Raw genomic sequence first — 113,631 nt, forward strand, 5'->3', positions numbered from 1 at the left:
CTGGCGTTGCACTCTGTCCCTTTACCCGGTCATTGGCCCGGCCTTGCAACACGGCCTTTTTTAGCCCGCCCGTGACCGCCTGCGACGACCGCGAGTCGATCAGCCGCCCTGATTCCTGAGGGGCCTGGCGACCCTCTTCGATGGCTTCGATGGCGTCAACCGTCTGCACGGCGCTGGATTGCAGAACCTGCAACTCTTCGATCTTTCGCTTGATCTGGCGCTCGACTTCGTCGCTTTGTGCATTGGGGTGCGACGCGGCGGTGGAGGCGCTGGTCTGCTCGCTGCGGGCCCAGGAAACCGACACCTGGTACTGCCCTATGGCAATCTGGTGGTCTGCATTGAGGGGGCCCAGCGTATCGATTTTGACGCCGTCGACAGTGGTGCCGAACATGCTTCCGAGATCGCGAATGAATATCTGTTCGTTAGAGATGAAAAGCTCGGCATGCTGCTTTTGAATCTTCCAGCCAGCCAGCACCACGGCAGACAGAGCGCTCGAGCCGATGACACAGCGATTGCCGGTCACTTCGTGCGAATTGACGCCGTCTTTGGAGCGGACTTCTATGGAGAATTTCATGGATTTTCCTAGTTGTCCACGCGCTTCTCTATCTTGGTCTGAACACGGCCAATGGCCTCGTCGGCTTCCAGAACCTGCCGACTGGCCGTTGCCGAGCCCGGTATGTGAACCCGAGGCGTCACCACCACCAGCATCTCGGTTCTGTCGTTGCCAAAAGCGCGGTTGGAAAACAGCCGTCCCAACACCGGAACGTCTTTCAGACCGGTGACCCCTGACTCGCTTCCATCTCCCTTGTTTTGCAGCAGTCCGGAAATGACCAGCGTCTCACCCTCCTTCATGCTCACCTCGGTCGATGTGCGGTTGGTGATAAAACTGGTGAATGCCCCGTTTCCGGTGGATCCGTCGGGCCGGCTCACTTCAGCGACGATTTTTGAGCGAATGTTTCCTTCGTCATCGACGACCGGCTCTATCTCCAGGATCACGCCATATTTTTTGTAGACAACAGAAATGGCCCCCAGGGCAGAGGTGACGGGGATGGGAACTTCACCGCCCACTTGCACAGTCGAAGACCCCCCGCTCACAGTGGACACCCGAGGTTCAGCCAATACCCAACTGTCGCCATTGGTTTCCAGGAAGTTGAGCATCGACGTGATCGTGTTGCCCATGCCGATGAAAGAAAGGAACGGCCTGGCAGGCGAGACTGGCCCCAGGCCGTTTTGGCTCAGGTCTGGCCGGGACCGAGAGTTGCTGTAAAACAGCCAGTTGTTGGAGATGGTTGGTCCGGCGACGTCGGACAGATTCCAGTCGATGCCCAGTCGATCAACCGCTGACTTGCGCACCTCGATCACCTTGACCTCCATGAACACCATTTTTTCTTTTGGAACTTCAAAGCCCAAAGGACGTTCATTCACAAGATTCAATGTCTGGGGGTAAAGCGCTGCGATGCGCTTGACCTTCTCTGCGGATTCGGCGCTGGAGTAGTCGCCGGTCAGAATGACTTTTTCATTGACCATCGACACCTTGATTTTTGGTTCAATGGTCAAGATGTTGCGCAACTCCTGTGCTGCCTTTTCTGCCAGGTTCGCGCCGGCGACAGTGACCTCGAAGCGCCGCTGGGTGCCGTTCTTCAACCACAGGTGCATCGTGGTCTGCCCCACCGACTCACCCAGCAAAACCACTTGTTTTTCATCCACAATGGTGGCGGTCAGGAGTTTGCCGTTGCCAATCGCGATGCGTTCCACCTTGGGAATTGCCAGCACCTTGACTTCTCCGGGGTACAGATCCAGAGTAGGCGTGCTGGACACAGTTGGCCCCGGTGCCTGTCCGGCAATGCTGGATGCTTGGCCCGATCGCTCAACGTTGGTGGTGCTTTGAGCAACAACCATATCAGCCTGCGCTGACATCTTTACAGCGTTTTCATTCGGCATGGCGCGGGCCAGCAAGTCGCTGTAGCCAAAGGGTAGTGCAAAGGCCTGGCTCGACAGCATGGCCAGGCAGGTGATCGAAACGATGTTTCTTTTCATCAAGGTTTTCCGGAATGGGTAAGTTTGTTGGCTTGATCAGCAAAGGCATTCAAACTGGATTTGCCTTCAGCTATGCAATGGCTATTTGATGGCCGAAAGGGTGGGGAAAGGCGCCGCCGATAACGATTGAGGCGTTGCCCCAGGCAGCTCAACAGCCGACGTTACGGGTACGCTGGTGACGATGGAGGCCCCGCCATTGGCCCCACGCCCTCCCACGATGTATTCGGTGGTGTTGAGTCTTTTCAGTCGCGCTGCTGCTGCCACGACATCGGAAACCGACGTTGCCTGGCTCGTGTTGGGAAAATCGTCCTTCTGACTTCGCAGCACCGCCGTTACTTTCGCTTCGGCTTTTGCAGCAATGATGTCGTTGGCTTGTTGCGGCGTCACATTGAGGGTGACGGTGCTGTAGCTTTCGATGTTGCCACCGCTTCCCCGCTGGGCCTTGCCGGTGGCCAATACCTCAACCGAGGAAAAGAGCGGGAACGTGAAGCTTTCCTGTGGTGCACCACCCATCGCGCCACCTTGATCCCTGGGCTTGGCTGACATGATCAGGTCGATGCGATCCCCTGGACGAACCAGGCCTGCAATGGAGCTGAGCTCATCAACTTCGATGGTCAGTGCGCGCCGACCTTCCTTGATCGAGCCAGAGAAAAAAGCGCCCCCTCGGGTCACCGTATACACGGGAAGAATGGGCTCCCCGGCTCGAACACCCACCAGCAAGGCTTCGCCTTCTATTTTTGAGAAATCCTCAGGCGCCAGGGCTGAATCGTGCAGAAACTCTCGGGGGAACTCACGAACGGACGCGGTCTCGTTGCTCAAGATATCGCCCGGGCTCAAGGCCCTGGACGCGACCACAACCCTGACCGTTTCTCGAGATGCTTTCAATTCTGCTTCGATCTGTTGCATTCGATTGGAAATCACCTTGTTGCTGAGATAAAACGCAACAATACCCAAGCCAATCGCCAATGCGAGAAACAACCAATTTTTACTGAATTTATTCATAGTAATAGACTCAAGGCAAAGAAATAATATAGGTCAAGGCACTGAAGTAGCCAGTTACAGCCTTTGCCAGTCGGATGGCAACCGAATCGCCTCCGTCGAAGCTTCCAAACAAAGCCACGGTCATCACCAGTGCCAGCACCATGTATTCCACAGCCGCCGCACCTCGCTGAATCCACATTCCCTGTTTCCGCATGTTTTGGCTCCTCTCATTCGAATTATTTTCAGGCACCTGAGCGAAACTCATCGAGCGCTGTTGATAGACGTGATCTGATTCGCACGAAATGCGGTCGCTCTTTTCCCCTCGACGGCAGCTATTACCACCTCAAGCGCTTCATCAGCCTTCTTGAGCATCAGCACATAGGCGATTTGCCCATTGAGCCGCTCTTTCGACGCGTGTCGATCCACCATTTTCCACCCGTTATTGGGGAGGTTTTTGGCGTAATAGAACTCCACCTGAGCCACGGACTCATCTGTAACAAACATGGCGGTCTTGCTGATTTTTCCGAGGTCAGCCGACTCCACCAGGCTCACCACCTTGGCACTTGACGGGTGTGGAACATCCGAGGCGTCCATGTTGGGCTGGTTTCCGCCCATCAATGAAACGGTCAGCGTCCCGCTGCTTGTTGACAGCTTGTCGCGTTTGGCCTTGACCGTCATGAAAAACGGGCCGTGGAATTTTGAAATAACCACTGAATTGCTATCGGGACGATTGACCAATATGGACGATTTCTTTCCTTCAATATTGGCGACCACACTCCCGTCCACAGCGTCCCAGTGTGCCCGGTAATACGCTATCAGCTCCTCCAGTGCCACCGTGCTTTCAAACTTGAGCACCTTCATTGGGAGTCCATTGACCCGCATATCCGCCGAAACCCATTCCACCTTGCTTTTAGGCGGGTCGGGTATCAATGGCCAAGGCGTTGTACTCATGGTGAACTCTTGGGCATGAGCGGCAACCCCGACCGCCATTCCAGCAAGAATGATGGTCAATGCGATGCGTGCCCGCCGTGCAGCGACTGCTGCGGTTGCGGCTCGTGGCATGGGTGGGGTCAAGGGCATTTGATGGCGTTGTTTTTCTGGCTGGCCACAGGCACGTTGGTCCAGGCTTGCAGATCGCCATTGGCGCGCAAACTGCCCTCGGGCACGATGTCGGGTTTCACAATGCCCAGCTCAATGTCATTTCTTTCGAAGATGCCCACGACTGTAGAGATCACCGTTCGCACAAGATCGCCAGCGCCAGCCAGATCCCACGAGGTGGGTACCAGACGCTTCACGGTGTCACAAGTGTTTTGATCACCCGACGTCGCGCCACTGGAGGACCAGCTACCGGCACCAATGGCCGTGGCAGCAGGCAGTGTCAGGTTCAAACTGCTCAATGCATCAAAGTGGGCTACGTTGGCCACGGGCACATTCACCTGGGCTTTGAAGATTTTGTGGTCGGGCAAGGACAGCAGGCTTCCGCCAAACGATGTGGGCAAATTGGCCACCCCTGCCGTCAAAGACTGGCTGTTGTCCCATCGAAGTTGCACGTCGGTGAACTGGGCCAGCAAGTTGGCCTGTGTCAGGTCGGTCCACAGCGGTACCCGATCCTGATCGGTCAATTGACCGGGGCGATCCTGGTAAGCGATATGGTGCTTCGTGGAGAAAAACCGCGCCTGCACTTCTTCTGCCAATACGGCATCTGATTTAATGGTCTTCTTGGGGTCCCAACTGCGCTCAAATGCGGCGTAGCGACTGGCCTGAATGGCCGACTGCTTCATATCGAAATATTTGAAAACGTAGACCGACATGAAGAACAGGGGGATCAGCACAAACAAAGCCACAATCAACTCGGTGGTGGCTTGGCCTCGCTGCCAAAACAATCTGTTTCGATGGTGTGTCATTCGATCACCTTCATTACAGGCTTAACATCTCGAGCGTATTCGGGTATTTCGAAAATTCCTGCAGGCATGGCAACATTCATCTCGAAACTTTGAATCGTGTGCACCATATCGCCCAGACATTTTCCCGAAAGAGAGAGCAACGGGACATTTTGAAGCGATTCTTCAACAGATTTTTCGCAACCCGGAGCAGGCTTGTGCGGAGGTGTCTTCAAAACCAAAAGGTTTTTGAATGGGACAACCAGCGGGTTGGGCAGCAGAGTGCAAAAGGCAGTGGGAATGCCTTGCTGATAACCACACTCGTGACCAAAAATTTTTTCAGTCTTGCTGTACGCCGCGTCTTTCCAGAACTTCACCCGGCCAGGGTAAGATTTTTTTGCGCGATCAAATGCAAAATCGGCCATCTCGTTTTTCGAGAAATCTGTGATTTCGGCCGTGATGCCATTGGCATTTTTGTTCACGATAATATGCATCCTGGGCTTGTCGATTGATACGCTTTCAACACGACTGCCCAAAGAGTTGCAAGGATCATCGACCCCTCGAACCTTGAATTCTTTCTTGATGACCGTTTTGTTTCTTCCGGAGATATAGGTCTCGATGGTTCGGGAATACATTTTCTCCACGGCGGCCTGAGTCACATGCGGCAGCGCTGGACACAGCTCGTCCACGGTCTTGTTGAACCCTGCAGTGACGATGTCTGGTCGAGCCAGTACAAAGGTTTCTTTGATGATGATGTTGTCAGGTTCTTGCAGCCCCTGCGATTTGACTGATCCGCTGGCCGCATTGCTGTCGCAGCCCGCGATCAACACGGCGCCCGCCATCAGCGCCAGGCATTTAGGGCCGATTCGAGATTCGAAGGTGGTCAGGCTTGGTGGCATGGTGGTCTGGCAGTTGCAATAACGGAAAAAATTCAAGGCAATACGTCGGAGTTCTGGGAAAAGACGGAGATTGGGAGGTTGCCCTGGTAGGTCGCGAGGACGGCTTCCCATGAAGGTGTCGCCAATCGGGCTTGCCAGTAGGGGTTGTACAGGCTTCCCACTTCTTTGTGCTGATCGGCTCGAAACAGCGGCGTGCCGGTGAAGTCGCGGTTGTCCCGCCAGGGCCTCGCGAAGAACACGCGGGCGCCACTTGTCGCGGCAATTTGGTCGCCCAGTGTTTTGGGATCCATCTTGGTATTGCCCAGATTCATGGCTGCACTGTCGGCCTGATAGATCCCCATTTGATCGGCTGTTTTAACGCTGGCCTTTGGCTTGGCGGCGGCAAAATAGAAATTGAACTCTTCTTTTTTTGGGCGCCCGTTGGTCTGGTCGCGATCCAAATCAAACAAGGCTTTTACCCCCGACCAGCCTTGATTGGTTGCCGGGTTGTCGCTATAGGCCAGTGATCCTGCATTTCTGTGCGGACTGGTTCGGCTTTCGCCTTGCGTCTCCTGATCTGCAATCGTCGAACGGCCCCATCCGAATGGAACCCCTTTTTTCCTGCATTTCACACCTTTGGCCACGTAATATTCTGAAGTGTCTTGCGCTTCCCATCGTTCATAGTCTTTCAATTGCGTGACGCCATCTCTTGACGATCCAAACTCCACTGCAGGGCAAAATCCAATACTTGCCGACCCCCATAAAAGCCGCAACAAATAGGTTGATGGACCTACGCGATTCTCTGAAAAGGCATCGCGCGAAGCCAGCAAAATATCTGCGGCAGTCTTGCGACCGTCGCTGCTGTTGTGAATTAGTTTAGATTGGGTGTATTCGGCGAAGGCCTGATTCCAGGAGATGATATTCAGTGCACCCAATTCAACACCATAGATAGAGACGGGTGCAGTATCAGAAGCCCCGTTCTGATTTGCCACATTGGCCCTCAGCACGTTGTCGCCTGCTTGCTTGGCAGCGAGTGCCATAGCCGGACCGTTCAGTATCAGTCGGGATGCAGCACTGAGCCCTGTGGCATAGCCCTCAACAAGTGCGGCAGCAGCAGGGGGGAAGGCTTCATAGGCCTGATTGGCGGAACTCATCACTTGCTCGACCGTGTTCAATACCGAGTAGACGGCAGCACCCACTCCAGTCCAGGAAAACGCTGCCGCGACGTACTTGGCGCTTTCAATCGTGGTTTCCATATACCGCATCCACGACTGCAGGCTGATCACCTGGGCCAAAAACACCTCATTGGCGATTTCAGCCCGATTGCCGTAAGCAACCATGTTCAACGCACGGGCCTGCACCAGGGCGCCCGAATAGGCGGCGGCGTCGGCGGCATTGACGATTTTTTGCTTTTCTGAAGTGACCTGGCCCACGCTGTACACGCCCACGCTGACCACGGCCATGGTCGCGATCAGGCCCAGGAACCACAAGACTGTTTGCCCTCGAAGCCGCTTGATTGCAGTGGCTGGAACGCACGGCAGCGCAAACGCCTTATTTACCGCGACCGATGGCCCATTTTGTTTGGCCCACGTGACCCGGCGCGCCGGCGCGCCGAGACTGCGGGAGCCGCGGGTTGCGTCGGGACACGGACGGATATCAGCTTGGTCGGGTGAAGTCACAGCGCCCCTTTCTTTCCATACGGGTTATGGCAGCTTTACCAACTCAACCCGCCGGTTTTTCCCCCGGCCTTCTTCGGTTCGGTTGTCGGCGATTGGCGCCTCTGCGCCGAAACCTTGCGGCTTGAGGCGGGAGGCCTCGATTCCGGAGCGTTTCAGGTATTCCACAATCGCGTTGGCGCGGCCTTGCGACAGTTGCTTGTTTGCAGCGGTGCCACCCACGTTGTCGGTATGTCCATCTACGGACAGCCTCAGCGACGGCGAACTCACGAGCAGATCCCGCACTTGATCAAGTGCGGGTTTATCTTCATCTCGAACCAGGGTCTTGTTGGTGTCGAAATTGATGTTGAGCGTGGCGAATCCTGCTGTGTCGAGCTGACTCTTGAGCTCGCCTGCCGTCAGCACGTTCGGCACATCGGCGCTGGTAATGACGGTCAGGTTCATCTCACCGTCTGACAGGCCCCAGGTTTCAAACAGAACCCACTTCTTCTGCGCACCGGGGATCAGGAAGAGAAAGCGAAGCTTTCCGGAGCGTTCGTTGTGACCGAACATTCTCGCAACCAGCTGGCCACCCATTTCGCTGATGACCCGCTCGTAGTTGCGGAACAGCAGGATTCCAGAACTGCCGGCTTTCTCTGCCTTGTAGCTGACTTGCTCGATCCGCCCCTCCAACTTGGGCACCCCTGCATCGCTGTAAGGACCGAGCTTGGGGGTACAGGTGACCCAGGCATTTTTTTCCAGGCACTGAAACACGACACGTGCCAAAGAAACGCCATAGTCGGTTGTCTCGCTTCTGACGATGTTGTAGCCGCCGGGCGTGTTGAAACCGTCTGGGTTTTGTCCGCCGGCATGCACAGCCGTCGCAAGAATGGCAACTACCAAGACTCCAGCGCCCCTCACGCGTCGCAACCATGCGTTACCCATTGACTTTCCCCCTGACCAAATTGCATTTTTATGAGTTGCGCTTCCCGCCATTGGCGGGCAGTTTCGGAAAGCCCCCCATTGGGGGACCGACCTCGACCGAGAGCACACAAGCTCAAGGCAACCAAGGGCCAAAACCCTTGGTTGCCGGGTTGGATCGCTCAAGCACAGCAACCGCCTTCATCGGGCCGCTGCGCAGGACGCACGATGAAGCAGTTATTGCTTGCCGGTGAAGTCCGACAGGTTGCCGGCCACAGCACCGCTCTCGGCGCGGGTTTTACCGGCGCCTGCCGCCGTTTTGCCAACGGATCCGTTCTGACCCGACAACTCGGATGCCATCGCTGCGGTCTGGCCCCGCACCACGTCACCGAAAGCGGCGAACACGACGATGCCGGCAATGGCGATCAGCGCGACGATGATGATGTACTCGGTCATACCCTGGCCACGTTGCTGGCGTTTGGCGATGGATTGCTTCATGGTTGCAATGGACATGTTGGACTCCGCTTAGAAATGGATGAACAAAAAAGGCAAACAAATGCGCCGCATGACCGGTGGACTTGCGACTGCTCCCAGGAGTTGGCCTCCGCGCATGCTTGGACTTCGCCTGAAGGCGCACCTGAGTGCGAACTTCAGGGAACTACTCACATGCACGAACGACCTACCCCATGCACTCAGGCACAAAAGTTTTTACCATAGTCAGGTGTCTTTCTCATTACATTTCTCTCGTCTTGTCCGAAGAAACGTTTGGTTTCAATTTTCCAAGGCATATCGAAATTGATACCAGCCCAACACCGTGCGTTTCATGATGCTGTAACACCGCATGGACAAGAACTGAGAGGGTTCGAGCGGTTTCGAGCCGCTTTTGGTAGTCCAACGGATTGGGGAAGACCGGTCACTTCCCGAGCTCGATACACCCTGCGATCCGTTTGACGCCAGCCGTGCTCTGCCGAGCATCGACCAAAAGTGTTCTTATTTGCCCACATCGCCTGCCAACCTCAGTAGGGAGGCTGCTGAATTTCGATCGCCTCAAGGGTGCGAACGGCGTTGTCGGCCAATCGCACTTCGGTTTTGACGACGCCATAGCCGGGCGCGTACCAGCTCTGGGTGGGGCGCTTCCTGGAGGAGCTGGTTTCTTCGATATGGCAGGTCAACGGAAAGCGGCCTGCCTGGGTGTCCAGCGCGCCGATCGACACCAATTTGATGCGCTGCTCTTGAGCCGTTACCCTTGCTTGAGGTTGGCCGGCGTCCTGGACCGATTCGGTCACGGAGAAGCTGCGGCTCTCTCCAACCCTGAGATCCAGCGGCATGCCGCCGCTTCTGCCGGTGCGTTGCAATCCACCGCCCGCCTCCGAGCCCCCGCTGAAGTTGAGCCATTCCACTTGCGCCACGGGCGTGATCAGTGGGAGGTGAATGATGGCCTCCAGCAATAGTTTTCCATTCACATAGGTTTTGTGTTGCTGACGTTCAATTCCGACTGGATCCATTGCTACGTCGACGAGCCGTTGCCAAACCCCGTTCAGTTGGTAGCCGAGCGTAAATGCCGAGCCTCTTGTGGCAACTTGAAAGCAATCGCGCATCACGGGCTCCACCGGAGGCGCTTGCGTGTCACCTTCGCTGAAGCAACGGATGCTTTGCCCTTCGGAGCGGTCCTTTGCATCTTCGATCAGGCAGGTTTGACCCACAGGCTGCCGCACGACCATGAGCTGGTGGCCATCACTGCCCTGCAAATAGGCCTCTCCGGCTCGAAACCGGAATCCGAGCGCGCCAGGCCTTGGACGCAACACATGGCCCATTGCATCGGTCAACACCAGCCCACCGTTGGTCAAGCCGACGATTTGGCCAACCAGAGGTTCAAGACGCTGGCCAGGGACGGAAGGGTTGCCTGCAGCAACGCTCCCATGGCTTGCTTCCGTCTTGCGTTCTACGGAACCTGCAGCCTTTTCTAGATCTTTCTTGATCGCCGGAACCGCCGCACCCGCAATGATTGGCGGTGGGCTGGCTATTGGCGCGATGTTCATACCGGAGCTACCTGGAAAGGTCTTGCTCAAACGGGTGCCAGACGTGTTTGCTTCAGGCTCTAACAGCTTGCTGCCTATCGATGCTTCAACAGGCGCTCGTTCTAAGCTGTCACCCTCGGCATTCAGCACCATTGGCCGCTCGGTTCGGCCCAAGCTTGCACCATTGGCGGCAAGCGGTAGGGATTCAGTGGCACTTGGCGGGGTCGGAACTTTCAATAGGCTGCCGCTGCCGTCCTTCGGTTTGTCTGCATCGGCGGCAGAAAACTCATCGCTGGTTGATAGACGCTCCTGAGGCATATCGACATTCAAATGGGCACACCCTGTCCCCAGCGGAATCAGCAGTGAAGCGCAGAGATGGAAAACATTACGCATGCGGTGTGTTCTGTCCTTCAAATTCAATGCGACGGGTCAAGGCTTGGCCCATGGGTACTTACGGGCCAGCGCACGGGCGGCGGCCGTATTGCCTTCGATCGCATAGATTCGGGAAAGGCCTTGGTAGGCTGCGCCAATGGGGGTTTTCAGCGAAGCCCGATCGCGTTCTGGCACGGATTCCAGAACCCGTTGGTATTGAGTCTGGGCATCGGCCAGCTTGTTCAATGCCACCTGGACATCACCCAGCTTTGAAAGCACCGAAATTTGCAGCCGCGAGGGAGGCGCATCGCTGTCGAAGTTGTCTGCAATCTGCTTGAGCCACATCTCGGCCGCTGTGTTGTCCCCCAGTGCCATGTTGTTGATTGCCAAGTTGAGCTTGGTCAACCACGTCTGCGGGTGTCCGTCACCGTACAGTTTTCTATTGATGGCAACCGCCCGTGTGAAGCTTTCAAGCGACTGCCGGTACTCTTGACCCGCGAACAGCACCGCACCCAGATTGTTCAAACTCATGGCCGTGTCGGCATGGTCCATCCCCAGCGACTGCTCGCGAATGCGCAGTGCAATGCGGTGGTTGTTGAGTGCGGCAGCGGGTTGCCCCACCAGCGCCAAATACTCCCCCATATTGCTCACCACCACAGCGGTCCAGGGATGCTTATCCCCATAGGCATCCCGGCGCAATTGCAAGGCGCTGTTGAGCGCATCCTTTACCTCGCTCAATTGCCCGGACAGCATACCCAGTTCGGCAATGTTGTTGTAGTAAGTTGCGAGGCGCGGGTGGGTTTCTCCAAGGGAGGCCCGCCAGATGCCAGCCGCGGCGTCGTACTCGACCCGGGCTTCATCAAAATGGCCCATCGTTCTTTGCAGTGCCCCCAGGTTGTTGTGCAATGAGCCCATCCACTCATGCTCGGGAGGCAGGGTTTTCGCCCAGATTTCTGCGGCTTTGTTCAAGGCGGCAGAGGCGTCCTCCTGGCGCCCCATCTGGGTGTAAAGAATGCCCAAGCCGTTTTGCAAGCGGGCTTCTTTGAAGTAGCCGGGATGGTGATGCTTGTCCAGACAAATCCGGACTTGTTCGAAGGCGCTTTCCGCTCGCACAAACTCGGCCTCTTCGATGGCAATCTCTGCCGCGACCAAATGGGCATCCATCGACGGGAAGCAGTTGTTCTCAAGCGTGGAAATAGCCGTGTAGGGTTCAAGCACCTTGCGGGCTTGTTGAAACTCGCCCACGCGCAACAGCGCCCCGGCAAAGCGGGCCATCGTCAGCGCTCGGGCCCCTTCCAAATTGCGCTCTTGCCCAGGCTTGCCTGCCAGAACCGCTTTGCTCAACGGCAGCAGCCGCTCGCGGGCCAGCGAAAAATCACCCGCCCTGATTTCCAACTCAGCCAGGTATGTCTGGGCATCCAGAAGCGCCTCTGTCAACGCCTGGTCTTGCATCGAGGTCACCCATTTCACCAGCCGCTTGGTGCTTTCGTCGTGAGACGGGTCGCTCACGGTGGCTGCGGCGCGGCCGTTGGCAACCCTGAGCATCATTTCGGTCTGGGGGTTTAGCGTCCCTGAGGCGAGCAGGCCCGATTGTGATACTTCGATGGCAATGGACTCAGCCTCTTTCAATTGACCCGCATCAATGGCCTGCTCAATGGCTTCACCCAAATTTTCCGCAAGCATTTCAAGCGCCGCTGGATCGTATTGGGACCACTTCAGGCCCAACCGGCCGGGGGGGAACGCGGCAAGCTTCAGATCGGTTTGGAATGTTTTGGTGGCGATCAACCGCTCCATCAAAAGTTGGGACACGGGATCGGCGGGTGCCGCCGCCGACAAGGCAGTGGTGTCCACAGGGCCACTCCCTTGGCGCGCGGTTGTCCATATTTGCCGGTATTGGTGAAGCCACGAATCGCCATGGACTGCAGCGGTGGCTTCAGCGCCGAGTGTTTCACCGTGGGGCATGGATTTGTACCGAAACACCAGCCCACCCGTGATCAAAAGAGCGGCCATCGAAGCGATGAGCAGCACTTTCTTGCTCTTCCGCGGGGTTGCCGGTTCAACGGAGCGCTGGACTGGGGCATCAGGCCTTCCACCCAATGCTGATTTTTTGCTCGATGGCGGCTGGAGCCGGTGAAGCACCACTCTGGAAAAATGGCCCACACCCTGAGTCAGAATTTCTAAGGACTTTCTGAAAAATCGGCTCATGGCAAAAGGTCAACTTTCGTCGGTGGGGAAATGGCCGTCGGTGGCCAAGGTTTGTGGCGGCTTGCCGAGCGAGGCTCGACGGGCGGGTTGCCCAGTCGCGCTGGCATCGGTGACGCTGTTCCTTCGGGGTAACCGTGTCAGGAGGGTCACCCTCTCCATCACGGGATCTGGCGGGCTTTACCGCTTTTGGGCGCGGCTCAATTCCGCTTGCAGCGCCGCCATATCGCCTTCGAGACGGTGAATATGCGCCTTCATTTGAAGGGAGTCGCGATCTTCATGTCGCCGTGCTTTCTCCAGTTCGGCTCGGGTATTGGCGAGCTCTCGTGACAATATCAAGGCAACACCTTCTTTGTCCATGGCATCAAGCCGCATCTCGCCTGCGTCCGGGGCATTTTCTGATGCTCTCGTCTTGCGAATCACCCGAGGTTTGGTGGGGTGGGCACACACGAGCGACCACGAGAGCGCAGTTTCATCGCGCTGACCACCATAGAAGACCCGGTCGCCCTGATCAGGCAGTGTGCAAGTGGCGTGTGCCGACAAGCACGCCACCAGGCCCAGCAGTGCAATGATTCGAATCGGACCAGCCATGCCTGCGACTACTGCGCATAGGTCCGGTTGATCACAAAGTCGACGCTATTGGCATCGGCGTCGGTCACGGTCAGCGGTATGTTGTCCAGGCAACCACCCAGCGCGTCAAAGTGGAAAGACTGGCCAGCCCGATCTACGCGAGAGGTTGTCAGCGCGATGGCTTGGGGAATGGGGTTGTGAATGGTGTAGGGGCTGTTGCCTCCAGTCACCATCACGTCGACTCCCCTCACAAATCCGGGGCACCCACTTGTCGCGTCGGAAATCGTGATTTCGCCTGGCTTCACCTCCAGCGGCACCGTTCCATCGCCCGGGCTTCCCCCTCCCCCACATGCGGTCAACAAAGACACCACGGGCACGAGCAACACGAGTTTCCAATGAGAGATCGGCATTGAGACGGTTCCTGAAATATGTAGGTTGCAAGCATGATGTTGCCCCATCGGGGGATGGCAACACCGGCAAGAAGTATCACTTTAAGACTATTTGACCAGGCCAATAATAGCGTCTACCGCCGACAGTTTTGTGAAACGGGCAACACGCCAGGCCACCGGGAACCTCGTCTGAAAGGTGCGTGAACCGAAAATGCAACGGCTGCCCCCGGGCCATCGGCGCAATTTTAGGTATCCAGCTGGAAGGCTGAACACGGCGGCAGAAGCTCCAACGGGTGTTTTTGCTGGCACGTTTACGACAGACTGCAACGGGCTGTTGAGAGGTAGGCCAACATGGTTGAGCGCGGTCGCGTTCAGACCGGACTGCCAGTGTCATGGGCAAACAGTCGACCTTGGACCTTCGTGGCCTGATTTCTCACTTGGCCAATTTTTTGAAACGGTATGCACATGAGCGCTCTTCCCAAACAACTCTGGCTGAACAAGCAACCCACGAAGGTTCAGGTTCGCATGGCATTGAAAGCCTTCGAGAGGGTTCGAGGCCTGCTCTTTCGCCCGCCTTTGAAGGTCGATGAAGCGATCCTGATTCGGCCTTGCAATTCCGTGCACATGTTCGGCATGAGGTACGCCATCGATGTCGTATTTCTGGACGCATCAAATGAAGTGGTGAAACTTGTGCCAAACCTGAAACCTTGGCAGATGGCTGCCTGCCTGAAGTCCAAGTCGGTGCTGGAACTACCGACCAAAAGCATTGTCCGGCTAGGCATGCTTGTGGGCAACCAGGTCGAGTTCAAATAGCACCTGTTCAGATTGAGCAAATCAAGTTTGGCCCCGAATATCAGCTGAAGAAGCCCAGTTACCCCAACCGGCCGCCGCATAGCTGGCGGCGAAGCCTCAGCAGCGGGATGTCTTAACCGAAGGGAGACCCATGTCTGCCCCAGACAATGGACCACATCAGTGCCCCATTCCGGGTCTGCCCGATCAACAGATTGCCTACGCTGCGGGCAAGAGAACGTGTGCCCATTTCAACCTCGCGCAGAAGGTGTGCCACACCCCCAGCATTCGACGCCCTGCTGGCAACTTTCGAGTCCAGTCTTCATCGCCAATCTGGGTTTCCGGGGATGTCCGTGTTGGCAGGCCGGTACCGCATCGGTGTGACCAACGACAACGAGGGGGCCAAGGATCAGCGCGAAGGGCTGGGAGCACGCCTGCAGAGAGATACGGGCCCTAGCTTTTGCTGGCGGCCGCTCCAACCCCAAGAGTCATGTTGACCTTTGGCGCGAATCCAAGCGCTACAACTGCGTCAGAAGGACTGTTCGACAGTGGCGTGGGACACGAAAAACCCACGCGAGTCATTGATATGGTGCGGCTGGCGGGGATCGAACCCACGACCCTTGGCTTCGGAGGCCAATACTCTATCCACTGAGCTACAGCCGCAACGCCTGCGATTCTATCAGGCGGCCCGGGTTGTCAGGCCAGGATGTAGCCCGGCTGGCTATAATCGAATGCTGTCTGGCTTTGGGCCGGCAACCCCACGTTTTTCTTTCCAGGCCTAGTTCCGCACCCCTTGAGGACCCCATGAGCGATCACGACTCCCATACCGGCCCGATCAAAACCCCCGCCCAGCTGCTCTGGACGTCGTTCTTCTTCTTTGTTGCCCCGATCTTCATCATCATTGGCCTGGTGTACTACGTGACCTCCGACAACAAGCCCGCAGCCGGCGCCGTTGATCCGGAGCTGGCCACCGCCATCCGCATTCAGCGGGTGGGCTCGGTCGAATTGCGCGATGCCAACCGTCCGCTGGCAAGCGGTGACGCTGTATACGCGGCTCAGTGCTCAGCTTGCCATGCGGCCGGTGTTGTTGGCGCTCCCAAGTTCGGCGATGCTGCCGCATGGGCACCCCGCATCGGCCAAGGCTATGAAACCCTGTTGACCCATGCCCTGAAAGGCCTAAACGCCATGGCTGCCCAGGGTGGCGGCGCATTCAGTGATCTGGAAATCGGCCGTGCTGTGGTGCACATGGTGAATGCCGCCGGTGGCAAGCTGGCAGAACCAGCAGCGCCCGCCGCTGCTCCCGCTGAAGGTGAAGCCCCCGCCGCTCCTGAAGCAGCCGCAGCCCCTGCGACCGAGGCCATGGCCCCGGCCGTCGCAGCCGCCCCTGCGGCTGAACCCGCCGCCGCTCCAGTGGCTGCGGTAACCGTGGCAGAAGGCGCAGGCGAAGCCCTGTACAAGCAAGCCTGCTCGGTGTGCCATGTTGCCGGTGTAGCGGGTGCCCCCAAGTTTGGCGACAAAGCCGCCTGGGCTCCGCGCGTGGCCACGGGTCTGGACGCCCTCACCTCCAGCGTTATCAAAGGCAAGGGGGCAATGCCACCCAAAGGCGGCTCAGCTGCCTCCGACGCCGACATCAAGGCGGCTGTGGAATTCATGCTCGCAGCCGTGAAGTAATCTTCAATCAGGCTCTGCGCCTGAACAGAAAAGGCCGCTCAACGAGCGGCCTTTTTCTTGGATATCTCTTGCGTTTCCTGCTGACTTCCCACCGGGGCTCATCGCCCTGGCCAGTCAGGCTTTTTGGCCAGTCGTTTGTGTCCCGTCATGTTGGCGCTGCGGACTGCGCACGAACTGCCACTGGCCGGGCAAGTCGCCCGCCTTCACATCCACGGGCGACCAGTCTCCCCGCTCCACGGCGTCGGCCGCCTGCAGCATGTCGCTGGTATGCACCAGGCCCAGGCCCAGATCGGTGACCAGGTAGAGATGGCCCGTCTCGTCGAGCAGGCTCTGGCGCACGGCTCCCGCCGGCACCCCGGTGTGGGCGAGGATGGCGCCGTCGGTCTGCAAACGCCACACGTAAGGCACCGCTTCCAGCTCGACATAAACGCGCTGAGGGCCGTTCTGAAAGAACCATTGCCCACCGTCGTCCGCCAGGTAATTTCGGCCGATGAAATCGATCAGCTTGCCGTGCAACAAACGGGAGCCTTTACTGGCCGATCCAGCTTGACCGGCCTGCACCGCGAAGGGCCCGGCCGCCTGCGTTCCATCGTCACGCATGTACCAATCCCCTCGCGCGTCCAGCCCGAGCCAGCCATAACAGGCAGGTACATTCGGCCACTTGGCCAGCGCAGCTTTGACGATGTCATCCATCAGGCGATTACAACCCAGTTTTGGGGCGCGGTCGACCCATTGAAGCCGAGTGAGGGTCGGGCACACGTCCGCCGGTCTCATTGACCGCTACCAACGGCAACGTACCCAATTGAGCGAGCAGCCAGGACCCCACCGCATCGGGCATGACGCGAACGTGCCCCGGCATCCCCAGCACTGCGCCCGACGAGACGGGGAAGCCTACGTGTCCGCCGTGCTCCGGCTGCCACAGCGTGACCCAGTCGCCCGCCTTCTGTGGGTCGGGCAATGAAGCGCTGGGCACAAAGGGGTCGTTGCGCGCATTGACCGCCAGCGCAGGCACACGGATGTCCGCCAACACCGGCTTGGCAGAGGCGCGTTGCCAGTAATCGTCTGTATCGCGGAAGCCGTGCAAGGGCGCGGTGAACAGGTTGTCAAACTCATAGAGATCGCGCGCGGCTCGCAGCGCGTCCCCATCGAACAAACCGGGGTGTTGCTCCAGCTTTCTCAGGGCCTTGGGCACCATGGTGGACAGGAACATGCGGGTGTAGACCAGCCGGTTGAAGCCGCGCCCAATCGCATGTCCGCCCGCGGTCAGGTCCAGCGGAGAACACACCGCCGCCAGCGCGCTGGCCACGCCCGCTGCCTGCTCGCCCTGCTCGCCGGCCCACCGCAGCAAGGCGTTGCCTCCCAGGGAAACACCGGCCGCCACCAAAGGCCTGCTGGGGTGCTCCGCCTTGAGTTGCCTCAGGATCCAGTCGATTTCCTCATGATCGCCGGAGTGGTACGCCCGTGGCCCCCGGTTCAGCTCACCCGAGCAGCCACGAAAATGGGGCACGACCATGGCAAGACCGTGCTCGCGCGCGAAGTCTGCGAAGGCCACCGCGTATTGACTGGCCGAGGAGCCCTCCAGCCCATGAAACAGCACCAGCAATGGCGCCGAAGCACCGCTTTCATGCACCGCTTGATCAAGGTCGATGAAGTCGCCATCTGGCGTGTCCCACCGTGTGCGCGCCCAAGCGGGTGCGGGACCATGGTGACGCCGTGCGGCCAGCGCTGCCCACAATGTCTGCGCGTTGCCACCCGGCAACCACCACGGCGCTCTGTAGGTGGTCAGGTCCAAGGAATGGTTGCCTCGCAACACTCAGTGCAGCACCGTGGGCTCGGTGTACACGTCAACAGGTTCGGTCGCTGAGCCCTGGCTGGCATGGTGAGCGATCAGACGCCAGCCATGCACGGTCTTGACGTACACATTGGTTGCAAGCACCCAGGCCACTTGCGGCCCGTCGTTGCCCATGACCTCCACCCGCTCGATCACGCTGTGCACGCTGCTGGAGCCGGCATCAAGACGCCGGACCTTTTCAGCTTGCGCCTTGACACTGCCATTGGCAAACAGCGCCTCAAAGGCTGCACGCACGGCGGCGTGGCCCAGCAGACGTGGCCCGCCAGGGTGCACGCAGACAACATCTTCTTCGTCGGCCCAACAGGCCATCAGGCGCTCAATGTCGCCTTGTTGCAGGGCTTCGTAGAAAGCATGCTCTGTGTCTTCGGGGGAACTGAGGGGCGGTTTGGATTTGCGCATCGTGCCATTTTGCAGCTTTCCAGGCACCACACACACCCGCCTGCCGACCTGTGCATGCAGATCCAGCAGGTATAGTCCCAGAGATAGCAAGCGCCCGGCCTACCAAGCCCCCCGAGTTCAGGAGGATTCATGCACCATTCAATGCCAGTCTTTTATCGTTGGGCTGCAGCCCTGTTGCTGGTCTTTGGCCTGACCGGCTGCGGCTACAACGACTTTCAACGGCTGGATGAGCAGAGCCGGTCCGCCTGGTCCGAGGTGCTCAATCAGTACCAACGGCGTGCCGATCTCATCCCCAACATCGTCGCCACCGTCAAAGGCGAAGCGAATTTTGAGCAGGAAACCTTGACCAAGGTGATTGAGGCGCGCTCCAAGGCCACTTCAATCCAGATGACGCCCGAGATGGTCAATGACCCAGCCGCCATGGCGAAGTTTCAGGCTGCTCAGGGCGAGGTCAGCAGCGCCCTCAGCCGCTTGATGGTGGTGGTTGAGCAATACCCCAACCTGAAGGCCAACCAAGGGTTCAGTGACCTGCGCGTGCAGTTGGAGGGCACAGAGAACCGGGTCACAGTGGCGCGCAATCGCTATATCGAGGCGATTCAGGAATACAACGTGCTGGCGCGGAGCTTTCCGAGCAACCTCACCGCCATGGTGTTCAGCTATGCGCCCAAGGCCAATTTCCAGGTTGAAAATGAGGCCGCCATCACGCAGCCGCCCAAGGTCGACTTCAACAAGCCATGAACCTTACGGGATGGCTGCGTCGCGCTCGGACCTGCCTGTTGCTGGCGGTGTGCCTGGGTGCGTCCATGCTGTTCCCTGTTTGGGCTCAGGGGGTGCTACCGGTGCCAGCGCTGCAGGCGCGCGTCATGGACCAGACGGGTACCTTGAGCCCGCAGAGCGTGGCGGCGCTGGAAAGCAAACTGGCCGCTTTCGAGCAAGCCAAAGGCACCCAGATCGTGGTGTTGCTGGTTCCCACCACTGCACCAGAAGACATTGCCGACTACACCCAACGGCTGGGAGACGCCTGGAAGATCGGTCGACGAGAGGTCGGCGATGGCCTGTTGTTTGTGATTGCGAAAGACGACCGGCGCCTGCGCATCGCCCCTGCCAAGGCGCTGGAGGGTGCCATCCCCGACCTGATGGCCAAGCGCATCATCGATCAGGCTGTGACGCCTGCGTTGCGCCGCGGTGATTTTGCGGGCGGTATCGACGCGGGCGTCGATCAGATTCTGGCGCTGGTGAGTGGCGAGGCGCTGCCCCTTCCAGAGACAGGTGAGCCGGGCGCGGCTGACAGCCTGTCTGGATCGGACTTGCTGATCTTCATGGTCTTTGCCGTGCCCATCATTTCCACGGTGTTGAGGGGCATGTTTGGCAACAAGCTGGGCACTGCGATCGGTGGCGTCGCCGCCGGTGCTCTCGCCTGGATGCTGACCTATGTGCTCTGGATCGCCGTCGGAGCGGGTGTGTTGGCCATGGTCGTGGCTCTGTTCATGCAGCTCTCGCCCAGCCTGCCGCGTTCGGGACGGGGCTCGGGCGGCGGGGGATGGGGCGGCGGCGGCGGCGGTGGCAGCGGCGGCGGGGGATTTGGCTCCGGCGGCGGTGGCAACTTTGGGGGCGGTGGCGCCTCCGGTGGGTGGTAAGGCATGCTGAGTCGCTGGATCCTGATTTTCAAACACCGCTGGTTCGATCGAGGTGACACACTGCGGGCCATTCCCGATGCCATGGCCGAGCGCCTGGCACGGCGTGTCGCGGCCAGCGAAGCCCGCCACACCGGCGAGATTCGCATTTGCGTTGAAGCGGCATTGCCGCTGTCCTACGTCTGGCGCAGCGGTCCAGCCGTGCCCCTATCGCACCGGGTGCGGGAACGTGCATTGAGCTGGTTTGGCCGGTTGGGCATTTGGGACACCGAGCACAACAATGGCGTGCTGATTTACCTGTTGCTCGCCGAACACGCCATTGAAGTGGTCGCCGACCGGGCGCTTACCCGGCGGGTTGATCAAGCGAACTGGCAAGCCATGGTGGACCGACTGGGCCATCGGCTGCATGAAGGTGCATTTGAAGATGGCCTGACTGCGGCGCTTGAAGAAGTGTCAGCGCTGCTCGTTGCCCACTTCCCGCTGGATTCCGGTTTGTCTCGACCCAATGAACTCACCAATGCGGTGGTGCGTGCCTGACATCGTTCCAGCACGGGGCATGGAGCATGCCCATTGGAAACGCACTGCCAAGGCTCAGGGGGCTTTGTTTCGCTCGCGTGAAGCCCGGGCTTCGCTCAGTGTCCGGTTGTTCATGACAATCTGAAGCTCTTCCTGCAGGGCTTTGTTCATTTGAGCGAACGAGCGCAACTTGCGCGTGGTTTCACGCAACCGGTCAGCCATGCGCTTGGAAATGGCCAGAAGGAGGCGCGATCCGGTCCGTGGATGATCCCGCAGCAAGCGCATCAGCGCCGTACGCGACAACACCGCGGCGGCCACATCGGTATCGGCCGTACACCGGGCCGAACGAGGTGAGCCGTCCAGCAGGCCCATCTCCCCTATCAAATGACCCGGGCCGATCACATTGACCACCAGAGCTTCGGAATCCCCTCCGAGAAGTTCGCTCTCCACCGAGATATCCCCCTCCAGGATCAGCAACATGTAGTCGTTGTGTTTGACTTCGCCCTCCTTGATCACGACCGTTCCAGCCGGTATGCGTTTGGGCCGCATGTAGGTCACAACGGTCATCGCATCGGCCAGGGTCAGGTCGTCCAGGGCCGATGGTGTGACCAACAGGCGAGCCGCGACCTCCTCGGGAGCGAGGTCTGGGCTTTCGAACATCGAGGACACCGGGTACTGGGACACGTACTTCAAATGGGGTAGGGGAATCGGTGCGCTATTGTGCTGCGTCTGCGGCATTTCAAGGCGAAAAAAAGACCGGTTTATGGCCGGTCTCTTCAGCAAACACAGGCGCAGGTCGCCCGCTTCAGCTTATTTTTTCTGGCGGTACTTTCGCAAGGCTGCAATCTGAGCGGCCATGACAGCAAGCTCGGAGGTGGCTTTGGCCAGATCGATGTCGCTCTTGGCGTTCTTCACAGCCTCTTCCGCTTCCTTGCGGGCATCTGCGGCTTTGGCTTCGTCCAGATCTTTGCCGCGAATGGCGGTGTCGGACAACACGGTGATGTGGTTGGGCTGCACTTCCAGAATGCCGCCAGCCACAAACACGAACTCTTCGCCGCCGTCGGCCTTTTCGATGCGAACGGCACCGGGCCTGATGCGGGTGATCAACGGAATGTGGCCGGGCAAAATGCCCAACTCACCGGATTCGCCCGGCAACGCCACGAATTTGGCATCGCCTGAAAAGATCGACTCTTCGGCGCTGACTACATCGACGCGAATGGTGCTCATATGTACTCCTGTAAAAAGTCGAAGGAAAGCAAGTATTCGGGTGTCCGGCTAGGCGGTGCGCGGAAATGTGCTCTCGCACATTGAGCACACCAACGACACCGGGCGCCCGAGTACGCCGCTTTACGCGACTTTTTTAGCCTTTTCGAAGGCTTCGTCGATCGTGCCGACCATGTAGAAAGCCTGCTCTGGCAAGTGATCGCACTCGCCATTGGTGATCATCTTGAAACCACGGATGGTTTCTGCCAACGGCACGTACTTGCCAGGCGAGCCCGTGAACACTTCGGCCACGTGGAACGGCTGCGACAGGAAACGCTGGATCTTGCGAGCGCGGGCCACAGCCAGCTTGTCGTCAGGAGCCAGTTCGTCCATGCCGAGAATGGCAATGATGTCGCGCAGTTCTTTGTAGCGCTGCAGCGTGCCTTGCACGGCGCGGGCCACTTCGTAGTGCTCCTGGCCGACGATCAGCGGATCCAGCTGGCGGCTGGTGGAGTCAAGTGGATCCACAGCGGGGTAAATACCCAGCGAGGCGATTTCACGCGACAAGGCCACGGTGGAATCCAGGTGGGCAAACGTGGTTGCTGGCGATGGATCGGTGTAATCGTCGGCAGGCACGTAAACGGCCTGGATCGAGGTAATCGAGCCCACCTTGGTGGAGGTGATCCGCTCTTGCAAGCGGCCCATCTCTTCGGCCAGCGTAGGCTGGTAGCCCACGGCTGAAGGCATACGGCCCAACAGTGCGGACACTTCGGTACCGGCGAGCGTGTAGCGGTAGATGTTGTCCACGAAGAACAGCACGTCTTTGCCTTCGTCGCGGAACGACTCAGCGATGGTCAGTCCGGTCAGCGCAACGCGCAGACGGTTTCCTGGGGGCTCGTTCATCTGGCCGTAAACCATGGCCACTTTGGAGTCTTCGAGGTTCTCGAGGTTCACCACGCCGGAATCGGCCATCTCGTGATAGAAGTCGTTGCCCTCACGGGTACGCTCACCCACACCGGCAAACACCGACACGCCCGAGTGGGCCTTGGCGATGTTGTTGATGAGTTCCATCATGTTAACGGTCTTGCCCACACCGGCACCACCGAACAAACCGACCTTACCGCCCTTGGCGAAAGGACACACCAGGTCGATCACCTTGATGCCGGTTTCGAGCAATTCTTGCGAAGGGCTCAATTCGTCGTATGCAGGTGGCTTGCGGTGGATGGAGGCGGTCAAGGCCTGATCCACGGGGCCGCGCTCGTCGATGGGCGCGCCGAGCACGTCCATGATGCGACCCAGGGTCGCTTTGCCCACGGGCACCATGATGGGGTTGTTGGTGTTGGTCACCATCATGCCGCGGCGCAGGCCGTCGGAAGAGCCCAGCGCAATCGTGCGCACCACGCCGTCGCCCAGCTGCTGCTGGACTTCCAGCGTCAAGGCCGTGCCTTCCATTTTCAACGCGTCGTATATGTGGGGCATGTGGCTGCGTGGGAATTCCACGTCCACAACTGCGCCGATACACTGAACGATCTTGCCTTGTACTTGAGACATGATGGATACCTTTTCTGATTCGCTAAATTCTGTTGAACATCAAACCGCAGCGGCGCCGGCGACGATTTCCGAAAGTTCTTTCGTGATCGCTGCCTGGCGGGTCTTGTTGTAGACCAGCTTGAGTTCGCCGATGACCTCACCGGCGTTGTCGGTGGCGGCCTTCATGGCCACCATGCGTGCCGATTGCTCGGACGCCATGTTTTCGGCCACAGCCTGAAAGACCTGGGCTTCCACGTAACGCAGCAGCAACTCGTCAATGACCGCGGCAGCGTCGGGCTCGTACACATAATCCCAGTCGCGGCCCTTGGCACCTTCTTGCATCGCTTCCGCATTCAGCGGCAACAACTGCTCAATGACGGCTTCCTGCTTCATCGTGTTGATGAACTTGGTGTAGCAGACATACACAGCGTTGATGCGGCCTTCGGTGTACGCGTCGAGCAGCGCCTTGACGGGGCCGATCAGCTTGTCCAGGTGAGGCCTGTCACCCAGCGCAATGGCGCTCGACACCACCTTGGCATTGATGCGGTTGAGAAATCCCAAGCCCTTGTTGCCAATGGCCACAGCTTCAGCGCTGAGACCTTTGGACTGCAACTCCTTGAGCTGGGCTGTGAGCGCGCGCAAGATGTTGGTGTTCATGCCACCGCACAGACCTTTGTCGGTCGTGACCAAGACAAAACCGACGGTTTTGGCTTCGTTGGTTTGCATGAAGGGATGGGTGTACTCAGGGTTCGCACGGCTCAGGTTGCCGGTGATCTGACGCACTTTCTCCGCGTAAGGCCGGGCCGCACGCATGCGTTCCTGCGCCTTGCGCATTTTTGAGGCGGCCACCATTTCCATGGCTTTGGTGATCTTCTTGGTGTTTTCCACCGATTTGATCTTGCCGCGTATTTCCTTACCTGCTGCCATTGGGGCTCCTTTTGAAGGTCGTCGTCAATGGGCCGGATCAGTACGTGCCGGTTTTCTTGAAGTCGGCGATCGCTGCGGCCAGCTGAGCTTCTGCGTCTTTGTCCATGGCGCGATCGTTCTCGAGCTTGGCCAACAACGCAGCGTGCTTGTCTTTCAGGTGGGCATGCATGCCCGCTTCAAAGGCCAGCACTTGCTTGACTTCCAGATCATCCATGTAACCCTTGTTCACAGCAAACAGCGTGGACGCCATGATGCCGATCGACTGGGGTGCGTACTGGGCCTGCTTCAACAATTCGGTCACGCGGGCACCGCGGTCGAGCTGTTTGCGGGTCGCTTCGTCCAGATCGGAAGCGAACTGCGCAAAGGCAGCCAATTCACGGTACTGGGCCAAGTCGGTGCGGATACCACCGGAGAGGTTCTTGATCAGCTTGGTCTGGGCTGCACCACCCACACGCGACACGGAAATACCGGCGTTGATGGCGGGGCGGATACCGGCGTTGAACAGGTTGGTTTCCAGGAAAATCTGACCATCGGTGATCGAGATCACGTTGGTTGGCACGAAAGCGGACACGTCGCCGGCTTGCGTTTCAATGATGGGCAGAGCGGTCAGGGAACCGGTCTTGCCTTTGACGGCGCCTTTGGTGAACGCTTCGACGTAGTCGGCATTCACGCGGGCAGCACGCTCCAGCAGACGGCTGTGGAGATAGAACACATCGCCAGGGTAGGCTTCACGGCCTGGTGGGCGGCGCAGCAACAGCGACACTTGACGGTAAGCAACAGCTTGCTTGGACAGATCGTCATAAACGATCAGCGCGTCTTCGCCGCGGTCACGGAAGTATTCGCCCATCGTGCAACCTGAGTAGGCCGACAGGTACTGCATGGCAGCAGATTCAGCGGCAGAAGCGGCCACCACAATGGTGTATTCCATCGCGCCAGCCTGCTCCAGAGCACGCACCACGTTTTTGATCGACGAGGCCTTCTGGCCAATCGCGACATAGACGCAGGTCATGTTCTGACCTTTTTGGTTGATGATGGCGTCGATGGCGACGGCGGTTTTGCCGGTCTGGCGATCGCCAATGATCAATTCGCGCTGGCCACGGCCCACGGGCACCATGGAGTCGATCGCCTTCAAGCCGGTTTGCACAGGCTGGTCAACGGATTTACGGGCGATCACACCAGGGGCGACCTTTTCGATCACGTCGGTCAGCTTGGCGTTGATCGGGCCTTTGCCGTCGATAGGCTGACCCAGCGCATTGACCACGCGGCCAATCAACTCAGGGCCTACGGGCACTTCCAGAATGCGGCCCGTGCACTTGACGGTGTCGCCTTCGGAGATGTGCTCGTACTCACCCAAGATCACGGAACCGACCGAGTCGCGCTCGAGGTTCAGTGCCAGACCGAAGGAAGGCACGCCGTCCTTGTTGGCGGGGAATTCCAGCATTTCGCCCTGCATCACATCGGACAGGCCGTGCACGCGGACGATACCGTCGGTCACCGACACGACGGTACCCTGGTTGCGCACATCACTGGCAGCGCCCAGACCCTCGATGCGGGACTTGATCAATTCGGAAATTTCGGCGGGATTGAGTTGCATGGCTCTTTCCTTCTTTCGTTAAATGGGATGTGGGCGTGCACTAGCAGCCAGCCTGAGGCTGTCAAGCCGTCAGGGCAACTTTCATTTGTTGGAGACGGGCCTTGACCGAGGTGTCGAGCACCTCGTCACCGACCACCACGCGGATGCCGCCGATCAAATCGGACTGCAACTCGACCTTCAGGTTGAGCTTGCGGGCGAAGCGCTTTTCCAGCACACCCGACAGTTCAGCCAAGGCAGCGGCGTCGATGTCAAAAGCGCTGTACACCACTGCGTCGAAGCTGCCCTGCTGGGCATTCTTCAAGACGCGGAACTGGCCAGCGATCTCAGGCAACGCAGCGATGCGCCCGTTGTCGATCACCGTGCGCAGGAAGTTTTTCCCCATTTCGGGCAAAGCGGTTTTCACCGCGCCAGAAATGACATCAAACACCTGCGCCTGGGTCGACGTCGGATTGCCAGCGAATTGAAGCAGCTGCACGTTACCGGCCACTGCGGCCAGCTCATCGAGCCAAACGGCCACGCTGCCAGCGTTGGCGCCAGCGGCCTTGAACAGCGCTTCTGCGTAGGGACGGGCGATGGTTGCAATTTCTGCCATGGTCTGCCTTGAATGCCTGCGGGGTTTCGGTAGGAGCGTAGACGCTAGAGGATCAGAGCTCGGTCTTCAGGCGACCCAGCAACTCGGCGTGAACGCCAGCGTTGACTTCGCGCTTGAGGATCTGCTCGGCACCTTTGACGGCCAAAGCAGCGACTTCTTCGCGCAGGGCTTCACGGGCCTTGACGACTTGCTGCTCAGCTTCCTGACGGGCGGATGCCACGATCTTGGCTGCTTCGTCCGTGGCGCGGGCTTTCGCCTCCTCGATCACGGTCTGGGCACGTCGCTCAGCATCGGCCAGGCGTACGCCGGCTTCATTGCGCGACTGGCTCAGCTCGGCTTCCACCCGCTTGTTGGCCACGGCCAACTCGGATTTGGCCTTCTCAGCGGATGCCAGACCTTCGGAAATCTTTAACGCACGCTCGTCGAGCGCCTTGGCGATGGGTGGCCACACGAATTTCATCGTGAACCACACCAGAATCGCGAAGACAACGGCCTGCGCAAAGAGGGTTGCATTGATATTCATCGCAACGCCTTTCTGTGTGTTGACAAGAGTGGTGACGCGCTTGCTGCCGCGTCAACGGTGGGTTTCCTGGTGGCCTGCTTGATGGCGGGCAACCCCCTACCGCTGCGCTGGACAGCAAATTTCATTACGCCAGCACGAAGGGGTTGGCGAATGCAAACAACAGCGCGATCGCCACACCGATCAGGAAGGCAGCGTCGATCAGACCGGCCAAGATGAACATCTTGGTTTGCAGGTCGTTCATCAACTCAGGCTGGCGAGCCGAAGCTTCCAGAAATTTGCCGCCCATGAGAGCAATACCGATAGAGGCACCAATGGCACCCAGACCAACGATAAGACCGCAAGCCAATGCGACGAGACCCAGAACGTTTTCCATGATGATTCCTTAAATGGACGAAGAGTTGAAAAGAAAAGAAAAAACGAGATAACTCAGAGCGAGGTGAAACCGCGCAACTCAGTGAGCGTCATGCGCCTGGCCCAGATAAATCAAGGCCAGCATCATGAAAATGAACGCCTGCAAGGTGATGATCAAGATATGGAACAAGGTCCACACCGTGCCTGCGATCACGTGTCCGACGAAGAAGAGCCCACCGGACAGCGAGAGGGAGGCAAAGCCGCCCAACAGCGCAATCAGCATGAACACCAGTTCACCCGCGAACATGTTGCCAAACAACCGCATGCCGTGCGAAACCGTCTTCGCCACGAACTCGATCATTTGCATCAGGAAGTTGGTCACGCCCAAAAGCAATGCCCAAACTGGATTTTTGCTGGTGCCGAAAGGCGCGGTCACCAGTTCGTGCGCCCAACCACCCAGACCTTTGATCTTGAGGTTGTAGAAGACACACATCAGCAATACGGAGATCGACAGACCCAGCGTGGTCGACAAATCAGCGGTAGGAACAACGCGCAAATAGGCGTGGTGGGGATCGTTGCCTGCAGCGCCATAGATCTTTTCCCAAATCTGGGGGATCAGATCCACTGGCAGCATGTCCATGAAGTTCATGGCGAAGATCCAGCAGAACACCGTCAACGCCAACGGCGCAACCAGCTTGCGGCTCTGGGCGTTGTGGATGACCCCTTTGGCCTGACTGTCAACCATCTCAACCAGCATCTCTACAGCGGCCTGGAAACGACCGGGCACACCCGAAGTGGCCACGCGAGCAGCGCGCCACAACACAAAACACACCAACGCACCCAACAATGAACTCACCACAACGGAGTCGATGTTGATGACTGAAAAGTCTACGATGAACCCCTGCTTGTGGTTCGTCAAATGGACCAAGTGGTGGCGGATGTATTCGCCTGGGGTAGGACCGATACCTTCTACTGCCATGTTAGTCGCGCCTATCAACCGTTTACGTTAGAACGCCTGGACTGGATCAAAAATCCAAGCCAGTACACCTTTAAAGCCACCGCAAGACCGACCAAAAGGCCGATCCAGCTGAGCTCTGAAACCACCTGCGGCGCAAACCACATCATGGTCACCGCCAACAAAATTTTCACCCCTTCCCACAACAGGAAGCCGGCAAAAGCTGCCTGGGCAAACCCGGCCAACAGCCGGGACAGCGCACTGGACGTCAAACCATAAGCCATCAAGGCCGAAGGCAACGCCACAGAAGCAGACCCATAGAAGATCGACCAGGCCACTGGCGCACGCTGGGTAAAAAACCACCCCAGCAGACTCACCACCAGCCCAACCACCCACTGCAACCCCACCAGGCGCCAGATGGATATCTCTGGCTGACCGGCTCGCCACTGCTGCGCTTCTTCGCGCGTCAGGGGCTTGAATTCGGGCTCTTGCGCCTCATCTTCCCACTCATCGCCGCCTGACTGCTGTGCAGCCGGGGCTTGGGGCTCCGGCATTTTGTGCATAGTAAATTACAGGCAGGTTACAAATGTGAACAGGATTGCAAAGCCGCTCATTATACGTAGAAACCCGATACTTAAGCAAGCTGTCGTTTGGCTGTCTGGCGAGACTCTGCGCGCGCCGTGTCGGCATCCGATAATCCGGATATGAATTCCACCCTTTTGGGCGATGCGCCCGACACAACCTACCCGCTCCCGGAGTCCCTCTGCTATTTGAATGGCCAGTTTGGTCGGGTGTGTGACACCCAGATCAGCGTCATGGACCGCGGCTTCATCTTTGGTGACGGCGTCTACGAAGTCCTGCCCGCTTACAACGGCCAGGTGTTCTGCTTTGAAGAACACATGGCCCGCCTGGATCGCTCGCTCAAGGAGCTGCGCATCCCCAATCCCCTGGCCCGCGCCGAGTGGCAGGCGATCGCAAGGCGCCTGATCGATGACTTGAGCCAGAGCACCGGGGCGAGCCACCAGCTCATCTACATCCAGGTGACCCGCGGCGTCGCGCCGCGTGACCATGTGATGCTGCCGGGTCTGCGGCCCACGGTGTATGTGATGGCCAGCGAAATGAAACTGCCGAGCGACACCCAGCGCGCGCAAGGCGTGACTTGTGTCACGGCCGACGATTTCCGCTGGAAGAAGGCCCACATCAAGAGCACCAGTTTGCTGGGCGCGGTGTTCTCCCGCCAGATCAGCGCCGATGCCGGTGCGCTGGAAACGGTGATGTTCCGCGACGGCCTGCTGAGCGAAGCGGCGGCCAGCAACGTCTGGGTGGTCAAGAATGGCGTGGTGATGGGCCCACCCAAGGACAACCTGGTGCTCGAAGGCATCCGGTTCGGACTGATCGAGCGCATCTGCCGGGATCAGGGCATTCCGTTTGAATTGCGGGCCATCAGCCGCGAAGAAGTGCTGTCGGCCGACGAGCTGCTGCTGTCGTCGGCCACCAAAGAAGTGCTGCCGATCACGCTGCTGGACGGCCAGCCCGTGGGCTCAGGCAAGCCCGGACCTGTGTACGCGCGGCTGTACGCTGGCTACCAGACCGTGAAAGCCACCCCCGCCTGAGAGGAGCGATACGAAATGAACACCACCCCCCGAGAGATTCCGCCCGAGCAGTCGCTCATCGAGTACCCCTGTCGCTTCCCCATCAAGGTGATGGGGGCGCACACAGAAGAGTTTGTATCGGCCATGGTGTTCGTCGCTCGCTCGTTTGAGCCCGAATTCGACCATGGCACGGTGGAGCGGCGACCCAGCAAGGCAGGCAACTACATCGGATTGACCTTGACGATCTACGTGACCGACCGGGAGCAACTCGACGAGATCTACCGAACCCTGACATCTCACCCGCTGGTGAAGTACACGCTCTAGGGCTGGCCAACACCATGTTGCTGCGAGCGATGGGCCGGGTGGAATACGCCCCCACCTTTGAGGCGATGCAGGCGTTCACGGAAGCACGAACGCCTGACACGCCCGACGAGCTGTGGCTGTGTGAACACCCTGCGGTGTTTACCCAAGGGATTGCCGGGCGCGAAGACCATTTGCTGGCACCTGGGGATATTCCGGTGGTCCAGACCAACCGGGGTGGGCAGGTGACGTTCCACGGGCCCGGCCAGGTGGTGGTGTATCCACTGGTCAACCTGCAGCGGGCGGGCTACTTTGTCAAAGAGTATGTCTACCGAATCGAAGACGCCGTGATCCGTACCCTGGACCACTTTGGGGTGACGGGCCACCGGGTGGCCGGCGCGCCGGGGATCTATGTGCGACTGGATGACCCGGGCAGCCATGCTTTGTTGCCCCAGCGCCCACAGAAAAAACTGCCGGGCCAACCCACCGTCGATCCCGACTTCACTGGTCTGGGAAAAATTGCCGCACTGGGCATCAAAGTGAGCCGCCATTGCACCTACCACGGTGTGGCACTCAACGTGGCCATGGACCTGCAACCCTTCCAGCGCATCAACCCTTGTGGGTATCAGGGGCTGGAAACCGTGGACCTTTCTACAATCGGGGTGGCCGCTTCATGGGATGAAGCGGCGCAGGTGCTGAGCCACAAGCTCGCCACCGCCCTCTCGCCCTGAACTTTCACGCCCCGTGCGTGCACGCCATGAACCGCATCGATACCCCTGCCGCCGCTCCCGAGTCCAACACCGTGCGCGAAGCCCAGACGACCGCCAACTACGATGCCACGGCCAAGCAAAAGAGCCAGGCCAAGACGGCGCGCATCCCGATCAAGATCGTGCCGGCCGAGGTGCTGAAGAAGCCGGAGTGGATCCGCGTCAAGGCCGGCTCGCCGACGACACGCTTTTACGAGATCAAGGATGTGCTGCGGGCCAACAAGCTGGTGACGGTTTGCGAAGAAGCCAGCTGCCCCAACATCGGCGAGTGCTTTGGCAAGGGCACGGCAACCTTCATGATCATGGGCGACAAGTGCACGCGGCGCTGCCCGTTCTGCGATGTGGGGCACGGCCGCCCCGATCCGCTGGACGCTGACGAGCCGTTGAACCTGGCCAAAACCATTTCGCAGCTGAAACTGAAATACGTGGTGATCACCAGCGTGGACCGCGACGATTTGCGCGACGGCGGCGCTGGGCATTTTGTGGACTGCATTCGCCAGATTCGCGAGCTGTCGCCCGGCACGCAAATCGAAGTACTCGTGCCCGATTTCCGGGGCCGCGATGAAAAGGCGCTGGAAATCCTGAAGGCTGCGCCGCCTGATGTGATGAACCACAACCTGGAGACTGCGCCGCGCCTGTACAAGGAAGCCCGCCCGGGTTCGGACTACCAGTTCAGCCTGAATCTGCTGAAGAAATTCAAGGCCTTGTTTCCACACATACCCACCAAGAGCGGCATCATGGTGGGCTTGGGCGAGACCGACGAAGAAATTCTGCAGGTGATGCGTGACATGCGCGCGCACAACATCGAAATGCTGACCATTGGCCAGTACCTCGCGCCCAGCGGCCACCACCTGCCCGTGCGCCGCTATGTGCACCCCGACACCTTCAAGATGTTCGAGGCTGAGGCCTACAAGATGGGTTTCACGCACGCAGCGGTGGGCGCCATGGTTCGCAGCAGCTACCACGCGGACCAGCAGGCCAGTGGCGTGTTGGCCGCACAACCCCAGCGCTGACCAGTCAAACGCTGGCCAGAGCGGCTTCAGACGCAGGATCACCTTCGGCATGGGCGGCCTGAGCCTCATGGCTGCGGGCTGACCAGTCGAGGATTTCGAGACGCCCATCGGCGTGTTCGACCAGCGCCGTGAGACTCTCGACCCAATCGCCATCGTTGCAGTAAAGAGTGCCGTCGATGGAGCGGATCTCGGCGTGGTGGATGTGGCCACAAACCACGCCGTGCAGCCCCCGCTCACGGGCTTCGCGGGCCACGGCCACTTCAAAATTACTCACATAGCTCACCGCGCGCTTGACCTTCAGCTTGAGGTAACGCGACAAGCTCCAGTAAGGCAGGCCCAGGCGGGCGCGCCAGGAATTGAGGCGCCGATTCACCCGCAAGGTCGTTTCATAGGCCCAGTCGCCCACATGGGCCAGCCATTTGGCGCACTGGATCACGCCATCAAAATGGTCGCCGTGGGTGACCCACAGCAAGCGGCCGTCAGCGGTTTCGTGCACGGCGTCTTCCACCACGTCAACACCACCGAAATTGTGGCCCAGGTACTTGCGGGCGAACTCGTCGTGGTTGCCCGGTACAAACACCACACGGGTGCCTTTGCGCGCCTTGCGCAACAGCTTTTGCACCACGTCGTTGTGGCCCTGCGGCCAGTACCACTGGCGGCGCAACTGCCAGCCGTCAATGATGTCGCCCACCAGGTACAGGGTGTCGCACTCCACGGTGCGAAGGAAATCCAGCAGTGCGGTGGCCTGGCAGCCTGCGGTGCCCAGATGCAGATCTGAGATCCACACCGTGCGCACGCGCAGACGCTCCCGCCCGTCGAACTCGGCTTCGGGCGGATCCATGGGGCCCATGAGAGGGATCGGGTCGCGTCGCATGCCCCACAGTTTCGTCCCGCACCATGGCCGTCGGATGACGTTTGCGCGAGGGTTTCATGACAGGGCACGACACCCTGAATGAACAGGCGCCGGGTACACTCGCGCGCTCGCGCCGCTCAACTCAAGCTTGAGGATTCAACTTTTCCCATGCCGTGATGGCTTCGGCTGCGTACATCAGCGCCGGGCCTCCGCCCATGTACACACACACAGCGAGCATTTCTTCGAGCTCGGCGCGTGTGCACTGCAGGCGGTGCAAAGCTTTGACGTGAAAGCCGATACAGCCCGAGCAGCGCTGGGTCACACCGATGGACAACGCGATCAACTCTTTCTGTTTGGCGCTGAGCACGCCGTCGGTGATGGCCGCTTTGGCCAACGCGCCAAAGCCAGCCATGGCATCTGGCTGTGCCTTGCGAAACGGGGCAAGACTGTCGTTGATGTCTTGCATCAATCCGCTGTGATCAAACGTAGCCATGAAAGCGTGTCCTTTGTGAAGAATGGAATTTCCGTATGAACGCCAACCTGCTGGCCCTGGGTGCCATCGTGATCTGGGCATCGCTGGCCGCGCTGGCGGTGGCGGTCACGCATGTGCCGCCGTTTTTGTTGACCGGTCTCGCACTGCTGACAGGCAGTTTGATCGCACTGCCACTGTCGCGCTTTGATTTTCGTCAGTGGCTCGTCCCGCCAAAGACGCTGGCGATTGGTGTGTTTGGTCTGTTTGGCTACCACTTTCTGCTGTTCATGGCGCTGCAGAATGCGCCGCCGGTGCAGGCCAATCTGATCAACTACCTGTGGCCGCTGGGCATTGTGGTGATGGCGCCGCTGTACCTGCCGGGTATGTCGCTGACCCCGCGCCACCTGCTGGCCGCCCTGTTGGGTTTTGGCGGTGCGGCCCTGGCCATTCTGGGCGGCCGGGCCACCGATCCGGATGCGCCGCTTTGGGCCTGGGGCTACATACCAGCGCTGATTTCGGCCTTCATCTGGGCCAGCTACTCGCTGCTCACCAAGCGGGTGAAGCCCTTCCCCACCGCTGCCATCGGCAGCTTTGCACTGATCTCGGGGGTGTTGGCCTTGCTGTGCCACGCCTGGCTGGAGCCCTCGACCCCGCTGTCGGGCTCCGATTGGGTTGTGATCGTTCTGATCGGACTGGGTCCGCTGGGAGGTTCGTTTTTCCTGTGGGACGCCGCGCTCAAACGCGGCGACGCGCGCCAGATCGGGGTTTTGAGCTTCATCACGCCGCTGCTGTCCACACTGGTCTTGCTGGCCATGCAGCGCCAGATGCCCAGCTGGTCGGTGGGTCTGGCGGCGCTGATGATCGTGGGCGCGGCGGTGATTGCCACGCGAAAAAGCAGGGTCTAGGTGCCGGTCGGATCTTGGGGCCTGCGCGGCAGTAGGCGTCGAAGCAAAAAGGGGCCCCAGCGAGGGCGGTTTTCGCCAGATTTGCAGCCTCATGGCCCAGCTATGGGGCAAAAAGGCGGTGGAAATTGGACCGCTGCGGCCACGTTGCAGCCGACGATCCTTCTGCCGCGCAGACGCTTAGGGCGCCGAAGGCGAAAAACGGATCCAGGATCTCACTCGAACGCCGTGCGCTGCTGCAGGGTATCGGGCGGTAGCCGGTCGATCTCGGCAAGCAGGGCAGCCAGCCCCCGCCCGGCTGCCTCCAGCAAGCGCTCGCCTTTGGCCGCGGTGGCCGCGCCCGCATTGCCCACGGCCCCTTCGGCGTTGTAGTCCTGCATCTGCCAGCCCAGCTTGGCACTTTTTCCATTGCCCACAATTGGAAATTCGGCGGCGCGGGTCTGTGAGGTCGAGCGGAAATACTCGGCTTGCGCCATGCGCACCTGCGCCGGTTTGAGTGCCAGCATCATGGACGTTTCAATCTCGCCGGCATGGATGCCAAAACGGTGTTCTTCGTCACTGAACAAGTCGTTGACATCCTGGCCCTGTGCGTCGATCAACGGCAGGTTGAACCAGCTCACGCTGTACACCAGCATGCCGAGACGGGCCCGCAGATCGCGCGCCACCAGATCCATGGCGCCCACTTGCCCGCCATGGGCATTGAACAACACCAGCTTGTTCACACCACTGGCCGCCACACATTCACCGATCTCTGTCCAGATGCGGATCAGCGTTTCCGCCTTGAGCGTTAGCGTACCCGGAAAGCGGGTGTGCTCGGGGCTGAAGCCCACGGCCTGCGTGGGCAGAAACAAGGCTGGCAAGCCGGGCGCCAGATGTGGCACAGCCGCGCTCACCACGCCGTTGACGATGTCGGCGTCGACCGAGAGGGGCAAATGCGGTCCGTGCTGCTCGGTGGCGGCCACCGGTAAAACCGCGATGGCGCGTGCCTTGTCGAGTTGTGAAAAATCGGCGGTGCTGAGGTCGGACCAATAAGGCGATGCTGGCGTCATGACCCGCAGTGTAAGGCGGCGCCCTCTGCACCCGGGTTGAAAGATCCATCCCCGGGACGCGAAAAAGGGGAAGATTGGAATCCTCCGCAGCTTCCAGGATGATGCACACATGACCCAAGACCTCTTTCGCCAAGACGCCTACCGCACCGAGTGCCTTGCCCGGATCACGGCCATCACCGAGCAGGGCGTGGTGCTGGACCAGACCGTTTTTTACCCGCTGGGCGGAGGACAGGCGGGCGACACCGGCGTATTGCTGCTTGCGGGTGGCAGCGAGCTGGAGATCGCCGACACCCGCAAGCACAAAGATGCCGAGGGCAACCCCACCAGCGGTATCGTGCATGTGCCCGCACCTGGGCAAGAAGATCTGCTGGCCCGACTCGCCGTGGGTGCAGCCGTGACAGCGCGGATCGACTGGGCCCGGCGTTTGCGCCTGATGCGCTTTCACACCACCACCCACCTGCTGTGCCACCTGGTGCCCGTCCCGGTCAATGGCTGTTCGATCACGCCCGACTACGCACGGCTGGACCTGCACATCACCGACCCGCTGGACAAAGAGGCACTCACGGCGGGCATTGCCCAACTGGTGGCCGCACAGCACCCGGTGAGCCTGGGCAGCGTAACCGATGACGAGCTGGATGCCAATCCGGCGCTGGTGAAGAGCATGAGCGTATCGCCGCCACGGGGCAGCGGAACGGTGCGCACCGTGCGCATTGGTGAGACCGAGTTGATCGATCTGCAACCCTGCGGCGGCACCCATGTGGGCAACACGGCGGAGATAGGTCGCGTGGTTGTGACCAAGATCGAGAAGAAATCGGCGACCACGCGTCGGGTGACATTGGGCTTTACCGACTGATCTGTCCCTGGCGCGGCTGACTCTGCGCTGAGGTCATGGCCGCTCGTGATACATCCAGCCCCGCGACCACGGTTGCATCTGAGGACTTTGACCGGCCGGGCAGCACAGGACCTGGTACAGCGCCACCTCGTCGTGCTCAAACGCCCAAGCGCAGCCCGCCAGGTAGACGCGCCAGATGCGCCAGCGCCGTTCGTCCACCAAGGGCCGGATGCTCTCTGCGTGCGCTTCAAACGCCTCGCTCCAGAGCTGGGTGGTGCGCTGGTAATGTCGCCGCAGGTTCTCCACGTCGATCGCCTCCAGCCCACCCACTTGCAAGGACTTCAACACGGTCCCGATGTGGGGCAACTCCCCCCGCGGGAACACATAGCGGTGGATAAAGCGACCGCCCCCGAGCCGGGTTTCACCGTCTTGCGGGTCGGTGCTGGTGATGCCGTGGTTCAGCGCCCAACCGTCGAATTTGAGCAGGCTCTTTACGTGAGAAAAATAGTCCACAAGGTGGTCCAACCCCACGTGCTCGAACATGCCCACACTGGTGATTCGATCAAAGGGGCCATCGGCGATGGCGCGGTAATCTTGCAGCCGGATCTCGATCCGGTCTTCCAGCCCTGCTTCGCGCACCCGCTGCAACGCCCATTCATACTGGTTGCGCGACAACGTGACGCCCACACACCTGGCATCCCAAGCCTGCGCTGCGCGCAGCACCAGCGCACCCCACCCACAGCCGATGTCGAGCAGCCGCTGGCCCGGCTGGAGGCGGATCTTGCGCAGGATGTGATCGATCTTTTTTGCCTGCGCCTGACCCAGTGTTTCGTTGCCCTGCTCAAAATAGGCGCAGGAATACACCATGCTCTCACCCAGCCACTGCGCGTAAAAATCGTTGGACACGTCGTAGTGGTATTGAATGGCTTCACTGTCGTTCTCGGGCGTGTGATCAAAGACGCGGCGCATGCGGCCGAGCAGGCCCTCCGAAAGTTGGGCCGTCTCGGCCAAGCGGTGGGCCACGCTCAGCACATCGTTCATGCTGCCTTTCACGTCCAGCAGCCCCTCGACATAAGCCTGCCCCAATGTCTCCAGACTGGGTTCAACCAGCAAAGGCAAGGCCCGCGCATCGAGTACACGGATCTCGACGCGGGCGGGCAGGCTTTCGCCCAAGAACAGCGACGATTCGCCTTCTGCGCCCCAGCGCAGACAAACGGGCAGATGCAACTGGCCCTGGATGCGCCGCGCCCAAGGGAGCAACGCACGATCCATTAGTGGTGTTGACATCAACGGACCTCCGGTGAAGGGAGTGGGAACACCATTTGTAGCCATTTCAGGCGCCCCTGACCAGCGGGATCGCCGGAGCGGAGTTCGATGTGTCCGATGTAAGACTCGGGCCGTTCGCCAGACAAAACAACAGCCGCAGCTTATATTTGCGGTAGATCGCCTGGTTCCGGTGTGCCAACGGAACCAAGCGAACGCCCCGATGCTCACACCGAGGCGGCGCCCAAGGCTGGCCCCCAGCCAACCTTGCTGCTCCGCTCGATGTTTCAACTGCCCCGCCCCATGCTCTCAACCCTCATTTCACCGGCGACCGCCGCCCGCCACCGTCGATGGATCGCCGGTCTGGCCTTGCTGGCCCCCCTGATGGCGGGTGCGCAAAGTCTGCTGACCCAGCTCACCGACACCACGGTGGCTCAGACCGAGCAGGTTCGGGCCGAGCTGCTGGCACACGCGCCAGAAGGGGCTGCGACGGGGCGCCAGGTCTGGCTGGGCCTGCAGCTGACCCACACCCCCGATTGGCACACCTACTGGAAGAACTCTGGCGACTCCGGCCTGCCCACCGAGCTGCAATGGACCTTGCCGCCAGGCGTGACGGCCGGCCCGATCGACTGGCCCACCCCTCGCAAGTTTCCACTCGGCCCGCTGGCCAACTACGGCTACAGCGGCACGGTGCTGCTGCCCGTACCACTGACGATCGACCCTTCGTTCAAGGGCCAAGACATCGAGGTCAAGCTGTATGCCGCCTGGCTGGCCTGCCGCAAGGAATGCATCCCCGAAGAAGGCAACTTCACGATGCGCCTGCCGGTTCAGGGACCGACTGCACTCAACGGCATCGCCTTTGAATCGGCCCGCGCCGCCGCTCCCAGCGACCTGCCGGCCGGCGACAGCGCGGTTTCCCCACAAGCCCAGCAACTGGACGTGCAACTCGCCGGCCTGCCCGTGGCGTGGCGGGGCCAGGCGCTGGAGTTTTTCCCTGAGACTCCGGGCCTGATCGAGCCGGGCTCGCCCTGGAAACAGTCGTGGGACGGCGAGCGCTGGACCGCCAGCGTACCCCTTTCGCCCCAGCGCAGCGACAGCCCTGATCGATTGGCGCTGGTGGTGGCGCTGGCCAACCCACCTGGCGAAGGCCCCGGCAGCCCCGGCGTGCGCCTGGACGTTCCGGTGCAAGGCGCCTGGCCCGCCGCTGCAGCCTTGCCCACCGCGGTGCCCGACGCTTTGACCGCCGCCTTGCAAGCCAACGCAGAACGTGCGGCAGGCCAGGATGGCTCGGCGCCCGGCAGGAGTGGGCCAGCCATCACACTGTGGGCGGCGCTGATCGGCGCCTTGATCGGCGGCATGATCCTCAACCTCATGCCCTGCGTATTTCCGGTGCTGGCGATCAAGGTGCTCGCTTTCGCACAACACGCCGACGACCGCAGCGCGCACCGCGCGCACGGCCTGGCTTACACGGCGGGCGTGGTCATTTCATTCCTGGCGTTGGGCGGCCTGCTGCTCGGGCTGCGCGCAGCCGGTGAGCAGCTGGGCTGGGGCTTTCAACTGCAAAGCCCGGCCGTAGTGGCCTCCCTTGCCGTTCTGTTCACCCTCATCGGCCTGAACCTCGCCGGTGTCTTTGAACTGGGCAACATCTTGCCCAACTCCATTGCCACCCTGCAAGCCCGCAACCCCACGGCAGACGCCTTTTTGACTGGCGTGTTGGCCACCGCCATTGCCTCGCCCTGCACCGCGCCGTTCATGGGTGCGTCGATCGGTCTGGCCGTTGGCTTGCCGACCGCGCAAGCGCTGGCCGTCTTTGGCACACTGGGCATGGGCATGGCCCTGCCCTACCTCGCTGCCAGCTGGTGGCCAGCCATTGCCCGCGCGCTGCCCCGCCCCGGCGCATGGATGAACACCTTCCGCCAGTTCATGGCCTTCCCCATGTTCGCCACCGTGGTGTGGCTGCTCTGGGTGCTGGGCCAGCAAAGCGGCATCGACGGTGCAGCGGCCTTGTTGATGCTGCTGGTGGTGGGGGCTTTGCTGGCCTGGGCACTGGCTTTGCCGAGCAGCAAAAGCCGCAGCGTGCTGGCCGGGTTGTCGCTGGCCGGCCTGGTGTGGCTGGGCTGGGCTGTGGGACCGAACGTAACGCATCTGCAAGCGGCTGACCTGGGTTCAAAGCCAGTGGCAACCGCCGTGAAGGGTCTGAGCTGGAAACCTTGGAGTGCCGACAAGCAAGCGGCGTCTCTCGCTGAGGGCCGGCCCGTGTTTGTGGATTTCACCGCCGCGTGGTGTGTCACCTGCCAATACAACAAGCGCACCACTTTGGCCGACGCCGACGTGCTCGCCGGCATGGCAGCCAAGCAGGTGGTGTTGCTGAGGGCCGACTGGACGCGCCGCGATCCAGCCGTCACCGCCGCGCTGGCCGAGCTCGGCCGCAATGGGGTGCCGGTGTACGCGCTGCACACGCCTGGGCAGGCGCCGCGCATCCTGTCAGAAGTTTTGAGCGTGAGCGACATGCGCGAAGCGTTGGCCGGCATTTGACCTGTGCTGCCTGAGACCTCGGCTACCCGCAAGCGCTCCACATGATTTCACAACGGCTTGAAGCTCCCTGCCATACCAGGCGCCAGGCGATCACAGGCTTTTTGCTGCTCGCCGCCAGTGCCCTGCTCCCGGCATGTTCATCCGAGGCGACAGGCGCTGCAGACCCACTTCGTGTGGGCATCGAAGAAGGCCGCGATCTGTTCGAGAACCGCAAGGCCCTGATGTTTGATATTCGAGAGCCGGCCGAACACGCCACCGGCGTCGCAGCGGGCGCAACGCTGTTGCCCATGTCGCAGCTTCAGCAGCGGGTCAACGAGATTCCCAACGACCCGGCACAGCCTGTGCTGATCATCTGCCACACCCAGAACCGCTCCAGCAAGGTGGTTCAGGCACTCAAAGACGCCGGCTGGAACAACGTGCGGTATGTGCACGGCGGCATGAGTACCTGGGCGCGAAACGGTTGGCCCATGGAGAAGCCCGCCCGGGCGTCCTGACTGCGCCTGGCTTCACGAGCCTCTTGCCCACTTCCGCTGACCACCCCTTTCTCAAATCAAGCGCATTTTTCAACCGGTACCCGGCCCGACCCGGCTGGGTCGACACACCCAGTGCCGTTGCCTCAGCGCCCGTTGAGCGACACCGAGATGCCAAACGCCCGTTTGGACAAGGTGCGAACATCGCCATCGTCCCGGACCGCACAGTCCACTGCGATGCGCTGGTTGTCCACCCATCGATACGCAAGAGCCGTCTTGCAATAGCCCGCAAAGATCACATGCCCATCTTCCGGATCACCCAGGGAGCGATCTGCGGACAACGACAAGAGCGAGCCGTGAGGCGCGTGCTCCAGCCCGTTTTGATGGGATTGAAACTCGAACACCGAGAAGCGCCCGTCCGGCGAGGCCTGCGATGACCGGCGTGAATACTGATCCCCCAGCAGCCACCAGAAGCATCCCACCACAACGCTTGTTCCGAGCAAAAATGCGCCGATTGATCGAGCAGAAATCAGGGTCATGGCAAGCCAAAGCTGAAACGTTCAGAATGCGGAAGTATCGCTTGTCGCCAGAGGGGCCATCCGCGGACTTCATCAACCCACGGGGCCCATAGCCCACCGTTTGTCTTGAGCGAGTTTTTTCACCGGAGTCACCATGTTGCAACGCCGTCAATTCAATGCCCTCAGCCTGAGCGCCCTGGCCGTGCCCGCCGGGCTGCTCGCGACCGCAGGCAGGGTCCACGCAGCAGGCGTGGGTCAGGCAGCGCCTGATTTCACCCTCAGCGACACCAGCGGCAAATCTGTGACGCTCTCCAGCTTCAAAGGCAAGCCCGTGGTGCTGGAGTGGAACAACCCTGGCTGCCCGTTTGTGCGCAAACACTACAACGGCAACATGCAGGCGTTGCAGAAGGCTTTCACCACGCAAGGCGTGATCTGGCTGACCATCAACTCCACCGAAAAAGGGAGCGTGGACCACATGACCGCGGCACAACTCGAACGCTGGATGACCACCAAGGGCGCCAGCCCCAGCGCCACGCTGATGGACATCGACGGCCAGGTAGGTCGTGCCTACGGGGCCCGCGTGACACCGCACATGTACATTGTCAGCGCCCAAGGTGCGCTGGTGTATGCGGGCGGGATCGACAGCATCCCCTCCGCCCGTGCGGTCGACATCGAAAAAGCCACCAACTACATCCGCCAGGGGCTGGACGAGCTGCTCGCGGGCAAGCCCCTGAGCACCCCGACCAGCCAACCCTACGGCTGCAGCATCAAGTACGAAGGGTGATGCTAGGCTGGGTGCAGCTCGCGCTTTCTGACACCCATGCGGGCCCCACCACGGGCTGAGAACGCACGGCACAGACGGGTGAAATTCCGCTTTTGACCTGGTCGATGAATCATTCGCGGTTCGCTCAGGGACGCTTGACCACCGGAGCCAAGGCGAACGTTTCACGCCCTTCTGTCAACGCCATGCGCAGGGCGCTCTTCGTCCAGAATGAAGCGGGTGATCGCTTCGCAGTGGCAGGCCACTGTGTCGATCAATGGCACGGGGCAATCGGCGCCTCTCAGGAGAATAGGGAACTCAGTGCACCCCAGAATAACGGCCTGGGCCCCTTTGGCTGAAAGCGATTCAATGACCTGCAGGAAAATCGCCCTGGTGCTGTCGCTGAATACGCCGACAGAAAGCTCCTTGTAGACCAAGTCCTGGATGTCGCCCTGCTCAGCGTCCGTCGGCACGACCGTCTTCACCTGGTAGCGGTCCTGCAAGCGCCCTTTGATGAAGTCCTCCGTCATGGTGAACCGGGTACCGATGAGGCCGACGGTCTCGAAGCCAAGCGCATCGAGGTTCGCCGCGATGGCATCGGCAATGTGCAGAACAGGAACAGACAGCGAAGCCTGCAACGGGTCGAATACTTTGTGCTGTGTGTTGGAGCACAAAGCGATCCCTTCAACCCCGATCCCCTGCAACTCCAGGGCCGCCGCGCCAGCGATGTCGGCTATGGCGTCCCAATCATCAGAACGCTGGAGATCGTGAATGGCTTTCTGGTTCAGGCTGACGACCCGAAGCGGTGGGTTGGTGTTGTCGCCATGGTGGTCGTTGATCAGCTTGTTGATCAGGGCGTAATAGTCGACCGTTGAATTCCACGATGTACCACCGATCAGTCCGAATTTTTTCATCTGCTTCCTCGGTCTACGTGTTCAGAATGGATGAAAGAGACCGTCCCATCCCGAGCGATCCGCGCAGTCGCTTGGACCGGCTGCAGGGGATTCGTCAACAAAGCTATTGCCCGTATCGGGCCCAAGTTTCGGGATCGACGAGGCGGACTGGGTGGTCAAAGGCACAAACACCGGCCGGCGGGTGGGTGTCGCACTCAGCTTTCTGAGACAACACGACGTTCACACGCCCACCGGGCACAAACATCTCGCAACCACCAGGGCCGCTTCGGGGAACGAAGAACTTCAACGGCGCCGCTGGATCAACGTCTGCCCATTGCGTGTCACTGAGAGGATCGCCCCGCCCTAGGTGCGGGAAGGTCACGTCTCGCTGCTGCCTGACGACTCCCTCGACCAGGAGCCCTGGCACACGGTCAGCGACCTGGGAAGGATCGGGCCGAAGCCCGCTGCTGGAGCGCGGTGGTGCGCGGACGAAGCTGCTCACTTCGGCCACATTGCTTGGCGTAACAGCTTCGCAGCGCAACACCTCGATGGTCCGCATCTTCAAGACAGCGTGCAGCGGTTGCCCCGCATGCAACCCACAGATGGCCAGGAGCGGGATCAGTGCGACAAAACGTTTCATGAGAGCCTTCATACCATGTCAGTCCGTTTGAGCCGAGCGGCCGGCGAACCCGTCCGCTGGCGCGACCCATCAAACGCAGCGGCTGATTTTTACCAGACACCTCCGCAGCCAACGCTTGCGGAGCGCTTCCGCCCAACAGGGATGGGCCCGCGCAATCGCGTCGTGCAATGGCCACCCCGGCGCTGTTTCGATCAGGTGAAGAAGTGACCACGCCGCTCCGAAACAGTCATCCGGTCAAAAACTTTGGCCCGCTCGCAAGCGTCTACATCTTTGACCGGTCTAGTGATGGTCCGAGACGCTTGCTCACGACGCCCCGCCGTCGCCCGAATAGCCCCTGGCTCTGACGGGAAAGGTCCGGGTGCGGCAAACGCGATGACCGCCTCACGCATCACGGGGGCCAAGCGGCCCGCACCGGCAGGCTGCACAAGGCCCAGTGTGATGAGGACCCGTAGAACCATGCCGCGGTGGGTCCAGGTACAAAGCGATGGTCCGCACGGCCACCCAACGTAGAAAAAGTCCCTGTCGGCGCGAAATGACAGCGGGGTGAGTCGCTACGGTTTGCTGCGAAGGATGTAGTACCCGATGACGACAAAGCCAACACCGGTGACCGCGGGCGGTAGTCCCTGGATCACCCACCCCAGCACAAGCATGACTGCCGCAAGGACAAAAAGTATGACAGCGACGACCTTGTTATTCATTGTGAACTCCGACTCCCCTTGTTAGGCGATAGTGACTTGGCGTGGGCCACGGTGATCTGACTGTGTGGGCCGCCGCCGAACCAACCCGCATTTGACAGTGGTGGTATTTTGGATCAGTTGAGGAAACAACACAAAAAGCACAGTTTGCCAAGTTCTCCGGTTGAGCGCCGTATTGGGGCGCACTGCCACGGGCACCAACGACCGACCACAAGCCAACAACCAACAGGACTGGACCCAATCCAAACCGGATCACCAAGAGTCCAGCGCCCTCTGACATCAAGCGTTCGAAGAGGCTACTCATTCCGAACTTGCGATGCAGACGCATGCAAGTGCGAACCCCTCACTCACAAGGTATGTAAATCCCGTTGATGCAATAACCAACCCGCCGTTCAGCATGAATGTGTGTTTATCCATATTGCGACGCCATGAATACTTGCGTGCGGCCCAATGAACCAAAGGGATTTTCCCGCCCCGTCTGATTCGCGCCGTTGCGGCGTGCGTCAACACATGGCCATCTGGGGAAGTTCGAGCTCCCATCACCTCACTCGTTTTTTGTAGGAAGGGGACGTCCATGAACCCCATCGACACCATCGACACCGTTCTCGCCAGGAACGCCTTTGTCGTCCCGGGTCTGGTGCCACAGCCCAGCTCCCGCTGGTACGACCCAGCGTGCCGCGCGCCAACCTGCGGAAGCTGGTCGGCTCGCTGTCACCCCGCTTGATGGGCATGGCATCTTGCTCGGATGGCCAAACCTGTGCACGGCTTCTGCGCCAGCGCAAAGCCTGGGTCGATCCGAGGCAGGATAATCAATGCCTACCTTTGACGACACCGCACCGGATACCTCCATGAGCTTCGCCCCCCTGCAAAACGATACTTTCCTGCGGGCCTGCCTGCGCCAGTCCACCGAGCACACCCCGGTGTGGCTGATGCGCCAGGCCGGTCGCTACCTGCCTGAGTACTGCGCCACGCGTGCCAAGGCGGGCAGTTTCATGGGGCTGGCGACGAACACCGACTACGCCACGGAAGTAACTTTGCAGCCGCTGGAGCGCTACCCGCTGGACGCCGCCATTTTGTTCAGCGACATCCTCACCGTTCCCGACGCCATGGGCCTGGGCCTGAGCTTTCAGATCGGCGAAGGCCCGAAGTTTGCCAAGATGGTGCGCACCGAGGCCGATGTGGCACAGCTGGCTATTCCCGACATGGAGAAGCTGCGCTACGTGTTTGACGCGGTGACCTCGATCCGCAAGGCTTTGAATGGCCGGGTGCCGCTGATCGGATTTTCCGGCAGCCCCTGGACGCTGGCCTGCTACATGGTGGAGGGCGGCGGCTCGGACGACTACCGCGCGGTGAAGAGCCTGATGTACAGCCGCCCTGATCTGATGCACCAGATTCTCGCGATCAATGCGGACTCGGTTGCCAATTACCTCAATGCCCAGATCGATGCTGGCGCCCAGGCAGTGATGTTGTTTGACAGCTGGGGCGGGGTGTTGGCCGATGGCAAGTTTCAGGAATTCAGCCTGGCCTATACCAAGCGGGTCTTGGCCCAGCTGCAGCGGGAAAAAGACGGCGTGGTGATACCGCGCATTGTCTTCACCAAAGGTGGCGGCTTGTGGCTGGACGAGATGAAAGACCTGGACTGCCACGCCCTGGGGCTGGACTGGACAGTGAACCTGAGCAAGGCGCGCGCGCTGGTGGGCGAAACCAAGGCCCTGCAGGGCAACATCGACCCCAACGTGTTGTTTGCGCCACCCGAGCGCATCGACGCCGAAGTGGCCGCCGTGCTGGAGAGCTTCGGCCGCCCTCACCAAGGCGAGGGCACGGGTCCGACCCACATTTTTAACCTGGGCCATGGCATCAGCCAATACACCCCACCGGAGAGCGTGTCGGTGTTGGTGGACGCGGTGCACCGCCACTCCAAACGGTTGCGCCAACCTGGCTGAACCCCACTGGGGGCGCCGCTGGACGGTGGTAATGGCTGGTGGACGCCGCGCGACTGCGACTTTGGCAACCGGGCAAATCGCTCCTTTTTCTGGCCTCGCCAGGGGGTTGAGCCGCCGGTGCACCTGGCCCATAGCACAGTTTCCGGAGAAAAAATGGCTTGACAGGCCCGACTTATGCACAAAATTTGTGCTGCGGTGCGGCATGAAATCACGCTCGACGGACCGCCTCTATCTCTCCAAGCATCATTTCGTAAGCTGTTGATTTAATTGAAGTTTTATTTCTGCTTTTTTTCTGTGCAGTCTAATAAAACCCTTGATTCTTAAGGGTTCCCAGCGGGGATATTCGGTCTATCCACAAAGTTATCCACAGAAAGCTTGGATAGATGGATAAGCGCAATAAGATCAACGACTTACATCGCTTTTCGACAGATCAACTGAGGAACACCCGCTAAGCATGGCTTTTTGGCCCAATGTCATCGTTGCCACCCCGGCCCACAGCGGGATGGGGCACACCCTGACCTACCGAAGTGAGCTTTCGCTCACGCCGGGGAGCTTGGTGCGGGTGCCGCTGGGCACGCGCGAGGTGTTGGGGGTGGTGTGGGACTGCGGCGACCAGCCGCCTGAAGGTCTGTCGCAGGCACAGACCAAAGCGGTGGCCAGCGTGCTTGAAGGTTTGCCGGCGCTCAACGGCCGGTGGTTGCAACTGGTGCGTTTTGCCAGCCAGTATTACCAGCGCGGCCTGGGCGAGGTGGCGCTGGCCGCGCTGCCGCCGCAACTGCGGGAGCTCGATGGCGTGCAACTGGCGCGGCGGTTGAAGAAACGCGCGAAACAGGCCAGCCCCGATCCCAAAGCCAGCCGTTCACCTGCGGTTGCTGACCGGGAGGCAGCCCCGGCCCTGCCCGACGGCCAGTCCCCAGCTGAAAACCCGCCCCTCACCCAGACCCTGAGCGCGGAGCAGGCCGAGGCCCTGGCCAGCCTGGAGCACGCCACCGCGCCCATCTTGCTGCACGGCGCCACCGGCAGTGGCAAAACCGAAGTGTATTTGCAGACCACGCGCCGGGCGCTGGACACGGTCTCGCCCGATGGCGTGCTCACGCAGGTCCTGGTGATGGTGCCCGAGATCAACCTCACACCTCAGCTTGAAGCCCGCTTTCGTGAGCGATTCGAGCCACTGTATGGCGCGGGGGCGGTGGTGTGCCTGCACAGCGGCATGACGCCTGCGCAGCGGCTGGCGAGCTGGCTGTCCGCCCACACGGGCGGCGCGCGCATTGTGCTCGGCACCCGCATGGCGATCTTCGCAAGCCTGCCAGGCTTGCGGCTGATCGTGGTCGACGAAGAACACGACCCCAGCTACAAAAGCCAGGAGGGCGCGCGCTATTCGGCCCGCGACCTGGCCGTGTACCGCGCCAAGATCGAGACCGACGCCTTGGCGGCCAGCGGCCAGCGGTGCCAGGTGATCCTGGGCTCGGCGACACCCTCATTGGAAAGCTGGCACGCCGCCGACCTGGGCCGCTACCTGCGCCTGGCCATGCCCGGGCGCATCGGCGGAGGCGCCCTGCCCCGGCTGCGGCTCATCGACATGAACAACCAGCCCAAGGGCGCGGTGGTGGCGCCGCCGTTGCTGGCCGCCATGGCCGAGCGCATCCAGCGCGGAGAGCAGTGCCTGGTGTTGCTGAACCGGCGGGGCTATGCCCCCGTGTTGGCCTGCCACGATTGCGGCTGGAAGAGCGGCTGCCCCCATTGCAGCGCCTACCGGGTGTTTCACAAACTCGACCGCACGCTGCGCTGCCACCACTGCGGCTTCACCGAGCGGGTGCCGCGGGCCTGCCCAGACTGCGGCAACCTCGACATCGCGCCAGTGGGACGGGGCACCGAGCAACTGGAAGAACAGCTGGCCGCGCTGCTGGCGGATGTGCGCCGTCCGGATGGCCAGCCGCCCCGCGTGGCGCGCATGGACGCCGACACGACGCGCCTCAAAGGCAGCCTTGAGAGCCAGCTCGCGGCCTTGCACAGCGGCGAGGTGGATGTGCTGGTGGGCACCCAGATGATCGCCAAGGGCCACGATTTCCGGCGCATCACTCTGGTGGCCGGGCTCAACGCCGACTCGGCCCTTTTCGCGAGCGACTACCGGGCGCCCGAGCGGCTGTTTGCCTTGCTGATGCAGGCGGGCGGGCGCGCTGGGCGCGATGCGGCCTTCATGGGTGCGCAGGGGGGTGCCAGCGAAATGTGGATCCAGACCTGGTACCCGGATCACCCGCTGTTTGCCACGCTCAAGCTTCACGACTACCCAGGCTTTGCCACCGAGCAACTCCACGAGCGCGAGATCGCAGGCATGCCGCCGTATGGCGCTCAGGCTTTGCTGCGCGCCGATGCGCGCACCCAGGCTGCAGCCCAGGCCTTCCTCAACCTGGCCGCCGAACAGGCGATCGGACTGCCCCACCGCGACGACATCACGCTTTACCCCGCCGTGCCGCTGACCATCCAGCGTGTGGCCAACGTGGAGCGGGCTCAGATGCTGGTGGAAAGTGGTTCGCGCGCTGCACTGCAACGTTTTCTGGCGGCCTGGCAACCGGTGTTGCATGCAGCGCGCAGCGCGCCCGAAGCGCGCGGCCTGGTGCGCTGGGCGGTGGACGTTGACCCTCTGGCGATCTGAAGCGTCAAGCGGGTACGGCTTCTGCCTCTGCCTTGGCCTTGGTTTCTTCGACAGGTGATTCGCTGCTGGCTTCGGGCTCGGCTGGTGCATTTCCCTCGCTGGCCGCGGCGGCAATTTCGTCGGGCTTTTCAGCCGTTGAGTCCTCTGCCGGCGCTGCCTCGGCCTTGGCTTCGTCGGGTTTGTCGGCCACGGCTGCTTCCATTTCTGCTTTTGCCTCGGCCTTGGCCTCGGTGGCTTTTTTGAGCTCTTCCGGATTCGAGGGCATCACCACGGGTGCACCGTCTGGCGTCCACATGCCTTCCACGGTTTCCAGGACATCACCGAGCGTGAAGGGATGCAACAGCAACCGGGTGGCGCCCAGCAGTTTGAGCTGCCCCACCAGTTCGGAAGTGGCTTCGTGGTTGATGGTCATCACCGGCACACCCGCGTCCACCTTGCACTCACCCAAACGGATGCGGGTGAGAAAATCGATGGCTTCTGCGCCTTCATCCAGCGACAAGATGATGGCATCGATCGATTCTTCCTTGATCAGCGCCTCCCCCAGCTCCACACTGGATGCGGTGTGTACCGTGACCCATTGCAGCGTCCGGCAGCCCCCGGCGAGGGTGCCCCGCACCTGCCCGTCGGGCTGGATCACCAACACCGTTTTCTCGCTGGGCATCTTGGCCATCAGCCCCACTTCGTGCACGTCACCCGATGGCTCCGGCAGTTTTTCCAACAGCGGCAGTTCGACAGACTGGGCAACGATGGGCCTTGCGCGCGTCTTGGGCGTATCGGGTGCGGCTTCGGTTGTGGCTTCGGGTTCTGACGGCGCCGCCTCAGTGGAGGCTTCCGTCTCAGTTGCTGCTTCTGCTGTGGCCGCTTCAGGCGCTGGCGGCACCTCCGCAGCAGGCACTTCGCAAGCTGGTGCTGCAGGCTTTGTGGTGGTGTCGGGTGGCGTCTCTGGTGGGGTGGCTTCAGCGGCTTCGATTCCGGCGTTGGCCGCTGTGGGCGCTGCGGTGTTTTCTGCGGCTTCGCTCATGGCAGCACCTCAAAAGGACAGGGGACACAGACGATGCACAAAGGCATCCCCAGCAAACAGCGGGAAACGGGCATGAGACTCTCCTGACAGACGACCACGGATGGCGTCACACGCCAATGAATCTTTCATCGACACAGGAAATAGAAACCTGAACGGATCAATTACCGCCTGCTGGCGGCGTCAACGCAGGCGAGGAATTCAGCCCGACAAACCGTCAAAGGTGGTGGAGACCAGCCAGTCGATGATCTGTTCGTCGCTGTGCTGGCCCGAGGCTTTCAGCATGCCCAGCACCGGATCACAGGCGCGGGCGAACACGGTGTAGAGCACCAGCTCGGGCGGCAGACCCGCCTGAAGCTGGCCCCCTTTTTGCGCTTCGATGATCCAGGCACCGAGTCGGTCGCTCACCACCATCAACAGGTCGAGATAGTCCCGGTTGGCCAGCAAAACGGCACGCAGCGCCGAGTTTTGAGCCGGCAAAGACGGCATGTCACCGGCCAGCTGCACCTCCATGGTCCAGCGCACCACGGCCTTGAGCCGCTCCAGCGGCGTCACCGGGGGCTGTGCTTCGAGGTTGTCCAGACACGCCTGGGCGCGCTCCAGCACACGGATCATGGCCGCTGCGGCCAGCTTTTCCTTGGAACCAAAGTGCTTGTACAGGCTGGCCTTCGCGATACCCACCTCGGCCGCGACCTCGTCCACGGTCATGTTGTCGTAGCCCTTTTCGGCCAGCAAACGGTTAACCGCCTCAACGATGGCCTCTTCTCGCGCCAACATCACTTGCTCTTTGAATGAAATCTTGCCCATGGCGCGATCTTAGCCGCAGCACAGACCAAACAGACCGCCATGTACAAAAACCACCTGAACAGTAATGTTTTAAACTAACTAGTTGCTTTATTGAACTCATCAGTCTACATTTTGAACCCTGCAGTTCAGATTTATGGAATTTACAAATCCCTGAGCTGTAGAAACCCTTCCCTTCTTCCACCGACTTCAGGAGAACACCATGATTGATTGGCTCAAGCGAGCGGCAGCCATTTCCCTGGTCAGCCTGGTCGCTGCATGCGGCGGCGGCAACGACCACGACGACCCTCACCTCAACATTGTGCAGACCGCACAGGCGGACAGCCAATTCAGCATCCTCGTCGAAGCCGTGGTGGCCGCCGATCTGGCCACGACGCTCAGCGGCACCGGCCCCTTTACGGTCTTCGCTCCGACCAACACCGCATTTGCGGCACTGCTCACCGAGCTCGGCGTCACCAAGGCGGCGCTCCTGGCCAACAAACCGCTGCTCACCCAGGTGTTGACCTACCACGTGCTTGACGGTCAGGTGCTCAAGGCACAAGTGCCTGTGGACACCCCCATCACCACCCTGCAGGGTGAAACCTTCTCCATCAACTCAAGCTTGGTGATCACCGACCAGCGCGCCCGCACCGCCAACATCACGGCCACAGACATCCGCACCACCAACGGTGTGATCCATGTGATCGACAAGGTGATCTTGCCAGCCCCGTAACTCTTTCTCCCTTTCCCCAAGCCATCCTGCTTTTCTCAACGGTCTTTCCTCAATCCCATCAGGTACTCATCATGAAAAAATTATTCGCTATCTCCGCTCTCTCCCTCGCCGCATTCTCCGCACAGGCGGCCGACATCGTCGACACTGCTGTGGCGGCTGGTTCGTTCAAAACGCTGGCCACCGCCCTCGGCGCTGCCGGTCTGGTTGACACACTCAAGGGCCCTGGCCCCTTCACCGTGTTTGCCCCCACTGACGCCGCTTTTGCCAAGATTCCCAAGGCCGATCTGGACGCGTTGCTGAAGGACAAAGCCAAGCTCACCGCTGTCTTGACCTACCACGTGGTTCCCGGCAAGGTCATGGCAAAAGACGTGAAGGCCGGCATGGTGAAGACCGTTCAGGGCAGCTCGATCACCGTCAAGACAGACATGGGCGTGATGGTGGACAACGCCAAAGTCACGGCGACCGACATCGCGGCCGACAACGGCGTCATCCACGTGATCGACACCGTGATCATGCCCAAGTAATAGCCAGCTCAGGGCGCAGCAACCCATTTCGGGAGGCTGCGCCCTTGGGACGCTCTGCATAACCCAAGCCGCATCGCAGGGGTTATGCAAAGCGCACCAAGGCATTCGGTACGTACATTCACAACAAGAACGACAACAGGAGGCCCCCTTATGGAACGCATCGCCGTCATTGGCGCCGGCATCGCCGGCATGGCAGCCGCACACACGCTGGTGCAAGCCCCCCATGCCCGGCACATCACGCTGCTGGAGGCCTCAAACCATTTCGGCGGACACGCCAACACCGTTGACGTCACACTCGACGGCGTCACCCACGGCGTGGACACCGGCTTTCTGGTCTACAACGAACGAACCTACCCGGGCTTGATCCAGCTATTTTCAGAGCTGGGCGTGCCCACAGTGGCATCGGACATGTCGTTTTCTGTACAGGCGCGCAACGACGGCCTGACCTGGAGCGGCACCAGTCTCGCCACGGTGTTCGCGCAAAAACGCAATCTGCTCAAAGCTGACTTCTGGCGCATGTTGCGCGACATTCTTCGCTTCAACCGCCTGGCCACCGAACTGGCCGAACAGAGCGACAGCCCACAACCCCAGCAAACCACCGAAGCCTTCCTGACGACGCACGGCTTCAGTCGTGCGTTTCAAGACTGGTATCTATTGCCCATGATCGCCTGCATCTGGTCTTGCCCGCGGGAGCGCATGCTGGCGTTTCCCATTGCTTCGCTGATCCGCTTTTGCCACAACCACGGGTTGTTGCAGGTCACACAGCGGCCGCAGTGGTTCACCGTGCGCGGCGGATCTCGAGAATATGTGCGCCGCCTCATTGCGCGGCTGCCTGACGCCCGTCTCAACACCCCGGTGATGTCGGTACGGCGTCTGCCGTCGGGCGCCCTCGTGCAAACCGAGGGCGGCAGCGAGCACTTCGATCAAGTGATTTTCGCCTGCCACCCCGATCAGACCCTGCGCCTGCTGGGTGACGACGCCAGCGTTGGCGAACGCAAGGTGTTGGGCGCCATCCGCTACCAGCCCAACCGCGCGGTGTTGCACACCGACGCCAGCCTGCTGCCCGAGCAGCGCGCCGCCTGGGCGGCGTGGAACTACGAAACGGGCGGTACCGATACCCGCGAAGCGGTGTGCCTGCACTACTGGATCAACCAGCTGCAGCCTCTGCCCTGGCAACAACCGGTGATCGTCTCGCTCAATCCGCTGCGCGAACCCGAACCAACCCAGGTAATTCAGACCTTTGAATACGACCACCCGGTATTCGACGCAGCCGCCTTGGCGGCCCAGCAGCGTCTGTCTGCACTGCAAGGTCTGCGCGGCACCTGGTACTGCGGCGCCTGGACCGGCTACGGCTTCCACGAAGATGGTCTGCGCTCGGGCCAGCTCGTAGCAAACGCGCTCATGCAGACAGAAGACGCCCCTTGGCAGGACGCCGCATGACGACGCCGGCCCGCACCCTGATCGGCCGGGGCCGCGTGTGGCACAAGCGCCTGCGCCCCACCCTCCACAGCTTTCACTACGCCACCTACTTCTGGCTGCTGCCCATGCGCTCGTTGCGTCAGGCGCCACAAGCGCTGATCCAGCGCAACAAACGGGGGTTGATGAGCTTTCACGACCGCGACCATGGCGACGGCCGCGCCGATGCCCTGGACTGGTTTGAAGAACTGCTCCTCGGTGCCGGTGTGCAAGACGCCGACGGTGAAGTCTGGTTGCACACCTTTCCCCGCGTGCTCGGCTTTGTCTTCAACCCGGTGAGTTTCTGGTACGCCTACCGCGCCGATGGCTCGCTGGCCGCCGTGCTGGCCGAGGTGAACAACACTTTTGGTGAACGCCACGGCTACCTCCTGCGTGGACCCGAGCTGAAATTTGGCGCCGAAATGCGCGCCGACAAAGTCTTTCATGTGTCGCCGTTTTGTTCGGTCGAAGGCCAATACCGCTTCAATTTCCAGGTCCGGGCCGAGCCCGGTCAGGCACCGCACAGCACGCTGGTGCGCGTGGACCACGACGACACCGACGGCCCGCTGCTGCAGACCAGCGTGGGCGGTCGGCTGGCACCACTCACGCACCGCAACCGCCGCCAGGCATTTTTCGGCACACCCCTCATGACCTTCGGGGTCATGGCCCGCATTCACTGGCAAGCGTTGCGCCTGGTGCTCAAACGCCTGCCCTTTCATCGCCAACCCCCTGCCCCCAAGCAGTTCCTGACATGAACACCACTTCAGCGCCCTCGATGGCCGCCCGTACTGGCAACAGCACCCCGCCTGCGGCCGCCCGCGTCGTCCTCAACATGCTCCAGCGCTTGCAGCAGGGGCAACTCACCCTGACCTTGCCTGACGGCAATACCTCGGTCATACAAGGCAACAACCCTGATAAGGAAAGCGCACTCCACGCCACCTTGCACATCAGCGACTGGGCCATGTTTCGACGCGTGCTGCAGTCGGGCGACATCGGCTTGGCCGAGTCGTACATGGCCGGCGAATGGCACAGTGCTGACCTGAGCGCCCTGCTCACCCTGCTCATCGCCAACCGCGAAGTCCTGGAGCAGGCGGTTTATGGCAGCTGGTGGGGCTCATTGCTCTACCGTCTGAAACACGCCTTCAACCGCAACTCTCGCCAAGGCAGCGCGCGCAACATCCACGCCCACTACGACCTGGGCAATGCCTTCTATGGCGAATGGCTGGATGCGTCGATGAGCTACTCCAGCGCCTGGTTTGAAGAAGGCAACCGCAATGCCCCGCTGGAGCCGGCCCAACGCGCCAAAGAAACCCGAGCGCTGCTCGAAGCTGGAGTCACCAATGGCGCCCGGGTGCTGGAAATTGGGTGCGGCTGGGGCAGTCTGGCCCGCACCGCCGCACAAGACTTTGGCGCCAGCGTGACGGGCGTGACTTTGTCAACCGAGCAACTCGCCTGGGCGCAAGCCCGGTTGCGCGAGCGGTGCCTGACCGGCGCCTGCGACCTTCGATTGCAAGACTACCGAGATCTGCCGCGCGAGTTCGAGCACCAGCCTTTTGATGCGGTGGTTTCCATTGAGATGTTCGAGGCCGTTGGTCACGAATATTGGGACAGCTACTTCGACACCTTGGGGCGCTGCCTCAAACCGGGCGGATTGGCCTGCATCCAGAGCATCACCATCCGTGATGACCTGTTTGATCGCTACATGAAGTCCACCGACTTCATCCAACAATACATTTTTCCTGGTGGCTTGCTGCCCAGCGTGTCCCAATTTGAAGCCCTGGCCAAACGCCATGGTTTTGTGGTCGAGCGCCGCCTGGCCTTTGGCGCGGACTATGCCGAAACCCTGCGTCGCTGGCACACCCGGTTCAACCAGCGCGAAGCCCGCGTTCGCCAGCTCGGGTTCGACGAACGCTTCTTGCGTTTGTGGCGCTTCTACCTGTCTTATTGCGAAGCCGCATTCGAGCTGGGCAACACCGACGTGGTGCAGTTCACCCTGCGCCGGACCTGAAATGAGGGACTACACACCCCCCGCTGAACCGCAGCTGTCGCGCCGCCACGTACTGGCCGCAACGTCAGCGGCGGTGATGAGCTTGCTGGCCTTCCCATTGACCCCGGCGCAAGCCCAAGGCCAGCCAGCGATGCACTTGGGCCAGATTTCTTCCGTGTTGCGCCAGCCACGGTTGCGCGGAGAGGCACAACTGCGGTTTTTCGGTTTTTCGGTATACCAGGCCCGTCTCTGGACAGAGCCCGAATTTGAAGCCAGTGCTTATGCCGACCACCCCTTGGTGCTGGAACTGCTCTATGCACGCTCGCTGCAAAGCGAAGCGATCGCCGAGCGCTCTCTGACCGAAATGCAGCGCGGCCGGACCATCAGCCGCGAACAGGGGTCGACCTGGCTGGCTGCGATGCGCCGCACTTTTCCCGATGTCAGCGAAGGCGATCGCCTCACAGGCATGTACCGGCCTGGGCAGGCCACACACTTTGAATTCAACGGGCAGTTGCGGGCGCCGGTCAACGACAAGGCTTTTGGTCCCGCCTTCTTTGGCATCTGGTTGGCAGAAAGCACCTCGGAGCCCGCCATGCGGCGCCAGTTGCTGGGCCTGGACACCAAGGCTCCACGATGACGCTCGAAGCGGCAGCGATCAACACGCCGAGCCCGGCCGTGGATGCGGCGCCTCCACAGTTGCCTTGGGGCGCCTGGGCCGGTTTTCGGTATGGCGGCCTGGGCCTCGCACTGGCCTTTCTGGCTTTGCCGCTGTATGTGAACCTGCCCGCTTTCTACGCCGATCAACACGCTGTGCCGCTGGCCACGCTGGGATTTGTGCTGTTGATCACACGCGTGGCCGACGCCGTGCTGGACCCGCTGATCGGCCGCTGGATCGACAGCGTATTCGCTCAGTCTTCACAGCTGGCTTGGCGCATCGGCGCGGCCGCCGCAACCGTGTTGGGCGCTGGATTCACGGCACTGTTTCATCCGCGAGGCGAAGGGCCCCTGTTGTTGCTGTGGTTGTCACTGGCTTTGTTGGTGACTTACGTGGCATTCAGTGTGCTCAGCATCGTTCACCAGACATGGGGAGCACGACTGGGCGGCGACGCCCATCAGCGCGCCCGCGTCGTGGCCTGGCGGGAGGGCTTCGGTTTGCTGGGCGTGTTGCTGGCCAGCGTGCTGCCGGCGGTGGCGGGCATGAGCACCACCAGTGCGGTGCTGGTGCTGGCCTTGGCCGTCGGTCTGTGGCTGCTGTCGCGTGCGCCCCGGGCCACCACCACCCACCCCTCCACACCCCAAGTGCAGGCGCGTTCGTGGGCTCAGCCCTGGCACAACCCAGGCTTTCGCCGCCTCCTCGCAGTGTTCTTGCTCAACGGCATCGCCAGCGCCGTACCGGCCACCCTGGTGTTGTTCTTTGTTCGCGATCGGCTTCAGCTGCCGGCGCTGGAGGCGTTGTTCCTTGGCACCTATTTTGGCGCGGCCGCTTTGTCGGTGCCCTTGTGGCTGAAGGGTGTGCGGCGCCTGGGTCTGGTGCGCTGCTGGTTGATCGGCATGGCCCTGGCTGTTGCGGCTTTTATCTGGGTGCTGGGGTTGGGCGCGGGTGAAGCTGCCGGCTTTGTGCTGGTCTGCCTGATCAGCGGCGTTGCCCTGGGCGCCGACCTCACCGTGCCCGGCGCCATGCTCACCGGCCTGGTGCACCGCAGTGGGCTTGGCACACAGACCGAAGGTGTGTACGTCGGCTGGTGGAACGCCGCCACCAAACTCAATCTCGGCCTGGCCGCAGGCGCCACCCTGCCCTTGCTGGCGCTGGGCGGCTATGCGCCGGGCAGCACCAGCGAACAAGCCCTGCACACCCTCACCTTGGCCTATGTGGTGGCCCCGTGTGTGCTCAAAACCCTGGCCGCTGCGCTGCTGTGGCGCGGCTGGATCACTCGCAAGGAACTGTCATGACCCATCTACCCTTTATTCTTCCACTTTCTTCCTCTCGCCCGCAGAGCCGTCAGCACCGTCAACGCCGCCTGGTGCTGGCCGGCACTTTGAGCGCGCTGGCGCTCGCGCTGACCGGATGTGCCGGACCACAGCTGGCCGACCATGCGGACGAAACACCGAAGTTCGATCTGCAGACCTACTTCACTGGCGACCTCATTGGTCATGGCATGGTGAGCGATCGCGGAGGGCGTGTGATCCGACGCTTTGTCGTCGACCTGCGTGGCGAATGGCACGGCAATGAGGGCACCCTCGACGAGCAATTTATCTACGACGACGGCGAGCGCCAGCAGCGCATCTGGCGGCTCCGAAAGCTGGGTGATGGTCGTTACTCGGGTCGGGCGGACGACGTGGTTGGCGAGGCCGTGGGTCAACAGGCTGGGGCCGCTTTCAACTGGCGCTACACCATGCGCCTGCCGGTGCGCGGCGAGGTGTATGACGTGCAGTTCGACGACTGGATCCACCTCATCGACGAAAAGACGGCCCTCAACCGAGCCATCATGAGCAAGTGGGGCGTGCGCGTGGGTGAAGTCACTTTGTCATTCACACGGAAGTAACGCCGTGGCACTGAACCCTTCCATTCGAGACTGGCGAGGCCAGGTGGTGTGGCTGATCGGCGCATCCTCCGGCATCGGCCGGGCCACAGCCGCTCGGCTGCACGCCTTGGGCGCCACGGTCATCGTGTCCGCACGCAACGAAAGCGCGCTGCAACGGTTCACCTCGCAGCACCCAGGCAGCCAGGCTTTGCCGCTGGATGTGACCGACCTCACTGATGTACAAACCTCGGCGGCGCAAGTGGTGGCTGACAACGGCCGCCTGGATCTGGTGCTTTACTGCGTGGGTCATTACAAGGCCATGCGCGCCGACGCATTTGACCTGGCCGAAATGCAGCGCCACCTGAGCATCAACTACACCGGAGCCCTGCATGTGCTCGACAGCGTTTTGCCCACGCTGATCCAGCAAGGCCACGGGCATTTGAGCCTCGTGGCCAGCGTGGCGGGCTACCGCGGCTTGCCCAACGCGCTGGCCTATGGTCCCACCAAGGCGGCGCTCCAACACCTGGCAGAAATCCTCTACCTCGATTTGCACCCACTGGGCCTGGGCGTCTCGGTGGTCAACCCGGGCTTTGTCGCCACCCCGCTAACCGCTGACAATACCTTCGACATGCCCGCCCTGCTCACCCCCGAGCAGGCGGCCGATCACATCATTCAAGCCTGGTCCAAAGGGCAGTTTGACATTCACTTTCCCAAGCGCTTCACCCTCTGGCTCAAACTGATGCGCCTGCTGCCTTTCAGCCTGTATTTCCCCGCCATTCGGCGGACCACAAGTTCATGACGCACCACCCCACCCAGCCGCCAGGCCATCCGCCCTCCGACGAGCGCACTTTGCACGTGGTGGCCTTCTTTGAGTCACTGACACCCGTGTCGCTCAGGCAGCTGCCGACCGTCTACAGCGAAGAAGCGCGGTTCATCGATCCTTTCAATGACGTGTGCGGCTTGCCCGCCATCTCGCAAGTATTTGCCCACATGTTCGACAACCTGCAAGGCCCTCGCTTTCGGGTGCTGCAGACGATCACTGAGGGCGACCACTGCTTCATGCTGTGGGACTTTCATTTCACCCGCCAGGCCGGCGCTCCGGGCCAGCGCGTGCACGGCGGCAGCCATCTTCACTTTGCACCCGACGGCCGCGTTGACTGGCACCGGGACCATTGGGACCCGGCCCGTGAAATATACGAAACCGTGCCCTTGCTGGGCAGCGTGATGCGCTGGTTGCGCCGCCGCCTCCAGGCCAGCGCCTGATCGCTGGAAATAGGCGGATCGTTCAACACGGCACGTCGATCTGCTGCGCGGGTGATTGACGAACCGCAGGCTGCATTTCGCCACATCCGGACTGGGTGGCCGTGGCCGGTGTGCCGAGCAGGGCAAGGCGTTTCAACGCCGGCCAAAACAGTCCATCAGGAGGGATGTGCTTCGGACTCTGATCCGGTCTTGGCATTTTTCCGGACGTCTCTGTCTTCGCTATGGGCGTCCTTGTCAGCGTCGCTGGCAGCGATCGACTTGACTGACGGATTCGACGGGGCTTCAGGTGCCAATGGGGCGCCAAGCTGCTCCAGCATGAGGATGGCGTCGCGGAGTTTGAAGGGTTGCAGCAAGATGCGCCTCACATCCAGCGCCTTCAAATCTTTGATCAGCTCCACCGTGCACACCGAAGACATCACCGCCACCGCCAGATGGGCGCTGCATGCAAACTTTCCAGCCCGAATCTCGGCGAGCAAGTTCATTGCGGCACCGTCCAGATCCAGCGCCACCACCATGCCCTCAAGATCACCGTGGTCCAGCCAAGCGTTGGCTGCGGCCACATTGGTCGCCTGGTGAACTCGGGCCAGGTCCAGATCGCGGCACACGGCCGCCAAGGTGCCCCGGACCAGATTGTCGGGCTCGATGAGCAGAATGTGCGGAGGCTTTGATCGAATTGGAGCGTTCATACAACAGCCTCCTCCCGGCGGAACAGCTCGTCGACCACAAGGTCACGCAGCCCGCAGAGAATCGCCACATCCAGCCGGTCAAAGCTGCGCGGGCGCCGGTCAAGAATGCACAGCGTCCCGACCACCTGGCCATAGGGCAAGCGCAAACCCGCCCCGGCGTAAAAGCGGACAAAGGGTTGCCCGATCACCATCGGGTTGTCGGAAAACCGGGGATCCTCCAACGCATCATGCACCACCAAGGGCGCCGCCTGGACAATGGCATGGCCGCAGAACGACACATCGCGAGGCGACTCGCGGGCCTCCATCCCGAAGTTGGACTTGGCCCACTGCCGGTCCCGATCGATGAGAGACACCGAGGCCATCGGCACATCAAACTCGCTGGCCGCAAAAGCGGAAATGCGGTCAAACCGCTCTTCCGGTAGCGTGTCCAGCAAAACCAAGTCGCGAAGCGCTTGCAACCGCTTTTTTTCGTTGTGGGGTAAGGGCGCGTGCATCATTTTGATCTCTCCTGACCACCAGAACCAAGCCGCGCCCAGTGCAGCGCTTCCTGACTCCGAGCGGTAAAAATGGGGCGGCGACATCGGGCCCCATGGTGCTTGTATCGTCACGTCAACCAGAAAATTGAGCCCAACCGGATAAACAAGGCGGCCTCTCGCTCGGTACCCAGCCCCTCTTCCCATTCATACATAAGCAAACTACGATATATACCCATTCCCCCACAATGTTCCGGAGACCCCCATGCACCCTGTTCAACCGATGCGAGCGGCATTTCGCCACACCTTGGCCGGTCTGCTCTGCTGGGCGCTGGCCGGACTGGTTCATGCTGCCGACGCCGCACCCGCCATGCAAGTGAAGCAAGTGGGCCCCCACAGCTACTACGTTGAAGGGTTGTCGGCCCTGGGCTCTGGTGCCAACCAGAATTTCATCTCCAACGCCGGCTTTGTCATCACGCCCGAGAGCGTGGTGGTGATCGACGCCTTGGGCTCCCCCCAGCTGGCCGAGCGTCTCACCGCTGAGATTCGCAAGCTCACGCCATTGCCCGTCTCCAACGTCATCCTCACCCACTACCACGCCGACCACATCTACGGCCTGCAGTTCTTCAAGGCCTTGGGCGCACACATCACGGCCCATGAGTCGGCCAAGGAGTACATCCAGTCCGACACCGCACGCCTGCGCCTGGAAGCTTCACGCACCGATCTGGCGCCCTGGATCAACGACAAGACCCGACTGGTGGAAGCCGACACCTGGATCAGTGGCCCCACTTCGCTCAAGGTCGGGGGCATGGTGTTTGAGCTTGACCACGTGGGCCCTTCGCACACGCCCGAAGATCTGACCATTTTTGTACCCTCCGAAAAGGTGCTGTTCGCAGGCGACCTGTTTTTCAACGGCCGTCTGCCTTTCGTGGGCAAGGCCAACAGCAGCCAGTGGATCCAATCGCTGGAATTGATGCTCGCGCACGACGCAACCACGGTGGTGCCCGGACACGGCGCGGCATCGACCGATCCGAAGAAAGACATTGGCGTGACGCGCGATTACCTCAAATTTCTGCGCAGTTCCATGGGCCAGGCGGTGCAAGACTTTGTGCCCTTCGAGGATGTCTACAAACAGACCGACTGGAGCACCTTCGAGCACATGCCCATGTTTGGCTTTGCCAACCGCATGAACGCCTACAACACCTACTTGCTGATGGAAGAAGAGGCGCTGGAACAGAAGCGCTGATACAACGCCCTCGACAAAGACCTCAAGCCTCGACCCATGCGGGGTGCTTGCCGATGCGCTCCAGCAGAAAGTCGATGAAGGTTCTGACCTTTCCGGTCAACACATTGGCCTGCGGGTAAATCAACCTCAGCGCCGATTGATCGTTCACCCGGTACTCGGGCAACACCCGCACCACAGTGCCTTCGCGCAGTTCGCGGTGCACGCTCCAGAGCGAATTGACCGAGATGTCGGCCCCGGCCACGGTGGCGGCGCAAGCCCGCGCAGTAGGCGAGTGGCGCAAGCGTGTGCAAGCCGCTGGCCGCCCCGATCACCCGGCCATGGAATCAATCCACATCGACCTCGCCGCAGACCCCGAAACCCTGCCCAGCCCCATCCACCTGGGTTTTCGCATCGGTACAAGGCATTTGACCGCCTATCTGAAAGCCATGGAATCCATCGGCATCAACCACGTGGCGCCCAATCTGCGTTTCAATCGAAGCCATACCGAAGACACACTGCAACGCTTGGCCGATCAGATCCTGCCCGACTTTGCCGAATAAAGGAGCCCCCACATGACCACCCCAAAAACCACCCCACTCACCATGCTCATCACCGGCGCCACCGACGGCATCGGCCTGGCGACCGCGCGCCAACTGGCACCGCAGGGCCACACCTTGCTGCTGCACGGGCGCAACCCGGACAAGCTGGCCAATGCACAAAAGGCGCTGCTCGCGATGCCCGGCGTTGGACGCATTGAGACCTATGTGGCCGACCTGTCGCACCTGGCCGAAGTTGAGTCCCTGGCCCAGGCCCTGCTGCAAAACCACCAACAACTCGATGTGCTGATCAACAACGCCGGCATCTACCGCACGCCCGAGACCCGCACCGCCGATGGGCTCGATGTGCGCTTCGCCGTCAACACCGTGGCACCCTATTTGTTGACGCAACGGTTGCTGCCGTTGCTGGGCTCCACAGCACGCGTGGTCAACCTGTCCTCTGCTGCCCAGGCCCCGGTGGACCTCGACGCCTTGGCGGGCCGTGTCCCGCTGGCCGACATGGCCGCCTACGCGCAAAGCAAGTTGGCGATCACCATGTGGACCAACCAGATGGCATTCGCGCTCAAAGAAAAAGGCCTTCAAAGCCCCATGGTGGTCTCGGTCAACCCGGGCTCGCTGCTCGCCACCAAGATGGTGAAAGAGGGCTTTGGCGTGGCCGGGAACGACATCGCCATCGGTGCCGACGTCCTCTGCCGCGCCGCGCTGGCAGGCGAGTTTGCCGACGCTGGTGGCAAGTACTTCGACAACGACGCTGGCCGGTTTGGTTCGCCTCACCCTGATGCGCTGGATGCAAAGAAGAATGAGGCGGTGGCGGACGCCATCGAAGCGATCATCGGCAAACTCGAGGGCTGAGGCGGCACCACGCAACGCAGTGCGCCAGCAACCGCTGCGGCCAACAATGGAACCTCTGGGCATCGCGCGATGCACCGGGGTATTTTGTCTGTGCTCGGCTACGCTGTGCATGAGCCCCTATCCGGTCACAGGTCTGCAGGGCCCGGAGGCTGATGTTGGGTGTGAACTTGAACGGCTGAAGTCGACCCAATGGCGCCAACGGCAGTTTTCTAAGGAAACGACAGGTCTGGCTTGAGAAACGACCTTCGCCCACACCGCCAACCATTTCGATGGCAGCGAAAGCAGTCGTTTGAGCGTGAGCCCGAAACAAGCCACTGGCGACATAGGGGTCGGGTGCCGTCCTGGGCGCCGAAAGACCCGGCGACAACTGGCCGCCAAGGCCAGACTCGTCTCGAATGCGGCCCTCAGGATCAGGACGCGCGCAACGCTATGTCAAGCAGCCGGACCAAAAGCGGCGGGTGCAAACGCTTCGCTGATTTCACGTGTGATTTGCAGGAAGTGGTCGACGTCGGCGACGGAATTGCAGTGCAGTGGCGAGACACGGATCGCGCCTTCCAGACTGAAGGAATCGAGCATGCGCTTCGAATAGAGGCTGGAGGCCACACGCTCATAGACAATCACGCCGCGGCTTTCGTACTCACGCACCGCATCGGTGTGGCCCAGGTGGTCAAAGCCAATGGCCAGGATCAGGTCGCGTTTGCTCAAGTCTTCGTAGTCGAGGAACACCTTCACCTGCGGCAGCGTGCGCAGGCCTGCGACACTTTCGCCGCCGTTGAGCAATCGCGCCAGCAGGGCCCGCTCATGCCGCTCGATGCGGTCGATGCCGCAGACGAACAGTTCGCGGCGGTTGGTGCTCCGAACAAACTGGCTACCGAGCCAGCAAACATAGTTGACGATTTCGGTGACCACGGCGAACTGCCAGGGTGCCGAACTGCCCAGATCCCAGAAATCCGCTTTCTTGCCTGCCAGCTTGTGGTGCGGCAAGGTGGCGGCGCGGTCGGACAGCCAGGCCAGGCCCGAGCCTCTGCAACCGAAGAACTTGTAGGGGGCGATGTTGATGCCGTCGACCGGGGTCTTCTGCAAGTCGATCAGCCCGTGCGGCGCATGCTGCACCGCGTCGACCAGGATGTAGAGGTCGGGCTTGATCGCGCGGGCGCGTTTGACGATGGCCTCGATATCCATTTTGGCGCCTGAGATATTCGACGCGTACATCACGCTGAGCAGGCAGGTGTTTTGGTCCACTTGCCCCACGATCTCATCCACATCGATGCCGCCGGTCACCGGGTTGCTTTTCGCGACCCGCAACTCCTTGCCGGTGCGCTGGGCGTACAGGCTCATCGCATCGAACGACGATGGGTGTTCCAGGATCGAGGTGACCATGTTCGTGCCGGGCACGTTTTCCGTCACGGCGCGCACCATGTCGAACATCGCCCCCGATGCGGTCAGAGAGGCATACACGCTGCCACCGCGGGCATTGAGGATGGTGCGCACGTCATCGGTGCCCTCGGCCTGCACCTTTTGTAAAAACAGCGACAGCGCGTGGATGCGCTCGGGGCAATCCGGCAGTGAGTCGATTCTTACAAAGGCCTCGGTGGCGGCCTTGAGGCGGAACGAGCCGCCAGCGTTGTCGAAGAACAGCCGCTCGCGGCCTTCGATGTCGTGGTCAACGTAGTGAAAGCGGTTTTTGATCTCGCTCATCAACGCGTCGGAAAACAGCAGGCCTTGGTGATGGGTGTTCATCGTGAGTCTCTATGTCAATGGCATGGGGTTCAGGGCAACGCCCCAGCACGCAAATTGCAGGTCAAACGGCGCGCTCCAGGTGAAGTTGGCGCCAACTGCTGTAATGGCCAGAGGCCCTGGGCTGATGCCCAGGGCCTCTGGCGCGGGCAGGCTTCAGAGCCAGCCTTTTTCCTTGTAGTACTTCACCGCGCCTGAGTGCAGCGGTGCCGACAGACCGTTTTTGATCATGTCCTTCGGGTCAAGGTGGGCGAACGCTGGATGCAACTTCTTGAAGTCTTCAAAGTTCTCGAACACCGCCTTCACCAATTCGTACACGGTTTCGTCAGACACCTTGGAGGAGGTCACGAAAGTGGCCAACACACCATAGGTGGGTGTCGGATTGGGGTGGCCGGCGTACAGGCCGCCGGGAATGCTCACCTTGGCGTAATAGGGCGCACCCGCCACCAGCTTGTCCACAGCCGCACCGGTCAACGGCACCAGCTTGGCGCCGCAGGTGGTGATCGGATCCTGGATCCATCGCCGATGGGTGGCCGACGCTGGAGAAGAAGCCGTCGATCTTGTTGTCGCACAGGGCGGCGCCTTGCTCATCGTTCTTGAGCTCTGACACCAGGCCGAAGCTGGCGGTGGTCCAGCCCATGGCGCTCAGCAGTTCGTCCATTGAAGAACGGGTGCCTGAGCCCGGGTTGCCGATGTTGAAGCGCTTGCCCTTGAAGTCGTCGAACTTGATGATGCCGACTTCTTTGCGCGCCAGCACCGTCATCGGCTCGGGGTGCACAGAGAACACAGCGCGCAGCTCTTTGTAGGCGCCGTCTTTCTCAAACTGCTTCAAGCCGTTGACCGCGTTGTATTGCACGTCCGACTGGGCCACGCCAAAGTCGAGTTCGCCGGCGCGGATGGTGTTGATGTTGAACACCGAGCCACCAGTGGATTCCACCGAGCAACGGATGCCATGTTTGGGGCGTTCCTTGTTCACCAGGCGGCAGATAGAGCCCCCAGCGGCGTAGTACACGCCAGTGACTCCGCCGGTGCCGATGGTGGTGAATTTCTGTTGCGCCATCGCGCTGCTGGCGGGCAAGGCCATGGTCAAAGCGGCGGCCATGCTCAGGGCCAGGCGCAATGGGTTCATGCGGATTGTCTTCATGGAATCAACTCCTCGAGATGTGAATGGGGAAGGTGGCCGTCGTCGCAACGACCGTGCCGGTGAACAGGATTCAGGTACGAATGGGCTTTCGGGGCGGTGAACCGTGGGACCAGCGTGGAACAAATTGTTGGCCATCCACGCCAAGAAAAAAAGCGATATTTACTAATCAAATCAGATCACTTAAAGTGATCTTATTTACGGGATAACCCCCACGACCAACGGTCAAGGAATTTCCTCAGCGGAGCGCCCCCATGTTTTCTTTCAAGCAGCTCGAAGCGCTTTACTGGATCGCACAGCTCGGCGGATTCGCGGCCGCCGCACGCAAGCTCAACACCACCCAGTCGGCGGTGTCCAAACGCATCCGCGAGCTTGAATCGGTCATCGACGCGCCGATGTTCGAGCGCGACCGGCGCCAGGCGCGCTTGTCGGAAAAGGGCGAAGAGATGCTGCTGGTGGCCCGGCGCCTGCTGGAGCAACGCGACGCCGCCATGGAACAACTGAGCCAGCCCGAAGCCATCACCCGGCGCGTGCGCGTTGGCGTGACCGAGCTCACCGCCATGACCTGGCTGCCGCGCCTGGTGCAGCGGGTGCACCAGCAATACCCCAAGGTGGTGATCGAGGCCGAGGTCGACCTGAGCGTCAACCTGCGCGACAAGATGCTGGCCGACGAGATCGATCTGGTCATCGTGCCCGATGTCTTCGCCGAGGCCCGGTTCTCGATCGAACCCATGGGCGCGGTCGAAAACGCCTGGATGGCCCGCCCCGGCCTGCTGCCTGCCGGGCGTGTCTTGCGGGTGAACGATCTGGCCGCGCACCCCATCCTGACCCAGAGCGGGTTGTCGGGTACCGGGCTGATCTATCAGCGCTGGTTCAAATCGATTTCAGTGGCCCCCGGCACTTCGATCTCAAGCAACAGCCTGGTCGCGCTGATCGGCTTGACGGTCTCTGGCATGGGCGTCAGCTACTTGCCTCGCCATTGCCTGGCATCGCTGATCGATCGGGGCGTACTCGAAGTCATCGAGACGTCGCCGGCGTTGCCCGAGGTGAAATACGTGGCCTTGTACCGGGGTGAGCGCAAGAGCGGGTTGATTTCGTCGATCGTCACGCTCGCGCAAGAAAGCTGTGATTTCTCGCAATTGTTTCAGACAGAAGTTGCAGAAGGGCGGGCCGGCTCAAAGACGCCATCAAATACAGATTTGTTTAGATAGGGCCTATCCAAACTGCTGCGACGTTGGTTGGGGTTGCATGACCGTGGGTGACTGCTCTGGAGCATGTGCATATTCGTTGTGCCCTGAGCCAAGCAACCCGACAACCGTCAAGTCCGGCGAGGGCGATGCCAGGCCAACCGTGAGCGGCGATGATTTTATCTAGCGCAGTTGCGTTTTCTCGATGCGCCTGCTGCATCTCAATAGCGTGGTCGCCATACAGTCTTTCTTCCCTCAGAAGATGAGCACGCTTACCGGTATCGCGTTGTTTGAGAGCCATTGGCTCCTCAAGCAGCTGCTGATTCATTCTTGATGCGCCGCAAAGAGGTTCTTGTTAACGACTGTCGTCGCAAGTACCGATGGCAATGTCAACTGACGGGCCAGCAGACTTGTTCTCTGCAAGTCCGCAACGGGTCTGAAAACGACCCTTCGGCCTGGAGCCTTGACAGACACCGGCCATCCGATCCGACCGGGGTTGAGCGGCCGGTCTCTGAGACTGCGAGATCAACCTGTCGACTCTGACCGACCGGTCACAGAGTTGAGTCGGGCGGGAACATGGTGAACCTTTGGGTAAACAGTTAGCTAGTAAAGTGCTGGCTCAATCTCTTTGAGGGGCCCTTTTCATGGAAACCAAAACCCTGGCTGGTAGCTGCCTGTGCGGCAGCGTCCGCTACACCGTGCGAGGCGAGCCGCAGCGCGCCTTTCACTGCCACTGTTCGCGGTGCCGCAAAGCGACTGGGACAGGCCATGCATCGAACCTGTTCGTTGCCGGCACGCTCACCTGGGACGCCGGCGAGGCGCTGGTGCGCCAGTTCAAGGTGCCCGAGGCCCAGCGGTTCACGAATACGTTCTGCAGCGAATGTGGTGGACGAGTACCGCGGTCGGCCGCAGGGTCGGGCATGGTCATGATCCCAATGGGGTCGCTGGACGACGACCCGGGAATCGAACCACAGGCGCGGATCTTCCAAAGCTCGCGAGCGGCCTGGTCGTGCAGCGACCAGGCGCTGCCCGGGTTCGACGCGATGCCGGGCTGAAGGACGCGCCCTGGAGCCGATGCTGGAGTGCGTTCAGGGGGCGGAACATCTGAAAACGCTGAAGTCGCAACGTTTGCAGGCGCAGATTCGGCGCGGCCGAAACGGTGATCGGGATGACGTTGCCCCAGGAGTTGAGCCGTGCACGCAAGAAGGCCCCCTCAGACCGGCGGGTACTGGGTCAGTTTCTGGCAGGGAACAGCCCCTTAAAAACCATTCTTCACGGCGCGCTGCAGCATTGCCTGGCTTCCAGACAGTGGTGGCATGTGCCGACATTGAGCCTCACTCAATCCTCGAGCACCACACCCAGGGCGCGCAACTTTTTCGCAAACGAATCCCTGCGCTTGTCAGCCCTTGCAGACGTATCAACGGCCGCCTGAACGGCCTTTGGGCCTTTATTCGCAACCGTACTGATCAACCCGAATTTGTGCGCCGCATCGGCCTTCGCCCGCTTGTAGGTGGCGAAGAGTTCGGGATGGGCAATGGATGAATTCATAAGTGGCTCATTGTATGAAACAGGGTTTTCAGAAAGGCGCCTGCGCAACAGAAGACGTCGAGAACGAAAAAGCGGTGAGGGCTTTTGCCCCCACCGCTGGGTTCATCTCAACGGGTACCCTGCCGAATCACTTCTTCAAATCGAAGCGGTCCAGGTTCATCACCTTGGTCCAGGCCGCCACAAAATCGCGGGTGAACTTGGCTGCACCATCGTTCTGGGCATACACCTCGGCCAGGGCGCGCAATTGCGAGTTGGAGCCGAACACCAGGTCCACACGGGTAGCGGTCCACTTGGCCTCGCCCGACTTGCGGTCGCGGCCTTCGTAGCTGTTGGCACCGGTGGGCTTCCAGGCGGTGCCCATGTCGACCAGGTTCACAAAGAAGTCGTTGCTCAGCTGACCGGGGCGCTTCGTGAACACGCCGTGTTGACTTCCACCGCCGTTCGCACCCAATACCCGGAGCCCGCCCACCAGCACCGTCATTTCCGGCGCACTCAAGGTCAGCAACTGGGCCTTGTCGAGCAGCAGTTCCTCGGGGGCCACGGTGTAGTTCTTCGTCTGGAAGTTGCGAAAGCCATCGACCTCTGGCTCCATGGTGTCAAACGACTCCACATCGGTCTGCTCTTGCGAAGCATCGGTGCGGCCCGGCGAAAAGGGCACCTCCACCGACTGGCCTGCCGCCTTTGCAGCAGCCTCAACCGCCGCATTGCCGGCCAGCACGATGAGGTCGGCCAGCGACACTTGCTTGCCGCCCTTTTGAGCGCCGTTGAATTCCTGCTGGATGGATTCCAGCGCGGTCAACACTTTGGCCAGTTGGGCCGGCTGGTTGACTGCCCAGTTGTTCTGCGGCGCCAGGCGGATGCGGGCACCGTTGGCGCCACCGCGCTTGTCCGAGCCACGGAAGCTGGAAGCCGAGGCCCAGGCCGTGGACACCAGCTCGCCCAGCGACAAGCCTGAGGCCATCACCTGTGCCTTGAGATCGGCCATGTCGCCCGCGTCGATCAACTTGTGGTCCACCGCAGGCACAGGGTCTTGCCAGATCAAATCTTCGGCCGGGACTTCAGGGCCCAGGTACAGGCTCTTGGGGCCCATGTCGCGGTGGGTCAACTTGAACCAGGCGCGGGCATAGGCATCAGCGAACTCGTCGGGGTTGGCATAAAAATGGCGCGAAATCTTTTCGTAGACCGGATCAAGCTTCAGCGACATGTCGGCCGTGGTCATCATGGGCGCGTACTTCTTCGACGGGTCGTGTGCGTCCACCACCATGTCTTCGTCGGCCACGTCCTTCGCGCGCCACTGTTGGGCGCCGGCCGGGCTCTTGACCAACTCCCACTCGTATTTGAACAAGACCTTGAAGTAGCCCATGTCCCAGGTGGTGGGATTGGGCTTCCAGGCGCCTTCAAGGCCGCTGGTGGTGGCGTCACCGCCCTTGCCCGTGCCGTGCTGGTTGATCCAGCCCAGGCCCATTTCTTCCATGGGAGCGGCTTCCGGCTCAGGGCCGACCAGCGCGGGATCGCCTGCGCCGTGGGCCTTGCCGAAGGTGTGGCCACCCGCCGTGAGTGCCACGGTTTCGTAGTCGTTCATGGCCATGCGGGCAAAGGTTTCACGCACATCACGGCCGGAAGCCAGTGGGTCGGGATTGCCGTCCGGGCCTTCGGGGTTCACATAGATCAGACCCATCTGCACGGCGGCCAGCGGGTTCTCAAGATCCCGCTCGCCGGTGTAGCGGCTGTTGGGCTTGTCGCTGGTGGCGAGCCATTCCTTCTCGGCGCCCCAGTAGATGTCTTCTTCAGGCTGCCAGATGTCGGCACGGCCGCCACCGAAACCAAAGGTCTTGAAGCCCATGGTTTCCATGGCCACGTTGCCCGCCAGCACGATCAGGTCAGCCCACGAAACGGCGTTGCCGTATTTCTGTTTGATGGGCCAGAGCAGGCGGCGCGCCTTGTCGAGGTTGCCGTTATCAGGCCAGCTGTTGATGGGGGCGAAACGCTGGTTGCCGGTGCCCGCGCCGCCGCGGCCGTCGGCGGTCCGGTAGGTGCCGGCGCTGTGCCAGGCCATGCGGATGAACAGACCACCGTAGTGGCCCCAATCGGCAGGCCACCAGTCTTGCGAGTCGGTCATCAGCGCGGCCATGTCCTTTTTCAGGGCGGCGAAATCGAGCTTTTTGAACGCCTCGGCGTAGTCAAAGTCCGCATCCATGGGGCTCGACGCTGGCGCGTGCTGGTGCAGGATGTTGAGGTTGAGCTGGTTGGGCCACCAATCGGCATTGGACTGAGTGCCTTGCGAGGAACGTGCACCGTGCATCACGGGGCATTGGCCATCGGAGGAAGAAGGGTTGCTCATGAGGTTCTCCTGGAGGGAAGGGTCTGATGTGAACGGGCGTAAACGAATATGAAAGGACGAGGAAAGGTCAGGACGCGGCCGCCAAGGCTGCCAAGCGTTCGAGCCAGACTTCAGACAGCGGTGAGGCGAAAGCCTTCATGGTGACACTCCCGAGGTGGATCTTGTTGAAAGATGATCAATCTTAGATTCCATCTATGTCTGAGTAAAGTTGATAGATGCAATCTATCAAATAGGCCGAGACTATCGCGGTCAGGTTACCCGGATCACCGGGCAAAACAGGCGAAGTCAGATCAGCAAAGCCACCGCGCCCGAGAAGCTCAAAAAGGCCGCCGCCGTGGTCACCAGAATGATGCGGGCGATGCGCCCGTTGTCGGCGCCCAGCCGCTCGGCCAACAAAGATACATTGCTCGCGCTGGGCAAGGCCGACACCAGCACCATGACGGTCAGCGCAAATGGCTGCAATGGCACGCCCATCTGGATGGCCGCTGTGCCCACCGCCAGCACCAGCAAGGGATGCAACACGAGCTTCATCAGCGAAACAGGCAGGAAGTCCGACAACGGCATGGGGTGGTTGGCCTGGATCTGGGAGCGCGCCAGCACGGCACCGATGGTGAACAAGGCCACGGGCGATGCGGCATCGGCCAGCAGCCACACCGTTTTCTCCACCGGCCCGGGCAGGTTGAACGACAGAGCCGACGCCACGCCGCCCAGCAGAATGGCCCAGGGCATCGGATTGCCCACCACACCGCGCAGTGCCTTGCGCCCGGCCACCATCATGGCGTGGCCCCCGCTCTCGCCGGGCTCGCCGTCCAGCTGCGACATCGCCACACACAGCGAGCTGGTGATCAGCATGTCCACCACGATCAATACGATCACGGGTCCGGCCGCCTCAGGCCCCAACAAAGCGGCCAGCAACGGCACGCCCATGAACCCGGTGTTGGGAAAGGCCGCGACCAAAGCACCCAGTGAAGCATCGTTCCAGCGGATGCGGTCATTGAGGCTCCACACAACCGCAAACGCCACCATGATCAGCGCGCACACGAGGTACACACCAGCGACCGAGAAATCCAGCAGCTGCGCAATCGGCGTGGTGGAGCCAAAGCGGTACAGCATGCAGGGCAGCGCAAAAAACAGCACAAACCCGTTCAGCCCCGGAATCGCCGCCAGCGGCAACATGCCCCGCTTGGCGGCCAGATAGCCGGCGAGCACCAGGGCGAAAAACGGGAAAGTGATGAGCAAAACGTTGAGCACGGTGGCGCATTGTCTCAGGTAGGCGCGATGCCCGTGACCCCACCGCCCGAAACCCCCGACCGGTATCATTGATCGTTTGCACACTGCCCCTTGCCATGTCTGCCGGTCTGAATCTCGCCCAACAAGAAGCCGTGAACCATCTGGGCGGTCCGTGCCTGGTGCTCGCTGGCGCGGGGTCCGGCAAAACCCGGGTGATCACCCACAAGATCGGCCGCCTGATCGGCGCCGGCCTGGCGGCCGACCGCATTGCCGCCATCACCTTCACCAACAAGGCCGCCGCTGAAATGCGCGAACGCGCCCAGCACCTGATCGGGCGCGATGCGCGAAAGGTGCTGATCTGCACCTTCCATGCGCTGGGTGTGCGGCTTTTGCGCGAAGACGGCGCGGTCCTGGGTATGAAGAAGAACTTCAGCATTCTTGACACCGACGACATCACCAGCCTGCTCAAAGACTGCGGCGGCACCACCGACACCAAGACCGCGCGCGGCTGGCAATGGACCATCAGCGGCTGGAAAAGCGCAGGCCTGAACTCGGCCCAGTCGCTGCTGCAGGCCAAGGACGACGACGAGCGCGTGGCCGCCACCATCATGGCGCGCTACGAAGAGCGCCTCACCGCCTTCCAGAGCGTGGACTTCGACGATCTGATCAGCCTGCCGCTCAAACTGCTGCGTGATCACCCCGAGGTGCGCGAGCGCTGGCAACAAAAAATGGGGCATGTGCTGGTCGACGAATACCAGGACACCAACGCCACACAATACGACCTGCTCAAGCTGCTGGTGGGGGAACGCGCGCGCCTCACCGCCGTGGGCGATGACGACCAATCCATCTACGGCTGGCGTGGCGCCACGCTGGACAACCTGAGAAAGCTGCCGCTGGATTTTCCCGAGTTGAAGATCATCAAGCTGGAGCAAAACTACCGCTCCACCGGCGCCATCCTGCGTGCCGCCAACGCAGTGATCGGGCTCAACCCCAAGCTGTTTCCCAAGACGCTGTGGAGCGATCTGGGCGAAGGCGAGCCGGTGCGCGTGGTGGATGCCGACAACGAAGACCACGAGGCCGAGCGCGCCGTGGCGCGCATCCTGAGTCTGCAAGCCGAGTCGCAATACAAAGAGTGGCGCCATTTCGCCATCCTCTACCGCGCCAACCACATGGCCCGCCCCTTCGAGCAGTCGTTGCGCCGCGCCCAGATTCCCTACAAAGTCTCGGGCGGCCAGAGCTTCTTTGACAAAGCTGAAATCCGCGACCTCTGCGCCTGGTTGCGCGTGCTGGTCAACAACAACGACGACCCGGCCTTCATGCGAGCGGCCACCACGCCCAAGCGCGGCATCGGCCACACCACCCTGCAACAGCTGGGCAACTTCGCCACCCAGTACAAGCTCAGCCTGTTTGAGGCGCTGTTCTCCCACTCCTTGCCCGCCGCCCTGCCCGCGCGTGCGGTGGCCACGCTGCACGAATTCGGCCGGGCGGTGAACGATCTTGAGTACCGCGCGCGCCACACGGTGGGCCATGAAGACGCCAAAAAATTCCTCGACGAATGGCTCAAAGACATCGCCTATGAGCAGCACCTCATCGACACCGAAGAGAACGAAAAAATTGCTGCGGCACGCTGGGCCAATGTGATCGACTTCAGCGACTGGATGGCCGGGCGTTGCGGCGGCCAAATCGAAGATGCGGCCGGCGTGAGCACCGAGCGCGAGCGCAAGAGCCTGTTGGAAGTGGTGCAAACCATCGCCCTGATTTCCACCCTTTCCGAGCGACAAAAAGACGAAGACGTGGTGACCCTGTCCACGCTGCATGCCTCCAAGGGCCTGGAATGGCCCCACGTGATCCTTGTGGGCGTCAACGAAGGGCTGCTGCCCTTCAAGCTCGAAGAGGCGTCCATGGACCTGCCCGCCGAAGCCGTGACCCAGCGGCTGGAAGAAGAACGCCGATTGATGTACGTGGGCATCACAAGGGCCCAGCGCACCCTGGCCGTGAGCTGGCTCAAGCGCCGCAAAAAAGGGCGCGAAAGCGTGCCCGGCATACCCAGCCGCTTCATCAAGGAAATGGCGCTCGACCAAAACACCATCAAGGAAGACCCCCGGGAAAAGCTGCGCGCCCTGCGCGCCGAATTTGCCCAACGGGCCAGCGACCAGGCCGCGGCCAAAGCCGCCGGTTCAACATGACCACTCAAACCCAGATCCCACTCAACCCCGTACGCACCCAAACGCCATGCCGCCGCCGATGGTCGCTCGCGCTCACGGCGCTCATGCTCGGTACCTTCGGCCCGGTGCACGCCACAGATCCCACCGCTGCGCCAGCCACCCCGTCCTCCCGCTGCGACGAAGTTGCGCCCATGAGCGTTGAGCAGCTGGTCGGGCTGTGGCAACTCACACTGTGGTCCGATCAAGGCTCACCCGGAGCACCGGTCTCTCAGGGTGCCGTGCTGTTCCAGCCCCACCCCGAGTACCCGGGCAGCGTGCGTGGCCGGCTCAAACGCACCGGCCCAGGCAACGACTTGCAAGCGCAGCTTTCTGGCGATGTCATCAATGGCGAGTTCAACCTCGACGAGTCGGACGACGGCGTGCGCATGAGTGCCACCTGGGCAGGCACGCCCGTCGATTGCGGCACACGGTTGCGAGGCGTGCGCGAATCGGCTGAGGCCATGAACGACACGGGTACTGTGCTGCAATTCGAGCTGCGCAAAGCCGCCGACCGAATGAAGTAGCCCGACGACCGACGCCAGTCGGCAAAGGAGCGACGGCGCAAGCCACGCAGAAAACAAAAAAGCCAGTTCAAAAGAACTGGCTTTATTGCTGCAGCGCTACCCGAGGGTGGACGCTGAATCATGGAGCGGGATAAGAGACTCGAACTCTCGACCTATACCTTGGCAAGGTATCGCTCTACCAACTGAGCTAATCCCGCATGATCCTTCAAGCAAAAGCCCATCAAGGAGATGGGCTTTTGCAGCATGTTTGGTGGCCTGGGACGGAATCGAACCATCGACACGCGGATTTTCAATCCGCTGCTCTACCAACTGAGCTACCGGGCCAACAGAAGCGAGATTGTAGCAGCTTTTTTGAGCGCATCTTGCGCTTAGAGAGCGTTCCGCTTGCTGCGGGCCAAATCCACCCCCAGCTGCTTGAGTTTGCGGTACAGGTGGGTGCGCTCCAGGCCCGTTTTTTCAGCCACACGGGTCATGGAACCCGACTCGCGCGCCAAGTGGTATTCAAAGTAGGATTTCTCGAACTCATCCCGGGCTTCGCGCAGCGGACCTTCCAGGTTGAACGACTGCATCGACTGTGGGCCGATGTCCATGACCACCTCGGGCAATGTGCCACCCGTCATGGCCACCTCCACCGTCAGATCAGGTGATGGTGGCGCAAAGGGCGCCAGCCCACTTTTCACCGGCAGCGCAGCGCCCACCTTGGCCACGGGCTTGTTCAACCCCAGGTCCACGGCTTTGAGCAGCTTTTGTAGCGTGATGGGTTTTTCGAGGAAAGCCGTGGCGCCGATGCGCGTAGCTTCCACGGCGGTGTCGATGGTGGCGTGACCGCTCATCATGATCACCGGCATGCTCAACTGTCCGCTGCTCGCCCACTCCTTGAGCAGCGTCACACCGTCGGTGTCGGGCATCCAGATATCGAGCAGCACCAGATCGGGCCGCATCTGCGCGCGCAGGGCGCGTGCCTGAGCGGCGTTTTCGGCGAGTTCGACCGTGTGGCCCTCGTCATTCAGGATCTCTGAGAGCAGGTCCCGGATACCCAGTTCATCGTCTACGACCAGAATAGTTGCCATGGTGTGCGTTGCTTCCCTCTAATTTGTGTTGTCAAATCGCAACTGCGAATGATAACGACACTTGAGCCCCTGTGATCTTTCCATCGATCAAACGGTTTCCGATGTCCACCCGACCACCGTGTTCGTCCATGATTTTCTTCACCACGGCCAGTCCCAGGCCGGTGCCTTTGGACTTGGTGGTGACATAGGGCTCAAAGGCGCGCTTGAGAATGTGATCGGCGAAACCAGGCCCTTGGTCCACGATGGAAAGCCGCACCCAATGCCCGGTGCTGGATCGGCTGGTTTGCAGCAACACTGGCACCCCGGTCTGTCCCGACATGGCATCTTGTGCGTTTTGCACCAGGTTGTGAAGGATCTGGCGCACCTGCTGGGCATCGGCCAGCACAGGCGGGCAATCGGGGTCCAGCTCGGTGACCACCGGGATTTCGGCGTGGTCGTACAAAACCAGAATGTCACGGACCAGCGCATTGAGATCGAGCGGAAGCAATTGCGCAGCGGGCAAGCGAGCGTAGTCTCGAAACTCGTTGACCAGGCGTTTCATGGCGTCGACCTGCTCGACGATGGTGCGCACCGACTTGTCCAGCAACGCCTGTTCGGCCGGCTGCACTTTGCCCTGAAGTTTCATGGCCAGTCGCTCGGCCGAGAGCTGGATGGGGGTGAGCGGGTTCTTGATTTCGTGGGCCAGGCGGCGGGCCACTTCACCCCAGGCTTGGGCACGCTGGGCCGACACCATGTCCGACACGTCGTCAAACACCAGCAGGCGCTCGTTGCTGGGCATCAACGCGCCCCGGGCGATCAGCGTGATGGCATTGTCAATCTGCGGGCCGTCCCGCCGATCCAGCTCAAACGATTGTTGCCAGTGTCCGCCGCCATGCGGCGCATCGCCCGCCAGAAAAATGTCGAACTGCTGCTGTACTTCGCGTCCAAAAGACTCCAGTCCAGGCACGCTTGCCAGGATCTGCCCTTGGTGCAGTCCCAGAGGCGTGCGCAGGATGCGTGCGGCCCCCGGGTTGACGCTGAGCAAGCGCCCGTCCTGGTCCAGCACGGCCACACCCGCAGTGAGGTTGTCCAGTATGGTCTGCAGGTTCTCCCGGGCGGCATCCACCTGCGCCATGCTGCGCTGCACCGCCGAACGCGCGTCGGAGAGATCCTGGGTCATGTGGGCAAAGGTGCGGGTAAGGCCGGCGAGCTCATCCCGCGAAGCCAGTTCGACTTTGGGCGCCAGGTTGCCCTCGGCAACTTCCCGCATGCCCTCCGCCAGCACGAGGAGTGGACGAACCAGCTGGTTGCCGAGCAACACCGCGAGCAGCACTGCGCCGAAAACAGCCAGGAACAGCGCCAGCGTGAGCGTGCCGATGTACATGCTGCGCAGGCCGTCCCGGCCCAGTGCGCGCTCCTGATACTCCCGGTTGGCCACCTGCACAGCCAGTGCATCGGCCACCAACGCCTGCGGCAACAGCGCTGTGGCCTGCAAATAGCGCGTTTCAGTGCCGATGTTGAAGCCCGGGGCACTGACCAGCGCCAGCACCTTGATGCGTGGCCGCGGGGGGGCAGCCGCGTCCCCGGTCAAAACCTCACCACTTTCCTCCAGCCCCTCGATCTGCGCGAGCACACGGTTGGTTCGCACGCTGCGCAGAACCATGCTGCTGGGGCGCTCCGGTGAAAATTCAAAGCGCGAGGTCCCTGCGGTGGCCAATGCCTGGCCTGTGCCACTCCACAAGACCAGATCGCTCACGGCCAGCTGTTCGCGCAGCCGCTCCAGCGTGAGCATGGCCGTGGTATTGGGCTCGCGCGCAAGGTCCTCTGCGGCCTGGCGCGTCTTGTTGCTGAGATCGTTGCTCAGGGTATCGAGCGTGGTGCGACCGAGATTCAGACCGGCGACCAGCGCGGACTCCACCCGCACGTCAAACCAGCTCTCAATGGAGCGGGAAACAAACTGGTACGACACGGTGTAGATCAGCAGCCCTGGAACCACCCCCACCAGCCCGATGATGGCCGCGAGCTTGAGCAACAGGCGGCTGCCAAACTTGCCCCGCCGAAAGCGCAACCAGAGCCGCACCGCCAGCCACAGGATGGCCAGCCCAAGCAAGGCCGCCACCGCCACATTGAGCGACACCAACCAGACAAAATTCTGCTCATACAGAGCGCGGTTGCGCGTGGCCAGTGTCAGCAAGAACAGCAACACCAGGCCAAGACCGGTCATGGACACCAAAGCCACCAGCAACGCCCAGCGGGTGTTGAGGCGGTCCTTGCGGGGCGCTTGCAGATTGACCGGGCTCATGACGGGGTGCTTTCAGCAAACGGCCACAGGCGGCCGTTCACCGAATCGCATCGGCCAACGGCGCGGCCTCGACTGCAACGGGAGCAGGCGGCGGGAGCGCGGTGGATGGAGGGGCAACGGCCGGGGGTGCATCTTCTTCGGCAGCATCCGCTGGGGCGTCCAGTCCGCGTTCGACGCCGATGTTCCAATCGGGATCATTGGCCATGCCGATCTGGAACGGGCGCGGCAGCAATGAAAGCTCCAGCCGGAAGGACCACTCGACGCGGTACCGGTCAGAGCGGTCCATGTGGGCCGCGTCTGCGATGGGCCACCGGGCCACCCGCCCGATCACGGCGAGCACATCCCCCAGCTCGTCAAAGTTCTGGTGCAAGGCATAGCGCAAGCCGCCCGCGCCCGAAGACGCCGCGCCGGGATCGCTGGCCACGCTCAGGCGCCAGCGCCGCGTCAGAGGTTGGTAGGCCAGACGCAAGGTGCGCGTCTGGGTGCTCACGCGCTTGTCAGACCAGTACCAGCGGTCACGGTAGACCTCGGCGCGCCAGACGAAATACATGGGAACGCCTTTGAGCAAGGCATCTTGCACCGCTGCTGGCGCCACCAGGTCCACCCGCGCCGACAGGTTCAGGGTATCCGCGTCCCGTTGCAGTTCGCTTTGCAGCACGGCGGGCGTGCGGGCGAACACAGCGCCCCAGAACAACACACCACACAACAGAACGACGAGCGCACGCCACCAGCCCGGCACTTCCGCGCACCGGGCGACTTCAAGGCCCGGCCTTGTCGATGCTGGCGTAATAAAAACCGTCGTATCCACTGGGTGCATTGTCGTTGAAGTCGCCCATTGGCGCGGTGTTTCCGGGCAGCAGATGGCCCACACCAGGCCGTTCGATGGCGTCGGTGTGGCGCTCAAGGAACGCCTGCACTTGCTCAGCGCCTTCCGCACGAAAAACCGAACAGGTGCAATACAGCAACCGTCCACCCGGTTTGAGCAGGGGCCAGAGGGCCTCCAGCAGCTGTCGCTGGATAGCGACCAGCTGGGCCACGTCGCTGTCACGGCGCAACCACCGCACATCGGGGTGGCGCCGCACGATGCCGGACGCCGTGCAAGGCGCATCGAGCAATATTCCGTCGAACAGCTGGCCGTCCCACCAGTCTTGCGTGCGCCCTGCGTCCGCCGCTTTAACCTGCACACGCCCACCTTGCTCCAGACCCAGGCGCCGAAGGTTGTCGTGGATGCGCTCACACCGCTGGGGATCTACATCTATCCCGACCACGTGGGCGTCGGACCGCTCCAGCAAATGGGCGGTTTTGCCCCCCGGCGCAGCGCAGGCGTCCAGGATCCGGTCCTGGGCAGTCCAGCTTCGCCCGGCGAGCAACAGGCTGGCCGCCAGTTGCGCCGCGCCGTCCTGCACAGAGCAATCCCCTTGTGCAAATCCAGGCAGTTGATCCACGGGCACCGGGCGCGCCAGCAACAGGCCGTCCTCGCCCACGGGCTGGCTCGCCAGGCCCAGCTCGGTCAGCGTGGCGGCATAAGCGTCTCGGCTCTGGCGGCGGCGGTTGACGCGCAACACCATAGGCCCCGGGACCTGGCTGGCTCCGAGCACGGCTTGCCAGTGTTCGGGATGATCTCGGCGCACCCGCTCGATCCACCAGAGCGGGTGGTTCCACTGCGCCATGGGATCGTTCTGGAGGCCGGCCACCAGGGCCGGCCGCTCACGCAAGAATCGGCGCAGACAGGCGTTGAGAAACCCGCTCTGCATGCGCGTGTCTTTGGTCTGTTTGGCGGCATCTACCGCCTGATCCACCAAAGTGTGCGGGGCATAGCGGGCACCATCGGGGTCGCCGAGCAGCAGCGCCAGGGCGGTGTGCAACAGGGCGAGCGCCGGCGGGGCGGGCGCTCGTTGCGCCAGCTGACGCGCCACATGCCGCGCCGCACCGGCATGGCGGAGACTTTCAAAAGTGAGCGCTTGCACGCCTGGGCGAAGCTGGCCGGGAACACCCGGCAAGACCTCACTCAGGGAACGCCCGCGTTCCACCGCCAGCACGCACTGCGCCGTCCAATGAATTTGGGTGGCCAGGGTTGGACCGGAAGGGGGAGGTGCGGCAGGGCGGCCGGGCGCGCGGTGGTCGTTCAATGGATTCGAAGAAAAACGTGGAGCGGCGTCAGCTCAAGGTCCAGTCGGGAGCCGCCGTTGCCGGGTGGGTGGGCTGGTCGGTCTGACCGGCCGCACCCTCGGGTGGTTCAATAGGCGTCAGTGGGAGCGCGCCCATGCTGCGGCCGTAAATGCGCCGAATTCGCTGGTCCAGCGTGGGGTGGGAATCCAGCCAGTGTGCCATCTTGCCAGACTCGGTGCTCACCAGCAGCAGATGTTGCATGGCGGACCCCACCTGGCGCGATACCACGCCGTCCTGTCGCTGGGTCAGCACCTTGCGCAGCACACCCCCCAGGCCGTCCCGGTTGCGGGTCCATTGCACAGCACGGGCATCGGCCAGGTATTCGCGCTGGCGAGAGACCGCGGCCTGTAGCGCGTGGCCAGCCAGCCAGCCCAGCCAGCCTGCGGCCATGATGGCCAGCCCCAGCAAGGCCATGACCATGCGGCGGTCACGCTCGTCGGGCTCAAACATGTGTTGCCCCATCCGGTAGAGCATTTCCAGACCAAAGACCATGCCGATCAGGCGCATGTTGAGGCGGGTGTCGCCTTCACGGATATGGCTGAATTCGTGGGCGACCAGACCCTGCAACTCGTCACGGCTGAGATGGTCCAGAGCGCCGAGGGTGACAGCGACCACGGCATCGTCTTCGTCCCAACCGGTCGCAAAGGCATTGATGGCCGTCTCGCGCGCCAGCACCATGGCCGTCGGACGCTTCATGCCGGCCGAAATGCTCATCTCATCGATGATGTTGGCCAGTCGCTGTTCATCAAAGTCGCCGGAGGGTTGCGCCGGCCGTGCGCCGAGGCGTTCGGCCAGTCGCTGCCCACCCGCGCTGGCCAGTTGAGAGGTCTCTACCCACCAGCCCCCAAGCACAAACAGCAAGGTGACCGCAGTGTTCACCTCGAAGAAATAGCGCGGGAGGGCATCGCCTACCGGGCGCCAAAACCCCCAGGTCAAACCCCAGGCCAAGGCCAGCGCCGCGTTGATGGCCAGTACCAGCAGCAGCACCGTGACGGCAAACGCAAACAACAGCCGGCGTGTCTCGCCCCGTGCCTCGCGCTGGGACTCAAAAATCAGCATGTCTGCCCAGAACACGCCGCGCAGGCCAAGTCCTGGCAAAGCCCAGTCATCCGTTTGCGACTCCGCATGCGTTCTGTTTGATGATCATGGCCTCAGAAAGCCACTTTCACCGGCTGGCGCTCGGCCTCGCTGGTCGTGGATTCGAGCATGGGCAAACTCACAAAGGCAAACACCCGCGCAATGAGCAAGGTCGGAAACTGGGCTGCTGAATCGTTGAATTCGAGCACATGGTCGTTGTACGCCTGCCGGGCGAAGCCGATGCGGTTCTCGGTGCTCGCGATCTCTTCGCTGAGCTCGCGCATGGTCTGATCGGCCTTCAGGTCTGGATAGGCCTCAGCCACGGCGAACAGGCGGCCCAATGCACCGCCCAGCGCCTGCTCAGCGCCCGCGAGCGCCCCCAGGGCACCTGCGTTCAAAGGGCTGGCTGCTGCGGTTTGCTCGGCGGTGTGCGCCTGGTTGCGCGCTGCGATCACCGCTTCCAGGGTTTCAGACTCATGCGCCAGGTATTTCCGCGCCACCTCCACCAGATTGGGCACCAGGTCGTGTCGCCGCTTGAGCTGCACATCGATTTGCCCGAACGCGTTTGCAATGGCGTTTTTTAGCCGCACCAGCCGGTTGTAGGCCCCTACGGCCCAGAACAGCGCAACAAGCACCACCCCCAGCACCACCCAGGTCACTCCGTCCATGTCTTGATCTCCTTCTCTCGTCCACCAAAGTTCAAAATCAATATACCCCAGCCTCCAGCGCGTGGGATTCGTTTGAAAACCACACGCCCATGAAAAACGCCTCCAGCCCGAAGGGCGGAGGCGTCAGGCCCTAGGCGGTCAAGCCGGGGGCAATTCAAACAAAGCGCTTATTCGGCGGCTTCGTTCGTATCGGGTACTTCGGCAGCGTCCGATTGCTCGGCCTGGTCCGCAGCCAGCGACATGGCGTCGGCTTCGGAAATGGCACGGCGCTCTTCGTCGTCCATCTTCTCCTTGACCTTGCGGGCTTCGTGATACGCCATACCGGTACCGGCAGGAATCAGACGGCCCACAATCACGTTTTCTTTCAGACCACGCAGCTCGTCGCGCTTGCCCATGATGGCAGCCTCGGTGAGCACGCGGGTGGTTTCCTGGAAGGAAGCCGCTGAGATGAACGAGTCGGTCGACAGCGAAGCCTTGGTGATACCCAGCAACACGTTGCTGTAGGTCGGCGGAATCTTGCCTTCGGCGCGCAAAGCATCGATGGTATTCAGGATTTCCGAACGCTCAACCTGCTCGCCCTTGATGTAGGACGAATCACCCACGGACTCAACGATCACGCGGCGCAGCATCTGGCGAACAATCACCTCGATGTGCTTGTCGTTGATCTTCACACCCTGCAAGCGGTAGACGTCCTGCACTTCGTCGACGATGTAACGCGACAAGGCTTCGATGCCCAGCAAGCGAAGAATGTCTTGAGGATCGGCTGGGCCATCGACCACACCCTCACCCTTGTTGACCACCTGGCCTTCGTGCACCAGGATGTTCTTCTCTTTGGGAATGAGGTCGTCCCAGATGTTGCCTTCAGGATCGGTGATCTGCAGACGCACCTTGCCTTTGGTTTCCTTGCCGAAAGAGACCGTACCGGTCATCTCGGCCAGCTTGCCGGCATCCTTGGGCGAACGCGCTTCGAACAACTCGGCCACACGCGGCAGACCGCCGGTGATGTCGCGGGTTTTCTGGCCTTCGACCGGGATACGGGCCAGCACATGGCCTGGTCCCACGTCCTGGCCATCGCGCACTTCCAGCAGGGAGCCGATCGGGAAGCCCACCGTCACCGAGTGATCGGTACCGGGGATCTTCACTTCGTTGCCTTGCGGGTCGAGCAGCTTGACCAGCGGACGCACCACCTTGGTCGAGCCACGGTGCTTGGGATCGATCACCACCAGCGAGCTCAAACCGGTCACATCGTTGACCTGCTTGGCCACCGTCAGACCCTCTTCCACGTTCTCGAACTGCACCTTACCGGCGAATTCCGTGATGATGGGTCGGGTCAGTGGATCCCAGTTGGCCAGCACCACACCAGCCTTGACGCTCTGGTCGGCCTTGACCGCCAGGATCGCGCCGTAAGGCACTTTGTGGCGCTCGCGCTCGCGGCCGATTTCGTCGTGAATGACGATCTCGCCCGAACGGGCGATCACAACCAGGTCGCCCTTGCTGTTGGTCACATAACGCATGGTCGCGTTGAAACCGATCGTACCGGCCGACTTCGCTTCCACGCTGGAGGCCACAGCGGCGCGCGATGCAGCACCACCGATGTGGAACGTGCGCATCGTCAGCTGCGTGCCTGGCTCACCGATGGACTGGGCAGCGATCACGCCGACCGCTTCACCAATGTTCACCATGCCACCACGACCCAGATCGCGGCCGTAGCACTTGGCGCAAATACCAAAGCGGGTTTCGCAGGTCAATGCCGTGCGAACTTTCACTTCGTCCACACCAGCCGCTTCCAGCTCGTCGAGGATGTCTTCGTCCATCATGGCGCCAGCTGGCACCATGGTGGCACGCGTCTCGGGGTGATTCACTTCTTCAGCGGTTACACGACCCAGCACGCGATCGCGCAAGGATTCGATGACTTCACCGCCTTCGACAATGGCGCGCATCACGGTACCGTTCGTGGTACCGCAATCCAGGCTGTTGACCACCAAATCTTGCGTCACGTCCACCAGACGGCGGGTCAGGTAACCCGAGTTGGCGGTCTTCAGCGCCGTGTCGGCCAGACCCTTACGGGCACCGTGCGTCGAGATGAAGTACTGCAACACGTTCAGACCTTCACGGAAGTTCGCCGTGATGGGGGTCTCAATGATCGAGCCATCGGGCTTGGCCATCAAACCGCGCATACCCGCCAGCTGGCGAATCTGAGCAGCAGAACCGCGGGCACCAGAGTCGGCCATCATGTAGATGGAGTTGAACGACTCTTGATCGACTTCGTTGCCCTTGGCGTCAATGGTCTTTTGCTTGGACAGCTGAGCCATCATGACCTTGGAGATCTCGTCGCCGGCCTTGCCCCAGATGTCCACCACTTTGTTGTAGCGCTCACCGGCGGTCACCAGACCCGAAGCGTATTGCTGGGCAATCTCTTTCACCTCGGCTTCGGCACGGCCAATCACAACCGGTTTCTCTGGCGGCACCAACATGTCGTCCACAGCGATCGAGATACCCGAGCGCGTGGCCAGACGGAAGCCGTATTGCAACAGCTTGTCGGCAAAGATCACCGTTTCCTTCAAGCCGCACTTGCGGAACGAAGCGTTGATCAGGCGAGAAATTTCTTTCTTCTTCATCGCCTTGTTCATCACCTCGAAAGGCAAGCCCTTAGGCAGGATTTCGGACAACAGCGCACGGCCAACCGTTGTATTCACCATAGAAGTCGACGAAGTGAATTCGCCGGTTTCTTTGTTCTTCGCCCATTGCACCAAACGCACAGAGATCCGGGTGGAAATCTCGACCGCGCTGTTGTCCAGGGCGCGCTGCACTTCCTGAACATCGGCGAAGATCATGTCTTCGCCCTTGGCGTTGATCTTCTCGCGGGTAGCGGCGTACAAACCGAGCACCACGTCTTGCGAAGGCACGATGGACGGCTCGCCGGAAGCAGGGAACAGGATGTTGTTCGAGGCCAGCATCAGGGTGCGGGCTTCGATCTGTGCTTCCACCGACAGCGGCACGTGCACCGCCATCTGGTCACCGTCGAAGTCGGCGTTGAAGGCCGCGCAAACGAGGGGGTGCAGCTGGATGGCCTTGCCTTCGATCAGGATGGGTTCAAACGCCTGAATACCCAGGCGGTGCAGCGTCGGTGCTCGGTTGAGCATCACGGGGTGCTCTTTGATCACCTCTTCCAGGATGTCCCACACCACCGGCGTGCCGGCTTCCACTTCTTTCTTGGCCGCCTTGATGGTGGTCGCAATGCCCATGGCTTCCAGGCGCGAGAAGATGAAAGGCTTGAACAGCTCCAAGGCCATCAGCTTGGGCAAACCGCACTGGTGCAGTTTGAGCGTTGGGCCCACCACGATGACCGAACGGCCAGAGTAGTCGACGCGCTTGCCCAGCAAGTTCTGACGGAAACGACCGCTCTTGCCTTTGATCATGTCGGCCAAAGACTTCAGGGCACGCTTGTTGGCGCCCGTCATGGCCTTGCCGCGGCGACCGTTGTCCAGCAGGCTGTCCACGGCTTCTTGCAACATGCGCTTTTCGTTGCGCGCAATGATCTCAGGCGCCTTCAATTCCAGCAAACGGCGCAGACGGCTGTTGCGGTTGATGACGCGGCGGTACAGGTCGTTCAGATCGGAGGTCGCGAAGCGGCCGCCGTCCAGCGGCACCAGCGGACGCAGGTCCGGTGGCAACACAGGCAAAACGTCGAGCACCATCCACTCGGGCTTGATACCGCTCTTCTTGAAGGCTTCCAGCACTTTCAGGCGCTTGGCATTCTTCTTGATCTTGAGTTCGGAGCCGGTCAGGTCGTTGCGCAGTTTTTCGATCTCGATGTCGAGGTCGATGGCCATCAGCAACTCTTTGATGCCTTCAGCGCCCATCTTGGCGATGAATTCGTCACCGAATTCCTTCTTCTTGGCATCGTAGTCGTCCTCGGTCATGATCGCGAATTTCTTCAGCGGGGTCATGCCTGGATCGACGATCACATAGGCTTCGAAGTACAACACGCGTTCGATGTCGCGCAGCGTCATGTCCAGGATCAGGCCCAGACGCGAAGGCAGCGACTTCAGGAACCAGATGTGGGCGCAAGGCGCGGCCAGATCAATGTGACCCATGCGCTCGCGGCGCACCTTGGTCTGTGTGACTTCAACGCCGCACTTCTCGCAAATCACACCACGGTGCTTGAGACGTTTGTATTTGCCGCACAAGCATTCGTAGTCCTTGATAGGGCCAAAAATCTTGGCGCAAAACAAGCCGTCGCGCTCGGGCTTGAAGGTGCGGTAGTTGATGGTCTCGGGCTTCTTCACTTCACCGAAGGACCACGAACGGATTTTCTCCGGCGAAGCCAGGCCGATGCGGATCGCATCGAAGTGCTCGTCGGGCGTGAACTGCTTGAACAGGTCGAGTAATGATTTCATGGGTTCAATCCTTGTCTTGCCGGCGAATTAAGAACGGTCCAGTTCGATGTCGATACCGAGTGAACGGATCTCCTTGACCAGCACGTTGAACGACTCGGGCATGCCCGCTTCGATCGAGTGCTCGCCTTTGACGATGGACTCGTACACCTTGGTGCGGCCCTGCACGTCGTCGGACTTGACGGTGAGCATTTCCTGCAGCGTGTAGGCGGCGCCGTAGGCTTCCAGCGCCCACACTTCCATTTCACCGAATCGCTGTCCACCGAACTGTGCCTTACCACCCAGCGGCTGCTGCGTGACCAGGGAGTACGGGCCAGTAGAACGGGCATGCATCTTGTCGTCGACCAAGTGGTGCAACTTCAGGAAGTGCATGTAGCCGATCGTGGTCACGCGCTCGAATGCGTCGCCGGTGCGGCCGTCGTACAACTGCGCTTGCGTGCGGGTGGCGGTGAGGCCTTTGCGCGCGGCGAGTTCGTCGGGGTAGGCCAGCTTCAACATCGCACGGATTTCGTCTTCCGAAGCGCCATCGAACACCGGGGTTGCAAACGGCACACCGTTTTGCAAGTTCTCAGCCATGTGCATGACGTCACCGTCAGACAGCTCGGCGAAGTTTTCTTTCTTGCCGGCGCCGTTGTAGATCGCCTCCAGGAAAGTCCGCATTTCGCCTGCTTTGGTCTCGGCTTGCAGCATGTCACCAATGCGCTGCCCCAGGCCTTTGGCAGCCCAACCCAGGTGCACTTCCAGCACCTGGCCCACGTTCATGCGCGAAGGCACGCCCAATGGGTTGAGCGCGATGTCTGCAGGCGTACCGTCGGCCATGTAAGGCATGTCTTCGACGGGAAGGATGCGGGAAACCACACCCTTGTTACCGTGACGACCGGCCATCTTGTCACCAGGCTGCAAGCGGCGCTTGACAGCCAGGTAGACCTTGACCATCTTCAGCACACCAGCAGGCAACTCGTCGCCCTGCGTCAGCTTCTTGCGCTTCTCTTCGAAGGACAGGTCGAAGCTGTGGCGCGTCTGCTCCATGGAGTTCTTGATGGACTCCAGCTGTGCAGCCACTTCGTCTTCGGCCGGACGGATATCAAACCAGTGGAATTTCTCCACATCGGCCAGATACGACTTGTCGATCTTGGTGCCTTTGGCCAGCTTCTTGGGGCCACCGTTGGCGACTTTACCGGTCAGCAACTTCTCGATACGGTCGAACGCGTCGGCTTCCACAATGCGGAGCTGGTCGTTCAAATCGAGGCGGTAGCGCTTCAGCTCGTCGTCGATGATCTGCTGGGCACGCTTGTCGCGGGTGATGCCTTCGCGGGTGAACACCTGTACGTCGATCACGGTGCCGGAGCTGCCCTGGTCCACGCGCAAAGACGTGTCTTTCACGTCGCTGGCTTTTTCACCAAAGATGGCGCGCAACAGTTTCTCTTCTGGCGTCAACGTGGTCTCACCCTTGGGCGTGACCTTGCCGACCAGCACATCGCCAGGCAACACTTCAGCGCCCACATAGATGATGCCGGAGTCGTCCAGGCGGTTGAGTTGCTGCTCAGCCAGGTTGGGGATGTCGCGGGTGATTTCTTCTGCACCCAGCTTGGTGTCGCGGGCCATGACCACGAGTTCCTCGATGTGAATCGAGGTGTAGCGATCTTCAGCCACCACGCGTTCGGAGATCAGGATCGAATCTTCGAAGTTGTAGCCGTTCCAGGGCATGAAAGCGATCAGCATGTTCTGACCGATCGAGATTTCTCCCAGGTCGGTCGAAGCGCCGTCGGCGATCACATCACCCTTGGACAGCTGGTCGCCTTTCTTGACGATGGGGCGCTGGTGGATGTTGGTGTTCTGGTTGGAGCGCTGGTACTTGATGAGGTTGTAGATATCCACACCCACTTCACCGGCCAATGCTTCAGCGTCGTTCACACGGATCACGACCCGGGCCGCGTCCACGTAATCAACCACACCACCACGGGTTGCGGTCACCACGGTGCCCGAGTCGATCGCGGCCACGCGCTCGATACCGGTGCCGACCAGAGGCTTTTCAGGACGCAGCACAGGCACAGCCTGACGCGACATGTTGGCACCCATCAAGGCGCGGTTTGCATCGTCGTGCTCCAGGAAGGGCACCAGCGAAGCAGCCACCGAAACGATCTGGGCAGGCGACACGTCCATGTACTGGATGGTGTCCGACTGCGTCAGGATGGATTCGCCTTTTTCGCGAGCAGACACCAGATCACCGGTCAGGCGACCTTCCCCATCCAGCGCGGCATTGGCCTGGGCAATGACGTATTTGCCTTCTTCAATGGCCGACAGGTAGTCGATCTGGTTCGTGACCTTGGCATCCACCACGCGGCGGTAGGGGGTTTCAATGAAACCGTACTCGTTCAGACGGGCGTACAAGGCCAACGAGTTGATCAGACCAATGTTTGGACCTTCAGGCGTCTCGATAGGGCACACACGACCGTAGTGGGTCACGTGCACGTCACGCACTTCAAAGCCGGCACGTTCGCGGGTCAGACCACCTGGGCCAAGAGCCGACACGCGGCGCTTGTGGGTGATCTCGGCCAGCGGGTTGGTCTGGTCCATGAACTGCGACAGCTGCGAGGCACCAAAGAACTCCTTCAGGGCCGCAGAGATGGGCTTGGAGTTGATCAGGTCGTGCGGCATGAGCGGATCTTGCTCGGCCTGACCCAAACGCTCTTTCACGGCCTTTTCGATACGTGCCAAACCGGTGCGGTACTGGTTTTCGGCCAGCTCGCCCACGCAGCGCACGCGGCGGTTACCCAGGTGATCGATGTCATCGACTTCGCCGCGGCCGTTGCGCAAGTCCACCAGAATCTTGACCACAGCCAAGATGTCTTCGTTGGACAGCACCATGGCACCGGTGGATTCATCGCGGCCCACGCGGGCGTTGAACTTCATGCGACCCACGCGCGACAGATCGTACGTGTCGGGGTTGTAGAACAGGCGGTGGAACAGCGCCTGCACTGCGTCTTCGGTTGGCGGCTCGCCGGGGCGCATCATGCGGTAGATGGCCACACGTGCGGCGAACTCATCCACGGTCTCGTCTGCACGCAGCGTCTGGGAGATGTAAGCACCCTGGTCCAGCTCGTTGGTGTAGATGCACTGCAGATCCTGCACGTTGGAGGTGCGCAGTTTCTTCAACAGGGTTTCGGTCAACTCTTCGTTGGCCTTGGCGATGATCTCACCCGTGTCTTCGTCCACGATGTTCTTGGCCACGACGCGGCCCATCAGGAAATCTTCAGGCACGCTGATGTGGGTGGTACCCGACTGCTCCATCTCGCGGGTGTGGCGCACCGTGATGCGCTTGTCCTTGGCAACGACGACCTTGCCCGACTTGTCGGTGATGTCGAAACGGGCCACTTCGCCACGCAGACGCTCAGGCACAAAAGCCATTTGCGCACCACTGTCCATCAGGCGGAAGTGGTCGTTGACGAAGAAGTTGGCCAGGATGGTTTCCGGCGTCAGACCAATGGCCTTGAGCAGGATCGTGACAGGCATCTTGCGGCGGCGATCCACCCGGAAGAACAAGATGTCCTTGGGGTCGAATTCGTAGTCCAGCCACGAGCCACGGTAAGGGATGATGCGAGCCGAGAACAACAGCTTGCCCGAGCTGTGGGTCTTGCCCTTGTCGTGTTCGAAAAACACGCCAGGCGAACGGTGCAGCTGAGACACGATCACGCGCTCGGTACCGTTGATGATGAAGGAACCTTTTTCGGTCATCAGGGGCACTTCGCCCATGTAGACCTCTTGCTCTTTCACTTCCTTGACCACCTTCGACTGGCTGGTCGACGACTCGCGGTCATAGATGATGAGCTGCACGCGCGCGCGCACAGCCGAGGAGAACGTCAGACCACGGGTCTGGCACTCGCGCACGTCGAAGGCAGGTTTGGCGAGGTTGTACTCGACAAACTTCATCTCCACAAAACCGTTGTGCGAGACGATGGGGAAAGCGGCTTCAAACGCGGCCTGCAGGCCTTCGTTGGTGCGCTTTTTGGGCGGAATACCGGCTTGCAGGAAGGCGGTGTACGCGTCCTTCTGCATTTGCAGCAGGTAAGGAATTTCGATGACGGTTTCACGCGTACCAAAACTCTTGCGGATGCGTTTGCGTTCGGTGTAGGAATACTTTGATGCTGAGGCCATGAGATCTCCGAGCTCTACGGCGACTGTCTTGCCATTCGGGTGGGCACACCCGGTGACATGCTTGGTGGCTGGCCTCTACCAACCATTGGCGGACGGCTTGTGCGTTGCACACAAGCCCGAACCAAGTCGTCTTCTGCAGTCGGGGTCAGAAGACACTGATAAAACGGCTCAGGAGTCGTTTTATCGGTGTCCCCTGAGACACACCCAAAACCATGGCAATTGCCGTGTTCTCGAATGCGCTCAGAAAGCACCAAAGGCTGGAGGCTCTTTCGAGCACTCCAGCCCCTGTCTGGCGAGAGAATTACTTCAACTCGGCCTTGGCGCCGGCTTCCACCAGCTTCTTCACTGCGGCTTCGGCGTCAGCCTTGGACACAGCTTCTTTCACGGCCTTGGGCGCGCCATCAACCATGTCTTTGGCTTCTTTCAAGCCCAGACCGGTGATTTCGCGAACCGCTTTAATCACGGCCACTTTGGCTGCGCCAGCTTCGAGCAACATGACGTTGAACTCGGTCTGCTCTTCAGCGGCAGCAGCGGCGGCGCCGCCTGCAGCTGGTGCAGACATCGCTGCTGCGCTCACGCCAAATTTCTCTTCGATGGCTTTCACCAGGTCGTTGAGTTCCATGACCGTCATGCTGTCCAGCGAGGTCAGAAATGCGTCTTTATCGAATGCCATTTTGATTTCCTAACAATTGGTTTAAAAAAGCTCTGCGCGCGCTCAGGCGGCAGGAGCTTCTGGAGCGGCCGGGGCTTCTTCGGCTGCTGGAGCGGCCGGAGCTTCTTCAGCGGCCGGAGCCGCCGTAGCTTCTTCGACTGCCGGAGCTGCCGGAGCTTCTTCGACTGCGCCTTCGCCTTTTTTCGCCGCCAAGGCGCTCAGCACAACGGCCGTGCGCGACATAGGCGACATCAACAAGCCACACAGCTGAGCCAACAACACTTCTTTCGAAGGAATGCTGGCCAGTTGCTTAACGCCTTCGACGTCCAGGACTTTTCCACCGTAGACACCACCGCGGATCACCAACTTGGCGTTGGTTTTCGCGAATTCAGCCACCACTCGCGCGGCGGCCACTGCGTCTTCAGAGAAGCCATAGATCAGCGGACCGGACATCTGGTCTGCGCCCACTTCAAATGCGCTACCCACAACAGCACGGCGAGCCAAGGTGTTCTTCAGAACACTCAGGGTCACACCATTGCTGCGTGCTTCGACGCGCAATTTGTCCATGTCCGCGACCGTGACACCACGGTACTCCGCCATCACGAGCGTTTGAGCTTTTGCGGCGAGGCTGGTCACTTCGGAAATGACCGCTTCTTTCTCACTGCGATTCAGACTCAAGGTCTACTCCTTAAATGTGCCTCGGGTCACTTGGACCTCCGACACGCCTCATTGCAGCGACCAACTGTTTACGGAAACATGTTCCATCTGCAGCGGGATCGCCATCTGCGTTGGCTTATCACAATTAAGTCGGGCACAGCCGTGAAGCCACACCCCACACCAACGGTCTTGGATGGCCCCGGCGAACAAGCTTGCGCTGCTCACCGGGCCCACCACATCCGGGCAACCGGAGTTGCCCAAATTCTTCATCTTCCAGCGATCAGGCCGAGATGGATTGCATGTCGACGCGAACGCCCACACCCATGGTCGAAGACACAGCCACTTTGCGCAGGAAAACACCCTTGCTGGTAGCAGGCTTGGACTTCGACAGAGCGTCCAGCAAAGCCACCAGGTTGCCCTGGAGCTTGTCGGTGTCGAACGAGCGACGGCCGATGGTGCCGTGGATGATGCCGGCCTTGTCAACGCGGAACTGCACCTGGCCAGCTTTGGCATTGCGAACAGCTTGAGCGACGTCCGCCGTCACGGTCCCGACTTTGGGGTTTGGCATCAGGCCACGAGGGCCCAACACTTGACCCAAGGTACCGACCACGCGCATGGCATCTGGCGAAGCGATGACGACGTCAAAGTTCATGTTGCCGGCCTTGATGTCGGCAGCCAGATCTTCCATACCGACGATGTCGGCGCCAGCGGCCTTGGCTTCTTCAGCCTTGGCGCCCTGGGCGAACACGGCCACGCGCTTGGTCTTGCCGGTGCCGTTGGGCATCACGACAGCACCACGCACCACCTGGTCGGACTTCTTCGCGTCCACGCCGAGCTGGATGGCCACGTCGATGGATTCGTCAAACTTGGCGTTGGCGCAATCTTTGATGATAGCGATCGCATCCAGCAGGGGGTACAGCTTGTTGCTGTCCACTTTGCCTGCGAACACTTTTTGTTTCTTGGTCAGCTTGGCCATATCACACGCCCTCCACAATCACGCCCATCGAGCGAGCCGAACCGGCGATGGTGCGCACAGCGGCATCCATATCGGCAGCGGTCAAGTCTTTCATCTTGGTATTGCAGATTTCCTCGAGCTGAGCACGGGTAATCTTGCCGACCTTTTGCTTGTTGGGCACTGGAGAGCCCTTGTCAAGCTTGATAGCCTTCTTGATCAAGTAGGTCGCTGGAGGCGTACCCATCTTGAAGGTGAAGCTCTTGTCCGCGAAAGCGGTGATGGTGACCGGGATCGGCATGCCCGGCTCAAGACCTTGGGTCTGGGCGTTGAACGCCTTACAGAACTCCATGATGTTGAGGCCGCGTTGACCCAGAGCGGGGCCGATCGGTGGGGAGGGATTGGCTTTACCAGCTGGTACTTGCAGCTTGATGAAGCCGACGATTTTTTTCGCCATTTTTTAGACTCCTGCGAGTGCAATCGGCAGCGACTGGCGCTGCCTCCTCGCGGTTGGGGACCCGAAAACTTGAAACCCCCAGGCGTCGGGCCGACCCGCCTGAGGCAAATACCGCATCAGGTTTTTTCGACCTGACTGAATTCCAGCTCGACGGGCGTGGCGCGACCGAAAATGGTCACCGACACGCGCATCTTGTTCTTTTCGTAGTTGACTTCTTCGACGGTGCCGTTGAAATCGGTGAAAGGACCTTCTTTGACGCGAACATACTCACCCACAACGAACTCAACCTTGTGGCGAGGCTTGTCGGTGCCTTCCTGCATCTGGTTGACGATCTTCTGAACGTCTTCCTCGGAGATGGGGGCGGGGCGGTTCTTGGCACCACCCACAAAACCGGTGACCTTGTTGGTGTGCTTCACCAGGTGCCAGGTTTCGTCGTCCATCACCATTTCCACCAGCACATAGCCAGGGAAAAACTTGCGTTCGGTGGTGCGCTTCTGGCCGTTCTTGATTTCAACCACTTCTTCGGTGGGCACCAGGATGCGACCAAACTTGGACTCCATGCCTTCGCGGTTGATGCGTTCGATGATGTTGCGCTCTGCGGCCTTCTCCATGCCGGAGTAGGCGTGCACCACATACCAGCGCATGCCTTCTGCGGCCACGCCATCGGTCACTGGACTGCTTTGATCGTTCATTATTTTCTCCAGCCCAGAATCAAGTCGTAAAACAGCCACTCGACAGTCTTGTCGGTGAGCCAGAGGAACAGGGCCATCACGAACACAAAGGCAAACACATAGGCGGTCATCTGGATCGCCTCTTTGCGGGCAGGCCAGACCACCTTGCGCGCTTCGCGCCAGGCATCACGCCCGAAAGCGAGCAACTGGCGACCGGATTCCGACACCGCGAACATGCCCGCTGCGGCAACAAAGCCACCCAGCAAGGCACCCCACTGCACCATCGAACCCTTGGCCGACAGCAGATAGAAGGCGACGAACGACCCCAGCAGCAGCACAACAGCTGCCGCCAGCTTGGCCTTGTCGGCGCCCGAGCTGACGGTTTGAACTTCAGAAGTGGCCATGAGGATCCCGTTGATTCTTGACAAAAATGCGCATCAGTCAGGCCCTCGCCTGAGACACGCAAGCCCACCAGAGGTCTTTTAGACTTCGGCGGGCTTGGGTTGATCCACGAAACAGAGCGACTTCAACGAATGTTGCACACCTGTTGGGTGGCAGGGGCAGTAGGAATCGAACCTACAACCTTCGGTTTTGGAGACCGACGCTCTGCCAATTGAGCTATACCCCTACTGGCGATGCCCCGAGGGGCATCAAACTAATTAAGCAATGATCTTGGCAACCACACCGGCGCCGACGGTACGGCCACCTTCGCGGATAGCGAAACGCAGACCTTCTTCCATGGCGATGGGGTTGATCAGCTTCACAGTGATCGACACGTTATCGCCAGGCATCACCATCTCTTTGCCTTCTGGCAACTCGATCGCACCCGTCACGTCCGTTGTGCGGAAGTAGAACTGGGGACGGTAGTTGTTGAAGAAAGGCGTGTGACGGCCACCTTCGTCTTTGGACAAGACATAGATCTCGCCCGTGAAGTGGGTGTGGGGCTTGATGGAGCCGGGCTTGCACAGCACTTGGCCGCGCTGCACGTCTTCACGCTTGGTGCCGCGCAGCAAGATACCGACGTTGTCGCCCGCTTGACCCTGGTCCAGCAGCTTGCGGAACATTTCCACGCCCGTGCAGGTGGTCTTCTGGGTGTCAGCGATACCGACGATTTCGATTTCTTCGCCGACTTTGACGATACCGCGCTCGATACGGCCGGTCACCACAGTGCCGCGACCGGAGATCGAGAACACGTCTTCCACTGGCATCAGGAACGCGCCGTCAACAGCCCGCTCTGGCAGGGGAATGTAGTTGTCCAGTGCATCGGCCAGCTTCATGATGGCCTCTTCACCCAATGGGCCCGTGTCGCCTTCCAGGGCGAGCTTGGCGGAACCGTGGATGATGGGGGTGTCGTCACCGGGGAAGTCGTACTTGGACAAGAGCTCGCGCACTTCCATTTCGACCAGCTCCAGCAATTCGGCGTCGTCCACCATGTCGGCCTTGTTCAGGAAGACGATGATGTAAGGCACGCCCACCTGGCGGGACAACAGAATGTGTTCGCGGGTCTGGGGCATCGGGCCGTCAGCGGCGGAACACACCAAAATGGCGCCATCCATCTGCGCGGCACCGGTGATCATGTTTTTCACATAATCGGCGTGGCCTGGGCAGTCAACGTGAGCGTAATGGCGGTTGGCCGTTTCGTACTCAACGTGGGCGGTGTTGATGGTGATGCCGCGGGCCTTCTCTTCGGGCGCTGCGTCGATCTGGTCGTAGGCCTTGGCCGAGCCACCAAACTTCTTGGCCAGCACGGTCGTGATGGCCGCCGTCAGGGTGGTCTTGCCGTGGTCAACGTGACCAATGGTGCCCACGTTGACGTGCGGCTTGGTCCGTTCAAATTTCTCTTTTCCCATTTTTCAGCTCCAAAATCAAAATTGCCGAAACACCAGAACAAATGCAGAAATACTGGTGCCCTTGGCGGGAATCGGACCCGCGACCTCTCCCTTACCAAGGGAGTGCTCTACCACTGAGCCACAAGGGCCAAGAAGCCTCTATGAAAGAGACATCTCAACAAAACTGTCTGCCTACACAACCAACACCCAACGACAAACTGGAGCGGGAGACGGGAATCGAACCCGCGTGATCAGCTTGGAAGGCTGGAGTTCTACCATTGAACTACTCCCGCCAGGAACACCTTCGGCAAAACCGAAGGTCCTCAAAGCGCTTTGGTTTCCCATTGCTCATAACTTCTCACTGTCGCAGTGCTGGCTGGTGGAGGGGGCTGGATTCGAACCAGCGTACGCGTAAGCGGGCAGATTTACAGTCTGCTGCCTTTAACCACTCGGCCACCCCTCCAAAGCACAGCCCTAAATTATGCCATCTTTTTTGCAGTTTGCACGCACCTCCCCAAGACTTCACCAAATAATTGGCGATTGGCCGCCCTTCTCGATCCACTTGTCAACGGACCCAAAATGGCCACAGCCCAGGAACGGCGCGGGTCCGCGGCGCGCCGACAGTGGTGACGGATGGTTGGCCGACAACACCAGGTGCCGCTCAGCGTCGATCAACACGGCCTTCTTTTGGGCATGGGCGCCCCACAACAGGAAGGCTTTGGGCATCCCATGGTCGCTGCAATGGCGAACCACATCGTCGGTCAGCACCTCCCAGCCTCGACCCGCATGGCTGCCCGGCAGGCCGTCTTCCACCGTGAGCGCCGTGTTCAGCAGCAAGACCCCCTGCTTCGCCCAGCGCACCAATGACCCTTGGACTGGCAGGGTTAGCCCGAGGTCGCGTTGCATTTCCAGAAAGATATTGCGCAGGCTGGGAGGCGTTTTGATGCCGGGCGCGACTGAAAACGCCAAGCCCTCGGCTTGACCGGGGCCGTGATAGGGGTCTTGCCCGAGAATCACCACCCGCACGGCCCCCAAGGGAGAAAGCGCCAGGGCTCGCAGCGGCTCAGGGGGGTAGATGGTGGCGCCGGCGAGCAACCGTTCCTGCAAAAAGGCCTGTAGCTGAACGCCGGCGGCCGATGCCCAAAACCGGTCCGCCAGGCCCCGGCCGTCGGGCGCAACCGGCCAAGCGCGGGGGTCTGCGGTCTCCAGCCTGGGCACGGTCGACGGTGCCCCGGGGGGCGTACCCCAGTCCAGCGGGGCTTGCACAGGGACTGCCACGGCGCAAGGACTCAGCCGAACAGTTCGGCCAAAGCGAGACCTGGCTCCGGTGCGCGCATGAAAGCCTCGCCCACCAGGAACCCATGGATACCGGCTTCACGCATGCGGGTGACGTCGGCGCGCGCCAGAATGCCGGACTCGGTGATGAGCAAGCGGTCGGCGGGAACCTCGGCCATGAGATCGAGCGTGGTTTGCAGGTTGACTTCGAAGGTGTGGAGGTTGCGGTTGTTGATGCCCAGCAAAGGGGTCTTCAGGCGGAGGGCACGTTGCATCTCTTCACGGTCGTGCACTTCGACCAGCACGGCCATGTTCAGACCCAAGGCGATGGCTTCGAGCTCGGCCATGCGGGCGTCATCCAGACAGGCGGCGATCAGCAAAACGGCATCGGCCCCCATGAAGCGGGCTTCATAGATTTGATACGGGTCCACCATGAAGTCTTTGCGCAAGACCGGCAGGTCACAACTGGCGCGGGCCTGCTTCAGGGAATCGGTGCTGCCCTGGAAAAACTGTTGATCGGTCAGGACCGACAAGCACGCGGCACTGATCCGGCCATCTCCCTCGGCATAGCTCTGGGCAATGTCGGCCGGAATGAAGTCGGCGCGCAACACCCCTTTGCTGGGACTGGCCTTTTTGACTTCGGCAATCACGGCGGCCTGGCCGGCAGCGATCTTGGCCCGAAGGGCCCCTTCAAAATCGCGCGTGAGCACGCGGCCTTCTGCGTCGAAACGCATCGCCTCCAACGGCTTCTTGGCCACGGCAGCGGCGACTTCTTCGTGCTTCACGGCCACGATTTTTTGCAGGATGTCATTCATGGGGTTGGGACTCTGGTTGGGGGAAAGCGTCCAGCTCGGGCATCTGAGTGGGCTGCTTCAAGACTTTGACGACAACACGGTGCATCACCAGCGCAGCCACGACGAACAGCACGGACACGCCCATCGCGATCCAGGCCCCCTCGTTTTGCAGCCAGGCCGGCAAGGACATGCACTCGCTCAGGCGGGCGTGGTGTGGGCGGCTGCAAAAGCCTTGAGCTCTTGGAGCTTGCGGACGGCTGCGCCCGACGCGAGGGCCTCACGCGCCAGCGCAATTCCCCTGGCCATGTCCGGGCTCACGTTGGCGGCGTACAGGGCCGCACCGGCATTGAGGATCACGATGTCCTGGGCAGCACGTACACCGGGTCCATCCTGGTTTTCAAGGACCCCCATCAACATGGCGCGGGACTCTTCAGGGGTCTCCACCCGCAAGGCCCGGTTGCTGGCCATGGTGAAACCAAAATCCTCGGGATGGATTTCATATTCGGTGATTTCGCCATCCTTCAGCTCGCCGACCATGGTGGCTGCGCCCAGCGAAACCTCGTCCATGCCGTCGCGCCCATAGACCACCACCGCATGTTCTGCGCCCAGGCGCTGCAAGGCCCGCACCTGGATGCCCACGAGATCGGGGTGGAACACGCCCATCAGAATATTGGGCGCCGAGGCCGGGTTGGTCAATGGGCCCAGGATGTTGAAGATGGTCTTGATGCCGAGTTCCCGGCGGACAGGCGCCACGGCTTTCATCGCTGGGTGGTGATTGGGCGCGAACATGAAGCCCACGCCCACTTCCTCGATGCAGCGGGCAATGGCGTCCGGCATCAGGTTGATATTGATACCGAGGCTTTCCAGCACATCGGCGCTGCCGCTCTTGCTGGACACGCTGCGCCCACCGTGCTTGCTGACCTTGGCGCCCGCCGCGGCGGCCACGAACATCGAACACGTGGAAATGTTGAAGGTGTGGGAGCCGTCGCCGCCTGTGCCGACGATGTCGACCAGGTGGGTTTTGTCGGGCACGTTGACCTTGGTGGAGAACTCGCGCATCACCTGGGCCGCCGCCGTGATCTCGCCGATGGTTTCCTTTTTCACACGCAAGCCTGTGATCAGGGCCGCCATCATCACGGGCGACATCTCGCCACTCATGATCAGGCGCATGAGGTGCAGCATCTCGTCGTGGAAGATTTCGCGGTGTTCGATGGTGCGCTGCAGGGCTTCCTGCGGCGTGATTTTTTGAGCGTTGGGCATCGGCGTCTCCAGAAAGGTCAAGCAGAGGGATTGTCGGACATGGCCAGCTTCAAGCCAAAGCCCACGAACATCAGTCCGGCCACACGGTCCAGCCAGTGCATGGCGCGCTGCACGGTTTCCATGCGCTGAGCCGCCTTGGCGGCCAACCAGGCATAGCCAAAATTGATCGGCAAAGAGTTGATGCTGAAGATCAGGCCGAGCAGCAAAAAGGCCACGACCTTGTTGGGCGCGTCGTGCGCGATGAACTGAGGCACAAAAGCCAGAAAAAACAGCGCCACCTTGGGGTTGAGCGCATTGGTGAGGAAGCCTCGCTGGTAAATGCGGCGAAGGTTCGCGGGCTGCGGCGCCTGGGCCAGGGCCACCGGCGCCACGGGCGGGCCACCGCCTTTCGCGATCAGCAGCCTCACCCCCATCCAGACCAGATACGCTGCCCCGCCCCACTTGAGCAGTGTGAACGCGGTTGCCGATGTGGCCAGCAACGCGCCCACACCGAAAGCGGCCGCCAGCACGTGCACAAAACAACCGCTCACAATGCCCAGCGAAGCCGCGATGCCTGCGCGCACGCCACTCTTGAGCGCGTTGTTCACGATGTAGAGCACATCGGGGCCAGGGGTGAGGTTGAGCAACCACCCCGCTGCGATGAATATCAGAAGATGGGTGCTGTCTGGCATGGTTGGGGCGGTATCAATAGACGGCTGAACCGGTGACTTGACCCGTGGGACCCGTGCGGGGCGTCTGGGCGAAGAAGCGCTGAATGCACGACAGCGCGTGGTCGATGCCTGCAGCATCCACGCCCAGGTGGGTCACGAAACGCAAGCCAATCAGGCCCGTGGCGAGCACGCCGTTGTGCTGCAGGAAATCCAGCAAGGCGGGACCACGGCCATCCGCCACATCCACAAACACAATGTTGGTTTGCGCGGAGCGCACGGTCAGGCCGGCGATACCGTTCAGGCCTTCGGCCAGCCGCACAGCCAAAGCATGATCATCCGCCAGGCGGTCGACATGGCGGTCCAGCGCATGGTGCGCCGCTGCCGCCAGGAATCCGGATTGGCGCAACCCACCACCGGCCATCTTGCGCAGGCGGCGTGCGCGCTCGATCAGCTCGCGTGAACCGCACAAGGCAGACCCGACCGGCGCACCCAGCCCCTTGCTGAAGCACACAGAGAGGCTGTCGAAATGGTCGGCGATTTCGCGCACACGGACCAAGGCGCTTTGCCCTGGTGCGGCAGACGCCACAGCAGCGTTGAAGACACGGGCACCGTCCAGGTGGGTCGCCAACCCATGCTTGCGGGCCAGTTGCGTGGCATCACGCAAGTAGTCCTCGGGCATGACGTTGCCATTCCACGTGTTCTCCAGACACAGCAGTCGCGTGCGCGCGAAATGTTGGTCGTCGGGCTTGATGGCTGCCTCGATATCGGCCAGAGACATGCGTCCGGTGGCGTCTTGCGTCAAAGGTTGGGGTTGCACACTGCCGAAAACCGCTGCGCCACCACCTTCAAATCGGTAGGTGTGGGCGTTTTGACCCACGATGTATTCATCGCCACGCTGGCAATGCGCGAGGATGCCGCACAAATTGCTTTGGGTGCCCGAGGGCATGAACAGTGCCGCTTCCTTGCCGGTGATGGCGGCAATGCGGTCTTGCAGCGCGTTGACCGAAGGGTCATCACCGAAGACGTCATCGCCCAGCTGTGCGGCCATCATGGCTTCGCGCATGGCAAGCGTGGGTTGCGTGACGGTGTCACTGCGCAGATCAATCAACATCAGAGATCCTTTCAAGACCGAGGTCACCCATTGCAGGGACACCGAGGAACCGGCTTTGCCGGGCCTCTGGTGCCGTCTCCCTCCCGCCGAAGGCGAGAGAGGGGGGTGAAGCGAAGTGGCGCGGGAGGTGCTTTATCACCGCTCCAGAAAATTCTTCAGCTGGGCGTGACCATGTTCGGTCAGGATGCTTTCAGGGTGGTACTGCATGCCTTCGATGTCCAGGGTCTTGTGCTTCACGCCCATGATCTCGCCGTCGTCGGTCCAGGCCGTGATTTTGAGGCAGTCGGGCAATGAAGCACGGTCGATGGCCAGCGAGTGGTAGCGGTTCACGGTGAAGCGCTCGGGCAAATTCGCGAATACGCCCTCTTGGGTGGTGGTGATGACGCTGGTCTTGCCGTGCATCAGCTCTTGCGCACGCACAATGTGACCACCAAACGCCGCACCGATGGCTTGATGCCCCAGGCAAACACCCAGGATGGGCAATTTGCCGGCGAAATGCTCGATCGCAGCCACTGAGACACCGGCCTCCTTGGGCGAGCACGGGCCGGGCGAGATCACCAGGCGATCGACCTCGCCAGCGTCCACCCGACGCTGGATTTCGTCCACCGTGATTTCATCGTTGCGCACCACGGTCACGTCTGCCCCCAGCTCACCAAAGTACTGGACGATGTTGTAGGTGAACGAGTCGTAGTTGTCCACCATAAGCAACTTGATGCCCCCACGCTCTCCCGCTACGCGTGGGTCGCTGCCCCCCGAGGGGGCTTGAACGCCTTGGGGCGGCCCGGCGTCGTCCAGGTCCTTGATGCCCCCACGCTCTCCCGCTGCGCGTGGGTCGCTGCCCCCCGAGGGGGCTTGAACGCCTTGGGGCGGCCCGGCGTCGTTCAGGTCCTTGATGCCCCCACGCCCGCCCGCTGCGCGTGGGTCGCTGCCCCCCGAGGGGGCTTGAACGCCTTGGGGCGGCCCGGCGTCGTTCGTGCTTGATATGTTCATAGCGTTCACTCCAGCCCTTCTTCCACCAACTCAGCCGCTCGGAGCAGCGCGCGGGCCTTGTGCTCCGTTTCCCGCCACTCCATCTCGGGAATGGAGTCGGCCACGACCCCTGCGGCGGCTTGCACGTGCAGGGTCTGGTCTTTGATGATGCCCGTGCGGATGGCGATGGCCACGTCCATGTCGCCCGCGTAGCTCAGGTAGCCGCAGGCGCCACCGTAGAGGCCGCGCTTGGTGGGTTCCAGCTGGTCGATGAGTTCCATGGCATGGACCTTGGGTGCGCCGGTGAGCGTACCTGCTGGAAAGGTGGCCTTGAGCACGTCCATGTTGGTCATGCCGTCGTTCAAAATGCCTTCGACATTGCTCACGATGTGCATCACATGACTGTAGCGCTCCACCGCAAAAGCTTCAGTCACTTTCACCGAGCCAATTTTGGCAATGCGCCCAATGTCGTTGCGCGCCAGGTCAATCAGCATCACGTGTTCGGCCCGCTCTTTGGGGTCGTTGACCAGCTCTTGTTCGACGGCCTTGTCGTGTTCGGGCGACGAACCGCGAGGGCGTGTGCCTGCCAGGGGCCGGATGGTGACCTTGGTGCCCTCTTCCGTCTTTTCCTGGCGCACCAGGATCTCAGGCGAAGCGCCCACCACATGGAAATCACCGAAGTGGTAGTAGTACATGTAGGGGCTGGGGTTGAGCGAACGCAGGGCGCGGTACAGACTCAACGGGGACTCGGTGTAGCGCTTGCTGATGCGCTGCCCCACCTGCACCTGCATGAAATCACCCGCGGCAATCAGCTCCTTGGCCCGGTCAACCGCCGCCAGGTAGTCGGCTTTGGCAAAACTGCGCTCGGGCGGGTGGCTCTGACTGGGCTTGACCACCGGTGCGCTCACCGAGTACTTCAGCGCTTCTTTCAATTCCCGCAACCGCTTCTTGGCACTGGCATAGGCCTCAGGCGCGGCGGGGTCGGCGTAGACGATGAGGTACAGCTTGCCCGACAGGTTGTCGATGACGGCCAGTTCCTCGCATTGCAGCAACAGAATGTCGGGGCACCCCAGGGTGTCGGGCGGGCAGCTGTCTTCCAGCTTCTTTTCCACGTAACGCACCGCGTCGTAGCCGAAGTAGCCGGCCAGCCCACCGCAGAATCGCGGCAGGCCGGGCCGCAACGCCACTTTGAAGCGCTGCTGGTACGCCTCAATGAAGTCCAGCGGATTGCCCGCAGCGGTTTCGACGACGGTGCCATCGGTCACCACCTCGGTCTTGGCCGCGGCGCCGAAGCCACTGGCCCGGAGCAGCGTGCGCGCCGGCAGCCCGATGAAGCTGTAGCGGCCAAAGCGCTCGCCCCCCACCACAGACTCCAGCAGGAATGAGTGTTTGCCATCCCCTTTGCCGTGGGCCAGCTTGAGGTACAGGGACAACGGGGTCTCCAGATCCGCAAAGGCTTCGACCATCAGCGGAATGCGGTTGTAGCCCTGGCCGGCCAGGCTTTTGAATTCGAGTTCGGTGATCATGTTCAGTCGCTCCAGGCAACTTCGGCCCGCCTATGGGCGACCGTTGCCATTTCCTTCAGGGAACCCTGGCAGGGAAACTGCCGGGCGGGGAGATCGGGCGGGGTGGCACGGGCGTTGGTGGGCTGGGCCACCGCGGTCGCCGCGCACCGCCGGGGGGCGTGCACGTTTACGCTGGCTTGCGCCAGGGCCAGGCTCCCCGGCCTGGGCGGCACGGCAGGCTGGCTGCGAAGGGGGAGAAAATCATGGACATGGTGCGCAAAGTGTAGCAAACCTGCCGCCCCCCTGTCTGGACTGCTGCTGCCAAGAACACGCACCTGCCGTCAGGGTCGACCCTGTTGAAAAACGTTGGCTTTCGGGTCAGAATCTGCTTTGATTTTTAGCACGACCGTGCTTTTTATTCACGCTATTTCGCGACTTTCTCTTCCCGCAAAGGCTTTGACATGCAACGGATCACATCCACCGCTTCTTCCCTGGCCCTCGGCATTTTGATGGCACTGTGGTCTGTTGGCGCGGGTGCGGCGCCCGTGGAACTGGCGGGTGTGACCTTGCAGGACCGGGCCAGCGTCGCCGGTAGTCCGCTGGTGCTCAACGGCGCAGGCATCCGCTACAAGGCCATTTTCAAGGTCTACACGGCGGGGCTGTATCTCGGCGCCAAAGCCAACACCACTGAGGCTGTGCTGGCTTTGCCCGGGCCCAAACGCATCGCCATCACCATGTTGCGGGACATCGATTCGAGCGAGCTGGGCAAGTTGTTTTCGCGCGGCATGGAAGACAACATGGACCGCCATGCATTCTCCAAGCTGATCCCGGGCGTGATCCGCATGAGCCAGGTTTTCACCGACAACAAGACGCTCAAAGAAGGCGAGAGTTTTTCGATCGACTGGGTACCGGGCACGGGAACCATCCTGACGGTGAAGGGAGAAGTCCAGGGCGAACCCTTCAAGGAACCCGAGTTTTTCAATGCCCTGATGCGCATCTGGCTGGGGCCAAAACCTGCGGACTGGAAGCTAAAGGACGCCTTGCTTGGCAAGGCCAACTGATCGGCTGACCTCTGATCATGGGCCGGCGCGTGGAGGACGCTGAATCCTTCGCTGGGCACAGCCCCTGCGACCATCGTCTATCTCGGAGAGGCGTGAACTTCGGCCAGGTTGGTGAACGCGATCTGGCGTGAGCCCGGCGCAAAATCAACCAGGGTTTGGGCCCAGCGCTGGCCGGGCCAGAGCAGTTCGATGTGCGACAAATGCGGTTGGTACACCGCCGTGTAGAGGGTCCCATACCCACGAAGATAAGCCGATTGGTACATGGGTGGACTCAGCAAATTTTCAATCGCCTCCACCAATGTTCCCCGTGCGTCCATCTGCCGTTGCAGGCTGTTGAGCCGCTGCTCTGCGTTCGTGGCCTCGGCGTGTTTGGGCCATTCGACCTCGTGCTGAAAGTTGGTGATCGCTTGGCGCCGCGTCACCTCGGTGGTTCGATCGGGTGACACAAACACCGTCGCCCAATCGCCATGGCGATCGAGCAAAGTCACCGAGTAACACATGCTCACGGGGACGCGTTGCAGCAACTTGATTGCCTCGGCCGTGGTCTGCGCCACTTCGAGCACATAGCGCACCACCAGTGGAATGCCGAAGCCGTCGCCGGAGATGGTCCGCCCGCCAAACGACAACGAAGCGGCAAGGCCTGCTTCGTTCATGCCGTCGAGCGCTCCCCATATGCAATCGCCCATGGCAGCCACACGCTGCCCATTCCACCGCGTGGCCAGCCAGGTGCCTTCCAGCAGGCCAGGGGCGAAATCGTAGTTGCGGATCAAGGCGGGCGGCGCATGGCCGGAGGCATCGGTCCACACGGCCTGCGAGCATCCTGCGATATAGGGGGGTGGGCACCACAAGGAAAGAAAGCGCGACTCCACATCTCCCCCGCCCGCCAGCTCCACGAGCTGCTCCCAAACGGGCACGAGCTCGGGCATGTGCGTGCGCAGCGCTTTGCGGCTCTCAAGGTAGCTTGGCCGGGCCACTGCGCCACTGCGCAAAAACCAGGAGCGGTAGCCTGGCCAGAGTCGATCGAAGAGGGCTTGCCACTGTGGGCCGGGCTGATCTTCGATCAGCGTCTGGAAATGGATATCTATCGCCATGGGGCCTCGTGCCTTGCTCAAAGGATCTTGAACGAACCGGGCTCTGGTGCAATGTCGTGCTGGGTTGTCACGATCGGCTTGCCTGCGTAGTGCTTCTGAATACCGCGGATCCAGTCACGGGCGCGGATGTTGAGTTTGAAGTTGTCGTCCATGGAACGGCCGCGCGTGATCAGAATGCCCAGGTCGGCACCTTGATAACGGTAGTCGCCCGGTCCCGTGATGCGCATGAAGAAGGCTTCGCGCTCGTTGTCGATGGCGCGGCGCTCATAGTCAAAGCGCTGGTAGCCCACGGTTCCGTCTTCGGCCATCTTGTAGATGCCGGTGGCAGGGGCATGGGTGACTTGATCGATGCGGTCTTCGGTGAACTTGATCACGACTTGTGACCACGAATCAATAAAGAACGGTTGCGCCCAACGGTCGTTGATCTCGCGCACATTCAGATCGAATGGCACGCCCGAAAACTCCAGCAGGTGGAACAAGAACAGTGGCGCATCGGCGTAGGCGTAGGCGGTGTGGTTGGTCATGGGGCTGGCGCCGCAGATGCGCGGGTTCAGCTCGCCCAGGTAGACCTCGCCATTGTCTTGGTCGATCAGGAAATCAACGTCGAAGTAGCCGCGGTAACCTTCTTGCAGCAACTGGTTGCCAAAGGCCTCGGCCATGGCGCGGGCCTTCAGGCGCACCTCTTCGGTGAACGCACCCGGGAACACCTCGTTGCCACACCAGCCACCCTTGTAAGGCGTGAGCTCTTTCGCGCCCACCACTTCGGTCAGCAGCGGGCCCACCAGGGTTCCCGACTTGGTGGCACAGGCCTCCAGCGTCGCACCACGGCAATTGATGCGCTTCATGATCTTGACCTCAGGGTCGTTGACGATCTCGTCTTTGTGCTTGTTGAAGTCGTCTTGGTTCGCAATGAAAAAGGTCGTGTGGCCAGAGTCGCCGAAGGCGGACTGGATCACCAGGTCGGTCCCCAGACCGTGCTGCTCGCAGGTCTTCATCAAACCTTCCCAGCTCTCGACCTTTTCCAGCGCATTCGGCACCGACTTCACGCCAGCCTTGTTGCCGATGCGAACGGTCTCCATCTTGTTGTCGCAACGCTGGCGCAGCTTGGCCGGCGGGAACCAGATGTCGAGGCCAATGTCCTTGGCGAGCTCTTCGGTCTTTTCATCGAACATCAGGAAGGTGGCCACCGGGTTACCGCCGCGGCGCTCGATCAGGTCGATGACTTCCTTGTGTTGCAGCAGGTGGTTGGTGATGTCTTCGATCGACGTGAACTCTTCGTGCGGCGTTTCGGTGGGCACAAATACGTTGGGGTGGCGGCCATCAAAACAGTCGATGTAATTGATGTAACGAAACCGGTTGATCCAGCGGTCCATGCCCAACAAGTTGAAGTTGGTCGCGCCTATGAAATAGATCGGCCGCTCGTTGCGGTGGAACATGACTTTCAGGTCGGCGATGCTGTTGACTTTTTCAATGCGGTTCATGATTCGATCCTTGTGCTTGTTGTACTGGGTGAAATTTCAGCCTGTTGCTCCGCAGGCGCTGACACGGTTTGGGAACTGCGTTCCAGGGGAAAAGCTGAGCGGCCCGCTGCTGCCAGCGCTGCCCGCGCGGCGGTGGCCTCACCCACTCGGGCCAAAGCGCTGGTATTGAAGATGCGAAAGCCCAGCTCAGGGCGGAACCCGTGAATTTCGCGCACATCGAGCGCAGCCATGAATTCCAGAATGGCCGAGCTGATGATCTGCCCCGGAACCAGGATGGGGAAGCCCGGCGGATAAGGAATCACGAACAAGGCAGAGACCAGCTCACGCCCGGCTTTGATAGCCTTGGCGGCTTCATTCATGTCGATGTATTCGCAGTTGTCATCGTCGTACGAAAGGAAGAACGCAGTCCGGATGTCGCCATCGCGCGTCTGCGCCGGACCGACCGCACTGCTGACGCGAAACGCCGAATGAAAGGCCGAAAAGTTGGGCAGGGGTGGCTGCTCCAGCGTCAGCGAGCGCACGCGCTTGTCGTGGATGCGCTTTTCAATCGCGCTCATGTCGGCCACACGCTGATCAACATCGCGTGCGATTTTCACCAGCACTTCCAGCAGGTAGGCCACGGCCGATCGGGTGCTGCCAATGTTGGTGATGAAGAGCACCGTGTTGCGCGAGGTCTTGTTGATCTGGATGCCGTACTTGTCCATCAAGTACTTGTTCTTGAAGGTATCACCATCCACACCGGTGTCACCGATACACAAGGTGGCGCGCGAGGGGTCCATCGCGAACTCATCGGTCCGCCATGCCATGTCCAGGTTGTTCCAGCCAGTCTCGGCGTTGTAGTAGCTCTCCACCGCCGACTCGCGGTATTCCAGCGGCACGAGATCGCTCACGCGCAGGAAGCGGAAGTACTTCTTGAGCAACGGGTGGTTGAGCACCTGTTCACGCAAGGTCATCGCGAGCTCCAGCTGGCGCTGCACCAGCTCGTAACCTTCCAGCTCCACCTGGCGTCGTCCCACGTCGAGCGAGGCCAGGATCTGGTAGTTCGGCGATGTGGACGTGTGGGTCATGTAGGCCTCGTGGAAGGCTTCTTCGGCCTTGTCCTTGAAGTCTTGGTCCCACACATGGATCATCGACCCCTGGCGCAGCGAGGTCAGTGTTTTGTGCGTTGAGTGGGTCGCGTAGACCCGCACCCGCGCCACTGCGGGATCGGGCATGAGCCGGGTCTCAAGCAGCTTTTTGTCGTTGTTCCAGTCCTTGGGGCCAAAGCCGGCCTTGAACTCGGCGTAGCGCCTGGCGTACTCCGGGGTCTGCATGCCCTCGGCCAGTTTTTTGGCGCTGGCCATGCCGGTGCGTTGACGGTAAATCGGGTGGCAACAGGCAAAGGCAAACCAGGCTTCGTCCCACAGGAACACCAGATCGGGCTTGATGGCCAAGCACTCCATCATCACGCGCTCGACGTCATAAACAATGCCGTCAAAAGTGCAGTTGGTCAGCAGCACCAGGCGCACGCGGTTGAGCGTGCCGGCCTTGCGGAACCCCAGCAGCGTTTCCTTGATGTGGCGGATGGGCACGGCGCCGTACATCGAGTACTCGTCGAGCGGATACGAGTCGAGGTAGGCCACCTGTGCACCGGCGAGCACCAACCCGTAGTGGTGCGACTTGTGGCAGTTGCGGTCCACCAGCACGATGTCGTCGGGCCGCACCAGCGCCTGCACCACGATTTTGTTGGCGGTGGAGGTGCCGTTGGTGGCGAAGTAGGTGCGCCGGGCGCCAAAGGCGCGAGCCGCATACTCCTGCGCCAGCTTGAGTGGGCCTATCGGGTCGAGCAATGAATCCAGGCCACCCGAGGTGGCCGAGGTTTCGGCCATGAACAGGTTGGACCCGTAAAACTGCATCAGGTCACCGATCCAGTTCGAGTTCATGATCGACTTGCCACGCGCCAGTGGCAGCGCGTGGAACACCCCCGTGGGTTGTTTGGCGTACTCGCGCAGCGCGTTGAAAAACGGTGTCTTGAAGCGCTCGCCAACGCCCTTCATGATCGAGCTGTACAACTCGGTGTGGTCTTCCTCGCGGAAGAAAATGCGGTTGAAAATTTCGCCGGCCCGTGCCGCGATCTCTTCCACGTTGACATCTGTCACGAGGTACAGGTCGAGCTCCGGTCGCAGCTGCGCGATGTGCTTGCCCAGCAATGGGCCCCGCTCGGACTCGGGCAGTTGTTCTACCGTCTCGTCCATGCTGTCGAGGAAACGGCGCAGCGAATCGTTGCCGTAGACCGAGCGGAACGGAAATCCGTGGCGAATCACGACGGCTTGCAGGTTGAAGTTGACCAGCGTAGCGATCAGCGCGTCTTCGAAGCTGGGCACTACCACGATGTCGAACACGAAATCGTCGTCCACGCTGCGCTTGCGCTGCACGCGCCGGCGCAAGGCGTCTTCTTCGCTGGCGCTCATCTCGTCAACGATCAGCACCTCGAAGTAAGGGCGGGTGAGTTGCGCCTGGCGTTCGGTATCGGCTTCAATCTGCGAAGGGCCGTCTCCGAGGTCGTCCAGCGCCGCCGTGTTGTGCCGGTAGGTCTGACCCGCCAGCATGCGGTGGATGCGCCGCGCCGCCTGGTGGGCACGGGCCATTTCCCCGCGCTCGATCCAGGTGCTGAGTTCGCCAAACACCCGCGCACCCGGGAAGCACCAGTAACTCTCGATCGGCTCCAGCGTTTCGACCACCTTTCGCACCCGCTCGCGGCAGGCATCCCACTCCTTGGCATCGCGCGACATATCGGCCAAACGGCCCAGGTCATCGACGAGACCGATCCAGCCATCGGAGCGCATCTCCCAGACACTGCGGTGCCTGCTCATGGAAATGGCGCCGTCACTGGTGACTTTCTTGGGCTTTCTGGTCATGCTTGTCTCCTTCTTGTTTTTTGATTGCACCTGAACGCGGCCTGCCGTGGGGTACGGAAAGGCGTCTTCAGTCGGTCGGCTTGACCAAGGGGCCCAGGGTGTGCAGGTAGCTGTCCACGCCGCTGGCGCGCTGGTAGACGGTGAAGTCGACATCGCGATCCCGAAAGCCCTTGAGCGGCTGGCCGAGGTTGCTGCGCAAGCCGCGTTCACGTTCGCGCCGCACCTTGGCAAAGTCCACCTCGATGGGAATCACCTCGGCCCCGGCTCCGGCTTGGTGCAGCACATAACCCGAGGGGTCGATCACGATGGAGCGTCCGGTGCCGGCGTCGCCCGATCCGTTGATGTCAAAGAAATAGACCTGGTTGGTGGCGGCTGAGGCACGGGCGATCGACAGCTCCACGTCGCGGTCGATGGTGTCGGTCATGGTGGGGTGCAGGATCACTTCAGCGCCCATGGCCACCAGGGTGCGCGTGGTTTCCGGAAACCACATGTCGTAGCAGATGGACACGCCAAAGCGCCCCACATCAGGCACGTCAAAGACACAGAACTCGCTGCCCGCTTCGACATCGTGTTCATAGGGGCGGAACGGGAACATCTTGCGGTACCGGCGAATCACTTCGCCTTGCGGATTGATGACCGGGGTGGTGTTGTAGGTCGCCACCGAGCCATCGGGGCGTGTGACGCTTTCGAACAAGGACCCTGGAATCATCCACAGACCGGTTTCCTTGGCCATCGCGCAAAGTGCGGCCTCGGTGGGCCCGGGCAAAGGCTCGGGTTTTTGCTTCGGGCCGTGTGGAGACAATTCCGAGAACATGACCATCTTCACCCAGGGGAAGCGGTGGCGGATGTGGTGCATCCAGTTGTTCATGCGATCCAGATTGGGCACAAAAGCAGAAACCTGCATTTGCACGCCAGCAATACCAAATGTGCTCATGGATGCTCCGTTGCTCATTTGTCCAGCCCTGCCAGACAGATGTATTTGATTTCAAGAAAGTCGTCGAGTCCGTACTTGGACCCTTCGCGGCCCAGGCCTGATTGTTTGACGCCCCCAAAGGGTGCCTCGGCGGTGGAGATCAGACCGGTGTTGACCCCGACCATGCCGGTCTCCAGGCGCTCGGCCACGCGCATGACGCGGCCCACATCGCGGCTGTAAAAATAGGCGGCCAGACCAAACTCGGTGGCATTGGCGCGCTCTATGGCTTCGGCTTCGGTGTCGAAGGCAAAGATGGGGGCCAACGGCCCGAAGGTTTCTTCGGTGGCCACCAGCATGTCGGCGGTGGCGCCGGACACCACGGTGGGCTCAAAGAATTGCCCACCCAAAGCGTGGCGCTTGCCGCCCGTGAGCACTTTGCCGCCCTTGGCCAGCGCGTCGGCGATGTGTTGTTCGACTTTGGCCACGGCCTTTTCGTCGATCAACGGGCCCTGGGTCACACCGGCGTCCACGCCAGAGCCCACGTTCAAACCCTTGACCTTGGCCACGAGTTTTTCGGTGAAGGCTTTGAGCACCCCACTTTGCACATAAATGCGGTTGGCACAGACGCAGGTCTGTCCAGTGTTGCGGTATTTCGAGACCATGACGCCATCAACAGCCGCGTCAAGGTCGGCGTCGTCAAACACGATGAACGGCGCGTTGCCACCCAGTTCGAGCGAGAGCTTCTTGACGGTGTCTGCGCTCTGACGCATGAGCAGGCGGCCGACCTCAGTGGAGCCGGTGAAGCTGAGCTTTTGCACCAGGGGGTTGCGCGTCATCTCGCCGCCAATTTTGCTGGCAGAGCCGGTGATCACCGACAGCAAACCTTTGGGCACGCCGGCGCGCTCGGCCAGCACAGCAAAGGCCAACGCCGAATAAGGCGTTTGCGTGGCGGGCTTGACCACCATGGAGCATCCGGCCGCCAGTGCGGGCCCCGCCTTGCGTGTGAGCATGGCGGTGGGGAAGTTCCAGGGCGTGATGGCGGCCGTGGTGCCGATGGGCTGTTTGATCGCAATGATGCGGCGATCGCCCATGGGGGCGGGAATGGTGTCGCCGTAGACGCGCCGGGCCTCGTCGGCAAACCACTCGATGAACGAAGCCGCGTAACCGATCTCACCCTTGGCCTCAGCCAGCGGCTTGCCCTGCTCGGAGGTCATGATCAAGGCCAGATCGTCGGCATTGGCCAGCATCAGGTCATTGAGCTTGCGCAACACCACGGCCCGCTCTTTGGCGGACACGTCACGCCAGACACGCTGGGCGACATCGGCGGCCTTGATGGCGCGTTCGGTCTCTTTGTCACCGCACATCGGCACGGTGCCGAGCACAGCACCCGTGGCCGGATTGGTGACTTCGACGGTGGTCCCGTCGTCTGCGTTGATCCATTCGCCCGCCACATAGGCTTGCTGCTGAAAAAGGCTGGCGTCCCGAAGCTTGAGCATATGCACTCTCTTGAAGGTCCACAGAACTCTCCTTGTGCAGCGCTGGCCCTCGGCGGGGTCATCAATCGGTCGTCAGCGGCGTCGGGAAACTCGAGTGGATGGGGTGGAAGGTGTCGAAAACGGATTCATTCTGGGCTCTAAACCCATGATCCGCGCGACATTGACAAAAGATTTGGGGAGCTGCCCCCTCGTCCAAATTCAGTATGGGACCCCATGGGTTTCTGCACAGGGTCCAATCAGCGGCCGCAAGGAGGGCCCATTCGATTGCGACGACGCGGGACCTGCAGCGAGCGTCGCTCGCAACGGCGGTGTTTCGGAGCAAACGCTCAACACCGGCGTCGTCCGGGAAGTGCCACTATGAGGTCAGGGCTGGGCTCGGCTGGGCGGGCCATCGAGAGCCTGGCGTCGACAATACCCCGGAAGCCGCGAGGGCCATGGCGGGCCGCCCGAAATAGACGGAAGGGGCTTGGTAGTGCCTGTCTTTGCTGGGGTTTTGTGCCCTTGACCAGCCACTCAGCGGGAACCCACCAGGTTCCACCCATCGATCAGTGAATTCAGCAACCAGTCGTGAGGCGCCTGTTCAATGGGCTCCCCGTGGTTGTAGCCATACGTCACCAGCGCCACCAGGCATCCTGCGGCCCGGGCGGCCAGCGCATCGTTCTGCGAGTCCCCCACCATCAAGGTCTGCGCGGGCGCTGTTCCCAGAGCTTCGCAGGTCTTGAGCAAAGGCAAGGGGTCGGGCTTTTTGCGCTCAAAGCTGTCGCCACCAAACACCCGATCAAAGTACCCGTCCAACCCTTTGGCCTTCAACAAGCCCTGGGCGAACGCCAAGGGCTTGTTGGTAAGGCAGGCCATTGGCAACCCCTGGTCACGCCAGGCTTGCAAGCCCTGAACCACCCCCGGGTAGACAGTCGAAAACTGGCCATTGATATCGCGGTAGTGGCGCTGGTAGGCCTGCCAGGCGGGCTCGAAGAGCACATCGGCGCGGCCCACACACACGCGGCCGTAAGCGGTCACTTCGGGCAACGCCAGCTGGTGGTCCAATACCGCGCGAATCAGGTGCTCCGACCCCTTGCCCACGGTGCGCTCGACCAGGGCTCGGGTGACGGGCGGCAAGTCCAGGCCGGCCAGCGAGCGGTTGAGCGCGACCTCAAAATCGCCGAGGGTGTCGACCATGGTGCCGTCAAGATCCACGACGATGGCCCCCACACTCCACCGCTGCGCGGGTCGCTGCCCCCCAAGGGGGTTGGCCTCACCTTGGGGCGGCCCGGCGGTGAGCCCGGCCCCCACGCTCCGCCGCTGCGCGGGTCGCTGCCCCCCAAGGGGGTTGGCCTCACCCTGGGGCGGCCCGGCGGTGTGCCCGGCCCCCACGCTCTGCCGCTGTGCGGGTCGCTGCCCCCCGAAGGGGTTGGTCTCACCTTGGGGCGGCCCGGCGGTGTGCCCGTTGGCAAGGGTGTCTGAAAGGGGCATAAAGCGTTTGCGGAGCGGATGTCTGTTTCGAGGATGCCGTGGAG

106 protein-coding genes, 7 tRNA genes and 1 pseudogene (1 of these 114 cut by a window edge) are annotated in these 113,631 nt (G+C 61.1%); 34 read left to right on the forward strand and 80 right to left on the reverse strand.

Going from position 1 to position 113,631, the window contains the following annotated elements:
* From E5678_RS15135 to E5678_RS15200, 14 genes are all read right to left on the reverse strand, one after another.
* Positions 1–574 carry the start of an ATPase, T2SS/T4P/T4SS family gene (locus E5678_RS15135; protein WP_247596795.1) on the reverse strand. 1,340 nt of this gene lie to the left of the window's left edge, so the window shows 574 of its 1,914 coding nt (coding positions 1–574); the start codon lies at positions 572–574; its stop codon lies off the left edge, out of view.
* Positions 575–582: 8 nt separating this feature from the next.
* Positions 583–2,037, reverse strand: a complete 1,455-nt coding sequence (locus E5678_RS15140) for a pilus assembly protein N-terminal domain-containing protein (RefSeq protein ID WP_136179298.1) — start codon at positions 2,035–2,037, stop codon at positions 583–585.
* 81 nt (positions 2,038–2,118) lie between these two features.
* Complete coding sequence (gene cpaB, locus E5678_RS15145) at positions 2,119–3,039, reverse strand: Flp pilus assembly protein CpaB (RefSeq protein ID WP_136179299.1); 921 nt, start codon at positions 3,037–3,039, stop codon at positions 2,119–2,121.
* A gap of 10 nt (positions 3,040–3,049) precedes the next feature.
* Positions 3,050–3,232 carry a Flp family type IVb pilin gene (locus E5678_RS15150; protein WP_136179300.1) on the reverse strand — a complete coding sequence of 61 codons (183 nt, stop codon included), beginning with the start codon at positions 3,230–3,232 and terminating at the stop codon, positions 3,050–3,052.
* A 47-nt stretch (positions 3,233–3,279) separates the two neighbouring features.
* Complete coding sequence (locus E5678_RS15155) at positions 3,280–4,080, reverse strand: hypothetical protein (protein WP_136179301.1); 801 nt, start codon at positions 4,078–4,080, stop codon at positions 3,280–3,282.
* An 8-nt stretch (positions 4,081–4,088) separates the two neighbouring features.
* Entirely contained in the window at positions 4,089–4,901 is an 813-nt protein-coding gene (locus E5678_RS15160) for a pilus assembly protein (protein ID WP_136179302.1), read from the reverse strand.
* A 17-nt stretch (positions 4,902–4,918) separates the two neighbouring features.
* The gene (locus E5678_RS15165; protein ID WP_136179303.1) at positions 4,919–5,833 is read right to left on the reverse strand and encodes a hypothetical protein; all 915 of its coding nucleotides are present in this window, start codon (positions 5,831–5,833) and stop codon (positions 4,919–4,921) included.
* Positions 5,830–7,455, reverse strand: coding sequence for a pilus assembly protein TadG-related protein (locus E5678_RS15170; RefSeq protein ID WP_136179304.1), 1,626 nt, complete (start codon positions 7,453–7,455; stop codon positions 5,830–5,832). Before E5678_RS15170 ends, E5678_RS15165 begins: the two co-directional genes overlap by 4 nt.
* Before the next feature lie 24 nt (positions 7,456–7,479).
* Positions 7,480–8,334 (reverse strand): OmpA family protein, encoded by an 855-nt coding sequence (locus E5678_RS15175; protein WP_168708578.1) that lies wholly within the window; start codon positions 8,332–8,334, stop codon positions 7,480–7,482.
* A gap of 255 nt (positions 8,335–8,589) precedes the next feature.
* Positions 8,590–8,850, reverse strand: coding sequence for a hypothetical protein (locus E5678_RS15180; protein ID WP_168708650.1), 261 nt, complete (start codon positions 8,848–8,850; stop codon positions 8,590–8,592).
* Between the two features lie 518 nt (positions 8,851–9,368).
* On the reverse strand, positions 9,369–10,763 hold the full coding sequence (locus tag E5678_RS15185) for a hypothetical protein (RefSeq protein ID WP_136179307.1): 1,395 nt from the start codon (positions 10,761–10,763) through the stop codon (positions 9,369–9,371).
* A gap of 36 nt (positions 10,764–10,799) precedes the next feature.
* Complete coding sequence (locus E5678_RS15190; protein WP_210731925.1) at positions 10,800–12,770, reverse strand: tetratricopeptide repeat protein; 1,971 nt, start codon at positions 12,768–12,770, stop codon at positions 10,800–10,802.
* Between the two features lie 354 nt (positions 12,771–13,124).
* Positions 13,125–13,535 (reverse strand): hypothetical protein, encoded by a 411-nt coding sequence (locus E5678_RS15195; RefSeq protein WP_136179309.1) that lies wholly within the window; start codon positions 13,533–13,535, stop codon positions 13,125–13,127.
* 8 nt (positions 13,536–13,543) lie between these two features.
* Positions 13,544–13,924 (reverse strand): hypothetical protein, encoded by a 381-nt coding sequence (locus tag E5678_RS15200; protein WP_136179310.1) that lies wholly within the window; start codon positions 13,922–13,924, stop codon positions 13,544–13,546.
* A 444-nt stretch (positions 13,925–14,368) separates the two neighbouring features.
* Between E5678_RS15200 and E5678_RS15205 the strand changes: the two genes are divergently transcribed.
* Positions 14,369–14,716, forward strand: a complete 348-nt coding sequence (locus E5678_RS15205) for a DUF192 domain-containing protein (protein ID WP_136179311.1) — start codon at positions 14,369–14,371, stop codon at positions 14,714–14,716.
* 563 nt (positions 14,717–15,279) lie between these two features.
* Here E5678_RS15205 and E5678_RS15210 read toward each other — a convergent pair.
* Positions 15,280–15,355 (reverse strand) — tRNA-Arg (locus E5678_RS15210).
* Positions 15,356–15,496: 141 nt separating this feature from the next.
* On the opposite strand from E5678_RS15210, the gene E5678_RS15215 reads away from it, so the two are divergent.
* The gene (locus tag E5678_RS15215) at positions 15,497–16,363 is read left to right on the forward strand and encodes a c-type cytochrome (RefSeq protein ID WP_136179312.1); all 867 of its coding nucleotides are present in this window, start codon (positions 15,497–15,499) and stop codon (positions 16,361–16,363) included.
* Between the two features lie 114 nt (positions 16,364–16,477).
* On the opposite strand, the gene E5678_RS15220 is transcribed toward E5678_RS15215, so the two are convergent.
* The 3 genes from E5678_RS15220 to E5678_RS15230 are packed head-to-tail and all read right to left on the reverse strand — an operon-like array spanning position 16,478 to position 18,614.
* Positions 16,478–17,056 carry a DUF2946 family protein gene (locus E5678_RS15220; RefSeq protein ID WP_136179313.1) on the reverse strand — a complete coding sequence of 193 codons (579 nt, stop codon included), beginning with the start codon at positions 17,054–17,056 and terminating at the stop codon, positions 16,478–16,480.
* Positions 17,057–17,063: 7 nt separating this feature from the next.
* The gene (locus E5678_RS15225; protein ID WP_247596796.1) at positions 17,064–18,155 is read right to left on the reverse strand and encodes an alpha/beta fold hydrolase; all 1,092 of its coding nucleotides are present in this window, start codon (positions 18,153–18,155) and stop codon (positions 17,064–17,066) included.
* A 21-nt stretch (positions 18,156–18,176) separates the two neighbouring features.
* Positions 18,177–18,614, reverse strand: a complete 438-nt coding sequence (locus tag E5678_RS15230) for a nuclear transport factor 2 family protein (protein WP_136179314.1) — start codon at positions 18,612–18,614, stop codon at positions 18,177–18,179.
* Positions 18,615–18,755: 141 nt separating this feature from the next.
* Here E5678_RS15230 and E5678_RS15235 point away from each other — a divergent pair, with 141 nt between their 5' ends.
* Genes E5678_RS15235 through E5678_RS15245 form a run of 3 tightly spaced genes read left to right on the forward strand, consistent with a single transcriptional unit; the run spans position 18,756 to position 20,785 of the window.
* Positions 18,756–19,352 (forward strand): LemA family protein, encoded by a 597-nt coding sequence (locus tag E5678_RS15235; RefSeq protein ID WP_136179315.1) that lies wholly within the window; start codon positions 18,756–18,758, stop codon positions 19,350–19,352.
* Positions 19,349–20,251: a TPM domain-containing protein gene (locus E5678_RS15240; RefSeq protein WP_210731926.1), complete on the forward strand. Its 903-nt coding sequence runs from the start codon at positions 19,349–19,351 to the stop codon at positions 20,249–20,251. Before E5678_RS15235 ends, E5678_RS15240 begins: the two co-directional genes overlap by 4 nt.
* Positions 20,252–20,254: 3 nt before the next feature.
* Positions 20,255–20,785, forward strand: a complete 531-nt coding sequence (locus tag E5678_RS15245; protein WP_136179316.1) for a TPM domain-containing protein — start codon at positions 20,255–20,257, stop codon at positions 20,783–20,785.
* Positions 20,786–20,839: 54 nt separating this feature from the next.
* Here E5678_RS15245 and E5678_RS15250 read toward each other — a convergent pair whose 3' ends face one another.
* From E5678_RS15250 to E5678_RS15295, 10 genes are all read right to left on the reverse strand, one after another.
* Positions 20,840–21,448 carry a cyclic nucleotide-binding domain-containing protein gene (locus E5678_RS15250; RefSeq protein ID WP_247597040.1) on the reverse strand — a complete coding sequence of 203 codons (609 nt, stop codon included), beginning with the start codon at positions 21,446–21,448 and terminating at the stop codon, positions 20,840–20,842.
* A 126-nt stretch (positions 21,449–21,574) separates the two neighbouring features.
* Positions 21,575–21,991: a F0F1 ATP synthase subunit epsilon gene (locus tag E5678_RS15255; RefSeq protein WP_136179317.1), complete on the reverse strand. Its 417-nt coding sequence runs from the start codon at positions 21,989–21,991 to the stop codon at positions 21,575–21,577.
* 120 nt (positions 21,992–22,111) lie between these two features.
* A complete protein-coding gene (gene atpD / locus E5678_RS15260; RefSeq protein WP_136179318.1) occupies positions 22,112–23,518 on the reverse strand; it encodes a F0F1 ATP synthase subunit beta in 1,407 nt (468 codons plus the stop codon).
* A gap of 39 nt (positions 23,519–23,557) precedes the next feature.
* On the reverse strand, positions 23,558–24,424 hold the full coding sequence (gene atpG, locus E5678_RS15265) for a F0F1 ATP synthase subunit gamma (protein WP_136179319.1): 867 nt from the start codon (positions 24,422–24,424) through the stop codon (positions 23,558–23,560).
* A 37-nt stretch (positions 24,425–24,461) separates the two neighbouring features.
* Positions 24,462–26,018, reverse strand: a complete 1,557-nt coding sequence (gene atpA, locus E5678_RS15270; protein ID WP_136179320.1) for a F0F1 ATP synthase subunit alpha — start codon at positions 26,016–26,018, stop codon at positions 24,462–24,464.
* A gap of 61 nt (positions 26,019–26,079) precedes the next feature.
* Positions 26,080–26,610 carry a F0F1 ATP synthase subunit delta gene (locus E5678_RS15275; RefSeq protein ID WP_136179321.1) on the reverse strand — a complete coding sequence of 177 codons (531 nt, stop codon included), beginning with the start codon at positions 26,608–26,610 and terminating at the stop codon, positions 26,080–26,082.
* Between the two features lie 52 nt (positions 26,611–26,662).
* Positions 26,663–27,133, reverse strand: a complete 471-nt coding sequence (locus tag E5678_RS15280) for a F0F1 ATP synthase subunit B (RefSeq protein WP_136179322.1) — start codon at positions 27,131–27,133, stop codon at positions 26,663–26,665.
* Positions 27,134–27,257: 124 nt separating this feature from the next.
* On the reverse strand, positions 27,258–27,506 hold the full coding sequence (gene atpE / locus E5678_RS15285; protein ID WP_136179323.1) for a F0F1 ATP synthase subunit C: 249 nt from the start codon (positions 27,504–27,506) through the stop codon (positions 27,258–27,260).
* Between the two features lie 78 nt (positions 27,507–27,584).
* Positions 27,585–28,463, reverse strand: a complete 879-nt coding sequence (atpB, locus tag E5678_RS15290; RefSeq protein WP_136179324.1) for a F0F1 ATP synthase subunit A — start codon at positions 28,461–28,463, stop codon at positions 27,585–27,587.
* 14 nt (positions 28,464–28,477) lie between these two features.
* On the reverse strand, positions 28,478–28,993 hold the full coding sequence (locus E5678_RS15295) for an ATP synthase subunit I (protein WP_136179325.1): 516 nt from the start codon (positions 28,991–28,993) through the stop codon (positions 28,478–28,480).
* Between the two features lie 150 nt (positions 28,994–29,143).
* On the opposite strand from E5678_RS15295, the gene E5678_RS15300 reads away from it, so the two are divergent.
* From E5678_RS15300 to lipA, 4 genes are read left to right on the forward strand one after another with little or no spacing between them, the layout of a single operon-like run.
* On the forward strand, positions 29,144–30,052 hold the full coding sequence (locus E5678_RS15300; RefSeq protein ID WP_136179326.1) for a D-amino acid aminotransferase: 909 nt from the start codon (positions 29,144–29,146) through the stop codon (positions 30,050–30,052).
* A 15-nt stretch (positions 30,053–30,067) separates the two neighbouring features.
* Positions 30,068–30,355 carry a DUF493 family protein gene (locus E5678_RS15305; RefSeq protein ID WP_136179327.1) on the forward strand — a complete coding sequence of 96 codons (288 nt, stop codon included), beginning with the start codon at positions 30,068–30,070 and terminating at the stop codon, positions 30,353–30,355.
* Positions 30,356–30,369: 14 nt separating this feature from the next.
* Positions 30,370–31,062 carry a lipoyl(octanoyl) transferase LipB gene (gene lipB, locus E5678_RS15310; protein WP_136179328.1) on the forward strand — a complete coding sequence of 231 codons (693 nt, stop codon included), beginning with the start codon at positions 30,370–30,372 and terminating at the stop codon, positions 31,060–31,062.
* Between the two features lie 26 nt (positions 31,063–31,088).
* Complete coding sequence (gene lipA / locus E5678_RS15315; protein WP_136180806.1) at positions 31,089–32,111, forward strand: lipoyl synthase; 1,023 nt, start codon at positions 31,089–31,091, stop codon at positions 32,109–32,111.
* A gap of 4 nt (positions 32,112–32,115) precedes the next feature.
* Here the strand turns inward: lipA and E5678_RS15320 are convergent, their stop codons facing one another.
* Positions 32,116–32,961 (reverse strand): UDP-2,3-diacylglucosamine diphosphatase, encoded by an 846-nt coding sequence (locus tag E5678_RS15320; RefSeq protein ID WP_247597041.1) that lies wholly within the window; start codon positions 32,959–32,961, stop codon positions 32,116–32,118.
* 145 nt (positions 32,962–33,106) lie between these two features.
* A complete protein-coding gene (locus E5678_RS15325) occupies positions 33,107–33,457 on the reverse strand; it encodes a carboxymuconolactone decarboxylase family protein (RefSeq protein ID WP_136179330.1) in 351 nt (116 codons plus the stop codon).
* 35 nt (positions 33,458–33,492) lie between these two features.
* Here E5678_RS15325 and E5678_RS15330 point away from each other — a divergent pair, with 35 nt between their 5' ends.
* Positions 33,493–34,341 carry a DMT family transporter gene (locus E5678_RS15330; protein ID WP_136179331.1) on the forward strand — a complete coding sequence of 283 codons (849 nt, stop codon included), beginning with the start codon at positions 33,493–33,495 and terminating at the stop codon, positions 34,339–34,341.
* A gap of 212 nt (positions 34,342–34,553) precedes the next feature.
* Here E5678_RS15330 and E5678_RS15335 read toward each other — a convergent pair whose 3' ends face one another.
* Positions 34,554–35,387 carry a creatininase family protein gene (locus tag E5678_RS15335; protein WP_136179332.1) on the reverse strand — a complete coding sequence of 278 codons (834 nt, stop codon included), beginning with the start codon at positions 35,385–35,387 and terminating at the stop codon, positions 34,554–34,556.
* A 109-nt stretch (positions 35,388–35,496) separates the two neighbouring features.
* Between E5678_RS15335 and E5678_RS15340 the strand changes: the two genes are divergently transcribed.
* Positions 35,497–36,240, forward strand: coding sequence for an alanyl-tRNA editing protein (locus E5678_RS15340; protein WP_136179333.1), 744 nt, complete (start codon positions 35,497–35,499; stop codon positions 36,238–36,240).
* A gap of 33 nt (positions 36,241–36,273) precedes the next feature.
* Here the strand turns inward: E5678_RS15340 and E5678_RS15345 are convergent, their stop codons facing one another.
* The gene (locus E5678_RS15345; RefSeq protein WP_348770352.1) at positions 36,274–37,506 is read right to left on the reverse strand and encodes a cyclopropane-fatty-acyl-phospholipid synthase family protein; all 1,233 of its coding nucleotides are present in this window, start codon (positions 37,504–37,506) and stop codon (positions 36,274–36,276) included.
* Positions 37,507–37,785: 279 nt separating this feature from the next.
* Between E5678_RS15345 and E5678_RS15350 the strand changes: the two genes are divergently transcribed.
* Together E5678_RS15350 and E5678_RS15355 are read left to right on the forward strand one after the other, a co-directional pair.
* Positions 37,786–40,017, forward strand: coding sequence for a thioredoxin family protein (locus E5678_RS15350; protein WP_136179334.1), 2,232 nt, complete (start codon positions 37,786–37,788; stop codon positions 40,015–40,017).
* A 41-nt stretch (positions 40,018–40,058) separates the two neighbouring features.
* A complete protein-coding gene (locus E5678_RS15355) occupies positions 40,059–40,511 on the forward strand; it encodes a rhodanese-like domain-containing protein (protein ID WP_136179335.1) in 453 nt (150 codons plus the stop codon).
* A gap of 122 nt (positions 40,512–40,633) precedes the next feature.
* Here E5678_RS15355 and E5678_RS15360 read toward each other — a convergent pair whose 3' ends face one another.
* Positions 40,634–41,026 carry a hypothetical protein gene (locus tag E5678_RS15360; RefSeq protein ID WP_136179336.1) on the reverse strand — a complete coding sequence of 131 codons (393 nt, stop codon included), beginning with the start codon at positions 41,024–41,026 and terminating at the stop codon, positions 40,634–40,636.
* Between the two features lie 133 nt (positions 41,027–41,159).
* On the opposite strand from E5678_RS15360, the gene E5678_RS15365 reads away from it, so the two are divergent.
* Positions 41,160–41,789, forward strand: coding sequence for a redoxin domain-containing protein (locus tag E5678_RS15365; RefSeq protein WP_136179337.1), 630 nt, complete (start codon positions 41,160–41,162; stop codon positions 41,787–41,789).
* Between the two features lie 161 nt (positions 41,790–41,950).
* On the opposite strand, the gene E5678_RS15370 is transcribed toward E5678_RS15365, so the two are convergent.
* Both E5678_RS15370 and E5678_RS15375 read right to left on the reverse strand, forming a co-directional pair.
* Positions 41,951–42,679 carry an amino acid racemase gene (locus tag E5678_RS15370; protein ID WP_136179338.1) on the reverse strand — a complete coding sequence of 243 codons (729 nt, stop codon included), beginning with the start codon at positions 42,677–42,679 and terminating at the stop codon, positions 41,951–41,953.
* A 103-nt stretch (positions 42,680–42,782) separates the two neighbouring features.
* Positions 42,783–43,298, reverse strand: coding sequence for a hypothetical protein (locus E5678_RS15375; RefSeq protein ID WP_136179339.1), 516 nt, complete (start codon positions 43,296–43,298; stop codon positions 42,783–42,785).
* A 1,543-nt stretch (positions 43,299–44,841) separates the two neighbouring features.
* Here E5678_RS15375 and hemE point away from each other — a divergent pair.
* Both hemE and priA read left to right on the forward strand, forming a co-directional pair.
* Positions 44,842–45,936: a uroporphyrinogen decarboxylase gene (gene hemE / locus E5678_RS15380; protein WP_136180808.1), complete on the forward strand. Its 1,095-nt coding sequence runs from the start codon at positions 44,842–44,844 to the stop codon at positions 45,934–45,936.
* Positions 45,937–46,390: 454 nt separating this feature from the next.
* Positions 46,391–48,589 (forward strand): primosomal protein N', encoded by a 2,199-nt coding sequence (priA, locus tag E5678_RS15385; RefSeq protein ID WP_136179340.1) that lies wholly within the window; start codon positions 46,391–46,393, stop codon positions 48,587–48,589.
* A 4-nt stretch (positions 48,590–48,593) separates the two neighbouring features.
* Here priA and E5678_RS15390 read toward each other — a convergent pair whose 3' ends face one another.
* Both E5678_RS15390 and E5678_RS15395 read right to left on the reverse strand, forming a co-directional pair.
* On the reverse strand, positions 48,594–49,610 hold the full coding sequence (locus E5678_RS15390) for a hypothetical protein (protein ID WP_136179341.1): 1,017 nt from the start codon (positions 49,608–49,610) through the stop codon (positions 48,594–48,596).
* Between the two features lie 198 nt (positions 49,611–49,808).
* The gene (locus tag E5678_RS15395) at positions 49,809–50,414 is read right to left on the reverse strand and encodes a TetR/AcrR family transcriptional regulator (RefSeq protein WP_136179342.1); all 606 of its coding nucleotides are present in this window, start codon (positions 50,412–50,414) and stop codon (positions 49,809–49,811) included.
* Between the two features lie 199 nt (positions 50,415–50,613).
* Between E5678_RS15395 and E5678_RS15400 the strand changes: the two genes are divergently transcribed.
* The 10 genes from E5678_RS15400 (at position 50,614) to E5678_RS15445 (ending at position 58,874) form a co-directional block, all read left to right on the forward strand.
* A complete protein-coding gene (locus E5678_RS15400) occupies positions 50,614–51,123 on the forward strand; it encodes a fasciclin domain-containing protein (protein WP_136179343.1) in 510 nt (169 codons plus the stop codon).
* 71 nt (positions 51,124–51,194) lie between these two features.
* Entirely contained in the window at positions 51,195–51,647 is a 453-nt protein-coding gene (locus E5678_RS15405) for a fasciclin domain-containing protein (protein WP_210731927.1), read from the forward strand.
* A 150-nt stretch (positions 51,648–51,797) separates the two neighbouring features.
* Complete coding sequence (locus E5678_RS15410; protein ID WP_136179345.1) at positions 51,798–53,087, forward strand: FAD-dependent oxidoreductase; 1,290 nt, start codon at positions 51,798–51,800, stop codon at positions 53,085–53,087.
* Positions 53,084–53,857 (forward strand): DUF1365 domain-containing protein, encoded by a 774-nt coding sequence (locus E5678_RS15415; protein ID WP_136179346.1) that lies wholly within the window; start codon positions 53,084–53,086, stop codon positions 53,855–53,857. The genes E5678_RS15410 and E5678_RS15415 overlap by 4 nt, the downstream gene beginning before the upstream one ends.
* Positions 53,854–55,110 (forward strand): cyclopropane-fatty-acyl-phospholipid synthase family protein, encoded by a 1,257-nt coding sequence (locus tag E5678_RS15420; RefSeq protein ID WP_136179347.1) that lies wholly within the window; start codon positions 53,854–53,856, stop codon positions 55,108–55,110. The genes E5678_RS15415 and E5678_RS15420 overlap by 4 nt, the downstream gene beginning before the upstream one ends.
* 1 nt (position 55,111) lies before the next feature.
* The gene (locus E5678_RS15425; protein WP_136179348.1) at positions 55,112–55,726 is read left to right on the forward strand and encodes a chalcone isomerase family protein; all 615 of its coding nucleotides are present in this window, start codon (positions 55,112–55,114) and stop codon (positions 55,724–55,726) included.
* Entirely contained in the window at positions 55,723–57,039 is a 1,317-nt protein-coding gene (locus E5678_RS15430) for an MFS transporter (RefSeq protein ID WP_136179349.1), read from the forward strand. Before E5678_RS15425 ends, E5678_RS15430 begins: the two co-directional genes overlap by 4 nt.
* Positions 57,036–57,632, forward strand: coding sequence for a DUF3833 domain-containing protein (locus E5678_RS15435; protein ID WP_136179350.1), 597 nt, complete (start codon positions 57,036–57,038; stop codon positions 57,630–57,632). The genes E5678_RS15430 and E5678_RS15435 overlap by 4 nt, the downstream gene beginning before the upstream one ends.
* A gap of 4 nt (positions 57,633–57,636) precedes the next feature.
* Entirely contained in the window at positions 57,637–58,410 is a 774-nt protein-coding gene (locus E5678_RS15440) for an SDR family NAD(P)-dependent oxidoreductase (RefSeq protein ID WP_136179351.1), read from the forward strand.
* On the forward strand, positions 58,407–58,874 hold the full coding sequence (locus E5678_RS15445) for a nuclear transport factor 2 family protein (protein ID WP_136179352.1): 468 nt from the start codon (positions 58,407–58,409) through the stop codon (positions 58,872–58,874). The genes E5678_RS15440 and E5678_RS15445 overlap by 4 nt, the downstream gene beginning before the upstream one ends.
* A gap of 155 nt (positions 58,875–59,029) precedes the next feature.
* On the opposite strand, the gene E5678_RS15450 is transcribed toward E5678_RS15445, so the two are convergent.
* Both E5678_RS15450 and E5678_RS15455 read right to left on the reverse strand, forming a co-directional pair.
* Entirely contained in the window at positions 59,030–59,560 is a 531-nt protein-coding gene (locus E5678_RS15450; protein ID WP_136179353.1) for a hypothetical protein, read from the reverse strand.
* Positions 59,557–60,057, reverse strand: a complete 501-nt coding sequence (locus E5678_RS15455) for a GAF domain-containing protein (RefSeq protein WP_136179354.1) — start codon at positions 60,055–60,057, stop codon at positions 59,557–59,559. The genes E5678_RS15450 and E5678_RS15455 overlap by 4 nt, the downstream gene beginning before the upstream one ends.
* Positions 60,058–60,298: 241 nt before the next feature.
* Between E5678_RS15455 and E5678_RS15460 the strand changes: the two genes are divergently transcribed.
* Positions 60,299–61,279 carry an MBL fold metallo-hydrolase gene (locus tag E5678_RS15460; RefSeq protein WP_247596797.1) on the forward strand — a complete coding sequence of 327 codons (981 nt, stop codon included), beginning with the start codon at positions 60,299–60,301 and terminating at the stop codon, positions 61,277–61,279.
* Positions 61,280–61,301: 22 nt separating this feature from the next.
* Here the strand turns inward: E5678_RS15460 and E5678_RS15465 are convergent, their stop codons facing one another.
* Positions 61,302–61,559: a LysR substrate-binding domain-containing protein gene (locus tag E5678_RS15465; protein WP_136179355.1), complete on the reverse strand. Its 258-nt coding sequence runs from the start codon at positions 61,557–61,559 to the stop codon at positions 61,302–61,304.
* Positions 61,560–61,596: 37 nt separating this feature from the next.
* Between E5678_RS15465 and E5678_RS15470 the strand changes: the two genes are divergently transcribed.
* The gene (locus E5678_RS15470; protein ID WP_136179356.1) at positions 61,597–61,818 is read left to right on the forward strand and encodes a hypothetical protein; all 222 of its coding nucleotides are present in this window, start codon (positions 61,597–61,599) and stop codon (positions 61,816–61,818) included.
* A 12-nt stretch (positions 61,819–61,830) separates the two neighbouring features.
* Complete coding sequence (locus tag E5678_RS15475; RefSeq protein ID WP_136179357.1) at positions 61,831–62,667, forward strand: SDR family NAD(P)-dependent oxidoreductase; 837 nt, start codon at positions 61,831–61,833, stop codon at positions 62,665–62,667.
* Between the two features lie 432 nt (positions 62,668–63,099).
* Here E5678_RS15475 and E5678_RS15480 read toward each other — a convergent pair whose 3' ends face one another.
* Both E5678_RS15480 and E5678_RS15485 read right to left on the reverse strand, forming a co-directional pair.
* Positions 63,100–64,407 (reverse strand): aminotransferase class V-fold PLP-dependent enzyme, encoded by a 1,308-nt coding sequence (locus tag E5678_RS15480; RefSeq protein ID WP_136179358.1) that lies wholly within the window; start codon positions 64,405–64,407, stop codon positions 63,100–63,102.
* A 153-nt stretch (positions 64,408–64,560) separates the two neighbouring features.
* Positions 64,561–65,533 (reverse strand): annotated as a pseudogene (locus E5678_RS15485) (TAXI family TRAP transporter solute-binding subunit).
* Positions 65,534–65,799: 266 nt separating this feature from the next.
* Here E5678_RS15485 and E5678_RS15490 point away from each other — a divergent pair.
* Entirely contained in the window at positions 65,800–66,756 is a 957-nt protein-coding gene (locus E5678_RS15490; protein WP_136179359.1) for a LysR family transcriptional regulator, read from the forward strand.
* Between the two features lie 620 nt (positions 66,757–67,376).
* Positions 67,377–67,787 (forward strand): GFA family protein, encoded by a 411-nt coding sequence (locus E5678_RS15495; RefSeq protein ID WP_136179360.1) that lies wholly within the window; start codon positions 67,377–67,379, stop codon positions 67,785–67,787.
* 283 nt (positions 67,788–68,070) lie between these two features.
* Here E5678_RS15495 and E5678_RS15500 read toward each other — a convergent pair whose 3' ends face one another.
* The 3 genes from E5678_RS15500 to E5678_RS15510 form a co-directional block, all read right to left on the reverse strand.
* Positions 68,071–68,280 carry a hypothetical protein gene (locus E5678_RS15500; RefSeq protein WP_136179361.1) on the reverse strand — a complete coding sequence of 70 codons (210 nt, stop codon included), beginning with the start codon at positions 68,278–68,280 and terminating at the stop codon, positions 68,071–68,073.
* Positions 68,281–68,407: 127 nt separating this feature from the next.
* Entirely contained in the window at positions 68,408–70,621 is a 2,214-nt protein-coding gene (katG, locus tag E5678_RS15505; protein WP_136179362.1) for a catalase/peroxidase HPI, read from the reverse strand.
* Between the two features lie 285 nt (positions 70,622–70,906).
* Positions 70,907–71,872, reverse strand: coding sequence for an AEC family transporter (locus E5678_RS15510; RefSeq protein ID WP_136179363.1), 966 nt, complete (start codon positions 71,870–71,872; stop codon positions 70,907–70,909).
* A 95-nt stretch (positions 71,873–71,967) separates the two neighbouring features.
* On the opposite strand from E5678_RS15510, the gene E5678_RS15515 reads away from it, so the two are divergent.
* Together E5678_RS15515 and E5678_RS15520 are read left to right on the forward strand one after the other, a co-directional pair.
* A complete protein-coding gene (locus E5678_RS15515; protein ID WP_136179364.1) occupies positions 71,968–74,037 on the forward strand; it encodes a UvrD-helicase domain-containing protein in 2,070 nt (689 codons plus the stop codon).
* Entirely contained in the window at positions 74,034–74,579 is a 546-nt protein-coding gene (locus E5678_RS15520) for a hypothetical protein (protein WP_136179365.1), read from the forward strand. Before E5678_RS15515 ends, E5678_RS15520 begins: the two co-directional genes overlap by 4 nt.
* Before the next feature lie 121 nt (positions 74,580–74,700).
* On the opposite strand, the gene E5678_RS15525 is transcribed toward E5678_RS15520, so the two are convergent.
* From E5678_RS15525 to trpE, 29 genes are all read right to left on the reverse strand, one after another.
* Positions 74,701–74,776: transfer RNA gene (locus E5678_RS15525), tRNA-Gly, on the reverse strand.
* Between the two features lie 51 nt (positions 74,777–74,827).
* A tRNA-Phe gene (locus E5678_RS15530) sits at positions 74,828–74,903 on the reverse strand.
* Between the two features lie 44 nt (positions 74,904–74,947).
* Positions 74,948–75,649: a response regulator gene (locus E5678_RS15535; protein ID WP_136179366.1), complete on the reverse strand. Its 702-nt coding sequence runs from the start codon at positions 75,647–75,649 to the stop codon at positions 74,948–74,950.
* A gap of 31 nt (positions 75,650–75,680) precedes the next feature.
* Entirely contained in the window at positions 75,681–77,930 is a 2,250-nt protein-coding gene (locus tag E5678_RS15540; protein ID WP_136179367.1) for an ATP-binding protein, read from the reverse strand.
* A 37-nt stretch (positions 77,931–77,967) separates the two neighbouring features.
* Positions 77,968–78,738 carry a DUF4390 domain-containing protein gene (locus tag E5678_RS15545; RefSeq protein ID WP_247596798.1) on the reverse strand — a complete coding sequence of 257 codons (771 nt, stop codon included), beginning with the start codon at positions 78,736–78,738 and terminating at the stop codon, positions 77,968–77,970.
* The gene (rsmB, locus tag E5678_RS15550) at positions 78,689–80,059 is read right to left on the reverse strand and encodes a 16S rRNA (cytosine(967)-C(5))-methyltransferase RsmB (RefSeq protein ID WP_136179369.1); all 1,371 of its coding nucleotides are present in this window, start codon (positions 80,057–80,059) and stop codon (positions 78,689–78,691) included. The genes E5678_RS15545 and rsmB overlap by 50 nt, the downstream gene beginning before the upstream one ends.
* A 28-nt stretch (positions 80,060–80,087) precedes the next feature.
* Positions 80,088–81,158 (reverse strand): M48 family metalloprotease, encoded by a 1,071-nt coding sequence (locus tag E5678_RS15555; protein WP_136180810.1) that lies wholly within the window; start codon positions 81,156–81,158, stop codon positions 80,088–80,090.
* A gap of 92 nt (positions 81,159–81,250) precedes the next feature.
* Positions 81,251–81,844, reverse strand: a complete 594-nt coding sequence (locus tag E5678_RS15560) for a LemA family protein (protein ID WP_136179370.1) — start codon at positions 81,842–81,844, stop codon at positions 81,251–81,253.
* A gap of 167 nt (positions 81,845–82,011) precedes the next feature.
* Positions 82,012–86,244, reverse strand: coding sequence for a DNA-directed RNA polymerase subunit beta' (rpoC, locus tag E5678_RS15565; RefSeq protein ID WP_136179371.1), 4,233 nt, complete (start codon positions 86,242–86,244; stop codon positions 82,012–82,014).
* Positions 86,245–86,271: 27 nt separating this feature from the next.
* A complete protein-coding gene (gene rpoB / locus E5678_RS15570) occupies positions 86,272–90,396 on the reverse strand; it encodes a DNA-directed RNA polymerase subunit beta (RefSeq protein ID WP_136179372.1) in 4,125 nt (1,374 codons plus the stop codon).
* Positions 90,397–90,697: 301 nt separating this feature from the next.
* Positions 90,698–91,069, reverse strand: a complete 372-nt coding sequence (gene rplL / locus E5678_RS15575) for a 50S ribosomal protein L7/L12 (RefSeq protein WP_136179373.1) — start codon at positions 91,067–91,069, stop codon at positions 90,698–90,700.
* Between the two features lie 42 nt (positions 91,070–91,111).
* Positions 91,112–91,726: a 50S ribosomal protein L10 gene (rplJ, locus tag E5678_RS15580; RefSeq protein ID WP_136179374.1), complete on the reverse strand. Its 615-nt coding sequence runs from the start codon at positions 91,724–91,726 to the stop codon at positions 91,112–91,114.
* A gap of 259 nt (positions 91,727–91,985) precedes the next feature.
* The gene (gene rplA, locus E5678_RS15585; protein WP_136179375.1) at positions 91,986–92,681 is read right to left on the reverse strand and encodes a 50S ribosomal protein L1; all 696 of its coding nucleotides are present in this window, start codon (positions 92,679–92,681) and stop codon (positions 91,986–91,988) included.
* 1 nt (position 92,682) lies between these two features.
* Positions 92,683–93,114, reverse strand: coding sequence for a 50S ribosomal protein L11 (rplK, locus tag E5678_RS15590; RefSeq protein ID WP_136179376.1), 432 nt, complete (start codon positions 93,112–93,114; stop codon positions 92,683–92,685).
* A gap of 116 nt (positions 93,115–93,230) precedes the next feature.
* Positions 93,231–93,806 (reverse strand): transcription termination/antitermination protein NusG, encoded by a 576-nt coding sequence (nusG, locus tag E5678_RS15595; protein ID WP_136179377.1) that lies wholly within the window; start codon positions 93,804–93,806, stop codon positions 93,231–93,233.
* On the reverse strand, positions 93,806–94,189 hold the full coding sequence (gene secE, locus E5678_RS15600) for a preprotein translocase subunit SecE (protein WP_136179378.1): 384 nt from the start codon (positions 94,187–94,189) through the stop codon (positions 93,806–93,808). The genes nusG and secE overlap by 1 nt, the downstream gene beginning before the upstream one ends.
* Before the next feature lie 148 nt (positions 94,190–94,337).
* A tRNA-Trp gene (locus E5678_RS15605) sits at positions 94,338–94,413 on the reverse strand.
* Positions 94,414–94,444: 31 nt separating this feature from the next.
* Positions 94,445–95,635 (reverse strand): elongation factor Tu, encoded by a 1,191-nt coding sequence (gene tuf, locus E5678_RS15610; RefSeq protein WP_136179379.1) that lies wholly within the window; start codon positions 95,633–95,635, stop codon positions 94,445–94,447.
* Positions 95,636–95,688: 53 nt separating this feature from the next.
* A tRNA-Thr gene (locus tag E5678_RS15615) sits at positions 95,689–95,763 on the reverse strand.
* A gap of 70 nt (positions 95,764–95,833) precedes the next feature.
* Positions 95,834–95,907: transfer RNA gene (locus E5678_RS15620), tRNA-Gly, on the reverse strand.
* An 84-nt stretch (positions 95,908–95,991) separates the two neighbouring features.
* A tRNA-Tyr gene (locus E5678_RS15625) sits at positions 95,992–96,077 on the reverse strand.
* A 59-nt stretch (positions 96,078–96,136) separates the two neighbouring features.
* A complete protein-coding gene (locus tag E5678_RS15630; RefSeq protein ID WP_136180811.1) occupies positions 96,137–96,868 on the reverse strand; it encodes a uracil-DNA glycosylase in 732 nt (243 codons plus the stop codon).
* A 35-nt stretch (positions 96,869–96,903) separates the two neighbouring features.
* On the reverse strand, positions 96,904–97,704 hold the full coding sequence (gene trpC / locus E5678_RS15635; protein WP_136179380.1) for an indole-3-glycerol phosphate synthase TrpC: 801 nt from the start codon (positions 97,702–97,704) through the stop codon (positions 96,904–96,906).
* Entirely contained in the window at positions 97,697–97,873 is a 177-nt protein-coding gene (locus E5678_RS22345; protein ID WP_168708580.1) for a hypothetical protein, read from the reverse strand. Before E5678_RS22345 ends, trpC begins: the two co-directional genes overlap by 8 nt.
* Positions 97,874–97,881: 8 nt before the next feature.
* Positions 97,882–98,943, reverse strand: a complete 1,062-nt coding sequence (gene trpD, locus E5678_RS15640; RefSeq protein ID WP_136179381.1) for an anthranilate phosphoribosyltransferase — start codon at positions 98,941–98,943, stop codon at positions 97,882–97,884.
* A gap of 17 nt (positions 98,944–98,960) precedes the next feature.
* A complete protein-coding gene (locus tag E5678_RS15645; RefSeq protein WP_136179382.1) occupies positions 98,961–99,614 on the reverse strand; it encodes a LysE family translocator in 654 nt (217 codons plus the stop codon).
* Between the two features lie 13 nt (positions 99,615–99,627).
* Positions 99,628–100,704, reverse strand: a complete 1,077-nt coding sequence (gene ltaE / locus E5678_RS15650; RefSeq protein ID WP_136179383.1) for a low-specificity L-threonine aldolase — start codon at positions 100,702–100,704, stop codon at positions 99,628–99,630.
* A 135-nt stretch (positions 100,705–100,839) separates the two neighbouring features.
* Entirely contained in the window at positions 100,840–101,418 is a 579-nt protein-coding gene (locus tag E5678_RS15655) for an aminodeoxychorismate/anthranilate synthase component II (RefSeq protein ID WP_136180812.1), read from the reverse strand.
* Between the two features lie 281 nt (positions 101,419–101,699).
* On the reverse strand, positions 101,700–103,199 hold the full coding sequence (trpE, locus tag E5678_RS15660) for an anthranilate synthase component I (protein ID WP_136179384.1): 1,500 nt from the start codon (positions 103,197–103,199) through the stop codon (positions 101,700–101,702).
* Positions 103,200–103,639: 440 nt separating this feature from the next.
* Here trpE and E5678_RS15665 point away from each other — a divergent pair, with 440 nt between their 5' ends.
* On the forward strand, positions 103,640–104,239 hold the full coding sequence (locus E5678_RS15665; RefSeq protein WP_136179385.1) for a chalcone isomerase family protein: 600 nt from the start codon (positions 103,640–103,642) through the stop codon (positions 104,237–104,239).
* A 77-nt stretch (positions 104,240–104,316) separates the two neighbouring features.
* Here the strand turns inward: E5678_RS15665 and E5678_RS15670 are convergent, their stop codons facing one another.
* The 6 genes from E5678_RS15670 to gph all read right to left on the reverse strand — a co-directional run bounded on the left by E5678_RS15670 (position 104,317) and on the right by gph (position 113,293).
* Positions 104,317–105,330 (reverse strand): C45 family peptidase, encoded by a 1,014-nt coding sequence (locus E5678_RS15670; RefSeq protein WP_136179386.1) that lies wholly within the window; start codon positions 105,328–105,330, stop codon positions 104,317–104,319.
* Positions 105,331–105,347: 17 nt separating this feature from the next.
* On the reverse strand, positions 105,348–106,811 hold the full coding sequence (locus E5678_RS15675; RefSeq protein WP_136179387.1) for a biotin carboxylase: 1,464 nt from the start codon (positions 106,809–106,811) through the stop codon (positions 105,348–105,350).
* Positions 106,808–109,708: an aminotransferase class I/II-fold pyridoxal phosphate-dependent enzyme gene (locus E5678_RS15680; protein ID WP_136179388.1), complete on the reverse strand. Its 2,901-nt coding sequence runs from the start codon at positions 109,706–109,708 to the stop codon at positions 106,808–106,810. The genes E5678_RS15675 and E5678_RS15680 overlap by 4 nt, the downstream gene beginning before the upstream one ends.
* Positions 109,709–109,775: 67 nt before the next feature.
* Positions 109,776–110,642 carry a carbon-nitrogen hydrolase family protein gene (locus E5678_RS15685; RefSeq protein WP_136179389.1) on the reverse strand — a complete coding sequence of 289 codons (867 nt, stop codon included), beginning with the start codon at positions 110,640–110,642 and terminating at the stop codon, positions 109,776–109,778.
* Positions 110,643–110,656: 14 nt separating this feature from the next.
* Complete coding sequence (locus E5678_RS15690) at positions 110,657–112,117, reverse strand: NAD-dependent succinate-semialdehyde dehydrogenase (protein WP_136179390.1); 1,461 nt, start codon at positions 112,115–112,117, stop codon at positions 110,657–110,659.
* 513 nt (positions 112,118–112,630) lie between these two features.
* Entirely contained in the window at positions 112,631–113,293 is a 663-nt protein-coding gene (gene gph, locus E5678_RS15695) for a phosphoglycolate phosphatase (protein ID WP_247597043.1), read from the reverse strand.
* Positions 113,294–113,631 lie beyond the last annotated feature (338 nt).

The sequence above is a fragment of the Hydrogenophaga sp. PAMC20947 genome (genome assembly GCF_004795855.1).
GTDB lineage: Bacteria > Pseudomonadota > Gammaproteobacteria > Burkholderiales > Burkholderiaceae_C > Hydrogenophaga.

Excerpts from the sequence above, each read along its gene's own strand:
- rplA (WP_136179375.1), bottom strand. The coding sequence starts at position 92,681 with ATGGCCAAGCTGACCAAGAAACAAAAAGTGTTCGCAGGCAAAGTGGAC.
- priA (WP_136179340.1), top strand. The coding sequence starts at position 46,391 with ATGGCTTTTTGGCCCAATGTCATCGTTGCCACCCCGGCCCACAGCGGG.
- E5678_RS15180 (WP_168708650.1), bottom strand. The coding sequence starts at position 8,850 with ATGAAGCAATCCATCGCCAAACGCCAGCAACGTGGCCAGGGTATGACC.
- E5678_RS15520 (WP_136179365.1), top strand. The coding sequence starts at position 74,034 with ATGACCACTCAAACCCAGATCCCACTCAACCCCGTACGCACCCAAACG.
- E5678_RS15320 (WP_247597041.1), bottom strand. The coding sequence starts at position 32,961 with ATGGGCCCCATGGATCCGCCCGAAGCCGAGTTCGACGGGCGGGAGCGT.
- rpoB (WP_136179372.1), bottom strand. The coding sequence starts at position 90,396 with ATGGCCTCAGCATCAAAGTATTCCTACACCGAACGCAAACGCATCCGC.
- E5678_RS15430 (WP_136179349.1), top strand. The coding sequence starts at position 55,723 with ATGACGCTCGAAGCGGCAGCGATCAACACGCCGAGCCCGGCCGTGGAT.
- E5678_RS15445 (WP_136179352.1), top strand. The coding sequence starts at position 58,407 with ATGACGCACCACCCCACCCAGCCGCCAGGCCATCCGCCCTCCGACGAG.
- rplK (WP_136179376.1), bottom strand. The coding sequence starts at position 93,114 with ATGGCGAAAAAAATCGTCGGCTTCATCAAGCTGCAAGTACCAGCTGGT.
- E5678_RS15255 (WP_136179317.1), bottom strand. The coding sequence starts at position 21,991 with ATGAGCACCATTCGCGTCGATGTAGTCAGCGCCGAAGAGTCGATCTTT.
- atpB (WP_136179324.1), bottom strand. The coding sequence starts at position 28,463 with ATGGCAGTAGAAGGTATCGGTCCTACCCCAGGCGAATACATCCGCCAC.
- E5678_RS15235 (WP_136179315.1), top strand. The coding sequence starts at position 18,756 with ATGCCAGTCTTTTATCGTTGGGCTGCAGCCCTGTTGCTGGTCTTTGGC.
- E5678_RS15645 (WP_136179382.1), bottom strand. The coding sequence starts at position 99,614 with ATGCCAGACAGCACCCATCTTCTGATATTCATCGCAGCGGGGTGGTTG.
- E5678_RS15195 (WP_136179309.1), bottom strand. The coding sequence starts at position 13,535 with ATGGCTGGTCCGATTCGAATCATTGCACTGCTGGGCCTGGTGGCGTGC.
- E5678_RS15185 (WP_136179307.1), bottom strand. The coding sequence starts at position 10,763 with ATGCGTAATGTTTTCCATCTCTGCGCTTCACTGCTGATTCCGCTGGGG.
- E5678_RS15370 (WP_136179338.1), bottom strand. The coding sequence starts at position 42,679 with ATGAAAAAATTCGGACTGATCGGTGGTACATCGTGGAATTCAACGGTC.
- E5678_RS15420 (WP_136179347.1), top strand. The coding sequence starts at position 53,854 with ATGAACACCACTTCAGCGCCCTCGATGGCCGCCCGTACTGGCAACAGC.
- E5678_RS15425 (WP_136179348.1), top strand. The coding sequence starts at position 55,112 with ATGAGGGACTACACACCCCCCGCTGAACCGCAGCTGTCGCGCCGCCAC.
- cpaB (WP_136179299.1), bottom strand. The coding sequence starts at position 3,039 with ATGAATAAATTCAGTAAAAATTGGTTGTTTCTCGCATTGGCGATTGGC.
- E5678_RS15240 (WP_210731926.1), top strand. The coding sequence starts at position 19,349 with ATGAACCTTACGGGATGGCTGCGTCGCGCTCGGACCTGCCTGTTGCTG.
- E5678_RS15540 (WP_136179367.1), bottom strand. The coding sequence starts at position 77,930 with ATGAGCCCGGTCAATCTGCAAGCGCCCCGCAAGGACCGCCTCAACACC.
- tuf (WP_136179379.1), bottom strand. The coding sequence starts at position 95,635 with ATGGGAAAAGAGAAATTTGAACGGACCAAGCCGCACGTCAACGTGGGC.
- atpA (WP_136179320.1), bottom strand. The coding sequence starts at position 26,018 with ATGCAACTCAATCCCGCCGAAATTTCCGAATTGATCAAGTCCCGCATC.
- E5678_RS15360 (WP_136179336.1), bottom strand. The coding sequence starts at position 41,026 with ATGACCCTGATTTCTGCTCGATCAATCGGCGCATTTTTGCTCGGAACA.
- E5678_RS15490 (WP_136179359.1), top strand. The coding sequence starts at position 65,800 with ATGTTTTCTTTCAAGCAGCTCGAAGCGCTTTACTGGATCGCACAGCTC.
- trpC (WP_136179380.1), bottom strand. The coding sequence starts at position 97,704 with ATGAATGACATCCTGCAAAAAATCGTGGCCGTGAAGCACGAAGAAGTC.
- E5678_RS15415 (WP_136179346.1), top strand. The coding sequence starts at position 53,084 with ATGACGACGCCGGCCCGCACCCTGATCGGCCGGGGCCGCGTGTGGCAC.
- E5678_RS15390 (WP_136179341.1), bottom strand. The coding sequence starts at position 49,610 with ATGAGCGAAGCCGCAGAAAACACCGCAGCGCCCACAGCGGCCAACGCC.
- E5678_RS15675 (WP_136179387.1), bottom strand. The coding sequence starts at position 106,811 with ATGAACCGCATTGAAAAAGTCAACAGCATCGCCGACCTGAAAGTCATG.
- E5678_RS15555 (WP_136180810.1), bottom strand. The coding sequence starts at position 81,158 with ATGCTGATTTTTGAGTCCCAGCGCGAGGCACGGGGCGAGACACGCCGG.
- E5678_RS15455 (WP_136179354.1), bottom strand. The coding sequence starts at position 60,057 with ATGATGCACGCGCCCTTACCCCACAACGAAAAAAAGCGGTTGCAAGCG.
- E5678_RS15435 (WP_136179350.1), top strand. The coding sequence starts at position 57,036 with ATGACCCATCTACCCTTTATTCTTCCACTTTCTTCCTCTCGCCCGCAG.
- E5678_RS15375 (WP_136179339.1), bottom strand. The coding sequence starts at position 43,298 with ATGAAACGTTTTGTCGCACTGATCCCGCTCCTGGCCATCTGTGGGTTG.
- E5678_RS15680 (WP_136179388.1), bottom strand. The coding sequence starts at position 109,708 with ATGACCAGAAAGCCCAAGAAAGTCACCAGTGACGGCGCCATTTCCATG.
- E5678_RS15405 (WP_210731927.1), top strand. The coding sequence starts at position 51,195 with ATGAAAAAATTATTCGCTATCTCCGCTCTCTCCCTCGCCGCATTCTCC.
- rplL (WP_136179373.1), bottom strand. The coding sequence starts at position 91,069 with ATGGCATTCGATAAAGACGCATTTCTGACCTCGCTGGACAGCATGACG.
- E5678_RS15665 (WP_136179385.1), top strand. The coding sequence starts at position 103,640 with ATGCAACGGATCACATCCACCGCTTCTTCCCTGGCCCTCGGCATTTTG.
- E5678_RS15470 (WP_136179356.1), top strand. The coding sequence starts at position 61,597 with ATGGAATCAATCCACATCGACCTCGCCGCAGACCCCGAAACCCTGCCC.
- trpE (WP_136179384.1), bottom strand. The coding sequence starts at position 103,199 with ATGATCACCGAACTCGAATTCAAAAGCCTGGCCGGCCAGGGCTACAAC.
- E5678_RS15450 (WP_136179353.1), bottom strand. The coding sequence starts at position 59,560 with ATGAACGCTCCAATTCGATCAAAGCCTCCGCACATTCTGCTCATCGAG.
- atpD (WP_136179318.1), bottom strand. The coding sequence starts at position 23,518 with ATGTCTCAAGTACAAGGCAAGATCGTTCAGTGTATCGGCGCAGTTGTG.
- E5678_RS15365 (WP_136179337.1), top strand. The coding sequence starts at position 41,160 with ATGTTGCAACGCCGTCAATTCAATGCCCTCAGCCTGAGCGCCCTGGCC.
- atpE (WP_136179323.1), bottom strand. The coding sequence starts at position 27,506 with ATGGAAAACGTTCTGGGTCTCGTCGCATTGGCTTGCGGTCTTATCGTT.
- E5678_RS22345 (WP_168708580.1), bottom strand. The coding sequence starts at position 97,873 with ATGTCCTTGCCGGCCTGGCTGCAAAACGAGGGGGCCTGGATCGCGATG.
- E5678_RS15670 (WP_136179386.1), bottom strand. The coding sequence starts at position 105,330 with ATGGCGATAGATATCCATTTCCAGACGCTGATCGAAGATCAGCCCGGC.
- E5678_RS15300 (WP_136179326.1), top strand. The coding sequence starts at position 29,144 with ATGAATTCCACCCTTTTGGGCGATGCGCCCGACACAACCTACCCGCTC.
- E5678_RS15330 (WP_136179331.1), top strand. The coding sequence starts at position 33,493 with ATGAACGCCAACCTGCTGGCCCTGGGTGCCATCGTGATCTGGGCATCG.
- E5678_RS15690 (WP_136179390.1), bottom strand. The coding sequence starts at position 112,117 with ATGCTCAAGCTTCGGGACGCCAGCCTTTTTCAGCAGCAAGCCTATGTG.
- E5678_RS15325 (WP_136179330.1), bottom strand. The coding sequence starts at position 33,457 with ATGGCTACGTTTGATCACAGCGGATTGATGCAAGACATCAACGACAGT.
- E5678_RS15560 (WP_136179370.1), bottom strand. The coding sequence starts at position 81,844 with ATGGACGGAGTGACCTGGGTGGTGCTGGGGGTGGTGCTTGTTGCGCTG.
- E5678_RS15155 (WP_136179301.1), bottom strand. The coding sequence starts at position 4,080 with ATGCCACGAGCCGCAACCGCAGCAGTCGCTGCACGGCGGGCACGCATC.
- hemE (WP_136180808.1), top strand. The coding sequence starts at position 44,842 with ATGAGCTTCGCCCCCCTGCAAAACGATACTTTCCTGCGGGCCTGCCTG.
- atpG (WP_136179319.1), bottom strand. The coding sequence starts at position 24,424 with ATGGCAGCAGGTAAGGAAATACGCGGCAAGATCAAATCGGTGGAAAAC.
- E5678_RS15395 (WP_136179342.1), bottom strand. The coding sequence starts at position 50,414 with ATGGGCAAGATTTCATTCAAAGAGCAAGTGATGTTGGCGCGAGAAGAG.
- E5678_RS15355 (WP_136179335.1), top strand. The coding sequence starts at position 40,059 with ATGATTTCACAACGGCTTGAAGCTCCCTGCCATACCAGGCGCCAGGCG.
- E5678_RS15410 (WP_136179345.1), top strand. The coding sequence starts at position 51,798 with ATGGAACGCATCGCCGTCATTGGCGCCGGCATCGCCGGCATGGCAGCC.
- E5678_RS15275 (WP_136179321.1), bottom strand. The coding sequence starts at position 26,610 with ATGGCAGAAATTGCAACCATCGCCCGTCCCTACGCAGAAGCGCTGTTC.
- E5678_RS15335 (WP_136179332.1), bottom strand. The coding sequence starts at position 35,387 with ATGACGCCAGCATCGCCTTATTGGTCCGACCTCAGCACCGCCGATTTT.
- E5678_RS15480 (WP_136179358.1), bottom strand. The coding sequence starts at position 64,407 with ATGAACACCCATCACCAAGGCCTGCTGTTTTCCGACGCGTTGATGAGC.
- E5678_RS15500 (WP_136179361.1), bottom strand. The coding sequence starts at position 68,280 with ATGAATTCATCCATTGCCCATCCCGAACTCTTCGCCACCTACAAGCGG.
- E5678_RS15400 (WP_136179343.1), top strand. The coding sequence starts at position 50,614 with ATGATTGATTGGCTCAAGCGAGCGGCAGCCATTTCCCTGGTCAGCCTG.
- E5678_RS15230 (WP_136179314.1), bottom strand. The coding sequence starts at position 18,614 with ATGCGCAAATCCAAACCGCCCCTCAGTTCCCCCGAAGACACAGAGCAT.
- katG (WP_136179362.1), bottom strand. The coding sequence starts at position 70,621 with ATGAGCAACCCTTCTTCCTCCGATGGCCAATGCCCCGTGATGCACGGT.
- E5678_RS15200 (WP_136179310.1), bottom strand. The coding sequence starts at position 13,924 with ATGCCGATCTCTCATTGGAAACTCGTGTTGCTCGTGCCCGTGGTGTCT.
- E5678_RS15215 (WP_136179312.1), top strand. The coding sequence starts at position 15,497 with ATGAGCGATCACGACTCCCATACCGGCCCGATCAAAACCCCCGCCCAG.
- E5678_RS15685 (WP_136179389.1), bottom strand. The coding sequence starts at position 110,642 with ATGAGCACATTTGGTATTGCTGGCGTGCAAATGCAGGTTTCTGCTTTT.
- E5678_RS15150 (WP_136179300.1), bottom strand. The coding sequence starts at position 3,232 with ATGCGGAAACAGGGAATGTGGATTCAGCGAGGTGCGGCGGCTGTGGAA.
- E5678_RS15280 (WP_136179322.1), bottom strand. The coding sequence starts at position 27,133 with ATGAATATCAATGCAACCCTCTTTGCGCAGGCCGTTGTCTTCGCGATT.
- secE (WP_136179378.1), bottom strand. The coding sequence starts at position 94,189 with ATGGCCACTTCTGAAGTTCAAACCGTCAGCTCGGGCGCCGACAAGGCC.
- E5678_RS15515 (WP_136179364.1), top strand. The coding sequence starts at position 71,968 with ATGTCTGCCGGTCTGAATCTCGCCCAACAAGAAGCCGTGAACCATCTG.
- E5678_RS15495 (WP_136179360.1), top strand. The coding sequence starts at position 67,377 with ATGGAAACCAAAACCCTGGCTGGTAGCTGCCTGTGCGGCAGCGTCCGC.
- lipB (WP_136179328.1), top strand. The coding sequence starts at position 30,370 with ATGTTGCTGCGAGCGATGGGCCGGGTGGAATACGCCCCCACCTTTGAG.
- E5678_RS15345 (WP_348770352.1), bottom strand. The coding sequence starts at position 37,506 with ATGTCAACACCACTAATGGATCGTGCGTTGCTCCCTTGGGCGCGGCGC.
- E5678_RS15140 (WP_136179298.1), bottom strand. The coding sequence starts at position 2,037 with ATGAAAAGAAACATCGTTTCGATCACCTGCCTGGCCATGCTGTCGAGC.
- nusG (WP_136179377.1), bottom strand. The coding sequence starts at position 93,806 with ATGAACGATCAAAGCAGTCCAGTGACCGATGGCGTGGCCGCAGAAGGC.
- E5678_RS15305 (WP_136179327.1), top strand. The coding sequence starts at position 30,068 with ATGAACACCACCCCCCGAGAGATTCCGCCCGAGCAGTCGCTCATCGAG.
- E5678_RS15475 (WP_136179357.1), top strand. The coding sequence starts at position 61,831 with ATGACCACCCCAAAAACCACCCCACTCACCATGCTCATCACCGGCGCC.
- E5678_RS15245 (WP_136179316.1), top strand. The coding sequence starts at position 20,255 with ATGCTGAGTCGCTGGATCCTGATTTTCAAACACCGCTGGTTCGATCGA.
- E5678_RS15220 (WP_136179313.1), bottom strand. The coding sequence starts at position 17,056 with ATGGATGACATCGTCAAAGCTGCGCTGGCCAAGTGGCCGAATGTACCT.
- E5678_RS15205 (WP_136179311.1), top strand. The coding sequence starts at position 14,369 with ATGAGCGCTCTTCCCAAACAACTCTGGCTGAACAAGCAACCCACGAAG.
- ltaE (WP_136179383.1), bottom strand. The coding sequence starts at position 100,704 with ATGTTGATTGATCTGCGCAGTGACACCGTCACGCAACCCACGCTTGCC.
- E5678_RS15535 (WP_136179366.1), bottom strand. The coding sequence starts at position 75,649 with ATGGCAACTATTCTGGTCGTAGACGATGAACTGGGTATCCGGGACCTG.
- trpD (WP_136179381.1), bottom strand. The coding sequence starts at position 98,943 with ATGCCCAACGCTCAAAAAATCACGCCGCAGGAAGCCCTGCAGCGCACC.
- gph (WP_247597043.1), bottom strand. The coding sequence starts at position 113,293 with ATGGTCGACACCCTCGGCGATTTTGAGGTCGCGCTCAACCGCTCGCTG.
- rpoC (WP_136179371.1), bottom strand. The coding sequence starts at position 86,244 with ATGAAATCATTACTCGACCTGTTCAAGCAGTTCACGCCCGACGAGCAC.
- lipA (WP_136180806.1), top strand. The coding sequence starts at position 31,089 with ATGAACCGCATCGATACCCCTGCCGCCGCTCCCGAGTCCAACACCGTG.
- E5678_RS15295 (WP_136179325.1), bottom strand. The coding sequence starts at position 28,993 with ATGCCGGAGCCCCAAGCCCCGGCTGCACAGCAGTCAGGCGGCGATGAG.
- E5678_RS15340 (WP_136179333.1), top strand. The coding sequence starts at position 35,497 with ATGACCCAAGACCTCTTTCGCCAAGACGCCTACCGCACCGAGTGCCTT.
- E5678_RS15460 (WP_247596797.1), top strand. The coding sequence starts at position 60,299 with ATGCACCCTGTTCAACCGATGCGAGCGGCATTTCGCCACACCTTGGCC.
- E5678_RS15350 (WP_136179334.1), top strand. The coding sequence starts at position 37,786 with ATGCTCTCAACCCTCATTTCACCGGCGACCGCCGCCCGCCACCGTCGA.